General features: G+C 62.3%; 106 protein-coding genes, 1 tRNA gene, 1 pseudogene and 1 riboswitch (2 of these 109 cut by a window edge). Of the genes and pseudogenes, 62 read left to right on the top strand and 46 right to left on the bottom strand.

The features are described from left to right. A protein-coding gene (locus ABID59_RS31465) for a uroporphyrinogen-III synthase (protein ID WP_148752811.1) crosses the window boundary here: on the bottom strand, positions 1–380 show its 5' portion. 367 nt of this gene lie to the left of the window's left edge; only the first 380 of its 747 coding nucleotides appear in the window; it begins with the start codon at positions 378–380; the stop codon falls past the left edge of the window. 152 nt (positions 381–532) lie between these two features. Between ABID59_RS31465 and tsaD the strand changes: the two genes are divergently transcribed. The 3 genes from tsaD (at position 533) to ABID59_RS31450 (ending at position 3,194) form a co-directional block, all read left to right on the top strand. Beyond that, on the top strand, positions 533–1,606 hold the full coding sequence (gene tsaD / locus ABID59_RS31460) for a tRNA (adenosine(37)-N6)-threonylcarbamoyltransferase complex transferase subunit TsaD (RefSeq protein WP_354031180.1): 1,074 nt from the start codon (positions 533–535) through the stop codon (positions 1,604–1,606). A gap of 191 nt (positions 1,607–1,797) precedes the next feature. After that, entirely contained in the window at positions 1,798–2,778 is a 981-nt protein-coding gene (locus ABID59_RS31455) for an NAD(P)H-dependent glycerol-3-phosphate dehydrogenase (RefSeq protein WP_148752809.1), read from the top strand. Positions 2,779–2,780: 2 nt separating this feature from the next. Further along, positions 2,781–3,194 (top strand): EVE domain-containing protein, encoded by a 414-nt coding sequence (locus ABID59_RS31450; protein WP_354031182.1) that lies wholly within the window; start codon positions 2,781–2,783, stop codon positions 3,192–3,194. 13 nt (positions 3,195–3,207) lie between these two features. On the opposite strand, the gene ABID59_RS31445 is transcribed toward ABID59_RS31450, so the two are convergent. Continuing rightward, positions 3,208–4,287, bottom strand: coding sequence for an adenylate/guanylate cyclase domain-containing protein (locus tag ABID59_RS31445; RefSeq protein ID WP_354085984.1), 1,080 nt, complete (start codon positions 4,285–4,287; stop codon positions 3,208–3,210). Positions 4,288–4,389: 102 nt separating this feature from the next. Here ABID59_RS31445 and ABID59_RS31440 point away from each other — a divergent pair, with 102 nt between their 5' ends. Then, the gene (locus tag ABID59_RS31440; protein WP_354085949.1) at positions 4,390–4,845 is read left to right on the top strand and encodes an SRPBCC family protein; all 456 of its coding nucleotides are present in this window, start codon (positions 4,390–4,392) and stop codon (positions 4,843–4,845) included. Between the two features lie 12 nt (positions 4,846–4,857). Here ABID59_RS31440 and ABID59_RS31435 read toward each other — a convergent pair whose 3' ends face one another. Continuing rightward, positions 4,858–6,027, bottom strand: coding sequence for a DNA topoisomerase IB (locus ABID59_RS31435; RefSeq protein ID WP_354085948.1), 1,170 nt, complete (start codon positions 6,025–6,027; stop codon positions 4,858–4,860). A gap of 416 nt (positions 6,028–6,443) precedes the next feature. On the opposite strand from ABID59_RS31435, the gene acs reads away from it, so the two are divergent. Then, the gene (acs, locus tag ABID59_RS31430; protein WP_148752804.1) at positions 6,444–8,390 is read left to right on the top strand and encodes an acetate--CoA ligase; all 1,947 of its coding nucleotides are present in this window, start codon (positions 6,444–6,446) and stop codon (positions 8,388–8,390) included. 411 nt (positions 8,391–8,801) lie between these two features. Continuing rightward, entirely contained in the window at positions 8,802–9,317 is a 516-nt protein-coding gene (locus tag ABID59_RS31425; RefSeq protein ID WP_354085947.1) for a L,D-transpeptidase, read from the top strand. 51 nt (positions 9,318–9,368) lie between these two features. On the opposite strand, the gene ABID59_RS31420 is transcribed toward ABID59_RS31425, so the two are convergent. Then, entirely contained in the window at positions 9,369–9,962 is a 594-nt protein-coding gene (locus ABID59_RS31420; RefSeq protein ID WP_148752802.1) for a thermonuclease family protein, read from the bottom strand. A 75-nt stretch (positions 9,963–10,037) separates the two neighbouring features. Continuing rightward, positions 10,038–10,235 (bottom strand): DUF1674 domain-containing protein, encoded by a 198-nt coding sequence (locus ABID59_RS31415; RefSeq protein ID WP_354031186.1) that lies wholly within the window; start codon positions 10,233–10,235, stop codon positions 10,038–10,040. A 189-nt stretch (positions 10,236–10,424) separates the two neighbouring features. Here ABID59_RS31415 and ABID59_RS31410 point away from each other — a divergent pair, with 189 nt between their 5' ends. The 3 genes from ABID59_RS31410 (at position 10,425) to purH (ending at position 15,404) form a co-directional block, all read left to right on the top strand. Beyond that, positions 10,425–11,771, top strand: a complete 1,347-nt coding sequence (locus tag ABID59_RS31410; protein WP_354085946.1) for an RsmB/NOP family class I SAM-dependent RNA methyltransferase — start codon at positions 10,425–10,427, stop codon at positions 11,769–11,771. Positions 11,772–11,928: 157 nt separating this feature from the next. Continuing rightward, positions 11,929–13,647: a heparinase II/III family protein gene (locus tag ABID59_RS31405; RefSeq protein WP_187435021.1), complete on the top strand. Its 1,719-nt coding sequence runs from the start codon at positions 11,929–11,931 to the stop codon at positions 13,645–13,647. Between the two features lie 57 nt (positions 13,648–13,704). Continuing rightward, a riboswitch (ZMP/ZTP riboswitch) is annotated at positions 13,705–13,786 on the top strand. Positions 13,787–13,811: 25 nt separating this feature from the next. Next, positions 13,812–15,404, top strand: coding sequence for a bifunctional phosphoribosylaminoimidazolecarboxamide formyltransferase/IMP cyclohydrolase (gene purH / locus ABID59_RS31400; RefSeq protein WP_354085945.1), 1,593 nt, complete (start codon positions 13,812–13,814; stop codon positions 15,402–15,404). Positions 15,405–15,448: 44 nt separating this feature from the next. On the opposite strand, the gene ABID59_RS31395 is transcribed toward purH, so the two are convergent. Then, positions 15,449–16,834, bottom strand: coding sequence for an MFS transporter (locus ABID59_RS31395; protein WP_354085944.1), 1,386 nt, complete (start codon positions 16,832–16,834; stop codon positions 15,449–15,451). Positions 16,835–16,933: 99 nt separating this feature from the next. On the opposite strand from ABID59_RS31395, the gene ggt reads away from it, so the two are divergent. Both ggt and ABID59_RS31385 read left to right on the top strand, forming a co-directional pair. Continuing rightward, positions 16,934–18,685 (top strand): gamma-glutamyltransferase, encoded by a 1,752-nt coding sequence (gene ggt, locus ABID59_RS31390; RefSeq protein ID WP_354085943.1) that lies wholly within the window; start codon positions 16,934–16,936, stop codon positions 18,683–18,685. 94 nt (positions 18,686–18,779) lie between these two features. Continuing rightward, entirely contained in the window at positions 18,780–20,075 is a 1,296-nt protein-coding gene (locus ABID59_RS31385; RefSeq protein ID WP_354085942.1) for an MFS transporter, read from the top strand. 20 nt (positions 20,076–20,095) lie between these two features. Here ABID59_RS31385 and ABID59_RS31380 read toward each other — a convergent pair whose 3' ends face one another. Continuing rightward, a complete protein-coding gene (locus ABID59_RS31380; RefSeq protein WP_354085941.1) occupies positions 20,096–20,761 on the bottom strand; it encodes a glutathione S-transferase family protein in 666 nt (221 codons plus the stop codon). 150 nt (positions 20,762–20,911) lie between these two features. On the opposite strand from ABID59_RS31380, the gene ABID59_RS31375 reads away from it, so the two are divergent. The 4 genes from ABID59_RS31375 (at position 20,912) to panE (ending at position 24,679) form a co-directional block, all read left to right on the top strand. After that, complete coding sequence (locus tag ABID59_RS31375) at positions 20,912–21,508, top strand: DUF2239 family protein (RefSeq protein WP_354085940.1); 597 nt, start codon at positions 20,912–20,914, stop codon at positions 21,506–21,508. Between the two features lie 87 nt (positions 21,509–21,595). Further along, entirely contained in the window at positions 21,596–22,945 is a 1,350-nt protein-coding gene (locus tag ABID59_RS31370; RefSeq protein ID WP_354085939.1) for an MATE family efflux transporter, read from the top strand. 90 nt (positions 22,946–23,035) lie between these two features. Beyond that, entirely contained in the window at positions 23,036–23,650 is a 615-nt protein-coding gene (locus tag ABID59_RS31365; RefSeq protein WP_354085938.1) for a 2-hydroxychromene-2-carboxylate isomerase, read from the top strand. A 105-nt stretch (positions 23,651–23,755) separates the two neighbouring features. Next, on the top strand, positions 23,756–24,679 hold the full coding sequence (gene panE / locus ABID59_RS31360) for a 2-dehydropantoate 2-reductase (RefSeq protein ID WP_354085937.1): 924 nt from the start codon (positions 23,756–23,758) through the stop codon (positions 24,677–24,679). Between the two features lie 37 nt (positions 24,680–24,716). Here the strand turns inward: panE and ABID59_RS31355 are convergent, their stop codons facing one another. The 5 genes from ABID59_RS31355 to ABID59_RS31335 all read right to left on the bottom strand — a co-directional run bounded on the left by ABID59_RS31355 (position 24,717) and on the right by ABID59_RS31335 (position 28,868). Next, the gene (locus ABID59_RS31355) at positions 24,717–25,310 is read right to left on the bottom strand and encodes a c-type cytochrome (RefSeq protein WP_148752789.1); all 594 of its coding nucleotides are present in this window, start codon (positions 25,308–25,310) and stop codon (positions 24,717–24,719) included. Positions 25,311–25,405: 95 nt separating this feature from the next. Further along, positions 25,406–26,677 carry a PQQ-dependent sugar dehydrogenase gene (locus tag ABID59_RS31350; protein WP_354085936.1) on the bottom strand — a complete coding sequence of 424 codons (1,272 nt, stop codon included), beginning with the start codon at positions 26,675–26,677 and terminating at the stop codon, positions 25,406–25,408. Positions 26,678–27,020: 343 nt separating this feature from the next. After that, positions 27,021–28,007, bottom strand: coding sequence for an NAD-dependent epimerase/dehydratase family protein (locus tag ABID59_RS31345; protein WP_354085935.1), 987 nt, complete (start codon positions 28,005–28,007; stop codon positions 27,021–27,023). 165 nt (positions 28,008–28,172) lie between these two features. After that, positions 28,173–28,427: a hypothetical protein gene (locus ABID59_RS31340; protein WP_354085934.1), complete on the bottom strand. Its 255-nt coding sequence runs from the start codon at positions 28,425–28,427 to the stop codon at positions 28,173–28,175. A 366-nt stretch (positions 28,428–28,793) separates the two neighbouring features. Beyond that, positions 28,794–28,868 (bottom strand) — tRNA-Gly (locus ABID59_RS31335). Between the two features lie 274 nt (positions 28,869–29,142). Here ABID59_RS31335 and trxA point away from each other — a divergent pair. Further along, a complete protein-coding gene (gene trxA, locus ABID59_RS31330; protein WP_354031200.1) occupies positions 29,143–30,066 on the top strand; it encodes a thioredoxin in 924 nt (307 codons plus the stop codon). Between the two features lie 33 nt (positions 30,067–30,099). Beyond that, positions 30,100–30,777 (top strand): LON peptidase substrate-binding domain-containing protein, encoded by a 678-nt coding sequence (locus tag ABID59_RS31325; protein WP_148752783.1) that lies wholly within the window; start codon positions 30,100–30,102, stop codon positions 30,775–30,777. Positions 30,778–30,789: 12 nt separating this feature from the next. On the opposite strand, the gene ABID59_RS31320 is transcribed toward ABID59_RS31325, so the two are convergent. From ABID59_RS31320 to ABID59_RS31295, 6 genes are all read right to left on the bottom strand, one after another. Next, positions 30,790–33,291: an EAL domain-containing protein gene (locus ABID59_RS31320; RefSeq protein WP_354085933.1), complete on the bottom strand. Its 2,502-nt coding sequence runs from the start codon at positions 33,289–33,291 to the stop codon at positions 30,790–30,792. Positions 33,292–33,525: 234 nt separating this feature from the next. Beyond that, entirely contained in the window at positions 33,526–34,116 is a 591-nt protein-coding gene (locus tag ABID59_RS31315) for a cytochrome b/b6 domain-containing protein (RefSeq protein ID WP_354085932.1), read from the bottom strand. Positions 34,117–34,212: 96 nt separating this feature from the next. Next, positions 34,213–34,491 carry a PepSY domain-containing protein gene (locus ABID59_RS31310; protein ID WP_354085931.1) on the bottom strand — a complete coding sequence of 93 codons (279 nt, stop codon included), beginning with the start codon at positions 34,489–34,491 and terminating at the stop codon, positions 34,213–34,215. Positions 34,492–34,702: 211 nt separating this feature from the next. Beyond that, a complete protein-coding gene (locus ABID59_RS31305; RefSeq protein WP_354085930.1) occupies positions 34,703–35,515 on the bottom strand; it encodes an SDR family oxidoreductase in 813 nt (270 codons plus the stop codon). Between the two features lie 3 nt (positions 35,516–35,518). Next, positions 35,519–36,316 (bottom strand): crotonase/enoyl-CoA hydratase family protein, encoded by a 798-nt coding sequence (locus ABID59_RS31300; RefSeq protein ID WP_354085929.1) that lies wholly within the window; start codon positions 36,314–36,316, stop codon positions 35,519–35,521. 40 nt (positions 36,317–36,356) lie between these two features. Further along, the gene (locus ABID59_RS31295; RefSeq protein ID WP_354031203.1) at positions 36,357–36,707 is read right to left on the bottom strand and encodes a hypothetical protein; all 351 of its coding nucleotides are present in this window, start codon (positions 36,705–36,707) and stop codon (positions 36,357–36,359) included. 91 nt (positions 36,708–36,798) lie between these two features. Here ABID59_RS31295 and ABID59_RS31290 point away from each other — a divergent pair, with 91 nt between their 5' ends. Further along, positions 36,799–37,329 carry a TetR/AcrR family transcriptional regulator gene (locus ABID59_RS31290; RefSeq protein WP_354085928.1) on the top strand — a complete coding sequence of 177 codons (531 nt, stop codon included), beginning with the start codon at positions 36,799–36,801 and terminating at the stop codon, positions 37,327–37,329. Between the two features lie 69 nt (positions 37,330–37,398). Continuing rightward, positions 37,399–37,596: a Trm112 family protein gene (locus ABID59_RS31285; protein ID WP_148752775.1), complete on the top strand. Its 198-nt coding sequence runs from the start codon at positions 37,399–37,401 to the stop codon at positions 37,594–37,596. 28 nt (positions 37,597–37,624) lie between these two features. Here ABID59_RS31285 and ABID59_RS31280 read toward each other — a convergent pair whose 3' ends face one another. Then, entirely contained in the window at positions 37,625–38,842 is a 1,218-nt protein-coding gene (locus ABID59_RS31280; protein ID WP_354085927.1) for a ubiquinone biosynthesis hydroxylase, read from the bottom strand. Between the two features lie 139 nt (positions 38,843–38,981). On the opposite strand from ABID59_RS31280, the gene tesB reads away from it, so the two are divergent. After that, the gene (gene tesB / locus ABID59_RS31275; protein WP_354085983.1) at positions 38,982–39,845 is read left to right on the top strand and encodes an acyl-CoA thioesterase II; all 864 of its coding nucleotides are present in this window, start codon (positions 38,982–38,984) and stop codon (positions 39,843–39,845) included. 3 nt (positions 39,846–39,848) lie between these two features. Here the strand turns inward: tesB and ABID59_RS31270 are convergent, their stop codons facing one another. Continuing rightward, positions 39,849–40,736: a DUF4339 domain-containing protein gene (locus tag ABID59_RS31270; RefSeq protein ID WP_354085926.1), complete on the bottom strand. Its 888-nt coding sequence runs from the start codon at positions 40,734–40,736 to the stop codon at positions 39,849–39,851. A 235-nt stretch (positions 40,737–40,971) separates the two neighbouring features. Between ABID59_RS31270 and ABID59_RS31265 the strand changes: the two genes are divergently transcribed. From ABID59_RS31265 to ABID59_RS31205, 13 genes are all read left to right on the top strand, one after another. Then, positions 40,972–41,310, top strand: coding sequence for a P-II family nitrogen regulator (locus ABID59_RS31265; RefSeq protein WP_008142802.1), 339 nt, complete (start codon positions 40,972–40,974; stop codon positions 41,308–41,310). A gap of 137 nt (positions 41,311–41,447) precedes the next feature. Continuing rightward, the gene (locus tag ABID59_RS31260) at positions 41,448–42,749 is read left to right on the top strand and encodes an ammonium transporter (protein WP_354085925.1); all 1,302 of its coding nucleotides are present in this window, start codon (positions 41,448–41,450) and stop codon (positions 42,747–42,749) included. Positions 42,750–42,790: 41 nt separating this feature from the next. Further along, the gene (locus ABID59_RS31255; RefSeq protein ID WP_354085924.1) at positions 42,791–43,105 is read left to right on the top strand and encodes an ArsR/SmtB family transcription factor; all 315 of its coding nucleotides are present in this window, start codon (positions 42,791–42,793) and stop codon (positions 43,103–43,105) included. A gap of 41 nt (positions 43,106–43,146) precedes the next feature. After that, positions 43,147–43,497, top strand: coding sequence for an SRPBCC family protein (locus ABID59_RS31250; protein WP_354085923.1), 351 nt, complete (start codon positions 43,147–43,149; stop codon positions 43,495–43,497). Between the two features lie 40 nt (positions 43,498–43,537). Then, on the top strand, positions 43,538–44,140 hold the full coding sequence (locus ABID59_RS31245) for an ATP-dependent Clp protease proteolytic subunit (RefSeq protein ID WP_148752769.1): 603 nt from the start codon (positions 43,538–43,540) through the stop codon (positions 44,138–44,140). Positions 44,141–44,533: 393 nt separating this feature from the next. Beyond that, positions 44,534–44,872 (top strand): P-II family nitrogen regulator, encoded by a 339-nt coding sequence (locus ABID59_RS31240; RefSeq protein WP_027535364.1) that lies wholly within the window; start codon positions 44,534–44,536, stop codon positions 44,870–44,872. Positions 44,873–44,910: 38 nt separating this feature from the next. After that, entirely contained in the window at positions 44,911–46,359 is a 1,449-nt protein-coding gene (locus ABID59_RS31235) for an ammonium transporter (RefSeq protein WP_148752768.1), read from the top strand. 221 nt (positions 46,360–46,580) lie between these two features. Beyond that, complete coding sequence (locus ABID59_RS31230) at positions 46,581–46,985, top strand: GFA family protein (RefSeq protein ID WP_148752767.1); 405 nt, start codon at positions 46,581–46,583, stop codon at positions 46,983–46,985. Between the two features lie 305 nt (positions 46,986–47,290). After that, positions 47,291–48,505: an aminotransferase class I/II-fold pyridoxal phosphate-dependent enzyme gene (locus ABID59_RS31225; RefSeq protein WP_354085922.1), complete on the top strand. Its 1,215-nt coding sequence runs from the start codon at positions 47,291–47,293 to the stop codon at positions 48,503–48,505. 8 nt (positions 48,506–48,513) lie between these two features. After that, positions 48,514–50,985 (top strand): DNA translocase FtsK, encoded by a 2,472-nt coding sequence (locus ABID59_RS31220; protein ID WP_148752765.1) that lies wholly within the window; start codon positions 48,514–48,516, stop codon positions 50,983–50,985. A 152-nt stretch (positions 50,986–51,137) separates the two neighbouring features. Continuing rightward, positions 51,138–51,896 (top strand): outer membrane lipoprotein carrier protein LolA, encoded by a 759-nt coding sequence (locus ABID59_RS31215; protein WP_148752835.1) that lies wholly within the window; start codon positions 51,138–51,140, stop codon positions 51,894–51,896. A gap of 128 nt (positions 51,897–52,024) precedes the next feature. Further along, complete coding sequence (locus ABID59_RS31210) at positions 52,025–52,840, top strand: exodeoxyribonuclease III (RefSeq protein ID WP_354085921.1); 816 nt, start codon at positions 52,025–52,027, stop codon at positions 52,838–52,840. Positions 52,841–52,937: 97 nt separating this feature from the next. Next, positions 52,938–54,413 carry a hypothetical protein gene (locus ABID59_RS31205; RefSeq protein ID WP_354085920.1) on the top strand — a complete coding sequence of 492 codons (1,476 nt, stop codon included), beginning with the start codon at positions 52,938–52,940 and terminating at the stop codon, positions 54,411–54,413. Between the two features lie 42 nt (positions 54,414–54,455). Here ABID59_RS31205 and ABID59_RS31200 read toward each other — a convergent pair whose 3' ends face one another. Continuing rightward, positions 54,456–54,899: a cyclic nucleotide-binding domain-containing protein gene (locus ABID59_RS31200; protein ID WP_148752762.1), complete on the bottom strand. Its 444-nt coding sequence runs from the start codon at positions 54,897–54,899 to the stop codon at positions 54,456–54,458. 57 nt (positions 54,900–54,956) lie between these two features. After that, the gene (locus ABID59_RS31195; protein WP_007598630.1) at positions 54,957–55,643 is read right to left on the bottom strand and encodes a response regulator transcription factor; all 687 of its coding nucleotides are present in this window, start codon (positions 55,641–55,643) and stop codon (positions 54,957–54,959) included. Between the two features lie 202 nt (positions 55,644–55,845). Here ABID59_RS31195 and ABID59_RS31190 point away from each other — a divergent pair, with 202 nt between their 5' ends. After that, entirely contained in the window at positions 55,846–56,415 is a 570-nt protein-coding gene (locus ABID59_RS31190; protein WP_502916842.1) for a L,D-transpeptidase family protein, read from the top strand. Positions 56,416–56,421: 6 nt separating this feature from the next. Next, a complete protein-coding gene (locus ABID59_RS31185; protein WP_354085919.1) occupies positions 56,422–57,195 on the top strand; it encodes a 2-keto-4-pentenoate hydratase in 774 nt (257 codons plus the stop codon). Between the two features lie 16 nt (positions 57,196–57,211). Here ABID59_RS31185 and ABID59_RS31180 read toward each other — a convergent pair whose 3' ends face one another. Continuing rightward, the gene (locus ABID59_RS31180; RefSeq protein WP_354085918.1) at positions 57,212–57,901 is read right to left on the bottom strand and encodes a YggS family pyridoxal phosphate-dependent enzyme; all 690 of its coding nucleotides are present in this window, start codon (positions 57,899–57,901) and stop codon (positions 57,212–57,214) included. A 104-nt stretch (positions 57,902–58,005) separates the two neighbouring features. Between ABID59_RS31180 and ABID59_RS31175 the strand changes: the two genes are divergently transcribed. From ABID59_RS31175 to holA, 4 genes are all read left to right on the top strand, one after another. Continuing rightward, positions 58,006–59,703 (top strand): diguanylate cyclase domain-containing protein, encoded by a 1,698-nt coding sequence (locus tag ABID59_RS31175; RefSeq protein ID WP_354031214.1) that lies wholly within the window; start codon positions 58,006–58,008, stop codon positions 59,701–59,703. Between the two features lie 256 nt (positions 59,704–59,959). Further along, the gene (leuS, locus tag ABID59_RS31170) at positions 59,960–62,611 is read left to right on the top strand and encodes a leucine--tRNA ligase (RefSeq protein WP_354085917.1); all 2,652 of its coding nucleotides are present in this window, start codon (positions 59,960–59,962) and stop codon (positions 62,609–62,611) included. After that, positions 62,598–63,149 (top strand): hypothetical protein, encoded by a 552-nt coding sequence (locus ABID59_RS31165; RefSeq protein ID WP_354031216.1) that lies wholly within the window; start codon positions 62,598–62,600, stop codon positions 63,147–63,149. Before leuS ends, ABID59_RS31165 begins: the two co-directional genes overlap by 14 nt. Positions 63,150–63,178: 29 nt before the next feature. Continuing rightward, positions 63,179–64,207, top strand: coding sequence for a DNA polymerase III subunit delta (gene holA, locus ABID59_RS31160; RefSeq protein WP_354085916.1), 1,029 nt, complete (start codon positions 63,179–63,181; stop codon positions 64,205–64,207). Positions 64,208–64,353: 146 nt separating this feature from the next. On the opposite strand, the gene ABID59_RS31155 is transcribed toward holA, so the two are convergent. From ABID59_RS31155 to hemJ, 7 genes are all read right to left on the bottom strand, one after another. After that, a complete protein-coding gene (locus tag ABID59_RS31155; protein ID WP_354085915.1) occupies positions 64,354–65,241 on the bottom strand; it encodes a ParB/RepB/Spo0J family partition protein in 888 nt (295 codons plus the stop codon). Positions 65,242–65,387: 146 nt separating this feature from the next. After that, the gene (locus tag ABID59_RS31150; protein ID WP_354031219.1) at positions 65,388–66,242 is read right to left on the bottom strand and encodes a ParA family protein; all 855 of its coding nucleotides are present in this window, start codon (positions 66,240–66,242) and stop codon (positions 65,388–65,390) included. Between the two features lie 26 nt (positions 66,243–66,268). Further along, positions 66,269–66,940, bottom strand: a complete 672-nt coding sequence (gene rsmG, locus ABID59_RS31145; RefSeq protein WP_354085981.1) for a 16S rRNA (guanine(527)-N(7))-methyltransferase RsmG — start codon at positions 66,938–66,940, stop codon at positions 66,269–66,271. Positions 66,941–67,051: 111 nt separating this feature from the next. Continuing rightward, the gene (mnmG, locus tag ABID59_RS31140; RefSeq protein ID WP_354085914.1) at positions 67,052–68,956 is read right to left on the bottom strand and encodes a tRNA uridine-5-carboxymethylaminomethyl(34) synthesis enzyme MnmG; all 1,905 of its coding nucleotides are present in this window, start codon (positions 68,954–68,956) and stop codon (positions 67,052–67,054) included. A 277-nt stretch (positions 68,957–69,233) separates the two neighbouring features. Next, positions 69,234–70,538 carry a tRNA uridine-5-carboxymethylaminomethyl(34) synthesis GTPase MnmE gene (mnmE, locus tag ABID59_RS31135; protein WP_354085913.1) on the bottom strand — a complete coding sequence of 435 codons (1,305 nt, stop codon included), beginning with the start codon at positions 70,536–70,538 and terminating at the stop codon, positions 69,234–69,236. Between the two features lie 310 nt (positions 70,539–70,848). Then, complete coding sequence (rho, locus tag ABID59_RS31130; protein ID WP_027535007.1) at positions 70,849–72,114, bottom strand: transcription termination factor Rho; 1,266 nt, start codon at positions 72,112–72,114, stop codon at positions 70,849–70,851. 248 nt (positions 72,115–72,362) lie between these two features. Beyond that, positions 72,363–72,797, bottom strand: a complete 435-nt coding sequence (gene hemJ / locus ABID59_RS31125) for a protoporphyrinogen oxidase HemJ (RefSeq protein ID WP_148752749.1) — start codon at positions 72,795–72,797, stop codon at positions 72,363–72,365. 459 nt (positions 72,798–73,256) lie between these two features. Here hemJ and ABID59_RS31120 point away from each other — a divergent pair, with 459 nt between their 5' ends. The 4 genes from ABID59_RS31120 to dnaQ are packed head-to-tail and all read left to right on the top strand — an operon-like array spanning position 73,257 to position 76,126. Further along, positions 73,257–74,096 (top strand): pyruvate, water dikinase regulatory protein, encoded by an 840-nt coding sequence (locus ABID59_RS31120; protein ID WP_148752748.1) that lies wholly within the window; start codon positions 73,257–73,259, stop codon positions 74,094–74,096. 37 nt (positions 74,097–74,133) lie between these two features. Next, entirely contained in the window at positions 74,134–74,742 is a 609-nt protein-coding gene (locus ABID59_RS31115; protein ID WP_354085912.1) for a Maf family protein, read from the top strand. A 23-nt stretch (positions 74,743–74,765) separates the two neighbouring features. After that, positions 74,766–75,365, top strand: a complete 600-nt coding sequence (coaE, locus tag ABID59_RS31110) for a dephospho-CoA kinase (protein ID WP_148752746.1) — start codon at positions 74,766–74,768, stop codon at positions 75,363–75,365. Between the two features lie 41 nt (positions 75,366–75,406). Continuing rightward, on the top strand, positions 75,407–76,126 hold the full coding sequence (dnaQ, locus tag ABID59_RS31105; protein ID WP_354085911.1) for a DNA polymerase III subunit epsilon: 720 nt from the start codon (positions 75,407–75,409) through the stop codon (positions 76,124–76,126). Between the two features lie 9 nt (positions 76,127–76,135). Here dnaQ and secB read toward each other — a convergent pair whose 3' ends face one another. Continuing rightward, positions 76,136–76,621: a protein-export chaperone SecB gene (gene secB / locus ABID59_RS31100; protein ID WP_148752744.1), complete on the bottom strand. Its 486-nt coding sequence runs from the start codon at positions 76,619–76,621 to the stop codon at positions 76,136–76,138. A gap of 417 nt (positions 76,622–77,038) precedes the next feature. On the opposite strand from secB, the gene ABID59_RS31095 reads away from it, so the two are divergent. Genes ABID59_RS31095 through ABID59_RS31085 form a run of 3 tightly spaced genes read left to right on the top strand, consistent with a single transcriptional unit; the run spans position 77,039 to position 79,828 of the window. Next, the gene (locus tag ABID59_RS31095; RefSeq protein WP_148752743.1) at positions 77,039–77,743 is read left to right on the top strand and encodes a Tim44/TimA family putative adaptor protein; all 705 of its coding nucleotides are present in this window, start codon (positions 77,039–77,041) and stop codon (positions 77,741–77,743) included. Next, a complete protein-coding gene (gene mltA / locus ABID59_RS31090) occupies positions 77,721–79,244 on the top strand; it encodes a murein transglycosylase A (RefSeq protein WP_354085910.1) in 1,524 nt (507 codons plus the stop codon). The genes ABID59_RS31095 and mltA overlap by 23 nt, the downstream gene beginning before the upstream one ends. Next, positions 79,241–79,828: a Smr/MutS family protein gene (locus ABID59_RS31085; protein WP_354085909.1), complete on the top strand. Its 588-nt coding sequence runs from the start codon at positions 79,241–79,243 to the stop codon at positions 79,826–79,828. The genes mltA and ABID59_RS31085 overlap by 4 nt, the downstream gene beginning before the upstream one ends. Here the strand turns inward: ABID59_RS31085 and ABID59_RS31080 are convergent. Genes ABID59_RS31080 through hslV form a run of 5 tightly spaced genes read right to left on the bottom strand, consistent with a single transcriptional unit; the run spans position 79,825 to position 84,004 of the window. Next, positions 79,825–80,949 (bottom strand): hypothetical protein, encoded by a 1,125-nt coding sequence (locus ABID59_RS31080; RefSeq protein ID WP_354085908.1) that lies wholly within the window; start codon positions 80,947–80,949, stop codon positions 79,825–79,827. The two genes, ABID59_RS31085 and ABID59_RS31080, sit on opposite strands and share 4 nt — an antisense overlap. 28 nt (positions 80,950–80,977) lie before the next feature. Next, the gene (gene hslU / locus ABID59_RS31075; protein WP_354085907.1) at positions 80,978–82,291 is read right to left on the bottom strand and encodes an ATP-dependent protease ATPase subunit HslU; all 1,314 of its coding nucleotides are present in this window, start codon (positions 82,289–82,291) and stop codon (positions 80,978–80,980) included. Positions 82,292–82,340: 49 nt separating this feature from the next. Further along, positions 82,341–82,958: a DUF2585 domain-containing protein gene (locus ABID59_RS31070; RefSeq protein ID WP_354085906.1), complete on the bottom strand. Its 618-nt coding sequence runs from the start codon at positions 82,956–82,958 to the stop codon at positions 82,341–82,343. Beyond that, positions 82,955–83,440 carry a GNAT family N-acetyltransferase gene (locus ABID59_RS31065; RefSeq protein ID WP_354085905.1) on the bottom strand — a complete coding sequence of 162 codons (486 nt, stop codon included), beginning with the start codon at positions 83,438–83,440 and terminating at the stop codon, positions 82,955–82,957. Before ABID59_RS31065 ends, ABID59_RS31070 begins: the two co-directional genes overlap by 4 nt. A gap of 3 nt (positions 83,441–83,443) precedes the next feature. Continuing rightward, a complete protein-coding gene (hslV, locus tag ABID59_RS31060; protein WP_027534993.1) occupies positions 83,444–84,004 on the bottom strand; it encodes an ATP-dependent protease subunit HslV in 561 nt (186 codons plus the stop codon). 192 nt (positions 84,005–84,196) lie between these two features. On the opposite strand from hslV, the gene hisB reads away from it, so the two are divergent. The 7 genes from hisB (at position 84,197) to coaA (ending at position 88,939) form a co-directional block, all read left to right on the top strand. Next, the gene (gene hisB / locus ABID59_RS31055; protein WP_354085904.1) at positions 84,197–84,790 is read left to right on the top strand and encodes an imidazoleglycerol-phosphate dehydratase HisB; all 594 of its coding nucleotides are present in this window, start codon (positions 84,197–84,199) and stop codon (positions 84,788–84,790) included. A gap of 67 nt (positions 84,791–84,857) precedes the next feature. Continuing rightward, positions 84,858–85,388: a DUF2628 domain-containing protein gene (locus ABID59_RS31050; RefSeq protein WP_148752734.1), complete on the top strand. Its 531-nt coding sequence runs from the start codon at positions 84,858–84,860 to the stop codon at positions 85,386–85,388. Continuing rightward, entirely contained in the window at positions 85,385–86,035 is a 651-nt protein-coding gene (hisH, locus tag ABID59_RS31045) for an imidazole glycerol phosphate synthase subunit HisH (protein ID WP_354031232.1), read from the top strand. The genes ABID59_RS31050 and hisH overlap by 4 nt, the downstream gene beginning before the upstream one ends. After that, complete coding sequence (gene hisA, locus ABID59_RS31040) at positions 86,032–86,769, top strand: 1-(5-phosphoribosyl)-5-[(5-phosphoribosylamino)methylideneamino]imidazole-4-carboxamide isomerase (protein WP_354085903.1); 738 nt, start codon at positions 86,032–86,034, stop codon at positions 86,767–86,769. The genes hisH and hisA overlap by 4 nt, the downstream gene beginning before the upstream one ends. A 3-nt stretch (positions 86,770–86,772) precedes the next feature. Further along, complete coding sequence (gene hisF, locus ABID59_RS31035; RefSeq protein WP_148752731.1) at positions 86,773–87,549, top strand: imidazole glycerol phosphate synthase subunit HisF; 777 nt, start codon at positions 86,773–86,775, stop codon at positions 87,547–87,549. A gap of 78 nt (positions 87,550–87,627) precedes the next feature. Then, on the top strand, positions 87,628–87,954 hold the full coding sequence (locus ABID59_RS31030; protein ID WP_148752730.1) for a phosphoribosyl-ATP diphosphatase: 327 nt from the start codon (positions 87,628–87,630) through the stop codon (positions 87,952–87,954). Between the two features lie 28 nt (positions 87,955–87,982). After that, the gene (gene coaA, locus ABID59_RS31025; RefSeq protein ID WP_148752729.1) at positions 87,983–88,939 is read left to right on the top strand and encodes a type I pantothenate kinase; all 957 of its coding nucleotides are present in this window, start codon (positions 87,983–87,985) and stop codon (positions 88,937–88,939) included. Positions 88,940–89,043: 104 nt separating this feature from the next. On the opposite strand, the gene ABID59_RS31020 is transcribed toward coaA, so the two are convergent. The 3 genes and pseudogenes from ABID59_RS31020 to ABID59_RS31010 all read right to left on the bottom strand — a co-directional run. Next, on the bottom strand, positions 89,044–91,269 hold the full coding sequence (locus ABID59_RS31020; protein WP_354085902.1) for an ATP-binding protein: 2,226 nt from the start codon (positions 91,267–91,269) through the stop codon (positions 89,044–89,046). A 124-nt stretch (positions 91,270–91,393) separates the two neighbouring features. Next, positions 91,394–91,864 carry a hypothetical protein gene (locus ABID59_RS31015; RefSeq protein ID WP_354085901.1) on the bottom strand — a complete coding sequence of 157 codons (471 nt, stop codon included), beginning with the start codon at positions 91,862–91,864 and terminating at the stop codon, positions 91,394–91,396. A 95-nt stretch (positions 91,865–91,959) separates the two neighbouring features. Then, positions 91,960–92,868 (bottom strand): annotated as a pseudogene (locus tag ABID59_RS31010) (YifB family Mg chelatase-like AAA ATPase); the annotation flags it as partial. A gap of 78 nt (positions 92,869–92,946) precedes the next feature. Between ABID59_RS31010 and ABID59_RS31005 the strand changes: the two are divergent. After that, positions 92,947–94,671 (top strand): recombinase family protein, encoded by a 1,725-nt coding sequence (locus ABID59_RS31005; RefSeq protein WP_354085900.1) that lies wholly within the window; start codon positions 92,947–92,949, stop codon positions 94,669–94,671. A gap of 401 nt (positions 94,672–95,072) precedes the next feature. On the opposite strand, the gene ABID59_RS31000 is transcribed toward ABID59_RS31005, so the two are convergent. The 3 genes from ABID59_RS31000 to ABID59_RS30990 form a co-directional block, all read right to left on the bottom strand. Continuing rightward, positions 95,073–95,795 (bottom strand): hypothetical protein, encoded by a 723-nt coding sequence (locus ABID59_RS31000; protein ID WP_354085899.1) that lies wholly within the window; start codon positions 95,793–95,795, stop codon positions 95,073–95,075. Positions 95,796–95,977: 182 nt separating this feature from the next. Continuing rightward, a complete protein-coding gene (locus ABID59_RS30995) occupies positions 95,978–96,637 on the bottom strand; it encodes a hypothetical protein (protein ID WP_354085898.1) in 660 nt (219 codons plus the stop codon). Beyond that, the gene (locus tag ABID59_RS30990) at positions 96,634–97,335 is read right to left on the bottom strand and encodes an HNH endonuclease (protein ID WP_354085897.1); all 702 of its coding nucleotides are present in this window, start codon (positions 97,333–97,335) and stop codon (positions 96,634–96,636) included. Before ABID59_RS30990 ends, ABID59_RS30995 begins: the two co-directional genes overlap by 4 nt. Positions 97,336–97,763: 428 nt before the next feature. Between ABID59_RS30990 and ABID59_RS30985 the strand changes: the two genes are divergently transcribed. The 4 genes from ABID59_RS30985 to ribA are packed head-to-tail and all read left to right on the top strand — an operon-like array spanning position 97,764 to position 102,652. Continuing rightward, positions 97,764–100,199, top strand: coding sequence for a DUF8426 domain-containing protein (locus ABID59_RS30985; RefSeq protein WP_354085896.1), 2,436 nt, complete (start codon positions 97,764–97,766; stop codon positions 100,197–100,199). Then, positions 100,196–101,527, top strand: a complete 1,332-nt coding sequence (locus tag ABID59_RS30980) for an McrC family protein (protein ID WP_354085895.1) — start codon at positions 100,196–100,198, stop codon at positions 101,525–101,527. Before ABID59_RS30985 ends, ABID59_RS30980 begins: the two co-directional genes overlap by 4 nt. Before the next feature lie 5 nt (positions 101,528–101,532). Beyond that, entirely contained in the window at positions 101,533–102,054 is a 522-nt protein-coding gene (locus ABID59_RS30975; RefSeq protein ID WP_354085894.1) for a DUF4231 domain-containing protein, read from the top strand. Next, positions 102,044–102,652: a GTP cyclohydrolase II RibA gene (gene ribA / locus ABID59_RS30970; RefSeq protein WP_354085893.1), complete on the top strand. Its 609-nt coding sequence runs from the start codon at positions 102,044–102,046 to the stop codon at positions 102,650–102,652. The genes ABID59_RS30975 and ribA overlap by 11 nt, the downstream gene beginning before the upstream one ends. A gap of 2 nt (positions 102,653–102,654) precedes the next feature. Here ribA and ABID59_RS30965 read toward each other — a convergent pair whose 3' ends face one another. Next, the gene (locus ABID59_RS30965) at positions 102,655–103,284 is read right to left on the bottom strand and encodes a recombinase family protein (RefSeq protein ID WP_354085892.1); all 630 of its coding nucleotides are present in this window, start codon (positions 103,282–103,284) and stop codon (positions 102,655–102,657) included. Between the two features lie 329 nt (positions 103,285–103,613). Between ABID59_RS30965 and ABID59_RS30960 the strand changes: the two genes are divergently transcribed. The 3 genes from ABID59_RS30960 to ABID59_RS30950 are packed head-to-tail and all read left to right on the top strand — an operon-like array spanning position 103,614 to position 108,763. Continuing rightward, a complete protein-coding gene (locus tag ABID59_RS30960; RefSeq protein WP_354085891.1) occupies positions 103,614–107,063 on the top strand; it encodes a hypothetical protein in 3,450 nt (1,149 codons plus the stop codon). Between the two features lie 3 nt (positions 107,064–107,066). Further along, complete coding sequence (locus ABID59_RS30955) at positions 107,067–107,528, top strand: response regulator (protein WP_354085890.1); 462 nt, start codon at positions 107,067–107,069, stop codon at positions 107,526–107,528. Then, a complete protein-coding gene (locus ABID59_RS30950; RefSeq protein WP_354085889.1) occupies positions 107,525–108,763 on the top strand; it encodes a phosphorylase family protein in 1,239 nt (412 codons plus the stop codon). The genes ABID59_RS30955 and ABID59_RS30950 overlap by 4 nt, the downstream gene beginning before the upstream one ends. Positions 108,764–109,052: 289 nt before the next feature. Here ABID59_RS30950 and ABID59_RS30945 read toward each other — a convergent pair whose 3' ends face one another. Beyond that, positions 109,053–112,040 (bottom strand): RHS repeat domain-containing protein, encoded by a 2,988-nt coding sequence (locus ABID59_RS30945; RefSeq protein WP_354085888.1) that lies wholly within the window; start codon positions 112,038–112,040, stop codon positions 109,053–109,055. A 718-nt stretch (positions 112,041–112,758) separates the two neighbouring features. Beyond that, positions 112,759–113,646, bottom strand: a complete 888-nt coding sequence (locus ABID59_RS30940) for a hypothetical protein (RefSeq protein WP_354085887.1) — start codon at positions 113,644–113,646, stop codon at positions 112,759–112,761. Between the two features lie 74 nt (positions 113,647–113,720). Here ABID59_RS30940 and ABID59_RS30935 point away from each other — a divergent pair, with 74 nt between their 5' ends. After that, a complete protein-coding gene (locus ABID59_RS30935) occupies positions 113,721–113,954 on the top strand; it encodes a helix-turn-helix domain-containing protein (RefSeq protein WP_354085886.1) in 234 nt (77 codons plus the stop codon). 118 nt (positions 113,955–114,072) lie between these two features. Here ABID59_RS30935 and ABID59_RS30930 read toward each other — a convergent pair whose 3' ends face one another. Next, positions 114,073–114,453 carry the 3' portion of a hypothetical protein gene (locus tag ABID59_RS30930; RefSeq protein ID WP_354085885.1) on the bottom strand. 27 nt of this gene lie beyond the right edge of the window, so only the last 381 of its 408 coding nucleotides appear in the window; its start codon lies off the right edge, out of view; the stop codon is at positions 114,073–114,075.

The following is a 114,453-nucleotide window of genomic DNA, read 5'->3' as shown; positions in this document are numbered from 1 at the left end:
GCAAGATAAAGCAGCGTACTCTTTTTCTTCAGCACCTTGGCGCGCGCGCTCTGCATCACCTTGTCGCGCAAGGAAGCGGCATCGCCGCCGGCGACGATCACGTCCGCGAAGCCGACTTCGCGTGCCACGGCAGCCGTGTGCTCGCCGACCGCGAACAGCGGCAGCTCCAAGAGGCCGAGGTCCCGCAATTGCGGCACGACGGCGCGGATCGCATTGGCCGATGTCACGATGATGGCGCTATAGCCCGTCTCACTCTCGTCATGGAAAGCGACCGGCTCGAACTTGAGCACCGGCGCGAGCAACACCACATGTCCCCGCGCGCGCAAATTTTCCGCCGTCGCCTCATTGTCGGGATGCGGCCGTGTGACAAGAATGGACATCGCTTGTGTTCCCGGACCACGTGGCGGCGACGCATTCGCGAGGGAGGACGGCGCGTGACGATTGCGCAAGCCAACCCCGGAATGCTACCGGACGTACCAGAACTCTGCTTTACGGATGAGCGCAAGGGCGCAAATTGGATAACAATTCGCCAATGCTGGTACTGGGCATCGAGACCACCTGCGACGAGACCGCGGCGGCCGTGATCGAGCGCGCGCCTGACGGCAGCGGCAGGATCCTGTCCAATATCGTGCGGTCGCAGGTCGAGGAGCATGCCCGCTTCGGCGGCGTGGTGCCGGAGATCGCGGCGCGCGCCCATGTCGACGTGCTCGACGGCATCATCGACCGTGCCATGCACGAAGCCGGCATCGACTATGCCCAGCTCGACGGCGTCGCGGCCGCTGCGGGCCCGGGCTTGATCGGCGGCGTCATCGTCGGGCTGACCACCGCAAAGGCGATCGCGATGGTGCACGACACGCCGCTGGTCGCGGTCAATCATCTCGAGGCGCATGCGCTGACGCCACGTCTGACCGATGGCGTAGAATTTCCTTACTGCCTGTTCCTCGCCTCCGGCGGCCACACCCAGATTGTCGCGGTCACCGGCGTCGGCCAATATGTGCGGCTCGGCACCACCGTCGATGACGCGATCGGCGAGGCCTTCGACAAGGTCGCGAAGATGCTGGGCCTACCCTATCCAGGCGGCCCGCAGGTCGAACGCGCGGCCGCGCACGGCGATGCGGCGCGCTTCGCCTTCCCGCGGCCGATGCAGGGACGTCCCGATGCCAACTTCTCCCTGTCGGGATTGAAGACGGCAGTCCGCACCGAAGCGAACCGGCTGGTTGAGATCGCGCCGCAGGACGTCAACGATCTCTGCGCGAGCTTTCAGGCCGCGGTGCTGGATTCCACGGCCGACCGGCTGCGGGTCGGTCTCAGACTTTTCCGGGAGCAATTCGGCGCGCCGCACGCGCTGGTCGCAGCCGGCGGGGTCGCCGCCAATCAGGCGATCCGCGGTGCGCTGTTCGACGTTGCCCGCGAAGCGCAGACGCAGCTGATCATACCGCCGCCCGCACTCTGCACCGATAATGGCGCGATGATCGCCTGGGCCGGCGCCGAACGCCTCGCGCTCGGCATCACCGATACGATGGAGGCGCAGCCGCGCGCGCGCTGGCTGCTCGACGCCAATGCGACCGCGCCGGCAGGCTACGGCAAGACGCGGGCGGGATACTGAATGCTGTGGTGCGGCCACGAGCTCCGCTTCACCTCGCCCCGCTTGCGGGGAGAGGTCGGATTGCATCGTAGATGCAATCCGGGTGAGGGGGGCTCTCCGCGATTCCAGATCTCGCCGTCTTTGTGGATAGAGGCCCCTCACCCCAACCCTCTCCCCGCAAGAGCGGAGAGAGGGAGTAGAGGGAGCGCGCCATGACTGCGTTCCGGTCCGTCGCGGTGATCGGCGCGGGTGCCTGGGGTACGGCGCTGGCGACGGTGGCCGCACGCGCCGGACGGAACGTGACGCTGTGGGCGCGCAACGCCGAACATGCAGCGCGGATCGCATCTACCCGTGACAATCCGCGGCTGCCCGGCGTGCGGCTCGCGCCGGAGATCATGGTGACGAGCGAGCTGTCGCTCGCCGCGCGTGCCGACATGCTGCTGATCGCGACGCCGGCGCAACATCTGCGCGGCGCGGTCAACATGGTGGCCTCGCACGTCTCGACGCCTGTGCCGGTCATCGCCTGCGCCAAGGGCATCGAGCACGGCACCCACAAGTTCATGACCGATGTGATCGCGGAAGCCGCGCCCCATGCGCTGCCCGCAATCCTGTCGGGTCCGAGCTTTGCCGACGATGTCGCGCGCGGCCTGCCGACGGCGGTGACGCTGGCGGCAAAGGATGAGGCCTTGGCGGGCGCGCTGGTGCAGGCGCTGGGCTCGGCGACTTTCCGGCCCTATCACACCACGGATGTCCGCGGCGTCGAGATCGGCGGCGCTGCCAAGAACGTGCTCGCGATCGCCGCCGGCATCGTGGTCGGCCGCAACCTCGGCGCCTCCGCGCTCGCCGCCTTGACCACGCGCGGCTTCAGCGAACTGGCGCGGCTCGGCCGCGCACTCGGCGCCCGCAGCGAGACGCTCACCGGCCTGTCCGGCCTCGGCGATCTGATCCTGACTTGCTCGAGCCCACAATCGCGCAATTTCGCGCTCGGCCTCGCGCTCGGACGCGGTGAGCAGCCGCCCGCCGGCAAGCTTGCCGAGGGCGAGTTCACCGCGCCGGTGCTGATCGAACTCGGGGCTTCGCAAAACGTCGAGATGCCAGTATCAGAGGCGGTCGCAGCGATCCTGAGCGGCAGGAGCACGATCGACGCCGCGATCTCGGGGCTGCTGACACGGCCGTTCAAGGCAGAGGAATGAACATGGCGTACTGGCTGGTGAAATCCGAACCGTCGGCGTGGTCCTGGGAGCAGCAGGTCGCGAAGGGCGCCAAGGGCGAGGCCTGGACCGGCGTGCGCAATTACACCGCGCGCCAGAACCTCGTCGCGATGAAGAGGGGCGACAAGGCGTTCTTCTATCATTCCAACGAGGGCAAGGAGATCGTCGGCATCGCGGAAGTCATCAAGGAGGCCTATCCGGATCCGACCGACAAGACCGAAAAGTTCGTCTGCGTCGACATCAGGGCCGACAAGCCCTTGAAGACACCGGTGACGATGGCCGCGATCAAGGCCGAGAAAAAACTCGCCGACATGGCGCTGGTGAAATATTCGCGTCTGTCGGTGCAGCCGGTGACGGCCGAGGAATGGAAGCTGGTTTGCAAGATGGGCGGACTATAGTCTCCTCTGTCGTTCACGCCTCCGGCAGCGCGAACACCTCACACGGCGAAGCGATCCCACGCAGCGCACGCGTTCCGAGCGGTACCAGTTGCGCGTCCGTCTCGGCGGCAAGCGCACCCGACACCAGCACGGTCCGGCCGAGCGGCTTGCACAATCCTTCGAGCCGGCTCGCGAGGTTGACGGCGGGACCAATCGCGGTGAAGTCCAGCCGGTTGGCGGCGCCGATATTGCCCCAGAGCATTTCGCCGAGATGAAGTGCGGCACCGAACGACAGCGGCGGCAGGCCGCGTGCGCGGCGCTCCTCATTGAGATGAGCCATGCCGGCCCTCGCCGCACCTGCCGCACGGAGGGCTGAATCGCAGGCGTGACGCGGCGCGGCGTCGATCACCGGAAAAATCGCCAGCACGCCATCGCCGATGAACTTCAGCACCTCGCCGCCGAAGGCATGCACGGCACCGGCGATGCGATCGAACCAGGCGTCGAGCGCCGCGATGACATCGGCGGGCGGCGTGGTTTCAGAGAGGATCGTGAAATTGCGCAAGTCTGCGTAAAGCAGTGCGGCCTGAATGGTCTCGCCGAGATCGCGTCGCAACGGCGCCGCCAGCACCCGCTCTGCACTGCGCTTGCCGAGATAAGCGTCCAGCGTTGCCCGCAACGTGGCGCGCGCGGCAAGCACGGCAAGGGGCGTTGCGGCAAAGCGCGCGGCCCGGCGCAATTGCTCGATCTCGTCTGCCGTGAACTGTCGCGGCCCGATCCAGCCCAGCAACGGCCCATCTTGCCGTCCGACGATCTCTTCGTGGACCTCGCCGCCTGCGATGTCGCGCAACCAGCGGCGACCAGCATCGTTGGGCGGATCGGGCGCCAATCCGCCCGGTGCAAAGCCAAGCGCCTCGATCACCCGGCCGTTCTCCGCACGCCATAACCAGGTTCGCTTCGCGATCAGCGGATGTGGCACCTCCAGCGTCAGGGCGCCGGCCGCGAGCGGCAGGCCGTCGGCGATCAGATGGGCACCGAGTTCCGCGAGCAGGCGATCGGCCCCGGCACTGTCGGAGGCCGCGTCAACAAGCCAGGCGAGGGTCGGGGAGAGCTGCATCGGCTGATGATGGCGAAGACCGGCCGCCTTTGTCACGGGTAATCCTTGACGGGGCGCTGTGGCGGCGCCATGTCCCAAAATCAGCCTAGGGGATCATCGCCGATGACCGAGCCGTTCGTATTGCGACGCGAGACCCAGATCGCAGCCCCGCGCGCCACCGTCTTCGCCTATTTGACCGACCCCTCGAAAATCCTGAGCTGGATGGGCTCGGATGCGACCACCGAGCCGCATCCCGGCGGGCTCTATCTGCTTAGCGGTATCGGCCCGCGCAGCGTGGTCGCCCGCGGCGCCTTCCGCGAGGTCGTGCCGGTGCACCGTCTGGCCTACACGTTCGGCTGGGAGGGCGGTCAGGAAGTGCCGCCCGGCTCGAGCCTGGTCGAGATCGACCTGATCGAACGCGACGGCGGAACATTGCTGCGCATGACACATAGCGGGCTGCCGAACGAGGAGCAGGTGGCCGCGCATGCGAGAGGGTGGGCGCATTATCTGGACCGACTCACAAGCGCAGCCGCGGGCCGCGATCCCGGCCCCGACAACGGTGTTTCGGACAATGTGTAGCGCTGCGGCGGATTAAACCGCCGCGGTCGCGACGACCTGTTGCAAAAGCTGCTCACGCCGGGCCTGCGAGCGCTGCCCCTTCATGGTCGCGGCGAATCGCTCCAGGATGCCGTCCTCGAAGGCGGTGACGATGGTGTCGTGGACATAGCTCTTGCGGCAGATCGCCGGCGTGTTGGAGAGCTTGTCGGCGGCGGCGCGGATCGCGTCGAGCACCTGCTTCTTGCGGCCGCGGTGGCTGGTCGCCGGCGTGATTCGCGACAGCGACTCGACGACGACGGCAGAGGCCATCAGCGTGCGAAAGTCCTTCAGCGAAATCTTGATGCCGGCGATCTCGCGCAGGAATTCGTTCACCTGCGTGGTGCTGACCGCGCGCACGACGCCGTAAGCATCGCGATACTGGAACATGCGCTTGCCGGGAACGCCGTTGAGGATGCCGATGGCGCGCACCAGCTTGGCCGCGTCGCACTCCTTGCGCACGGCTTTGCCGCCCTTCGCCTTGAAGGTCAGCACGAAGCAATCGTCCTCGAGCGTGACGTTCGACTTCAGCATCGTGGTGGCGCCGCGGGTGCCGTTGAGGCGGGCGTAGGATTCATTGCCGGGACGGATCGCGGTGCGCGCAATCAGCTCGATCACCGCCGACAGCGCGAATTCCCGCGTCGGCTCGTCGCCAGACAGAAACGCCGAGACCTTGCGCCGGATTTTGGGCAGCGCGCCGACGAGCTTCTCCAGGCGATGCGCCTTGCGGTGCTCGCGCACCTTCTCCCAGTCGGCGTGATAGCGATACTGCAGCCGGCCCGCGGCATCGCGACCCACCGCCTGAAGATGTGTGCTCGGATCGGCCGAGTAGCGCACCTCGCGATAGGCCGGCGGCACCGCCATGGCGTGGAGCCGGCGGATAGTGCGGGCGTCTCGGATGTGGGCGCCGTTGGGGCGGACGAAGGAATAGCCCTTGCCGCGGCGGATGCGGCGAATGGTCAGCTCGTTCTGGGCGCCGAGCCGCAGGCCCAGCTCCTTGGCCAGCGCCTCGACCGTCGCCGCGGGCGCCGAGTCGAACATTTTTTTGGGGCTGGGACGTGTGGAACCGGCCACCTTCGGCCATTGTCCGAGGGCTTTGGCCAGCGCAATGGCAGCAGGATCGGCCGAAGCGGGCCGCATCGTCCCGAGATTCCGCTGATCCATCATAGTCTTAAACCTTAGCCCTGCCTGTTGCCGGTCAATGTCGCTGTTCTGATTTTTGTTCCAAGGGTCGCTTGGAAGGTCTCTTGGGACCCGGGTTAGCCACTTAGGGTGTTCCGAACCGCATTGCGAGTCCCGAATCAGTGAAAAGAGGTTTCTAAATACCGCCTGCGACGCATGGGCGCCCTGCGCAGGCCTATTCCGGAGATCTGGGTAAAGAGCCGAAAACCTCTGCCCAGCCTGTTTCACATGTGCGACAGCCGGTCTTTTGCGGCTTGATTCTCCTCATGGCCGGCCGCTGACCAAAGGTCCAGCTTGTGCTCCTTGTCGGGCCCGGTTAGCCCGACGCATAATCGGTTCAACGATCAAGTCGGCTTGCGCCTCGCCAGCGTTGGCTTGCCGTATGTGGAGGGAAAGGAAACATGTCCGAGAAGATTTACGACGTCCCCGCGGAATTGGCCAAGCACGCCTGGGTCGATCAGGCCAAGTACAAGGACATGTACGCCCGCTCGATCGCGGACCCGAACGCCTTCTGGGCCGAGCAGGCCAAGCGCATCGACTGGATGCACACACCCACTAGAATCGAGAACGTCTCGTTCGCGCCCGGCAACATCTCGATCAAATGGTTCGAGGACGGCATCCTCAACGTCGCCCATAATTGCATCGACCGGCATCTCGCCAAACGCGCCAACCAGACCGCGATCATCTGGGAAGGCGACGATCCCTCGCAGTCGAAGCACATCACCTACAAGGAGCTGCACGACGAGGTCTGCCGGATGGCCAACATCCTGCGCACCCGCAACGTCAAGAAAGGCGACCGCGTCACCATCTACCTGCCGATGATCCCGGAAGCGGCCTATGCCATGCTGGCCTGCGCGCGGATCGGCGCTGTTCACTCCGTGGTGTTCGCGGGCTTCTCGCCGGACTCGCTCGCGCAGCGCATCAACGACTGCCAATCCAAGGTTATCATCACCGCGGACGAGGGCCTGCGCGGCGGCAAGAAGGTGCCGCTGAAAGCCAATGTCGACGCGGCGCTCGCCAAGGCCGACGGTGTCGACTGGGTCGTCGTGGTCAAGCGCACCGGCGGCAAGATCGACATGAACCCGACGCGCGACCTCTGGTACCACGAGGCGGCTGCGATGGTGACGACCGAATGCCGGGCCGAGCACATGCACGCCGAGGACCCGCTGTTCATCCTCTACACCTCGGGCTCGACCGGTCAGCCCAAGGGCGTGCTGCACACGTCGGCCGGCTATCTCGTGTTTGCGTCGATGACGCATCAATACGTCTTCGACTATCACGACGGCGACATCTACTGGTGCACCGCCGACGTCGGCTGGGTCACCGGGCACAGCTACATTCTCTACGGGCCGCTCGCCAACGGCGCGACCACGCTGATGTTCGAAGGCGTGCCGAATTACCCCGATAATTCGCGATTCTGGAACGTCATCGACAAGCACAAGGTCAACATCTTCTACACCGCGCCGACCGCGATCCGTGCCCTGATGCAGTCGGGCGACGAGCCCGTGAAGAAGACTTCGCGCGCCTCGCTCCGCCTGCTCGGCTCGGTCGGCGAGCCGATCAATCCGGAGGCCTGGGAGTGGTACTACCGCGTCGTCGGCGACGACCGCTGCCCGATCGTCGACACCTGGTGGCAGACCGAGACCGGCGGCATTCTGATCACGCCGCTGCCGGGCGCGACCAAGCTGAAGCCGGGCTCGGCGACGCAGCCGTTCTTCGGCGTGGTGCCTGAAATCGTCGATGCCGACGGCAAGGTGCTGGAGGGTGAGACATCAGGCAATCTCTGCCTGACCCGTTCATGGCCGGGCCAGATGCGCACGGTCTATGGCGATCACGCCCGTTTCGAGCAGACCTATTTCTCGACCTACAAGGGCAAATACTTCACCGGCGACGGCTGCCGGCGCGACGCCGACGGCTACTACTGGATCACCGGCCGCGTCGACGACGTCATCAACGTCTCCGGCCATCGCATGGGCACCGCGGAAGTCGAGAGCGCGCTGGTCGCGCATGAGAAGGTGTCGGAGGCCGCCGTGGTCGGTTACCCGCACGACATCAAGGGCCAGGGCATCTACGCCTATGTCACCCTGATGGCGGGCGTCGAGCCGAGCGACGAACTGCGGAAAGAGCTCGTCACCTGGGTGCGCAAGGAGATCGGTCCGATCGCCGCGCCCGACCAGATCCAGTTCTCGCCGGGCCTGCCCAAGACCCGCTCCGGCAAGATCATGCGCCGCATCCTGCGCAAGATCGCCGAGGATGAGCCGGGCAGCCTCGGCGACACCTCGACCCTCGCCGATCCCGCCGTGGTCGACGATCTCGTGAAGAACCGGCAGAACAAGAAGTTGGCGTAAGGCACGCTCTCGTGCCCCGGACGCAGCGCAGCGCTCCGGGCGATGCGAAGCACCGTCCGGTGCGGTGCGCTGCTGAGCCGGGGCCCATACAGCGGCAGAACGTGTGGCCTTCTGGGTCCCGGATCGGCGCTCCGCTTGTCCGGGACACGAGACCGCTGAAACAACCGCGGGTCACACCCTCACGCACTTGTCAGGGCGCGCGGCGCCGCCCCGCATCTTTCCGGCCGAGTGTTGTTTTCAAGTCATTTACTTTATTTCGAACATTTCCTTTGTTCCCCCTGCTGGTCCGCCCTTGGCGGCCGCGCGTGGAAACCATCCGGTTAACAGGCGCGGTTAAGAATGTCTGGGCGAACGGGCAATTGCCGGTTTTGCGTGAATTTGGATGATCCGTTCGGGGCAAGGGGAAAATTGATGTCGATGAAGATTGCACTGACGCTGGCCGCCACCGTCGCGGCTGGGGTCTTGATGTCGACGGCAGCCGAGGCGCGGCCGGAGATGGTGGGGACGCACGTCGCCAACTATTCGCCCGGCACGATCGTGGTCAAAACCAGCGAGCGCCGGCTCTATCTCATTCTCGATGACGGCCACGCCGTGCGCTATCCGGTCGGCGTCGGCAAATCCGGCAAGCAGTGGGCCGGCACCACCCGCATCGACGGCAAGTACCGCAATCCGGCCTGGTCGCCGCCCGCCGAGGTGAAGCGCGACAAGCCGCAGCTTCCCGACGTCATCCCGGGCGGTTCGCCGCGCAACCCGATGGGCGTTGCGGCGATGACACTGGCTGGCGGTGAATATGCCATCCACGGCACCAACGTGCCGGGCTCGGTCGGCGGCTTCGTCTCCTATGGCTGCATCCGCATGCTCAACGACGACATCTCCGATCTGTACGGCCGCGTCTCCGTCGGCACGACGGTGGTCGTGGCGCGCTGACCGTCGCAACCAAAACAGAGATTGAAAGAGCCGCGTTTCGACGGGGCTCTTTTATTGCCAGAAGCGCCAGCCGCGCGCGCACCAGCCGTCGCGGTGGCCGCCATTGTAGCTGCGCGCGTAGCCGCCCGCGAGCATCGCCGCCGAAACGCTGGCGGTCCGTTTTGTTGCGACATCGGCCAGAACGCGCCCGTATTTCTCCGAGCCGAGATTGTAGATCGTGACGCCGCCCTGGCCGAGCAGATTGCGCAGCGCCGCGGTGGCAGCCTCCGCCTTGTCCAGCTCATCCTGACAGGATGCCTTCATCTCGGGTGCATCGATGCCGCGCAGGCGAACCCGCGCGACGAGCTCGCGGCCGTCGCGTTGATGCACGCGCGCAAGAAAGGTGTCGCCGTCGATGGTGCGGATGACGTCGATCGGCAGGCGGCTGTCGGGATTGCCGGCCTGCTGCAGGACGATCTCGGCGTCCTGCGTGCGCTCGTCGGCCGGATAGGGAACCGGCCAGTTCGTCCCGTGCCGGAAGGTGAGCACGACCGCCACGACGACTCCGACCACGAACATCCACGGCACCAGTCCGGAGAAGCGGCGGCCGAACGGTGAGCCGTTGTACGAAGGCCGATAGGGATGGCTGGGGTCGAAGCGCGACATCCGCGCACGCTATGGCTGAGTCGGGCGGGCCGGCAAGAGAGCCTCAAACAACCGGTGCCTGAGAAGGCCAACGCGTCAGAAGTCCGAGGCGATACCTTTGCGCTCCCAGTCGCCGTAGCGTGTCGGCTCGGGTCCCTTCGGCCCCTGCAATTCCTTCGGCGCCGCCTCGGCGTGCGCCGCGGCAGCCTGCCGGCGCGCCTCGGCTTCGGCCAGCGCGCGCTGGGCCGCCGGCGGCAGGGACTTGCGATCGGGAACGGGAGGCTGGTCACTCATTGCCGGGTGTCCTAGCGCAGGATCGAGGATGGCGCGACGTCCAATAACGCATTGCTGAAATGGCCGCGACGGGCTGAAATCGCCAGAGATCCATTCTTACATTTGGCATATTCGCATGCCACAGCTGGTGTTCTTAAGGCATGCGCCCATACTGGCGGAACTGCCGCTCGCTCAGAACCTTACGTCCGCATGCCATCTCAACGTTTCGCCCCTCCGTCCGAAGTGCCCGGTCTCGCGGCGCGGCGGATCGCTGCCGACATCGTCGACGGCGTCTTGCACAAACACCGCACGCTCGATGACCAGCTCGACGGCTCCGGCGCCCATCCCGGGCTGAAGACACTCGCCGACCGAGACCGCGCGCTGATGCGGCGGCTGGTCGCAACCATCCTCCGCCGCCTCGGCACGCTCGGCCATGTGCTGTCGCGCCTGCTCGACAAAGGCATTCCCTCCGACGCACCGCGCGCGCAGAGCGCGCTCCTGATCGGCGCCGCCCAGATCCTCTGGATGGATGTGCCCGATCACGCCGCGGTCGATCTCTCGGTTCGCCTGGTGCAATCCGACCGGCGCGCTGCGCGCTATGCCGGCCTCGTCAACGCCGTGCTGCGCCGCTGCGCGCGCGAAGGCCAGGCGCTGGTCGAGGAGGTCGCCACGCAATCGCTGGACCTGCCGCCCTGGCTGCTGGCGCGCTGGAGCGCGCATTACGGCGAGGCGACTGCACGGGACATGGCGCTCGCGCTCGGCCACGAACCTTCGCTCGATCTCACCGTGAAGTCCGACGCCGCACAATGGGCGAGCCGGCTGCATGGCGAGGTGCTGCCGACCGGATCGGTGCGCACCGTGCTGCACGGCGCCGTGACGATGCTGCCCGGCTTCACCGAAGGACAATGGTGGGTCCAGGACGCCGCCGCCGCGCTGCCGGTCCGGCTGTTCGGTGATATCAAAGGCAAATCCATTGCCGATTTCTGTGCTGCACCCGGCGGCAAGACCGCGCAGCTGGCGCAGGCCGGCGCGCATGTCACGGCGATCGACCGCTCGCCGGCCCGGGTGGCGCGCTTGCGTGAGAACCTCAACCGGCTGTCGCTCCAGGCCGAGACTGTCGTCGCTGACGCCGTGGAATGGGTGGGCCCGGCGGATGGCCTCGATGGAATCCTGATCGATGCGCCCTGCACCTCGACCGGGACGATCCGTCGGCACCCGGATGTTGCGTGGCTGCGCCAGGATTCCGACGTCGCCGCGATGACCGTTCTCCAGCAGCGGTTGCTGCGCAAATCCGTCTCGCTGCTCAAGCCCGGCGGGATGCTGGTCTACTGCACCTGCTCGCTGGAACCAGAGGAAGGCGAGCAGGCCGTCGCCACGCTGCTGGCCGCAGAGCCTGCGCTTCGCCGCGTGCCGATCGATGCCAGCGAGGTCTTCGGGCTCGACGAGATCATCACCGCCGAGGGCGATCTCCGGACCCTGCCGAGCCACCTGCCGCACGCCGACCCGAAGCTCGGCGGCCTCGACGGATTTTTTGCGGCCCGGCTCGTTAAATCCTGATTTTGCACCGGATTTTGCTACCGCTGGACTGATTCGGGGCCATTCAAGGTGGTGTCAGCCGGCCGATTTTGGGGTTAATAAGGATTCGTCGGAATCCTCTCCCCCTTCAAGGCAAGGCGTGTCGGTCGCTCAACGCAGACGTATCTCGACGCTGGTGATGAACCGCTTCGCGCGGAACATGCTCGCGCGCGCGAGCGGCGGCTCCGTTGCGCTGTCGCGGGTGTGGCCGGCCCGTACCGATCGGCTGATCATTGCGCCGCATGATCTGCGCACCGCGGATGCGACACGCGCCGCCGAGATCTATGCCGGGCGCTTCGTCTTCGCCGGCAAGATCGTCAACTGCCACGGCCGCTCGATCTTCGATCTCGATCCGCCCTCGGAGGATTGGGAGGTCGCGCTGCTCGGCTTCGGCTGGCTGCGGCACTTACGCGCCGCCGACACCGCGCTGACCCGGGCGAATGCACGCGCGCTGGTCGAGGACTGGATCAGCAACCCCGCCAACAGGCGCCGGCCCGTCGCCCGCCGCGCCGACGTGCTGGCGCGGCGCGTGATCTCGCTATTGTCGCAGGCACCGCTGGTGCTCAACGACACCGACAACAAATTCTACCGCCGCTATCTACGCGCGCTCGCACGCGAGATCCGCTTCCTGCGCTACACCATGGTCAACATTCCTGACGGCGTGCCGAAGCTCCAGGTGCAGATCGCGCTGTGCTACACGACGCTCTGCCTCGCCAACCAGGCCCGTAACATCCGCAGCGCGTCGAAAAAGCTCTCCGACGAATTGCAGCGGCAGATTCTCCCCGACGGCGGCCACATCTCGCGCAACCCGGGCGCGCTGATCGAGTTGCTGATTGACCTGTTGCCGTTGCGGCAGACTTTTGCCGCCCGCAACATCGCGCCGCCGCCGGCGCTGCTCAATGCGATCGACCGCATGATGCCGATGCTGCGCTTCTTCCGGCACGGCGACGGCAATTTCGCGTTGTTCAACGCCATGAGCGCGACGTCTTCGGACCTGCTTGCCACGCTGCTCGCCTATGATGACACCCATGGCACCCCGATGGCGAACATGCCGCACACCGGCTTCCAGCGCCTCGATGCCGGCCCGACCACGCTGATCATCGACACCGGCCCGCCGCCGCCGCCTGGCGTCAGCCACGACGCACATGCCGGCTGCCTGTCGTTCGAGCTGTCCTCCGGCATCAGCCGCATCGTCACCAATTGCGGCATGCCGACCACGGGCCGCGACAATTGGCGGCCGTTCGCGCGCGGCACCGCGGCGCATTCGACCCTCACCTATCGCGACACGTCGTCCTGCCAGTTCGTCGAGATGTCGGCGATGAAGCGACTGCTGCGCGGCTCGCCGATCGTCAGCGGCCCCCATGAGGTCGAGAGCTATCGCGAGATCTTGCAGGACGGCACGCTGCTCACGACCTCGCATGACGGCTATCTCGCCAAGTTCGGCGTGATCCATCGCCGCGTGCTGATGATCGCCAATGACGGCGGGCGCATCGACGGCGAGGATACACTCTCCCCGCCGCAAGGAGCGCGCATCAAGGGCGCCGACGCCGATTTCGCGCTGCGCTTTCATCTGCATCCCGCGGTGAAGGCGAGCCGGCTGTCGGATGCCCGCGGCGTCATGCTGGTGCTGCCGAACCGCGACGTCTGGACCTTCGAAGCGCTCGACGACAAGGTCGACCTCGAGGACAGCGTGTTCCTGGCCGGCAATGACGGCCCCCGCCGCACCGCGCAGATCGTGATCCGCCAGGATGCCCGCCAGGCGCCCTCTATCCGCTGGAGCTTTGTGCGTTCCACGGCCTCTCCCGCGATCACCAATGCCCGCCGCAACGCCCGGCGCGAGCCGGAACTTCCGCTGTAACAGGCACGATCCGCCCCATCTCGTCGTTGTGAAAACGGCCAAAAGCTGCTATCGAGCGCTCGTTCGCGCGACTGGCGACCTTGGATGGAGCACCATCGGGAAGCGCGACACATATCCGCCGCGCGCCTGGGCATAGACACTCCTTAAGACAGAGGATCTTGCTCATGACTGACCATCCCCGCCGCGTCACCCGCGCCCTGCTTTCCGTCTCCGACAAAACCGGCCTGATCGAATTCGCCAAGGCGCTTGCCGCGCATGATGTCGAGCTGGTCTCGACCGGCGGCACCGCGAAAGCGATCGCCGCAGCCGGCCTCAAGGTGAAGGACGTCTCCGACCTCACCGGCTTCCCCGAGATGATGGACGGGCGTGTCAAGACGCTGCATCCGAAAGTGCATGGCGGCTTGCTGGCGATCCGCGACAACAAGGAGCACGCCGAGGCGATGAAGGCGCACGGTATTGCACCGATCGACCTCCTCGTCGTCAACCTCTATCCGTTCGAGGCCACCGTCGACAAAGGCGCGGGCTTCGAGGACTGCATCGAGAACATCGACATCGGTGGCCCCGCGATGATCCGCGCCGCCGCCAAAAACCATGACGACGTCGCCGTCGTGGTCGAAGCCGACGACTACAAGGCCGTGCTCGACGAGCTCGCCGCCAACAAGGGCGCGACGACGCTCACACTGCGGCGGCGGCTTGCCGCGAAGGCCTATGCGCGCACCGCAGCCTATGACGCCGCGATCTCGAACTGGTTCAACCGTCAGCTCGAAATCGACGCGCCCGATTTCCGCGCCTTCGGCGGCAAGCTGATCCAGTCGCTGCGCTACGGCGAGAACCCGCACCAAACCGCGGCGTTCTACGCAACCCCCGACAAGCGCCCGGGCGTTTCGACCGCACGGCAGCTGCAGGGCAAGGAGCTGTCCTACAACAACATCAACGACACCGATGCGGCCTATGAGTGCATCGGCGAGTTCGACGCGAAGCGCACCGCTGCCTGCGTCATCGTCAAGCACGCCAACCCCTGCGGCGTCGCGGAGGGCGCGAACCTCGTTGATGCCTATCGCAAAGCGCTGGCTTGCGATTCGACCTCGGCCTATGGCGGTATCATCGCGATGAACCGGGTGCTCGACGCCGACACCGCGCGGGAGATCACGAAGATCTTCACCGAGGTGATTATCGCGCCCGATGCGAGCGAGGAAGCGATCGCCATCATCGGCGCGCGCAAGAACCTTCGGCTGTTGCTCGCCGGCAGCTTGCCCGATCCGCGTGCACCGGGCCTGACCGCAAAAACAGTGGCGGGCGGTCTGCTCGTGCAGAGCCGCGACAACGCGGTCGTCGACGACATGACGTTCAAGGTCGTGACCAAGCGTGCGCCTGACGATGCCGAGATGCGCGACCTCAAGTTCGCATTCCGGGTCGCAAAGCACGTCAAGTCGAACACCATCATCTACGCCAAGGATCTCGCCACCGTCGGCATCGGTGCAGGCCAGATGAGCCGCGTGGATTCAGCCCGGATCGCGGCGCGCAAGGCGCAGGATGCTGCCAATGAGCTGAAGCTTGCCGAGCCGCTCACCAAGGGCTCGGTCGTGGCCTCGGACGCATTCTTCCCGTTCGCCGACGGCATGCTCGCCTGCATCGAAGCCGGCGCCACCGCCGTGGTGCAGCCCGGCGGCTCCATGCGCGACGACGAGGTGATCAAGGCCGCCAACGAGCACGGCATCGCCATGGTGTTCACCGGCACGCGGCATTTCAGGCACTGATTGATCAGCGTAGCCCGGATGGAGCGAAGCGAAGTCCGGGCTACCTACTCTCGCACCCGCATCAAGAGCGCGAGCCCCGCGACGAAGAACACCACCAGCACTGCCATGCCGGCTTTCTGGCTCGCGGTTGCCGCGGTGATCACGCCGATCAGCAGCGGTCCGGTGAAGGACGTGACCTTCCCGGTCAGCGCGAACAGACCAAAATACTGCGCGATGCGGTCCTTCGGCGCGAGGCGGATCAGCAGCGTGCGTGATGCCGCCTGAAGCGGGCCGCCAGCCGCGCCAATCAGGCAGCCCAGCACGATATAGGCACGCTCAGCGGCGGCAGCGAACAGCGGGCCGCCCGACTGCGGCGGCGCAACCTTGACGAACAGCACACTGTCCTTATCGACAAGCAGGATCGCCGCCACCGAGAGCAGCAGGATCAGCATGCTGCCGGCGATAACGCGTTTCGGACCAAGGAAGTCGTCGAGCTTGCCGCCGAGCCACGCACCAAAGGTGCCGGCGATGGCGAGGATGATGCCGAACGTGCCGATCTGGATCGTGTGCCAGCCGAAGGTGCCAGCGGCATAGATGCCGCCGAACGCGAACAGCGATACCAGGCCGTCCGTGTAGATCATGTTGGCGAGCAGAAACGCCGCCAGCGACTTCTGCTCCGGCAAACTCGTCAGCGATTGCTTCAGATCGGAGAGGCCCTCGCGTAGCGCCTCGCGCACCGGCAGCTTTGCCGGATAGTCCGGCGTGAACAGGAACATCGGCGTCACGAAGATGATGAACCACAGCCCGGTCAACGGTCCAGCGGCACGATCACCCTCATGCGTGGCGGGGTCCAACCCGAACAGCGGCGTGAAGCCGAGCAGCGTGCGGCCGGTCTCTGGATTGGCCGCGAGAAAGCCGAGCACGATGATCAGGCTGACGATGCCGCCGATATAACCCGTGGCCCAGCCGGTGCCGGAGAGGCGGCCGATGCGCTCCGGCGGCACCAGGGTCGGCATCATCGCATTGTTGAAGACGGTGGCGAACTCCGCGCCGACGCTGGCAAGCGCGACCGCGAGGAGCAGCGGTGGAATGACGGCGTGATCACCGGGCTTGCCGGTCCACAACGCGCAGGAGGCCAGCACGAGCACCGCGCCGAACGCGGCGATCCAGGGCTTGCGGCGGCCCGAGGCATCCGCGATGGCACCAAGCACGGGTGACAATAGCGCAATCGCCATGCCAGCTGCTGCCATCGCAAAACCCCAGAGCGACTGGCCCGTGGCGGGATCTGGCGCGATGCCGGTAGCGAAATAAGGCGCGAACACGAAGGTCGTGATCAGCGTGAAATAGGGCTGCGCGGCCCAATCGAAGAAGATCCAGCTGACGACGGCGGCGCGCGGCGGATAGGTCCGTGGAGCGGCGGCCATGCACGCCGCCGGGGCGATCGTCGTCATGAAGCAGTCCTCATCACAAACAGTTTTGTCTCTCTTAGCCCAACCGTATAGCATTATAGCGACGCATTTGGATTGGCCTGAAGGCCCGGCGGAAATTTGATGATGGCATCATTTTCGACACGGCGGACTTTTTTCGCACTCATCGCCACTCTGGCGTTTGGTCTTGCATCGGCGGCTGCGCAGGATGCGCGGCGGGCTTATGTCTCCCCGGCGCTCGACACAGTGCACGCGATCCCCGCCGAGCACGGCATGGTGGTGGCGCAGGAGAAGATATCTGCGCAGGTCGGCGCCGACATCCTGCGGCGTGGTGGCAATGCCGTCGATGCAGCCGTCGCGACCGGCTTTGCGATGGCAGTGACTTATCCGCGTGCCGGCAATATCGGCGGCGGCGGCTTCATGGTGATCCATTCTGCCGAGCACAATGAAGACATCGCGATCGACTATCGCGAGACCGCGCCAGCAGCGACCACGGCGCAGATATTCCTTGGACCCGACGGCAAGCCTGATCCCGCCAAGTCGCGCGATTCCGGACTTGGCATCGGTGTGCCCGGCACGGTCGCGGGCCTGGCGCTCGCGCTCGAGAAATATGGCTCGGGCAAGTTCACGCTGGCGCAATTGCTCGAACCCGCGATCATGCTTGCGCGCGACGGATTTATCGTCACCGATGACATCGCCGATACCCTGCCGGGCTGGTACCCGCGGCTGGCACGCTGGCCGTCCTCGGCCAGGATTTTCGCAAAGCCGGACGGCGCGCCCTTTGGCGAAGGCGACAGGCTGGTGCAGAGCGATCTCGCCGACACGCTGGCGAGTGTCGCTACGCAAGGGCCGCGCGGCTTCTACGAGGGTCCGGTGGCGGAGAAGCTCGCCAAGGCGGTGTCCGACGCCGGCGGCGTCATGACCCCGGCTGATCTGAAGGCCTATCAGGCTGTGATCCGCGCGCCGGTGCGCGGCAACTATCGCGGCTATGACATCGTCTCGATGCCGCTGCCATCGTCCGGCGGCGTCGTGCTGGTGGAATCGCTCAACATCCTGGAAGGCTTTCAGCTCGCCGATTTGAAGCGGGGCTCACCGGCATCGCTGCATCTGCTGATCGAAGCCATGAAGCGCGCCTATGCTGACCGCGCGCGCTATCTCGGCGATCCCGCCTTCGTCAATGCACCGATCGAAACGCTCACGGCGAAGAGCTATGCGGCCAAGCTGCGTGCGAACATCTCGATCGATCGCGCGACGCCGTCGAAAGAGATCGTTTCCGCCCCGCCCGCGCCGCGCGAAGGCAGCAACACCACGCACTTCTCCGTCGTCGATGCCAGCGGCAACGCTGTCAGCAACACCTATACGCTGAACTTCAGCTACGGCGTCGGCCTCGTCGCCGACGGCACCGGCGTGCTGCTCAACAACGAGCTCGACGATTTCACTGCCGCCGTTGGCGCCTCCAACGCCTATGGCCTCGTCGGCTACGAGGCCAATCTGCCCGGGCCCGGCAAGCGGCCGCTGTCCTCGATGTCGCCGACCATCGTGCTCAGGGGCGGCAAACCGATGCTGGTGACGGGCTCGCCCGGCGGCAGCCGCATCATCTCGACTGTGCTCCAGGTGATCGTGAACGTGCTCGACTACAAGATGGACGTCGCGGCCGCAGTGGCCGCGCCGCGGCTGCATCATCAATGGCTGCCGGACGAGGTCCGCGTCGAGCGCGGCTTTCCCGACGATGTGCTGTTTGAGCTGAAGGCGATGGACCATCTCATCGTCGAGCCGATGGGACAGACCTCCGCCAACTCGATTCTCGTGACGCCGAACGGCCCCCTCGGCGCGCCGGATCCGCGCTCGCGCGGCGCGGAAGCAGCAGGACAGTAACGCTGCCCCTGCATGGTACGACCGTGCGCCGGCTTGCGCCCGGCGCCGCGCGTGCTACCACCGCCTGGCCAAAGACACTGCCGGGGAAACGCACATGACCATAGCCGATCCGACTGAGCGCATCGAACGCGCCGAGATCGAGGACACCAGCCTTCTCGCCTTCTACCGCGACATGAATGCGCCGGAGCGAAGGACGTTCTGGGCCTGCGCGGCAGGCTGGGCGCTCGACGGCATGGACTTCATGATCTATCCGCTGGTGATCGGCACCATCATCGCACTGTGGAAGGTCGATGCGGCTTCGGCAGGCCTTGCCGGCACGGTGACGCTGCTGGCCTCCGCCATCGGCGGTTGGCTTGGCGGTTATCTCTCCGACCATATCGGCCGGGTCAGGACGCTCCAGATCACCATCATCTGGTTCTCGTTCTTCTCGCTGGTCTGCGCGATCGTGCAGAATTTCGAGCAGCTTTTGATCGCGCGCGCCGTGCTTGGCCTCGGCTTCGGCGGCGAATGGGCCGCGGGCGCCGTGCTGATGGGTGAAGCGATCCGGCCGCAATATCGCGGACGCGCGGTCGGCTCGGTGCAATCGGGCTGGGCGGTCGGCTGGGGCCTTGCCGTGCTGTCGCAGGCGATCCTGTTCTCGGCTCTGCCGGCGGAAACGGCGTGGCGCTGGATGTTCGTGATCGGCGCGCTGCCCGCGCTGCTGGTATTCTATATCCGCCGCTCCGTCGCCGAGCCGGAGATCGCGGCGGAGGCCCGCGCAAAGCAGGCCGCGAGCGGCCATCGTCCGGCACTCTGGGAGATCTTCTCCGGGCCGATCCTGAAGACCACCATTCTGGCGTCACTGATGGCGACGGGCTGCCAGGGCGGTTACTACGCCGTCACGTTCTGGGTGCCGCAATTCCTGACGAAAGAGCGTCATCTGTCGATCGTCGGCTCGACCGGCTATCTGTCAACGCTGATCATCGGATCCTTCATCGGCTATCTCGTCGGCGCCTGGCTCGCCGACCGGATCGGACGGCGCAATCTGTTCCTGATCTTCTCGATCGGAGCGATGGCAATCGTGCTGCTCTACACGCAACTGCCGCTGACCAACGAGATCCTGTGGGTGCTCGGATTCCCGCTCGGCTTCTTCGCCTCGGGCTATTTCTCCGGCATTGGCGCGTTTCTGACCGAGCTCTATCCGACGCGGCTGCGCGGCTCCGGCCAGGGCTTTTGCTACAATTTCGGCCGCGGCATCGGCGCGCTGTTTCCATTCCTCGTCGGCGCTCTGTCAGCGTCGACATCGCTTGCCGATGCGATCGCGATCTTCGCGGTGGTGGCTTACGTGCTGTTCTTCGCCGCCGCCTTCGCGCTGCCGGAGACGCGTGGCCGCGTGCTGCACGCGGATTAGTGTTGGATCGGTGAGACCAACTACCGTCCCACCTGGTACGGCCCGCCCTTCTCGAGGGCACGCGCATAGGCCGGCCGCGCGTGGATGCGTTCAAGAAACGCCATGGCCTTGGGATGGCCTTGCTCGAGCCCGCCGCGCGCTTGCGCTGCTTCAAGCGGAAAGCTCATCTGGATGTCGGCTGCAGTGAATTCATTGCCGGCAAACCACTCGCTCTTGCCGAGCTCGCCTTCCCAATAATCCATGTGCTGCTTGAGCTGCGGATTGACCAGCGCGGTCAGCGCCTGGTTCGAGACCTTGCGCACCAGCGGGCGAAGCAGCGCCGGCGCGCGCTTCGGCATCAACGTGAACAGCAGCTTCAGCAGCAGCGGCGACATCGCCGATCCCTCCGCATAGTGCAGCCAATAGGTGAAAAGCAGCCGCTCCGGCGTGTTCGGCGGCGGGATCAGCCGGCCGTTGCCGTAGGTCGCGATGAGATATTCGATGATCGCGCCGGACTCGGCGATGGTGTTACCGTTGTCGGTGATGACGGGCGACTTGCCGAGCGGGTGGATCGCGCGCAGCTCTTTCGGCGCGCGCATATCGGGCTGGCGCTGGTAGCGCACGATCTCGTAGGGCACGCCCAACTCCTCGAGCAGCCACAGCACCCGCTGCGAGCGCGAATTGTTGAGGTGGTGGACGGTCAGCATCGCGAGATCCTTAGGTTACTAGGCGTGGTCGGTCGGTCGCGTACCTGCCAGCCCGAGACCGCAATGTCGAGCCATCCGGATGGATGTTTTCATCCGGGTATATTGACCTCCGTAATTTACCCGGATATTAAAGCGGCCAACGTCGTCAATATGGCAATGATTTCAATGCAGAGAACTTTCACCGCCTTTCAGGGTCAGCGTCGCCTGGTGTCCGGGCCGGCAGGAGAGGTCGCGCTGGTCGTCAAGCGCGTGGCGCCACGGCCGGACGAGCCCATCATCATCTTCGAGGACGCCACCGGCAGATCGATCGACTTCGATCTGCGCGGCGGGGACCGCGAGGTCCTGGCGCGTCTGGCGAAGCTGATCCCGCCGCCAGTTGAGGAGACCGCTCCACCAACCGAACCGCGCGGCCGCGGCCGGCCGAAACTCGGCGTGGTCGCGCGCGAGGTGACGCTGCTGCCGCGGCACTGGGAGTGGCTCGGCGCGCAGCCCGGCGGCGCTTCGGTCGCCTTGCGAAAGCTCGTCGACGAGGCGCGACGCGCGAGCGGCGACAGGGACCGCGAGCGGGGGGCGCGCGATGCCGCTTATCACTTCATGTCGACCATGGCCGGCAATCTGGCGCAGTTCGAGGAAGCCTCGCGTGCATTGTTTGCGGATGACAGGCGGCGCTTCACTGGACTGATCGCCGACTGGCCGGCCGACATCCGCGACCACGTCGTCAAGCTCGCCTATAGCAACCGCGCCTAGGCGCGATCTCCAACAACCCCATCGACGGCCAAGCCGCGCGTGCTGCGCGCGGCAACGGCTTTGCTCGCCCCGATGAAAGGCACATCCATGTCCGCTCCAAAACCGCTCTGGAAAAGCTTCCTGCGCTTCCTCGCGCCATTGATGCTGAGCAACGCGCTGCAATCGCTGTTCGGCACCGTCAGCAATGTCTATCTCGGCCAGATGATCGGCGTCGACGCACTCGCCGCAGTCTCGACGTTCTTCCCGGTGTTTTTCTTTCTGTTCGCCTTCGTCATGGGCCTGAGCACCGGCGCCACCGTGCTGATCGGCCAGGCCTTCGGCGCGGGCCAGCACGGGCGGATCAGAATCGTGGTCGGCACGACGCTCGCAGTCGGCCTGCTACTCTCGATGTCTGTCGGATCGGTCGGCGGCCTGTTCAGCCGGCAATTGATGATGGCGCTCGCGACGCCCGCAGATATTCTCGACCAGGCAAGCGCCTATGCCCGCATCATGCTGCTGACGATGCCGCTCGGATTCGTGTTCCTGCTCATGACGGCGATGATCCGCGGCGTTGGCGACGTAGTGACACCGCTGCTCGCGCTGGCATTGTCGACTGCGATCGGCCTGATCCTGACGCCGATGCTGATCCGCGGCGCATTCGGGCTGCCGGCGCTCGGCATCACCAGCCCGGCCTTGGCGGCTGCGATCTCCAATGCAGTGACGCTGCTCGCGCTGGCGGCCTACCTGCTACGAAAGAAGCATGCGCTCGCGCCGGACGTCGCACTGCTGCGCCATGTGCGGCTCAATCGTGCTGTGATCGGACAAATCCTTGGCATTGGATTACCCAGTGCGGTCGGCATGGTCGTAATGGCGATCGCCGAACTGGTTCTGCTCGGCCTCGTCAACGGCTTCGGCTCGGACGCAACGGCGGCTTATGGCGCGGTCAACCAGGTGATGGGCTACACCCAGTTCACGGCGATGTCGATTTCGATCGCGGTCTCGATCCTCGGCGCGCAAGCCATCGGCGGCGGCGACCGGGCGCGGCTCGACGGCATCGTCCGCACCGGCCTTGCGCTGAACCTCGTCCTAACTGGCGGGCTCGTAGCGCTGATTTATCTCGTGCCGCGCGCCGTGCTCGGCATCTTCATCACCGACGGCACCGTGCTCGACTTGGCGAAGGGACTACTGTTCATCGCCTTGTGGAGCTCGGTGCCGTTCGGCCTTGCGACCACGTTTTCCGGCGCGATGCGTGCCGCCGGCGTTGCGCTGACGCCGATGCTGCTGTCGATCTTCGCCATTGTCGCGATCGAGCTGCCGGCTGCGGTGATCCTGAGCCGCACCGTGGGACTAAAGGGCGTGTGGGCGGCCTATCCGATCGTGTTCTGCGCCATGTTCGGTTTGCAGATGGGCTATTACCTGCTGGTGTGGCGCAAGAAGGCGATCCGGCGCCTGGTCTGATCAGCGAGATATTATGACCATCATTAAACGGTAGACCTGTGGCGCGCGCTGCGCCACAATGGGTGAAAAGTGACTTTAGGGAGAACGAATTTGACCCGCACAGCCCCGCAATTCCTGTTCGATTTCGGCAGTCCGAACGCCTATCTCAGCCATCTGGCGATCCCGGCGATCGAGCAGCGCATCGGCGTCAAATTCGAATATGTGCCGATCCTGCTCGGCGGCATCTTCAAGTCGACCAACAACAAATCGCCGGCCGAGACGCTCGCCGGCGTCAAGAACAAGCGCGAATTCCAGGCTGTCGAGACCGAGCGCTTCGTCAAGCGCTTCAAGGTCCAGCCTTACGTCTTCAATCCCAACTTCCCCGTCAACACGCTGAACCTGATGCGCACCGCGATCGCGGCGCAGCTCGAGGGCGTGTTCGAGACATATGTCGACGCCGCCTTCCACTACATGTGGCGCGAGCCGAAGAAGATGGACGACCTCGAGGTCGCAGCCAAGGCGCTGGCGTCTTCGGGCCTCGATGCACAAAAGCTGTTCGCCCGCGCCCAGGAGCCCGAGGTGAAAGGCAAGCTGATCAAGAACACCGAGGAGGCGGTCGGGCGCGGCGCGTTCGGCTCGCCGACCTTCTTCGTCGGCAACGAGATGTTTTTCGGCAAGGAGCAGCTGCGGGAGGTCGAGGAGATGGTGCTGGAAGGTGGCGAATAGCGAGTGGCGAATAGCGAGTCGTGAAATTGTGACTCGTCATTTGCGGCCTCTCGCCCTATTCGCTATTCCCTACTCGCCATTCGCCTCGTTCAACGGAGCTTTACAATGCGTATCCTCGTGGTCGGCGCCGGCGCCATCGGCGGCTATTTTGGTGGCAGGCTGTTGCAGGCCGGCCGCGACGTCACATTCCTGGTCCGGCCGCGCCGCGCCAACGAGCTTGCGAGTGCCGGTCTCGTAATCAAGAGCCCGAATGGCGACGTGACACTGAAGAACCCGCCGACCGTGCAGGCCGAAGCGCTCAAGGAGAAATTCGACGTCGTGTTGCTCAGCTGCAAGGCGTTCGACCTCGACGATGCCATCAAGTCATTCGCCGCCGCAGTCGGCCCGAACACCGCGATCATCCCGATGCTCAACGGCATGAAGCATCTCGACACACTCGATGCCAAGTTCGGCGAGGAGCGCGTGCTCGGCGGTCTCTGCGCCATCGCCGCGACCTTGAACGAGAAGCGCGAGGTGGTGCAGCTGCAGCCGATGCAGTCGATCAACTACGGTGAGCGCGACGGCAAATCGTCGGATCGCGTCAAGGCGATCGACGAAGCCTTCAAGAGCGGCATCGTTGGGGCCACCGCCAGCCAGAACATCATGCAGGACATGTGGGAGAAGTGGGTATTCCTGTCCTCGCTCGCCGCAAGCACCAGCCTGATGCGCACCTCCGTCGGCAACATCCTCGCCGCGCCCGGCGGCCGCGACTTTTTGCTCGGCATGCTCGATGAAACCAGCTCGGTCGCCACCGCGTCGGGCTACACGCCGGGCGGTCCGTTCTTCGAGCGCGTCAAGGGCAATCTCACCACCGAGGGTTCGCCGATGACGGCCTCGATGTTCCGCGACATCAAGGCGGGTCTTCCGGTCGAGGCCGATCATGTGATCGGCGACCTCATCGCCCGCGCCGACGCCGCCAAGGTCCCGGTACCGAAGCTGCGCATCGCGTATACGCATCTCAAGGCGTATGAGAAGCAGCGGGCGGGGTAACTGCTGTCGTCCCGGACAAGCGCAGCGAAGCGGAGCGCTATTTGAAGTACGCGAGATAGTGCGAGACGGCGGTGATTTCCTCATCGCTCATGTGATAGGCGACATCGGCCATCGCGGCGACGCCGCCGCCGACGCGCTGGCTGGTCTTGTAGTCGTGCAGCGCCTTGACCAGATATTCCTCGCGCTGACCCGCGAGCCGTGCGACGGCCTTGGTGCCGGCAAAGCTATCCGTGTGGCATGAGGCGCAGCGGCGGCCGGCGGCCACTTGCGCGCCTTTTTTCGACAGGTCCGGATCCTTGTCGTCTGCTGCCTTCGGCGGCGTCATGGCCGCGAAATAGGCGCCGAGACTGCGAACGTCTTCGTTGGTGATCTCGGCGGCAATCGGCTGCATCTGCTCGTTCTTGCGCGAGCCGGCGCGGAAGAACACGAGCTGCCATTGCAGGAATTGGTCGGGCTGACCGGCCAGCGAGGGAATGTTCTCGGTCTGCGAGATACCGTTCTCGCCGTGACAGCCGGAGCAAACGGCAGCCTTCTCTTGGACGGCAGTATTGTCCGCGGCGCTTGCGGAAAGGGCGCCAAGCGTGAGGAGCGCAGCCGCGCTGATTGTGTGCGAGATGAACTGCCGGCGCATGGAAGGAATTCCGATCTAGGAACGACAGCGTGAGACTTTGAAATGAAAGAGGCTGCGGCGCCTCTCGGCCACCGCAGCCTCCTGGTCATGTCGCGCTACTTCTTGCTGTAGCTGATGCGATAGATCGCGCCGGCCCAGTCGTCGGCAACGAGGATCGAACCGTCCTTGGCGAGGATGATGTCATCGGGGCGGCCGAGATAGCCCTGGTCACCCTCGATCCAGCCGGAGGCAAACACCTCCTGCTTGGCGTTCTTGCCGTCGGGCCCGACGATCACGCGCACGATGCGGCCGCCCTGGTACTTGTGGCGATTCCAGGAGCCGTGCTCGGCGATCAGGATGTTGTTCTTGTACTCGGCGGGGAACTGGTCGCCGGTATAGAACTTCATGCCGAGCGGAGCGACGTGGGCGCCGAGATTCAGCACGGGCGGCGTGAACTCGGAGCATTTGTGGCCCATGGCGAACTTCGGATCGGGAAGGTCGCCCTGGTGGCAGTAGGGATAGCCGAAATGCTCGCCCATCTTCGAGATCATGTTCAGCTTGTCGGAGGGGAGGTCGTCACTGACCCAGTCGCGGGCGTTCTCGGTGAACCAGTATTTTCCGGTGCGCGGATCGACGTCGCCGCCGACCGAGTTGCGAACGCCGAGCGCATAGACTTCGGCATTGCCGGTCTTGGGATCGACGCGCCGGATCTGCGAGAGACTGGTCGGGGGAACGCCGACGTTGAAGGGCGGTCCGAACGGAATGTAGAACCAGCCGTCCTTGTCGGCCGCGAGGTACTTCCAGCCATGCGCGGCATAGGACGGCATGTCGTCATAGACGACCTTGCCTTCGCCGGGGTTGTCGAGCTTGTTTTCGACGTCGTCGTAGCGGATCAGCTTGTCGACCGCGATGACATAGAGCGCACCGTCCTTGACGGCCAGACCGGTGGGCATGTTCAGCCCCTTGAGGATGGTCTTGACCTCTTTCTTTCCGTTGTTGTCCTTGATGGCATAGACGTTGCCGAGGCCGAACGAGCCGACGAACAGCGTGCCCTTGTCACCCCAGGCCATCTGCCGCGCGGCCAGCACGCCGGAGGCGTAGACCTCCATCTTGAAGCCCGCCGGCAGCTTCACCTTCTTGATGATGTTGGCGAGCTCGGCATCGGAGGCGCCGGTCGGCGGACCCGAGGGCGGCGCGAGACCCTTCTGCGCCTCGTTCTCGTCGCCGAGGAACCAGTCATCCGGCGGATGGGTCCAGAATTCCTTGGTGCCGGATTCGTACTTCTTCAGCGCCCGGTCTTTGTCCTGCTGTGCGTTGACAACGCTGGTCCCGGCAAGAAGGGCCACGGCCGCAAGCGCCAACACGGATCGATGGATCATCGATTTCATCGCGTCACTCCCCAAAGGCAGCCGTCAGGGCTGCACGTTATTTTGTTCTGATAGTCGAGAGGCGAAGTTCGGAGTCTGTCAGAGAGGCAGACCCAAAAAGGTTAGCACATCTACGACCGGAGAGAAGCGCGTCGCATGCGTTGCAACTGCCCTCCGCGACGACGACAAGCTCGCTGCAACGCGAAATCGAGATGGCGCATGCCTCTTTTGAGAGCAGCAGAATGGTCGACCAATCCAAAAACGCGAAAACAACCCCATGCACAGTAGAACGGCGGAAGCCGGACAGTGCCCGGTGACACCGGCCACACGTCTGAAACATCGTGCGAATTGACGAAAGCGGCGACTATTTGGCGACGGGATACGGTCCATCGTCGAATGGCGTGTCGTGATAGCCCTTCGCTCCCACCTCGCGCGCCAGGGAGCTGCGGAAATCGGAGCCATCGCGCAGGCTGCGCAGCACATGGGCGAAATCGAATTCCGGATGCCAGCCCAGCTCGCGCCGCGCGCGATCGTTGACATAGACGCGATCGATTTCGGGAAATAGCCGCCAGCCGCGCATCGCATAGAACTCGGCGCAATCCGGATAGAGCTCGCGCACGACACCGGCCGTGTCGCGGGCGAGCGCCGCGAGATGGTGTTGTCCAAACGGGGTTGTAGCCGAGACGATATAGCGGGCGAACCCGATCTCCGGCGCGCGCACCGCGGCGAGCAGATGGGCGCTCACCGCGTCCGCTATATCCAGCCGTCTATAGAGCAGCTCGTTGGCTTGCGCATTGTCCAGCGGGTAGGCCGACCGCATTGCGGGATCGTCGTCGTCCTCCGGAAAGAACCGCGAGGTCCGCAACACCACGACCGGAAGCCGGCGCTCGCGAAAGAACAGCTCGCACAGATTTTCCGCCATCAGCTTTGTGGTGCCGTAGATGTTCTTCGGGATCGCCGGCAGGTCCTCGGTGACCCACACCGCGGCCTGGCCCGCCTCCGGCCGGAGTTGCGAACCGAATGCACTGGTGGTGCTGGTGAAGACAAAGCTCTTCACGCCGGCCGCCGTGGCCGACTCGAGCAAATTGAGCGTGCCGGTGACGTTGGTATCGACAAAGTCCTGCTTGCTGTGGGTCGCCACATGCGGCTTGTGCAGCGTCGCGCTGTGGATGACGGCGGTGACGCCGTCCATCTGCGCCCGGACGAAGCCCGGATCGACGATCGAGCCGACCGCGTCGGTGAAGGGCGATGCCTTCAGGTCGATCCCGCGCGCGGGCGACGCGCGACGCCGGAGCGTCCGGAGAATGGCCTCCCCCAGGTGGCCAGCGCTGCCCGTGACCAGGATTGTCATGTGAGACCGAAGCTAAACGCTCGCCTTCCCTGAAAGCGGGTTTGCGCAGCAAACCGATGGACAGCCCTCTTAGCGGGCGACGCCGTCAAGGCCGGAAAGCGCCTTTGGCCTTTGCGACGTTGCGCAAATAGCCGCGCGTCGCAAAATCCCCGAATGGATCAAACGTCAAGGGCGGCTTTCGCGAAGATAGCGCGCCTGAAGGCGCACGGCCTGAACACGATCCAAAATCCCGGCGCGCTGAAGCGCGACGATGGTATTCTCGATGGGATCGAATTTCACGTCATCGCCGGAGAGCCTTGTCACGTGATGGGCAAAGACATCGTTCGAGGTTACGACCACCGCTATGTTGTTGGCAGTCGCCAGCCTCTGGATCACGCCAGCAGTATAGTGGGGCTTGGTCGCGGAACGTTGGGCGGACATGGACTCTCCTCCTCCCCAACATAGTACGCCGAGGCCTGAAAATCCATTAAGCTGCACCCTTCAAGATGTCTTTAAGGGCCCGTAAACCCCTGAAAACCCTCGAAATTCCTGGTGCTTTTTCCCAAGGGGCCGGGGCCTTCTGGAAGGCCGACACGGGCAACAGAAACTTCCATCTGGATCAAGGGTTGGGAGTGGGCCGGTGTTGGACGTTTTGTTAGACGCTGCGAAAAGCGCAGACAGCGAGACGCCAAACGAGACGGCCCAAGCCTAACAGCTGCTTGTGCTTTCCCATCGGGAATATTTGGCAACCTCATGCGATGCTCTCCGGGATTGGAGAGCGCTTCACAGTATCAGCCTGGGAAAAACTGGAGCGGGCGAAGGGGCTCGAACCCTCGACCCCGACCTTGGCAAGGTCGTGCTCTACCACTGAGCTACACCCGCATCCTGTGTCGGTCGCGTGACGCGCCGGCAACGGCTGTCGTATGCCAAAAGCGGACGGCGAATGCAACAGCTACCGGCGGCATAGATTCGCTTTCGGAGCCCCAATATGAGCCCGAACCCGGCCGAATCGCCCCCAAACATCCCGGAACCGCCGAATCGACGCCGGTGGATTGAAATTCGGCCGACCCGGCCCAATTTTAGGGCCGACACCGAAGCATATGCGATGGCGACGTGCTAAAGACCCGCCATTCCAGACATCAGACGAGGGGATCCCGTGACGATCATCGACCAGGGTAACGGAGCCGCAGTCCCGGCTGCGGCCGATCTGATCAAGGACACCACCACCCAGACCTTCGTGAAGGACGTCATCGAGGAATCGAAGCGCCAGCCGGTGCTGATCGACTTCTGGGCGGAGTGGTGCGGTCCCTGCAAGCAGCTCACGCCCGTGCTGGAGAAGGCGGTCAAGGCCGCCAAGGGCAAGGTCAAGCTGGTCAAGATGAACATCGACCAGCATCCGGCGATTCCGGGCCAGATGGGCATCCAGTCGATCCCGGCCGTGATCGCCTTCGTCAACGGCCAGCCCGCCGACGGCTTCATGGGCGCGGTGCCGGAGAGCCAGGTCAATGCCTTCATCGAAAAGCTGACCAAGGGCGTCACTGCGCCCGGCGAGCCCAACGTCGCCGAGATTCTGCAGGAGGCCGAGGCCGTTCTCGCCGAGGGCGACGCCGCAGCCGCCGCGCAGATCTACGCCGAAGTGCTCCAGTATGATTCGACCAACATCGCAGCACTCGCCGGCCTGGCAAAATGCTACGTCACCTCCGGTGCGATGGAGCAGGCCAAGCAGACGCTGGCCATGGTACCGGAATCCAAGCGCAACGATCCGGCGGTGAAGGCCGTGCAGGCCGCGATCGATCTCGCCGAACAGGCGGAACAGCTCGGGCCCATCACCGAGCTGGAACAGAAAGTCGCCGCAAATCCGCTCGATCATCAGGCACGCTTCGACCTCGCCACCGCGCTGAACGCGCAGGGCAACCGGGTCGCCGCCACCGAGCAGCTGCTCGCGATCGTCAAGCGCGACCGCAAATGGAACGACGACGGCGCCCGCAAGCAGCTGGTGCAGTTCTTCGAGGCCTGGGGCGGCACGGATGAGGCAACCGTCGAGGGACGCAAGCGGTTGTCGACGATCCTGTTTTCATAAGGAAAACGTGCCGGCGACGTCAGCGGGGACCAGATGCCGATCAACATCGAATATCGCGGGCCCGCCGACCTTCCGGAAATCATTCCGGTGTTTCCGCTGCCGGGCGCGTTGCTGTTGCCGCGCGGCCAGATGCCGCTCAACATTTTCGAGCCGCGCTATCTCGAGATGGTCGACGACAGTTTTCGCGATGGCCATCGCCTGATCGGCATGATCCAGCCTGATGCGGCGCATTCGCCAAAGAATTCCGACAGACCGGCGCTGTTCCGGGTCGGCTGCGTCGGCCGCATCACCCAGCTCGCCGAGTCCGGCGACGGCCGCTACATCCTCGAGCTCACCGGCGTCGCGCGCTTCAGGGTGCTCGAGGAGCTCGAGGTGCTGACCGCCTACCGCCAGTGCAAGGTCGATTTCTTCGCCTTCACCGACGATTTCACCGCGCGGATGGGCGAGGACGAGGTCAACCGCGAGGCGCTGCTGGTGGCGCTGGCGGATTTCTTGAAGGCCAACAATCTCAAGGTCGACTGGGAAGGCGTCGAGAGCGCGCCCAACGAGGCCCTCGTCAACGCGCTGGCGATGATGTCGCCCTATGGCCCCGCCGAGAAGCAGGCGATGCTGGAAGCGCCTGACCTGAAGACCCGCGCCGAGATCCTGATCGCGGTGACCGAGATGGACCTCGCCAAGAAACGCACCTCGGGCGATCCGCCGCTGCAGTGACCGCCTGAATACTCACGCAGCGCGGATGGCTGCCCTGGCACCTCGCCGCAGCAATTTCGCGACGCTGGATGCAGGCATCGGCCGGCTGAAATAGTAGCCCTGGGTTTCGACGCTTCCCTCTTCGCGGAGAATGTCCAGCTGCTCCTTCGTTTCGACGCCTTCGGCGGTCGTCGTCTTGCCGAGGCTGACTGCGAAACGAACCACCGCTCGCGCGAGGTGCTGCGCCTCTTCGCTCGCGCTGGATAGCTCGTTGACGAAGCTGCGGTCGATCTTGATCTTGTCGAATGGGAATCTCTGCAGAAAGCTCAGCGATGAATAGCCGGTGCCGAAATCGTCGAGCGCTACTCGCACACCGAGCTCGCGCAGTTGACCGAGTGCTGCGAAGACGGCTTCGCTATCATGCATGATCACCGTCTCGGTGACCTCGAGCTCAAGCCTGTGCGGCGCAACGCCCGAACCGGCCAGCGCGCCGATAACGACCGCGACAAGCTCCTTGCTCCTGAATTGAGCGGGAGACAGGTTGATCGCAATTCTGAGATCGGCAGGCCATTTGGCGGCTTCCGCACAGGCGGTCCTCAAGACCCATTCTCCCAGCGGCACGATCAAGCCGGTCTCTTCCGCAAGCGGGATGAATTCGCTGGGCATGACCAGACCTCGCTTCGGGTGATGCCAGCGTAGCAGGGACTCGAAGCCGCGGATCTCGCCGGTCGTGGCAACGACAAATGGCTGGTAGTGGAGCTCGAATTCACCGCCGGCAATCGCATCCCGCATGTCGCGCTCCAGGTTGCGTCGCGCATGCATGAGCTCGTCGAGTTCCGGCTCGAAGAAACGGAACGCGCCACGTCCGCCACTCTTGGCCGAGTAGAGGGCGAGATCCGCGCTCTTCATGAGCACGTCGGAATCATCGCCATCGCGCGGCGCGATGGCGATGCCAATGCTGGTGCCCACCGTGACCCGATGATCGCCGAGATCGAAGGGTTCGCAGAGCGCCTTTATGATCCTTTCGGCAAGCGAGGCCGCCTCCACGGCCGGGTTGGTCACGTAGTCGATCACCGCGAACTCGTCGCCGCCGAGGCGGGCGATCAACGCGGTTTCCGTAGTGCAATCGCGCAAACGCGCCGCGACGGCGCGCAACAGGGAATCGCCCGCCGGATGTCCCAGCGTGTCGTTGACTTCCTTGAAGCGATCGAGATCGAGCATCAGCACCGCAAGATCGAGGCCGCCATTGCGCGTAACTGCAATGGCATGCTCCATCCGCTCTCTGAGCAGCACGCGATTCGGCAGATCGGTCAGCGCATCGTGTTGCGCCATATGAGTGATCTTGGCCTCGGACCGGCGCTGCTCGGTGACGTCGAGATGCGTCGCCACCCACCCGCCGCCGGCCATTGGCTGCCGCGTGACGCAGATCAACCGCCTGTCCGCGAACTCGTCGATCCTGCTCGAGACCGCATCGAACGGCAACGCGGCCAGTTTCGAGACGAATTGCTCGGCCGCGCCCTCGCTTGTGTCGCCCTTGAGGATACCGTTCACAATGCGATGCCGGATGATGTCGGTATGTGGTGTCCCCGTTCTCAGCAATTCCGGCGGCAGCCGGTAGAGCCGGGCATAACGCTCGTTGCAGATGACAAGTCGCTTCTCCGCATCGAACATGCAAACGCCCTCAACCATATTGTTGATGGCCGTATCGAGCCTGAGCTTCTGCTCCTGGAGCTCTCTTTGCGAACCTTCGAGTTGCTGCCGGGCGATCGAAAGCTGGCCGATGATTTCCTTGAATCTGCTGGTTCTGGTCGCAAGGCGCGAATCCGCCAGCACACCGACAAGGCTCATCCCGAGCACTGACAGGGCCACACCCGCGATTGCCACGGCGAGGAAGGCGGGAGAAAGCGACAAGGTATCGTTGTTCAGCGTCGGGTCCGGAACGATCTGCACAGCCCCCATGGCCGTGAAGTGGTGCGACACGATGGCGAGCGTCAGCAGCAACGCGGCGGCGAAGGTCCCCCACTTACCCTTGTGACCCAGGGCGATCGCGAGTGCAGCGTAGCCCAGCAACATGCCGAGGGCGATCGAGATGAACACCAGCCCGGGCGACCAGGTCACGCGACCCGGCACTTCGAGGGCCCACATGCCGAGATAGTGCATGCTCGCAATACCAGCGCCGATGATGCCGCCGCCGGCAGCTGCGCGCCATCGGCCGGAGTAGCTGACCGCAACGCCAAAACCGGCCGAGGTCAAGATCATCGCGGCCGCGAGCGACAGCCCTGTCAGCGCGATGCCGTAACCGGTCTGGACGCCAGGCTCGTAGGCGAGCATTGCAACAAAATGCGTAGCCCAGATTCCGTAGCCGATGGCGGCGCCTGCGATCGCAATCCAGATCAGCCGCCTCCTGGCTCGCGAGGCAATCGCGCGATGAAAGATACTGACGGCCACGATGCTTGCAGCGAAGCAAACCAGGCCGGCGAGCATGACAAGCCGCCAATCATGCTCGGCTGTGAGGCAGGTAAAAACGCGGAACATTGAAATCGCTCCCCCGTCAATGCTTCGACAATTGATCGGAGTGAGCTTTCGCCGCGTTAATTTTCCACAATGCCCGGTTGCATGCCTATCGTGAGGTAAACGTTGCTCGGCAAAGCCGCCAACGGGCGGTAGTTCGGTGCGGGTGAGGGGTTCAGCTCCCGTGAAACTACGTGGCTTATATGCGCTGCGGGATAACGGCGGTGCAATCATTCCGTCCAGGACAACACATCCCGCTCAGGGATGATGGCGGATGCGTTTTCGTCCCGTGATCATCGCGCGAATCAGATTCTCGCGTTGGAGCATTCCCATCAGCACTACGCCGGCGACGTGCAGCACGACGAGGATCATGACGGCGTCCGACGCATAAGCGTGGGTGTCCTCGATCCACCAGACGCCGAAGAAGGTGACGGTCACCGACATCGCGCCCGTGATTGCCGAGACTGCGAGCGACAGTAGCAGCGCGACCAACATCAAGGTGCCGGCAGGATTGAGCCCGATATAGCGGCCGGTGATGCCGCGTCGCAGATTCCAGAGATAGAAGGGCGCCGCGCGGAGCCTGACACCGATCACGCGAAAGCGCGAATAGCGGCTTCCCCAGAATCCCCAGACCAGACGGAAGGCCAACAGCCCGATCACGCCATAGCCGACGATGCGGTGAAGCCCGTCATAGACGGTTGGCGTGAACCACGCGACCAGAACGCTGACCGCGAGGGCCCAGTGCCAGAGGCGCAGCGGAAGGTCCCAGACCTCGACCGTCCGCGAAGTGGCCTTGTCCGCGGGGGTCCTGTTGGACGCCCCGCTCGCTTCGGGTACCGCTTCGTTCATAAGCCTCGGTTCACCTTGCGCCGTTCACTTAACGCGGATCACTTGGCATCAGTTCACTTGGCATCAGATCACTTGGCGCAGATCACTTGGCGCAGATCACTTGGCAATCGTGTGCTTCAGGCTGAGATCTTCCGGGCTGTAGAACAGCTCGTAGAGCTTGCCTTCCTTGACGCCATAGACCTCATAGCACGAGCCTTCGATCTTGGAACGCCGCACCTCGTAGCCGGCCGCCTTGGCCTTGGCTTCGGCATCGCCAGCCGGCCTCCACGATGCCTTGTCGAGCTTGGTGCAGTTCTTGAAACCGTCGGCCATCGCCGTCGACCCCATGCCGATCCCGACCGTCAGTGCAATGGCAACAATACGAATGACTCTCACGAACGTCTCCTCCTCTGCCGTGTGCGCGAAGCGCGCCCGAAGGAACCAAAGGAGGAGGTGAAGTCAACTCGGCGCGGGGACCGGATTCCTTTAGAGATATTCTAACGGTCGTCAAAAGATCAGCGCCCTCCGTGCACAGCGCATGTTTTGGCAGCCCGCTGCGGCCTTAAGCCTCACGGCTCGGATTCGTCCGCGAACGTGGCGAAGTTCGCTAGGCCGCATGGCGCGCGCCGGGATACTGGCGTCGCAGCCAGTCTGCCCAGGCGAGGCGCCCGCGCACGCCCTGACTGACGACAAAGCCCATGCCGCGCGCTTTTGTCTCGGACATGGCTATCGGCAGGATTTTTCGATGCAGGCCTCGCGCATCCCGATACTGGCCGGCCAGCGCGGCGACGCTGAGATCTTCGGGACCGCCAATCTCCGCGCGCTCGCCGCGCGCCCCGTCGAAGGCGCATGCCACCACGTGATCGGCAACATCGGAGGCATCGACGGGATTGAAGGCCGTCGTCGGCATCGGCCACAGGGGAAGCCAGGCGAGGCCCGCAAGCATCTTGTCGAGCAGATAGTAGAACGGCATCGCGCGAACGACGGACCAGGACAGCGCGGAAGCGCGAACCAGCTGCTCGCCGGCGAGCTTGACCCGTGCATAGGGCAAGGTGGCCTCGTCGAGCCCGACGATCGACACATGCAGGAAGTGGCGCACGGATTGCTCCTGGCAAAGCGACAGCAATCGCTCCGTTCCCTCGACATCCACGGCGGAAGGGGAACTGAAGAAATCGACCGGCCGAATACCGCCTCGCCGCGCGATCGGCGAATAGGTCGCCGCGCTGATGACGGTGTCGACGTCGCGCAACGCGTCCCGCAAGCCGGCGCCCGTGGCAAGATCGCCCCTGGTCCATTCGACGTCCGAGCGGGCCTTCGGTGATCTCGCAAACAATCGGACGCGATGTCCATTGCGAATGAGGCGATCGACGATCTCCCTGCCGAGATGGCCGGTGCCGCCGGTGACGAGTGTCAACGCCATGCTTCAGCTCCATCGTGGTGCGCGGTTCTCAAGATTGCTGCTGACGGCCTCGACATGATTGGGGGTGCCGAGCAGCGCGGCCTGCTCGGCGGTCTCGGCGGCGAGGCCTGTGGCGACGTCCGAGGTCGCGGCGAGATTGAGGAGCCGCTTGGCAGCACGCACGGCATCGGGGCTGCGGCTTGCGATCTCGTGCGCGACTGTCAATGCGGCGGCCAGCGGATCGTCGGCAAGCCCTGTCGCAAAACCATAGGCCAGCGCTTCGTCAGCCGAAAACACGCGGCCGGTATAGGTCAGCTCGCGCACGACATCTTCGCGGGCGAGGTGGCGCATCAACTGCGTGCCGGCCATGTCGGGCACCAGTCCCCATTTGGCCTCGATGACGGCGAGCCGTGTCGCCGGCGCCAGATAACGAAGGTCCGCGCCGAGCGCGAGCTGGAACCCACCGCCGAAGGCGACGCCATGGACCGCGGCAATCACCGGCACTGGCAACTCGCGCCAGAGCCAGACGAGATGCTGCGCATAGTTTGCGATGCCGTGGCTTCGCTGTGTCAGGTCGGCTGACGGGATCAGCGAATCGCCTTTCGTCGTCGCCAGAAGCCGGTCCAGATCGAGGCCCGCGCAGAACGCCCGCCCTTCGCCGGAGAGAATGACGGCGCGGACCTCCCTGCGCGCACCGAGCTGCGCTCCGGCCGCGATGAGCGCCTCGAACATCGCGGGATCGAGAGCATTCATCTTGTCCGGGCGATTGAGCCGGACATGGGCCACGCCGTCCACGATGGTCAGCCGAACACGATCTTCCATGACACCGCTCCGCTCGAATACGTGACCGGCCGTTCCGGCGTCAGTAGCCGGCCACCGCCATCACCACGACCACACTCAGCGCCATCCAGCCAAAGTGCCGGCCGCGTGTCGCCCATGCGTTGGCGCAGGCAGAGAAGCCGAACACGCAGACCATGGTGATGACGATCCAGCGGCGCGCCGGCGCGGACTCCATCCACGGCGTCGCGATCAGGAGCATGCCGCAGCCGATCCAGGCGACGGTCGAGGCCTGCCAGACCAGGCGGATCAGGGTGCGGAGCCGCGGTGGCTCGATCGTGGCGCGGGGAAAGACCTTGGTCTCGCCGAGGATGCCGTGGATGAGGGCCACCAATATGGCGAGGATTCCGGCGCACTGGAGCAAGAGATCACGCATCGGGGCCTCCATACATCTGTGTACGGTGAGATAGACGCTGGCGCGACACCTGTCAATACACTAGTGTATGGTCAGAATTTCGGAACCTGACATGACCGACCAGCTCTGCGCCGACGACTGGATCAAGGAGGGCCTCAAGGCGCTCACCAAAAGCGGCTTCACCGCGCTGAAGGCCGATCCGTTGGCAAAGGCCATCGGCGTCTCCCGCGGCAGTTTTTACTGGCATTTTGCCGATCTCGGCGCGTTCCATGCGGCCGTGCTGAAACGCTGGCGCGAGATCGCGGCCGAAGAGATCATCGCCGGTGTCGAGGCCGACACCGACGAAGCGCTGACGGCGCTGCTGCGCAGGACGTTTGGCGCCCGGCTCGATCTGGAGCGCGCGGTGCGCAACTGGGCGGCGTTCGATCCGGCGGCGCAAGCGGCCGTCCGCGCCATCGACCGCCGCAGGCTCGACTATATCGAGGCGCTGCTGCAACGACGCGGATTCTCCGCGGCAACCGCGCAAGGACGAGCGCAGATCCTGTACTGGACCTTCCTCGGCTTCGCGCTGTCGGGCCCGCCGGTGCCGCCCGCGCGGCTCCAGGGCCTGCTCGACGAGATCCAGAAGATGATTTCCGCCTGAACGCTCCGGCCGCCGCAATGGGCGGAGGCGATTTTCTATGCTACATGCAACCGATCGCCGGAGATCCTGATGAACGCGCCCACCGAACGCCCCGAACCTAGCGTCGATCCAAAACTGCTGGAGATCCTGGTCTGCCCGCTGACCAAGGGCCCGCTGGAATTCGATTCCGCCAAGCAGGAGCTGATCTCGCGCAGCGCCAGGCTCGCTTACCCGATCCGCGACGGCATCCCGATCATGCTGCCGGAAGAGGCGCGCAAGATCGATTGAGGATAGCGAACAGGGAATGGCGAGTAGCTCACAGCGCCTCGCCCTTCAGCAACTTCGGTATCTCACCCGTCAAGCCCGCCGCCTGGCGGATGAAGAGATTTTTCAGCGGCGGGGTGCGGTCGACGATGCCGAGGCCGATGTCGCGCAACGAGCGCAGCAATGTCGACTTGTTCGAGAACAGGAAGTTGAGCGAGTTGGTGGCGACGCCCATCGCCATGGTGTCGAAACGGCGCCAGCGCTGGTAGCGATCGAGCACGTCGGCGCCACCGAGATCCATGCCGAGCCGCGCGGCATCGACCACGACCTCGGCCAATGCGGCGACATCCTTCAGCCCCATGTTGAGGCCCTGTCCGGCGATGGGATGAATGACGTGCGCGGAATCGCCGACCAGCGCCAGGCGCTCGGCCACGAAGGAGCGCGCCACGAAATAGGACAGCGGGAACGCACGCGGCTTGTCGAGCGCCTTCACCTCACCGAGGTGCAAACCAAAGCGCTGCTCGAGCTCGCCGTGAAATTCTTCTTCGCTTAAGCCAATGATGCGCGCGGCCTCTGCGCGGCGCTCGGTCCACACCAGCGACGATCGCTTGCCGGTCAACGGCAGGATCGCAAACGGACCCGCGGGCAAAAAGTGCTCTTCGGCGCGGCCTTCGTGATCACGCTCGTGGCCGACGGTGACGACGATGCCGGATTGATCGTATTCCCAGCCATGGGTGGCGATGCCGGCGCGCTCGCGCAGCTTTGACTTGGCACCATCGGCCGCGACCAACAGGCTTGCGGCAATCCTGCTGCCATCGCCGAGCATGACGTCAATGCCGCCGGCGCTGGTATCGTACGACGCAACGGTCGTCGCGCGGAGATCGATGCCTTCAGCTTCGGCGCGGACAACCAGTGCATCGATCAGGCGGCGGTTCTCGACCATGTGCGCAAAGGGCTCGCCGGGCGCGACATCGCCGGCGAAATTCAGGAATGCCGGACGCGTGGCGTCCTCGAGCTTGGAATCGGTGATGACCATGTCGAGGATCGGCTGGGCCTCAGCCTTGACATCGTCCCAGGCGTCGAGCGCCTCGAACAGCCGGCGGCAGGCCGCGACGATGGCGGTCGCGCGGGGATCGCGGCTCGGCCGTGTGGCGAGCGCGGGGTCGGCGACGATGACGGGAATCTCGGATCCGAGCCCTTGGCGCAGCGCCAGCGCGAGCGCCAGGCCGGCAAACGCGCCGCCGCCAATGACTATGCTACTCTGTGACATACTAAAAATTCCCGGCCAATTCTTGGACTTGCTAGCAGACTTGAGGTGGGCGAAACAGTGCGGTGAAACAAGGGCGGAACGCCCCATTGTGTCATTCCGGAGCAGCGAGCCGGCACTGACGATGCGAAAGCTGAATCCGATGTCCAAAGGCCTGATCGACCTGATCTCGATCCTCGATCTCGAGCAGCTCGAGGTGAACTTGTTCCGCGGCAACAGCCCGAAGACGAGCTGGCAGCGGGTGTTCGGCGGGCAGGTGATCGGACAGGCGATGGTCGCGGCCTGCCGCACCGTCGAGGGCCGGCTGCCGCATTCGCTGCATTGCTATTTCATCCTGCCGGGCGATCCGCAGATCCCGATCATCTACCAGGTCGAACCGCTGCGCGACGGCAAGAGCTATTCGACGCGCCGCGTCACCGCGATCCAGCATGGCAATGCGATCTTCTCGATCATGGTGTCATTCCATGCCGAGGAGGAGACCGCGTTCGACCACCAGGAGAAGATGCCCGAGGTGCCGCCGCCGGAAAAGCTGACCGCGGAGGAGGTGGCGAAGCAGCCGATGTTCCGCGAGATGCCGGACTTCATCCGCCGCTACTACGAATCGGATCGCCCGATCGAGCTGCGCCCGGTCGAGCTCGGCCGTTATTTCGGCCAGAAGATCGAGGACGGCCGTATCCATGTCTGGATCAGGACGGCGGCGACGCTGCCGGACGATCCGGCGCTGCACATGTGCGCTCTCGCCTATGCCTCGGACTTCTCGCTGCTCGACGCCATCATGGCGCGCTACGGCCGCACGCTGTTCGACAAGCGCATGATGCCGGCGAGCCTTGACCACGCGATGTGGTTTCACCGCCCGTTCCGCGCCGACGAATGGCTGCTCTACGCGCAGGATTCGCCGAGCGCCCAAGGCGGCCGCGGCTTGACCCGCGGCTCGATCTTCAAGCCCGACGGCACGCTGGTCGCCTCCGTCGCGCAGGAAGGCTCCGTGCGCGAGCGGAGGAGCTGATCGCTAGAGCGACCCGCGCGGCGCGAGCTCGGTCTGGGATGCGAACCAGTTCATGATCCAGCGATAGATCCACGGGATCGGGATGATGAAGCCGCACAGGATCGCCGCCACGATCCCGCGCCAGAGGATCCCGAGCCCGCTGCCCCTGAAGATGATCTCCCGGCGTGTGCCCTGGATGTTGCGATACATCCAACGCAGCTGGGCTGCGGCGACCCAGGCCCATCCGATGATGGTGATGATGGAGATCGCGAACAGCAGGTTCCAGCCGATATAGCCCAGCACCGAACCGGTGAAGCTCAGGCCGACGGGCTGCCCGTTGGAGGCGATGTTCGCGACCATCCATTTCAGCAGCATCCAGTAGAGAACGATCTGGGCGATATAGAGTGCCGTGCTCAAAATCTGGATGCCGGTGTAGCCTACGACAATCGCCAGAACGATGAAGCCGAAGAACCACGGCACGATCGCCATGGCAGTGCCGGTGAAGGAGAGGTTCGGCCGGCCCGGGACCCTCACGCAGGACACGATCCATTGCGTGTACCAGACGAACAGCCACGGAATCGGGATGATGAAGCACGAGCCGATCAGCATCACCAGCGTTCGCCAGGTGAAGTCGAGGATACCGAAATCGACCGACAGCGATCCGCCGGCCGCGCTACCCGCACCGGTATAGCCACCGCCGCCCATCAACGGCGGCCCTCCGGCCGGAGTGATCGGCGGCGCGCCGCCACCAATCAATCCCGGAATTTCGGCCGCCTTCTGCCAGCCCGCCATGCCCTCGGACCACACCAGCGTATCGCCGCGCACGACGCCTTGGGCGATCAGGTCGCGGAACTGTCCCTCCGGGTAGGGCCCCTGCTGCTTGCCTTCGGATGCGTAGAACCAACTCGCCATGACGCGCCCCCCCAAAATACTTTTGTACCGCTGGGCAGGTGCGGGTTCACCACATCCATGCCAAAATGCATTGTGAAGGATGAACGGCTGCCCTGTACAGAGGCGGCCGTTCACACCTCCGAACGTTTTTCCGCTTCAACCTGCAAGTTTTTTGTGCCATTTGCCCGGAAAGATGCCAGATTGACGCAGCGCCGGGGACATACGGCGCGGCGCATCCCGGGAAACAGGCCTGATCATGAAACTCGTCGTCGCGATCATCAAACCTTTCAAGCTCGATGAGGTCCGTCAGGCCCTGACGGCGATCGGCGTCCACGGCATGACCGTGACCGAGGTGAAGGGCTATGGCCGTCAGAAGGGCCACACCGAGATCTATCGCGGCGCGGAATATGTCGTGAACTTCCTGCCGAAGCTGCGGATCGAGATCGCGGTCGCCTCCGACGTCGCGGACAAGGCGGTCGCCGTGATCACCGCGACCGCCCGCACCGGGCAGATCGGCGACGGCAAGATTTTCGTCACACCGATCGACCACGCGCTGCGCATCCGCACCGGCGAGACCGACAGCGACGCGCTCTAAACTTCTTGTCTTGACGCGTTTTCTTCACGCGAACCGGTATCCACTTCGCTCGAAAACGCTCTGATACAGCCTTGTTCGATCGCACCGGGCAACGATGCCACAGCGTGCGACGTCAATTGATGCCCGGGGGGAATGACATGGCGGGATTGTTGCGCCGCGCAGCTGCTATGGCTGCGCCGATCGGATTTGCTTTGGTCATGGCTTCGCCGGCACGCGCCGCGACGGGCGAGATCAACACCGCCGACACCGCCTGGATGATCGTCGCCACCGCGCTGGTGCTGATGATGACGATCCCGGGGCTTGCGCTGTTCTATTCCGGCATGGTGCGCAAGAAGAACGTGCTCGCGACCATGGCGCAAAGCCTTGCCGCGGTGACGATCATCTCCATTCTCTGGGTCGCGTTCGGCTATTCGCTGTGCTTCGTCGGCGGCGGGCCGTGGATCGGTTCACTCGACCGCTGGTTCCTCGCCGGCATGACCATGGACAGCGTCAACCCGGCAGCGAAGACGATCCCGGAAGCGCTGTTCATGCTGTACCAGATGACGTTCGCCATCATCACGGTGGCGCTGGTGGCGGGCTCGGTCGCCGACCGGATGCGTTTCTCCGCCTATCTGCTGTTCTCGGTCGCCTGGTTCATCTTCGTCTACATTCCGCTGGCACATTGGGTGTGGGGCGGCGGCTTCCTCAACAGCATGGGCGTGCTGGATTTCGCCGGCGGCCTCGTCGTGCATCTGTCGGCCGGCACCGGCGGCCTCGTGGCGGCCAAGGTGATGGGGCGGCGTTACGGCTATGGCACCGAAAATCTGTCACCGTTCGATCTCTCGCTCGCGGTGATGGGCACCGGCCTGCTGTGGGTCGGCTGGTTCGGCTTCAACGGCGGCTCGGCCGGTGCTGCCAATTCGCGCGCGGTGATGGCGATCATCGCGACGCATCTGGCGGCCTGCTCCGGCGCGCTGACCTGGGGCGCGATCGAATGGTCGACGCGGCGCAAGCCCTCAGTGCTCGGCATGATCTCGGGCGCAGTGGCAGGCCTCGGCACCATCACGCCGGCTTCCGGCTTCGTCGCACCGTGGCACGGCATCGTCATCGGCATCGCCGCAGGCGGAATCTGCTACTGGGCCTGCACCTGGCTGAAGCACCGCTTCGACTACGACGATTCGCTCGACGTGTTCGGCGTCCACGGCATCGGCGGACTGACCGGCACGCTGCTCGCCGGCGTGTTCGCGACCAGCGCGATCGGCGGCACGGCCGGCCTGCTCGAGGGCCATCCGCAGCAGCTGCTGATCCAGCTTTACGGCGTCGCCGTCACCTTCGTCTGGTCGGCGGGCGTGAGCTTTGTCCTGCTCAAGCTGGTCGGCCTGTTCGTGCCCCTGCGCGTGTCGCGCGAGCACGAGCTCGAGGGCCTCGATATCTCGCAGCACGGCGAGGCGCTTCAGTAATCGGGCTTGCGCAACACATAAGTACGTGCTTATGTGTTGGCATGATCGAAGCCGATATCTTCAAGGCGCTGGCCGACCCGACCCGCCGTAAAGTCTTTGAGAAGCTCGCTGGTGGCAGCCTGAATGCCAGCGCTTTGCGCGACGGCTTGGAGATCAGCCAGCCGGCGATGTCGCAGCACCTTTCGGTGCTGCGCGGGGCTGGCCTGGTGCGCGAACAGCGGCAGGGCCGTTTTGTGAATTACGCAGTCGACCCGGACGGGATCGTGGCCATCGGGGCATGGCTTGCGCGCTACCGCGCCTACTGGCCGAAGCGCATGGAAGCACTCGCCGATCTCCTCAAGGACATGGATCAATGAGGACTTGGATCAATGATTTGGATCAATAAGGACCTGGTTCAATGAGCGACGCCGTGAAGCCTGATCCGTCCGACGCAGACCTTGTGCTCGAATATGACTTCGATGCACCGCCGGCAAAGGTCTGGCGCGCCGTGACCATTCCGGCCTTGCGCGAGCGCTGGCTGCCGGATTGCGACCTTGCGGGCGCCGAGCCGGAATCTACGATCGCAGGCGAAGAGGTGCGCTATCGGCTTCGTGATTCAGAGCCGCCGTTTCGCGAGAGCCACGTCATCTTCCGGATCGAGCCGAACGAAGACGGCGGCACCCGCTTCCGCATTATTCAGCAGGCCTGCGATGTAACGCTGCCGCAGCCGGCCAACAGCAATTGCTGCCTGATGCGCGCGGCAGCCTAACAACAAAAGACTTCATCACCTGCAGACATGGAGGTCGCCGATGCGCGACATGCTTCAGCTCGTCCCTATGGTTGTCGAACAATCCGCCCGCGGCGAACGATCCTTCGACATCTATTCGCGGCTCCTGCGCGAGCGCATCATCTTCCTCAACGGCGAGGTCAATGATGCGATGTCGGGACTGGTCTGCGCGCAGCTGCTGTTCCTGGAGGCGGAGAATCCGAACAGGCCGATCAATCTCTACATCAACTCCTATGGCGGCGTGGTCACCAGTGGCCTCGCCATGTACGACACCATGCAGTTCGTCAAGGCGCCGGTTCATACGCTGTGCATGGGCACTGCGCGCTCGATGGGCTCGTTCCTGCTGATGGCCGGCGAGCCCGGTCACCGCGCCGCGCTGCCCAATGCGAGCCTTCACGTGCATCAGCCGCTCGGCGGCTTCCAGGGCCAGGCGTCCGACATCCTGATCCATGCCAACGAAATGCAGGAAACCAAGCGGCGCATCACCCGGCTCTACGCGCAGCATTGCGGGCGCTCCGAGGCGGAGGTGGAACGGACCCTGGACCGCGACCACTTCATGACCGCGCAGCAGGGGGTCGAATGGGGATTGATCGACCGGGTCTTTGCGGAGCGCGAGCCGGCCTGACGGTCCAGGTCGGTTGCGCGTATCCCGTGAGCATGCCGCGAGCCGCTTCGATATTTCACAGCACGGCGACACCCTTCCGCCAGCATCTTCTGTAGTCAGTTACCTCTCAGCTGCCCGACGCGTGAGCAGCAAATGTGTCGACAGCCTGTCATGCCTGCTTTTTGATCAGGCCTGACCAGGGATTGAGCGCGACGTAATGGCGCACTGCACCGCAATGCTCGCCAAACGCGAAAAGCCCCGCTTTCATAGTCCGTTAGGCAAGCCGCCCGATCTGGCACGGCATTTGATTCTAACGGTCCTGGCTGTGCCCGCGTAGTGAACTTCTCCCTCGTGGCGAACCAGTCGAGAAACGCCCGGCCACGTCCGGACCGGGCCCAAGCGGGGATAGGACCCATGAAAATTGTTATGGCGATTATCAAGCCATTCAAGCTGGAAGAAGTCCGTGACGCCCTGACCGCCATTGGCGTTCACGGTCTCACGGTGACGGAAGTCAAGGGATATGGCCGCCAGAAAGGCCATACGGAAATCTACCGCGGCGCCGAATATGCCGTGAGCTTCCTGCCCAAGATCAAGATCGAAGTCGCTGTCGCCTCCGAGCAGGTCGACAAGACCATCGACGCCATCACCTCGGCTGCGAAAACCGGACAGATCGGCGACGGCAAGATCTTCGTCATCAACCTCGACCATGCGGTCCGCATCCGCACCGGCGAGGCCGACGCCGCGGCCCTTTGATTTCGCGCTCAACCAAAATTCAATCAGGAGTAAATGAAATGACGTTTAAGCGTCCCTATGGCGCGGGATTGGCGGCTCTCGCAGTCGGCCTGTTCGCTGCGACCGCAGCCTATGCCGAGCCAACGGTCAACAAGGGGGATAACGCCTGGATGCTGACATCGACAGTGCTCGTGCTGTTGATGACGATCCCGGGTCTCGCGCTGTTCTACGGCGGCCTCGTTCGTTCCAAGAACATGCTCTCGGTCCTGATGCAGGTGTTCTACACCGTCTGCATCGTCACCGTGATCTGGGCCGTGTACGGCTACAGCCTCGCCTTCACCGGCGGCTCCGACTTCATCGGCGGCTTCTCCAAGGCCTTCATGATGGGCGTCACCACCGACTCGAAGGCCGCGACCTTCTCGGTCGACGCGAACATCTCGGAGCTCGTCTATGTGTGCTTCCAGATGACGTTCGCGGCGATCACGCCCGCCCTCATCGTCGGCGCCTTCGCCGAGCGCATGAAGTTCTCGGCGATCGCCCTGTTCATCCCGCTCTGGGTCACGCTGATCTACTTCCCGATCGCGCACATGGTCTGGTACTGGCCCGGCCCGGACGCGATCCAGGATGCAGCCAAGGCTCTCGCTGCCGCGGCTGATGGCGCAGCGAAGACTGCGGCTCAGGCCAAGCTCGACGAGATCAACGCCGACGCCGGCTGGATCTTCAAGAAGGGCGCGATCGACTTCGCTGGCGGCACCGTGGTGCACATCAACGCCGGCATCGCAGGTCTCGTCGGCGCGCTTCTGATCGGCAAGCGCACCGGCTACGGCAAGGAGCTGATGGCTCCGCACTCGCTGACCATGTCGATGATCGGTGCCTCGCTGCTCTGGGTTGGCTGGTTCGGCTTCAACGCCGGCTCCAACCTGGAGGCCAACGGCGGCGCAGCCCTCGCCATGACCAACTCCTTCGTCGCCACCGCAGCCGCCGCGCTGTCGTGGATGTTCGCGGAGTGGATCGTGAAGGGTCATCCGTCGGTGCTCGGCATCATCTCCGGCGCTGTCGCGGGTCTCGTGGCCGTCACGCCTGCCGCCGGCTTCTCCGGCGTGATGGGTGCGATCGTCCTCGGCCTCGTGGTCGGCGTGGTCTGCCTGTTCTTCTGCACCGTGGTGAAGAACGCGCTCGGCTATGATGACTCGCTCGACGTGTTCGGCGTGCACTGCATCGGCGGCATCATCGGCGCCCTCGGCACCGGCATCCTGGTCAATCCGGCTCTCGGTGGCGCAGGCATCATCGACTACACCGCGATCCCGCCCAAGGTTGCCGATTACGACTTCGCGGCGCAGATGATCTCCCAGATAGAAGCCGTCTGCACCACGCTGGTGTGGTCGGGCGTCGGTTCGGCGATCCTCTACAAGGTCGTCGATGTGATCGTTGGCCTCCGCGCCAATGTCGAGAGCGAGCGTGAAGGTCTCGACATCACCGACCACACCGAGCGCGCCTACAACATGTAACCAGTCCTCCCGGACGCGATCTCTCCTCGGGGATCGCGTCCACAACTACGGTTTGGGCACATACCCGGCAATGCCCCGACCGTTGAGGGGCTCCAGCGCAAGTTGGAGCCCCTTTTTTTTGGCGGGATTCTTTTTGACAGCGCAAGGAAGAAAAGGATTGCCATTCCAGATTGCCGGCGCAGAAATAACGGCCACAACGAACAACAAAACGGGAGGTCGTCATGCGTTTGGCAGGCGGATGCTATTGCGGCGAAGTGCGCTACGTGGCCGAGGGCGATCCGATGATGCAGGCCCAATGTCACTGCCGCGAGTGCCAGTACATTTCGGGCGGCGCGCCCAACACCTTCATCGCGATGCCGGCGGCCGGCTTTAGCTACATCACCGGCCACCCCAAGCAGTTCACCCGCAAGGATCTGGAGCGCGCCGTCACCCGTGAATTCTGCGCAGAATGCGGCACCCATCTGGTGACCAAGGTTCCGGGACTGCCGGCCGCGATCCTCAAGGTCGGCACGCTGGACGAACCGAAGCAGTTCCATCCGCAGATGGCGATCTACACCTGCGACAAGCAGGAGTTCCACGCGATCCCCGCGGGCATGGCAACGTTCGAGAAGCTGCCGGCGCACTGAACGGGCCTATGTCGGGAAACTCCTCATGCCCGGGCTTGTCCCGGGCATCCACGTTCTTGGTGCGGCAGGAAAGGCGTGGATGGCCGGGACTAAGCCCGGCCATGACGTCGCGTCCCGTGTGACGAGAAGCGGGGGCCCTGAGCACCATGCATCCCGTTGTTATCCGGCCTCATTATTCCCGCTCTGGACGGGTCGGCCTGCCGATGGTTAATCGCGTCTTAACCTCGCCCTATCTATGGTGAACTGAACCGCTTTCCCGCCGGCATATCCATGCGCCGGCCGTTCCAAGAGTGCTGGCGCCCAGAATGGCTATGACCGCTTCATCCCGTGCGCCGCTAGCCGGTGGAAGCTCCGACGACGAACGCTCGCCCTTCGTCCGGCTGAACGAGCTGTTGGCGCCGCACCAGCCTGGCAAGCCCTTGATTTCGCTCGCAGTCGGCGAACCCCAGCATCCGGTGCCTGACTTCGTCGGTCCGGTGCTGGCCAAGCACATCGCCGATTTCGGCCGTTACCCGATGAACCAGGGCACCGAGCCGTTCCGCCAGGCAGCGGGCGCCTGGTTGTCGTCGCGCTTCAAGCTGCCGCGACCGCTCGACCCCAAGAGCGAGATTCTCGTCCTCAATGGCAGCCGAGAGGGGCTGTTCCTCGCCGCGATCGCAGCAGCGCGCTATGTCGGCCCGCGTCCCGGCAAGCCCGCCATCCTGATGCCGAACCCGTTTTATCCGGTCTATGGCGCTGGCGCCGGCGCCGCGGCCTGCGAGCCGGTCTATCTGCCGACCACCGTCGAAAACGGCTTTCTGCCCGATCTCGACGCCATCGACGAAGCGACGCTCGCGCGCGCGGTGGCGTTCTATCTGGCGTCACCCGCCAATCCGCAGGGCTCGGTCGCGTCGCGCGATTATTTCACGCGCCTGAAGAGCCTCGCCGATCGCTACAACTTCGTGATCCTCAGCGACGAGTGTTACTCCGAGATCTACACCCGCGAAGCACCAGGCAGCGCACTCGAATGCGCGGGCCCCGATTTCACCCGCGTGGTCGCGTTCCAGTCGCTGTCGAAGCGCTCCAACCTGCCGGGCTTGCGGGTCGGCTTCGCTGCCGGCGACAGGAAGTTGATCGGCATGTTCCTGGAGCTGCGCAACATCGCGGCGCCGCAGGTGCCGGTGCCGCTTCAGCATGTCGCGACCGTTGCCTATGGCGACGAGGCGCATGTCGAGGAGAACCGCAGGCTCTACCGGATCAAGTTCGATCTCGCCGACCAGATCATCGGCAATCGTTACGGCTATCGCCGGCCCGACGCCGGTTTCTGCGTCTGGCTCAATACGTCCGAGATCGGCGACGATGTCGCCGTGACTCTCAGGCTTTTCAGGGAAGCCGGCGTGCGCGTGGTGCCCGGTTCCTACCTGGCGCGGCGTCAGCCCGACGGCTTCAATCCCGGTGCCGGCTACATTCGCCTGGCGCTGGTGCAGGATAGTGAGACCACGGCGCAGGCGCTGCACCGGCTGGTCGAAACTCTGGGTTAGGCGGGCCCATGAGCATGTCGGCAATCGAACGTGTCATTCCCCTGGTCGGCCATCTGCCGCCCTCGATCCGCGAGGCGCTGAGCCGGCGCGTGCGCGAGCTCACCGGCTTCGGCCTGATCACGCTCTCGGGCGTCGCGTCCGCCGCGCTGATGACCTGGTCGGTGCAGGACCCGAGCCTCAGCCACGCGACCTCGCGGCCGATCCACAACGTTCTCGGCTATGCCGGCGCCATCGGCGCCGACCTCGCGATGCAGATCCTCGGCCTCGGCGCGATCATGCTGATCCTGACGGTTGCGGTGTGGGGCTGGCGCATGATGACCCATCGCCCATTCGATCGCGAGGCGCTGCGGCTCGGCTGCTGGATTCTCTGCACCGTGATCGCGGCAGGCTTTGTCAGCTGCTGGCCGCATGGTGGCGCCTGGCCGCTGCCGACCGGGCTTGGCGGCGTGGTCGGCGATGCGCTGGTGCGCGCACCCGCGGTGATCTTCGGGCCGCCCGGCGCAATCTATCGCATGGTGCTCGGAATCATCCTGTTCGTCGCGCTGGCTGCGACCTTCCTGATCGCCTGCGGGCTCGGCGCACGCGAGCATGACGAAGAGCTCGCGGAGATCGAGGACGACGACAAGCCGCTCGACGGAGACGAGGAGAGCGATCGTGGCTCGGTGTCGCTGGGCTGGCTGTTCCACGCGCTGATGAGCACCAAGGCGCGGTTGATCTGGCTATTCGGCGCGGCCTATCGCTCGCTGGTCTCGAGCGGATCGAAGACCAAGGCAGTTTCGTTCAGCCGGCAGGAACCCAATCTCGGCGGCCGCGCCGCGCCCCCGATCTCACCGCAGTCCGCGGACGAGGATTACGACCACGAGCACGAAGAAGAGGAAGACGAGGAGGAGGAAGAGGAAGCGCCCGCGCGCGCGTCGCGCAAGAAGGCTGCACCGAAACCCGCGTCCAGGAAATCCTCCGACAAGTTCGAGCTACCGTCCGTGTCCGTTCTGGCTGCGCCCAAGGCCGGCGATCGCCAGCCGCTCAGCAAGGCCGAGCTGGAAGCCAATTCGCGTGCGCTCGAGGGCGTGCTGCAGGATTTCGGCGTGCGCGGCGAGATCGTGAAGGCCAATCCAGGTCCGGTCGTCACGCTGTACGAGCTCGAACCGGCTCCCGGCATCAAGTCGTCGCGCGTGATCGGGCTAGCCGACGACATCGCGCGTTCGATGAGCGCATTATCTGCGCGCGTCGCCGTCGTTCCCGGTCGCAATGCCATCGGCATCGAGCTGCCGAACGCGCATCGTGAAAAGGTCTATCTGCGCGAGCTGCTGGTTGCCAAGGAGACCATCGACACGGTTGCAAAACTGCCGCTCTGCCTCGGCAAGACCATCGGCGGCGATCCCGTCATCATCGACCTCGCGCGCACGCCGCACATGCTGATCGCCGGTACCACCGGCTCCGGCAAGTCGGTCGCGATCAACACCATGATCCTCAGCCTGGTCTATCGGCTGCGCCCGGATCAGTGCCGGCTGATCATGGTCGATCCGAAGATGCTCGAACTCTCTGTCTATGACGGCATTCCCCATCTGCTCACTCCCGTCGTGACCGATCCGAAGAAGGCGGTGGTCGCGTTGAAATGGGCCGTGCGCGAGATGGAAGAGCGCTACAAGAACATGGCCAAGCTCGGTGTGCGCAACATCGACGGCTACAACACGCGCCTGGGCGAGTTGAAAGCCAAGGGCGAAGAGCCGACGCGTACCGTGCATACCGGCTTCGACAAGGAAACCGGCAAGGCGATCTACGAGGAAGAGAAGCTCTCGCTCGACCCGCTGCCCTACATCGTCATCATCGTCGACGAAATGGCCGACCTGATGATGGTCGCCGGCAAGGACATCGAAGGCGCCGTTCAACGTCTCGCGCAGATGGCGCGCGCCGCCGGCCTGCATGTGATCCTCGCGACGCAGCGTCCGTCGGTCGACGTCATCACCGGCACCATCAAGGCGAACTTCCCGACCCGCATCGCCTTCCAGGTCACCTCGAAGATCGACAGCCGCACCATTTTGGGCGAGATGGGCGCTGAGCAGCTGCTCGGCCAGGGCGACATGCTCTACATGGCCGGCGGCGGCCGCATCAGCCGCGTGCACGGCCCCTTTGCCTCGGACGAGGAAGTCGAGAAGGTGGTGCGCCACCTCAAGACGCAGGGCCAGCCGGAATATCTGGAAGCGGTCACGGCCGAAGAGCCGACCGAGGACGAGGACGGCGCCGTGTTCGACGCCAGCGGCATGGGCGCGGATGGTGGCGGCGACCTGTTCCAGCAGGCCGTTGCCATCGTCAAGCGCGACCGCAAGGCCTCGACCAGCTACATCCAGCGCCGCCTGCAAATCGGCTATAACCGCGCCGCATCGCTGATGGAGCGCATGGAACTGGAAGGCATCGTCGGACCCGCCAATCACGCCGGCAAGCGCGAGATTCTGGTCGAGGAAGAAGACAGCCATATGTGAGGCAAGCCGCCTCAAAATCCTATTTCACGCAAAAACGTTATCTGCTTTTGCCCGAAATCACGCTAAAACGACGCCCAGCCACACAGGACGACGCGTTGACCCAACATCCGGACATTCGAATCGCCGCCTCTTTCGCTGCGCGCAGCGCGCGCGTGGCGGGCGTGCTTCTCGTCACCGCCGCGATGGTGACCGCGGCGTCGTTTGCACAGACCGTGCCCGTGCCGAAACCCGCGCCGAAGGGCCGCGACGCTGCTCCGCCCTCGGGCGGACCGTCGATCACGGGCGCGACGCAGGCGCCACCGAATCCGGTCATTCCCGATCCGCGCCGCAACGTGCCTAGCAGCATCTTCCAGACCTTCGATGCGAACCAGAAGGCACAGGCGGCCAAGGTCAGCGCCTATCTGTCCTCGCTGTCGACGCTGGTCGGGAATTTCGTCCAGGTCGGCCCCGACGGCAGCAAGACGCAGGGCGATTTCTACATCCAGAAGCCCGGCAAGATGCGCGTCGAATATGATCCGCCGAGCCCGATCGACATCGTTGCCGATGGATCCTCCCTCGTGGTGCGGGACCGCAAGCTCGCGACGCAGGACGTCTATCCGCTGTCACAGACACCGCTCCGCTTCCTGCTATCCGATCGCATCGACCTGATGAAGGACACCAACGTCGTCAGTGTCACAGCCGACGACCTCTTCATCAGCGTCACCATCGAGGAGAAGCAGGCGCTGGTCGGCACCAGTCGCCTCTTGCTGATGCTCGGCGCCAAGGACGGCCAGTTGAAGCAATGGACGGTGACCGATCCTCAGGGCTACGACACCACATTCGCGGTTTATAATCTGGACACGAGCAAGAAGCTCGATCCCAGTATGTTCAAGATCGACTTCACCAATTACAGCGTGCCGTCACCGGGGTAAATCCCGTGGTGCCGTAGGGTGGGCAAAGCGAAGCGTGCCCACCATTCGATCCAAACCCAGAAAAGACGGTGGGCACGGCGCTTTGCGCCTTTGCCCACCCTACGAGAGCTTGCTAAGACGCAATTCTCATGCGTCTTTCCCTGACAACCTGGAACATCAATTCGGTGCGGCTGCGCATCGATCTGGTCGCGAAGCTTCTCAAGAGCGAGCGGCCGGACGTGCTGTGCCTCCAGGAGACCAAGTGCATCGACGACGCCTTTCCACTGAAGCGCTTCAAGCGGCTCGGCTACGAGCACGTCGCGCTGAACGGGCAGAAGGGTTATCACGGCGTCGCCATCGTCTCGAAGATTCCGTTTGAGTCCACTGATATCCGCACCTTCTGCGACAAGCTGGATTCGCGTCATATCTCGGTGTCGTTCGGCGAGAAGGCCAACATTGCAAAGCCGCTGGTGCTGCACAATTTCTACGTGCCCGCCGGCGGTGACATTCCCGATCCCGCGCTGAACGAGAAATTCGACCACAAGCTCCGCTTTCTCGACGAGATGAAGGCCTGCGAACCGCTGCATCCGCGCGGAGAGGATCGCCACATCCTGGTCGGCGATCTCAACGTCGCGCCGCACGAGAACGACGTGTGGTCGCACAAGCAGCTCCTGAAGATCGTCTCGCACACGCCGATCGAAACCGAAAAGCTCCAGGCCGCACTGCGCGCCGGCGAATGGGTCGACGTCGCGCGCGACCGCATCCCGCTGTCGGAAAAGGTCTATACGTGGTGGAGCTACCGTTCCGCCGACTGGACCGTCGGCGACCGCGGCCGCAGGCTCGACCACATCTGGGTCTCGCGCGCGCTGAAGGACGCTGTCAGCGATTTCAAAATCCTGCGTGATGCGCGAAGCTGGGAGCGACCGTCTGATCACGTGCCGGTGACGGTGACGCTGGACGTTTAGGCCTTCGGAGACGAGGATGGGCACGCTCGCGCCATCAGAGCACTCAGAACCACCGGTTCGCGCATGGTGGAATTCGCGTTTCGTCGTGCCGGGATTGATGTTGCTGAGCACGATGCCCTTCTGGTTCGTGCACACGCCGCCGCTGATCGATTTCCTGGCCCATATCGGCCGCTACCATTTGCAGCTGCATCTGGCGGACTCGCCGGCGCTCCAGCAGAACTGGGATTTTCACTGGCAGCTGGTCGGCAATCTCGGCGTTGAATTGCTCATCGCTCCGCTGGCACCGATGCTCGGCGTCGAACGCGCCGCCTGGCTGATTGCGCTGGCGCTTCCGCTCCTCATGATCTCTGCGATCGGGCGTATCAGCCGGGCGCTGCATGGGGAGCTTACGCCTTTTGCCATCGCGGCCGCATGGTTCGCGATGTCCTATCCGTTCCAGCTCGGCTTCGTGAATTATTGGCTTGGCTGCTCGCTCGCGTTTCACGTTTTCGCATCCTGGGTCGAGACGACAGGGAAGAATGGCTCGGTGCTGCGCGCCGCGCTGTTCGCTGCGGCCGCCTCTCTGGTCTGGCTTGCCCACGCTTATGGCTGGGTCGTTCTGGTCGTCCTCGTCGGTGCCTTTGAGCTCTGCCGCGGCTGGACTCGCGCCCCGGCAGCGTGGCCTTCCATGGTGATGGTCATCCTGCGACGCGCCTGGCCCGTCATGATTCCCGCCGTGCTCATGATTGTCTGGCGGCAAGGCAATGGCGCCGCCTTGACGGGTCATTTCTTCGACATCGGCACAAAGATCCTTGGACTGGTATGGACGCTGCGCGACCAGAATGTCTGGCTGGATACGCTGAGCCTGCTGTTGGCGATTGGCCTGCTGTACTTTGGAATCCGCAGCCGCGCCGTCAGGGTGAACCCGCCACTGCTGGTCGGAGCAGCGAGCTTCCTCGTGCTGATCCTGCTGATGCCGGGCGAGATGTTCGGCGCGGTCTATGCCGATGTCCGGCTGTGGCCCATCTTTTTCATGATCGGCCTCACCGCCATCGCGCCCACCGACGGCATGCAGCGCGGCTCCGCCGTCATTGCCGGCACGGCGCTGACGGTTTTTGCGATACGGATCGTCGCCATGGCTGTCGGATTTGCGGCCTATGATTCCGGTTACGCGCAACATTTGCAGGCCCTGAAGGACGTCCCGCGCGGCGCGAGCATCGCGGTCCTGACAAGGCCGCCGACCTGCGAGCAATGGCGCGCACCGCGTGTCGCGCATCTGGGGTCGCTCGCCATCGTCCGGCGGGACGCCTTCGTCAATTCGCAATGGGATGCATCGGGTGGTCAACAGTTGCTGACACCCCTCCGTGCGCGCGGCACCGCGTTCAACGCAGATCCGTCTCAGTACATCGAGGTCGCCCCAGGCGACTGCGACGGCGATCTGAGCACTACGCTTGCGCAAACGATCGCGCAGATTCCGCGCGATCGCTTCGACTATGTCTGGTTGCTCGACGTCGATGCGTCGCACCTGACGGTCATGCCGGGACTGCGGCGGCTTTACCAGGACGACCGCAGCGCGCTGTATGAATTCGACTGAGGATGAAATCTGCGGGGCAGGGCCCGGCGAAATCCGCCGCGCTCAAGTGCTCAGCTTCGCACCGGCCATCAAGATATCGCTCGCGATCTGGCTGGAGCGAACCGCGAACTCGTCGCGAAGGCGGAGTGCGGCGGGAGGGTCGCTTTCGAGCACGCGCTGAAACAGGCTGCGCGCGACGCGGATGACGGAGGAATGCTCCAGCGCAACCGCGCCCGAGGGCCGCTTCATCGGCACGACCAGCGCGAGCTCGCCGATCAGCGTGCCGGGACCTGCGATCATCTCGGCGCCGGCGCCGTCATCGACGCGAAAGGCGCCGCGCTGGACCACGAAGCCGGCGTCGGCATCGTCGCCGAGATTGAACAGGATGTCGCCGCGGACGAAGTCACGCTGCTCGGAGCCGATCGCCAGCATGCGCAACGAGGCGTCTCCCAACAGGCGCAGTGTCGGGACCCGCTCGAGCAGCGCTACGTCGTCGTCGATTGACATTCAGATCCGAGGCTCAAGGGCACGCGATCTAAAACGATTCGCACGCCCCCAAGCGTATCACGGCACCAGCTTGTAGCCACCGGCTTCCGTCACCAGGATCTCCGGATTGGCGGCGTCCTTCTCGATCTTCTGGCGGAGACGGTAGATGTGGGTTTCCAGCGTGTGGGTGGTAACGCCGGAATTGTAGCCCCAGACCTCCTGGAGCAGGGTCTCGCGTGAGACCGGCATCTGGCCGGCCCGGTACAGGAAGCGCAGGATCGCCGTTTCCTTCTCGGTGAGGCGGACCTTGCGCGCATTGGCGGCGGTCAGCATCTTGGAGCCGGGGCGGAAAGAGTAGGGGCCGACCGAGAACACCGCGTCCTCGCTGGCCTCGTGCTGGCGCAGCTGGGCGCGAATGCGGGCCAGCAGCACGGCAAAGCGGAACGGCTTGGCCACATAATCGTTCGCGCCGGATTCCAGCCCTAAAATCGTGTCGGAATCGGTATCATGCCCCGTCAGCATGATGATCGGCGCCTTGAAGCCGCCCTTGCGCAGCGAGCGGACAACTTCGCGACCGTCGGTGTCGGGAAGGCCGACATCCATCAGCACGAGATCGGGGGCGTTGGCCTTTGCGGCGCTGGCGCCCTTGGCGCCAGTGTCGACGGCTGAGGCTTCAAATTCTTCGTGTAGCGATAGTTGCTCCACCAACGTGTCGCGCAGATCGGTATCGTCATCCACGATCAGGATCTTGCGGGCATTGGCCATAGGGGATCATCCTTTTGGGGTCGACCGGGCGCGCATGCATGCCGCACCCAGCCGTGATGGGAAGTTTAAAGGTTGCCGTTTTTATTGTTGTTCGTGTTGAAGTAGTGGGCTGTTACCGATTCACAAGCCGGAATTACTCTAACCCAGAATAGCAGGGCGGACTGATGAATGTCCTGTAATGAATTCGACACTGCCCGTTCACATGAAAAATGATGCCAGTTCAAGCGCTTATCTTATGAATCGACGCTCCCGGCAGCTCTCGGCGATCCGCGTTAAGCCTGCCGCCGGCAATTCGCGGCGGGGCTGGCTGACAGCCGGACAGCTGACGATTCCGGTGGCGCTGGGCCGCGGCGGCATTCTGGCCAACAAGCGCGAGGGCGACGGTGGCACCCCCAGGGGCCATTTTCGGCCCCGACGGTTGTGGTGGCGGGGCGACCGGCACAGCCGGCCGCAGACTTTTTTACCGGCGCGAACCATCGGCGACACCGACGCCTGGTGCGAAGATCCCGGCGATCGCCACTACAACCAGTGGATCCGGCGCGGGGAGGGCGAGGGCGGCGACCGGCTCAAGCGCGCCGACCAGCTCTATGACTTCATCATCGAAATCGACCACAACACCCGGCCGCGCATCGCCGGCCGCGGCAGCGCAGTGTTTCTGCATCTGGCGCGCGACAATTTCGGCCCGACCGCGGGCTGCGTCTCCATGACCAAGGCGGCGATGCTGCAACTGCTGCGGCTGATAGGACCAAGAACAAAAATCATCATCGGGTGAGGACACATGCTCGACCAGGATCAGATCGCCGCCGCCTCGCAGGTCCTCGTCCAGCATTGGCGTGACGGCAGCAAGCTTGACGCGCTCGAGACGCGGCTGCGGCCGCAGAGCCGCACTGACGGTTACGCCGTGCAGGCCGCGCTTGGCGGTCGAGTGTTCGGCTGGAAGATCGCCGCGACGAGCGAGGCCGGACAGAAGCACATCAATGTCGCAGGCCCGCTCGCTGGTCGCATCATGCGCGACACTGTCATCGCCGATGGCGGCACCGCATCGATGAAGGGCAACGCGATGCGCGTCGGCGAGCCGGAATTCTGCTTCCGCATGGGACGCGACCTGGCGCCGCGACCGGTGCCTTACAGTATCGACCAGGCGCTTGCCGCCGTCGACACGCTGCATCCCGCGATCGAGATCCCCGATTCGCGCTTCGCCGATTTTGCCAGCGTCGGCGAGGCGCAGCTGATCGCCGACAATGCCTGCGCGCATCTGTTCGTGCTGGGTGCCGCGACATCAGCCAATTGGCGCGCGACGGATCTCGTCGAAGAGCGGCCGCAGATCACGTTGCGCGGCGAGCGCTATGTCGGTCACGGCAAGAACGTGCTCGGCGATCCCCGTGTTGCACTGACCTGGCTCGCCAACGAGCTGCGCGGACTCGGCATCACCTTGCGGGCAGGGGAGGTGGTGACGACAGGCACCTGCCATCCGCCACTGCCGATCCAGGCCGGCGATCACTTTGCGGTGGATTTCGGCGTGCTGGGGAAGGTGTCGGTGAGGTTTGCGTAGGCCTCGCCAACGGCTATCACCGATGCCCGAAGATCGCGCTTCCCACCCGCACATGCGTGGCGCCGAGCATGATCGCGGTCGCATAATCCGCACTCATGCCCATCGACAAATTCTGCAAGCCATTGCGCGCGGCGATCTTGGCGATCAGCGCGAAATGCGCCGCCGGCGGCTCCTCCACTGGCGGGATGCACATCAGGCCGGAGATCGTCAGCCCGTAGGTGTCGCGGCAGCTCGCGAGGAAGGCGTCGGCCTCTCCGGGCGCGACGCCGGCCTTCTGCGGCTCCTCGCCGGTGTTGATCTGGACGAAGAGTTGCGGGTGCTTGTTCTGGGATTCGATTTCTTTGGCTAACGCCTGGCAAATGCTCGGACGGTCGACCGAATGGATGGCATCGAACAGCGCCACCGCCTCTTTCGCCTTGTTGGATTGCAGCGGCCCGATCAGATGCAGCGCGATGTCGGAGTAAACAGACGTTAACGCCGGCCACTTGCCTTTGGCCTCCTGCACGCGATTCTCGCCGAATACCCGCTGTCCGGCGCCGATAACGGGGATAATTGCATCTGCCGCGAAAGTCTTGGACACCGCGATCAGCGTCACGGAGGCACGATCGCGCCGCGCATCCTTGCAGGCGCGTGCAATCTCCGCTTCGACCGCGGCGAGCGCGCTTGGTGAATCGCCGGTTACCGGCGCGGCATTGGCTTCTGTCATGACGTCGATCAACTGCAGGAGTAACGGAGGTAGTTCCAATTTTACCAAGTTCAAGAAAGAGTTTTTGAACCCTTCGCTTTACCTTGCCCGCGGGGGCAGCGAAGATGGCAAACGTCAGTTTCAACCGCAAACGAGCAAAACTCAAGCAGGTCCTCGGCATCAGGGCCCGGCTTGCGTTGCTCGCGGTGATTCTGGTCGCGCCCTTGATGCTCGAGCGCATTCGTTCGCTCGAGGACACCCGCACCAAGCAGATTGCGCAGGCCACGGCCGAGTTCACCACAGTGGCACGGCATAGCGCCGACGCGCAACGCGAAGTGATCTCGTCGGTCGAGACCATCCTGAAATCGGAAGCCTTCATCCGCGCCTCCGCCGGCGGCGTCAGCAAGAGCTGCGACGTGCTACGCGCGAGCCTGCCGACGAGCCTTCCCTGGATTCGCACGCTCCTGATCGCCGGCCAGGACGGCCGCATCCAGTGCGCGACCAACAATATGTATGTCGGCCTCGATCTCTCCGACCGGCCGTATTTCCAGCTGGCGCAGGAGACCGGCCGCTTCGTCCTGTCCGACTTCATCCTGTCGCGGCCCGTGCAGTCGCCGACCGTCATGGCGGTCTATCCGGTCTCCGCGTTCAGCGGCGTTGCCGATGCCGTCGTGCTCGCAACCGTCAACCTCGACTGGATGTCGAAGGTCATGAACAATCTCGGCGGCCGCGCCGGCATCACGGCGGTGCTGGTCGACAGCGCCGGCACCGTGCTGGCTGCGCCCGCCGACCAGCACAGCGCGGTCGGACGTCCGCTCGACAACATGCCGCTGATGTCGGCGATCGCCGACATGGCCTTGCGCTCCGACCAGGACGAAGGCTCGTTGTCGTTCCTCGCCGCCGATGGCTCACGCCGCGCGGTCAGCTACACCCGCATCGCCGGCACCAATGCCCGCCTGATCGCCAGCATCGACGAGGACAAGGTATCCGCGGCGGTCAGCCGCGACATCCGCACCGCCTATCTCCAGCTCGCCTTCGTCGTCGTGTTCGTGTTGCTCGGCGCGCTGATCGCCGCCGAGAAGCTGGTGATCAAGCCAATCGAGATGCTCGCGGACATGGCCAAGCGTCTCGGCGAGGGCGACCTGTCGGCCCGCGCGGCGCGCAACCGGCTGCCCTCCGAATTCGTGCCGCTGGCGCGCGCCTTCAACGCGATGGCCGCCCAGCTCAGCCAGCGCGAGCGCGAGCTGATCGCGAGCAACGACCGGCTGACGGTGATGGCCTCGATCGACATGCTGTCGGGACTTGCCAACCGCCGCGGCTTCCAGAGCCGGCTCGACTTCGAATGGATGCGCGCGCAGCAATATGGCAGCGAGCTCGCGCTGTTGATGATCGACGTCGATCATTTCAAGCTGTTCAACGACACCTACGGCCATCTCGAAGGCGATTCGTGCCTGACCCGGCTCGGCGAGTCGCTGTCCGGCATCGCGGGCGACACGATGGGCTTTGCGGCGCGCTATGGCGGCGAAGAATTCTGCCTGCTGCTGCCGAACACCGATGTGATGCGCGCGGTCGAGATCGGAGAACAAGTCCGCGCGGCAGTGCTGAAGCTTTGCCTGCCGCACATCACCTCCGCCCACATGGTGGTCACGGTGTCGATCGGCGTTGCGGCGACACGGCCGAACGAGGCCTTGCGTCCGGGCGACCTGATCGAAGCTGCTGACGCTGCGCTCTACGCCGCCAAGCATCGCGGCCGCAACAAGGTCGTCGAGCACGGCATTCTGCGGATCGAGGGCAGCCCCGCTGGAATCGCGATGGCGGGCTAGCGGTTATTGTTTGAGCATGATCTTTTCGGAAAACCGCTGCACACTTTTCCGGATCATGCTCTAGCCCACACCTCGGCGCGATCGAGCTCGCTCTCCGCACCCACCCCTTAATCCGATCCCAATCCCCTCATCCGCACTTTTGCGGAACAGCATTGCGGGGCATAGCGTCCAGCGGCAACCCATTGACCGCCCGAGGACTTCTATGGCCTAGTCCGGCCAATTCAGCCGGCCGAAACCACGAAAACGCAACGATTCCATGACCTCCGAACGCTATAACGCCCGTGACGCCGAACCGCGCTGGCAACGCCAATGGGACGAACAGGCGATCTTCGTCTCGAAGAATGACGATTCGCGGCCGAAATATTATGTGCTGGAGATGTTCCCCTACCCGTCCGGGCGCATCCATATCGGCCATGTCCGCAACTACACGCTTGGCGACGTGCTGGCCCGCTTCATGCGCGCCAAGGGCTTCAACGTGCTGCACCCGATGGGCTGGGACGCCTTCGGCCTGCCGGCCGAGAACGCCGCCATCGAGCGCAAGGTTGCGCCGAAAGCCTGGACCTACGACAACATCGCCGCGATGAAGAAGCAGCTCCGCTCGATCGGGCTGTCGCTGGACTGGTCGCGCGAATTCGCGACCTGCGATCCCGGCTACTACAAGCATCAGCAGAAGATGTTTCTGGACATGCTGGCCGCAGGTCTCGCCGAGCGCGAGAAGCGCAAGCTGAACTGGGACCCGGTCGACATGACCGTGCTCGCCAACGAGCAGGTGATCGATGGCCGCGGCTGGCGTTCAGGTGCTGTTGTCGAACAGCGGGAAATGAGCCAGTGGGTCTTCAAGATCACGAAGTACGCGCAGGAATTGCTGTCCGCGCTGGACGGGCTCGACCGCTGGCCCGACAAGGTGCGGCTGATGCAGCGCAACTGGATCGGCCGCTCTGAAGGCCTGCTGATCCGCTTCGCGTTGGATCAGGTGACCACGCCTGCCGGCGAGAGCGAGCTGAAGATCTTCACGACGCGCCCCGACACGCTGTTCGGCGCGAAATTCATGGCGATCTCGTCGGATCATCCGCTGGCGCAGGCCGCAGCCGCGAAGGACCCCGAGCTTGCGCGGTTCATTGCCGACATCAAGAAGATCGGCACCGCGCAGGAGATCATCGACACCGCGGAGAAGCAGGGTTTCGATACCGGCATCCGCGCGGTGCATCCGTTCGATCCGAGCTGGAAGCTGCCGGTCTATGTCGCCAACTTCGTGCTGATGGAATACGGCACCGGCGCGATCTTCGGCTGCCCCGCGCATGACCAGCGCGACCTCGATTTCGTCAACAAGTACAATCTCGGCAACACGCCGGTGGTGTGCCCCGAGGGCCAGGATCCCAAGACATTCGTCATCACCGACACGGCCTATGACGGTGACGGCCGCATGATCAATTCGCGCTTCCTCGATGGCATGACCATCGAGCAGGCGAAGGAGGAAGTTGCAAAACGCCTGGAAAGCGAGCTGCGCGGCAACACGCCGGTCGGTGAGCGTCAGGTCAATTTCCGCCTGCGCGACTGGGGCATTTCGCGCCAGCGCTATTGGGGCTGCCCGATTCCCGTCATCCACTGTCCGACGTGCGACGTGGTGCCGGTCCCGGATGCCGACCTACCGGTGGTGCTGCCGGAGGATGTGAGCTTCGACAAGCCGGGCAACGCGCTCGATCATCACCCGACCTGGAAGCACGTCACCTGCCCGAAATGCGGGGCCAAGGCGTTGCGCGAAACCGACACCATGGACACCTTCGTGGATTCGTCCTGGTATTTTGCGCGCTTCACCGATCCCTGGAACGAGAACGCGCCGACGACGCCTGCGGTCGCCAACCGGATGCTGCCGGTCGACCAGTATATCGGCGGCGTCGAGCACGCGATCCTGCATCTGCTCTACAGCCGCTTCTTCACCCGCGCCATGAAGGCGACCGGGCACATCGCGCTGGACGAGCCGTTCGCCGGCATGTTCACGCAAGGCATGGTGGTGCACGAGACCTACCAGAAGGCCGACGGCACCTGGGTGCAGCCGGCCGAGGTGAAGGTCGAGGTTGGCGGCAACGGACGCCGCGCGACGCTGCTTGCGACCGGCGAGGACATCCAGATCGGCGCGATCGAGAAGATGTCGAAGTCGAAGAAGAATACGGTCGACCCCGACGACATCATCGCGACCTACGGCGCCGATGTCGCCCGCTGGTTCATGCTGTCGGACTCTCCGCCCGACCGCGACGTGATCTGGAGCGACGAGCGCGTCCAGGGCGCCTCGCGCTTCGTGCAGCGGCTGTGGCGGCTGGTGAACGACTCGGTGGAACTCGGCAAGATCGCGCCGGCGACCCGGCCGGCCGCCTTCGGTCCGGACGCGGCCGCCTTGCGCAAGGCCGCCCACGGCGCGCTCGACAAGGTCACGACCGGCGTCGAGCGGCTCCACTTCAACGTCTGCCTCGCCCATATCCGTGAATTCACGAATACGTTCTCGGAGGTGCTGCAGCGCCCCGGCCAGCCAGCCGCTGACCTCACTCCAGATTTGGTTTGGGCAATCCGGGAAGCCAGCCAGATCCTGGTTCAGCTGTTCTCCCCGATGATGCCGCACCTGGCCGAGGAGTGCTGGCAAGTCTTGTTTCAAAATGGTCTGGGCCAGCCCGGGCTGGTTTCCGAGGCCAATTGGCCGCAAATCGAACGCGATTTGCTGGTCGAAGACAGCGTGACCCTGGTGGTTCAGGTCAACGGCAAGAAGCGGGGTGAGGTCACGGTTGCAACAGCGGCCCAGAATCCGGAAATCGAGGCTGCCGCTTTGACCCTCGATGCTGTAAAGCTGGCGCTGGACGGCAAGCCCGTCCGCAAGGTGATCATCGTCCCCAAGAGGATCGTGAATGTTGTCGGCTAGGATCCGTATCGCAGCCCGCTTGCTGGCGGTCGCCGCATTGGCGGCGCTGACGGCTGGCTGTTTCCAGCCGATGTATGCCGAGCATACCGACGGCACCCCCGGCTTGCGCGAGAAGCTGATGGGCGTCGAGCTCCCGCCGATCGACAAGGCCAACGCCTCGCGTGAAGCCCGGGTCGGGGTCGAGGTCCGCAACGCGCTGGCGTTCAAGCTTTACGGCTCGGCCACGGGCATGCCGCCGACCCACCGCCTGGTGATCCGCTTCACCTCCAGCAAGTCGTCCCTGATCGTCGATCCCGCCACCGGCCTGCCGAACAGCGAGAATTACGGCATCGACTGCCAGTACAATCTGATCGAGGTCGTGACCGGCAAGTCGGTGATGACTGGCACGACGTTCTCGCGCGTGTCCTACGACATGCCCGGCTCCTACCAGCGCTTCGCCCGCAACCGCGCGGTGCGTGATGCCGAGGATCGTGCCGCCAACGAGATCGCCGAGAACATCAACACCCGGCTCGCCGCGTTCTTCACCGCAGGCACTTGAGCTTGCTTCCTGGCATGACGATCTAGGTCATGGTCGCACTGCGCGGAAAAGAAATCGATGCCTTCCTCGCCCGCCCCGATGCGGGCCGCCCGATCATCCTGCTCTATGGTCCCGATGCCGGCCTCGTGCGCGAGCGCGCCGATGCGCTGATCGCCTCTGGGGTCGATGATCCCAATGATCCATTCTCGCTGGTCAAGCTCGATGGCGACGAGCTCTCCGCCGAGCCTTCGCGCCTGGTCGACGAGGCCATGACCGTGCCGCTGTTCGGCGGTCGCCGCGCCATTCGCATCCGCGCCGGCTCGCGCAGCTTTGCCAGCGGCGTCGACACGCTGGCTGAGATGCCGGTGAAGGATTGCCGCATCGTGATCGAGGCCGGCGAGCTGCGCCCGGAGTCCCCGCTGCGCAAGGCCTGCGAGAAGGCGAAGACCGCCGTGGCGATCGGCTGCTATCCCGACACCGAGCGCGACCTGGCAAAACTGATGGAGGACGAGCTCCGCATCGCCAATTTGCGCATCGCCAAGGATGCCCGGGCTGCGCTGATGTCGTTCCTCGGCGGCGACCGCCAGGCCTCGCGCAACGAGCTGCGCAAGCTCACGCTCTATGCCCACGGCAAAGGCGAGATCACGCTTGATGACGTGATGGCCGTCGTCGCCGACGCGTCCGAGCTGAAGCTTGATCCGATCGTCGACGGCGCCTTCGCCGGCCGGCCCGATATCGTCGAGACCGAATTCGCAAAGGCCATGATCGCCGGCACCTATCCCGGCGTAATCATCTCGGCGGCACAGCGCCAGGCGGCATGGCTGCACAAATCCGCGCTCGCGATTGCCGACGGCACGCCGGCCTCCGCCGTGCTCGACGGCGGATATCCGCGGCTGCATTTTTCACGAAAGCCTGCGGTCGAAACCGCGCTGCGCAATTTCAGCGTGGCAAGGCTCGCCGGCATCATCGAGCAGCTCGCAACCGCCGCGCTCGACACCCGCAAGCAATCGACGCTGGGCGCCGCCATCGCCCAGCGCACGCTGATGGCTATCGCCGCGAACGCGAAGCGACGGGGCTAATTAGGACCGCGCTCTCTCCCGTCATTGCGAGGAGCTCTTGCGACGAAGCAATCCAGAATCCGTCCGCGGAGAGATTCTGGATTGCCTCGCTTCGCTCGCAATGACGAGTGGGGAGAGTTGCGCGTCCTACCAACATTGAAGGTGAATTACAGCGCGCCCTTCGCCAGCCGCTTCATCACCTCGTCGAGCTGATCGAGGTTGCGGTAGTTGATCTGGACCGAGCCGCCGGGATCGCGATGACTGACGGTAACCTTGAGGCCGAGCGCGTCGCTGACGCGCTTCTCCAGATCGATCGTATCAGGATCCTTTTCCTTGCCCGCGGTCGTGCGCGCCTTTTGCGGCTTGCGCTCCGGCACGCCCTCTTCATGCGCCAGCGCTTCGGCCTGGCGAACGTTGAGGCCCTCCGCGACGATGCGCTTGGCCGCGGCGAGTGGATCGGGCACGCTGATCAGCGCGCGGGCGTGACCGGCGGTCAGCTCGCCGGTCGCGATGAAGGCCTGCACCTCGGCCGGCAGTTTTGTCAGTCGCATCATGTTGGCGACGTGGCTGCGGCTCTTGCCGACGACTCTTGCGATGTCGTCCTGGCTGCGTTTGAACTCATTGGCGAGTGCGTGATAGCCCTGCGCCTCTTCCATCGGGTTGAGGTCTTCGCGCTGCACGTTCTCGACGATCGCGAACTCCAGCGCATCGCTGTCGCTGATGTCGACCGGCACGATCGGCACTTCATGCAGGCCGGCCATCTGCGAGGCGCGCCAGCGCCGCTCGCCGGCGATGATCTCAAAGCGATCCTGCGCGCCCTTCACGGGGCGCACCACGATCGGCTGGATCACGCCGTGCTGCTTGATCGATTCGGAGAGCTCCTTGAGCTCGGTGTCCGAAAAGGTGCGGCGCGGGTTGCGCGGATTGGCCTTGATGAATTCGATCGGCACCTTGCGCTGCGCACGCGGCCGGTCGACGTGCTGAGCTTCGCCGCCGACATCGCCGATCAGACTCGCAAGACCTCGGCCCAATCGCGAACGTGCTTCGTCGGCCATCGCCAGCTCCCTTGGATTCACGCTGCAGCACTCCAGAACTGAATTTCGAATCGTAGGGCGGGTTAGCGAAGCGTAACCCACCATTGTTTTGTTCGCGGCGGCAGAATGGTGGGTTACGCCTTCGGCTAACCCACCCTACGGCAACGTCAATGCGTCGTCCGCAGCTCGCGCTCGCGCTGGATCACTTCGGTGGCGAGCCGCAAGTACGCTTCGCTGCCGACGCATTTGAGATCGTAGACCAGCACCGGCTTGCCGTAGGACGGCGCTTCCGAGATGCGCACGTTGCGTGGGATCATGGTCTTGTAGACCTTCTCGCCCATGAACTGGCGGACGTCGGCGACGACCTGGTTCGAGAGGTTGTTGCGCGAGTCGAACATGGTCAGCACGATGCCGTGGATCGACAGGTTCGGGTTGAGCGTCGAGCGCACCTGCTCCACCGTCTGCAGCAATTGCGACAGACCTTCGAGCGCGAAGAATTCGCATTGCAGCGGCACCAGGATCGCATCCGACGCAGCCATCGCGTTGACCGTGAGCAGGTTGAGCGACGGAGGGCAGTCGATCAACACGTAGGTGTAGTCGGCCTCCGGCGAGACGTTGTTGTTGAGCGCGCCGATCGCGTCGCGCAGCTTGAAGGCGCGGCCGGGCGTGGTGCCAAGCTCGAGCTCGAGGCCCGAGAGATCCATGGTCGAGGGCGCGATGTGCAGCCGCGGCACCGCGGTCGAGACCACCGCTTCGCGCAAGCTGGATTCGCCGATCAGCACGTCATAGGTCGAGCACGAGCGGTTGCGGCGATCGATGCCGAGACCGGTCGAGGCGTTACCCTGCGGATCGAGATCGACGATCAAAACACGCTCGCCAATCGCTGCGAGCGCCGTGCCGAGATTGATCGCTGTGGTTGTTTTTCCCACTCCGCCCTTCTGATTCGCCAGCGCCAGGATGCGCGGGGGACCATGCGGGACCTCGGCGGTCTGGTCTTGCTGCGGCTCGTCAATCACGGTCATCGAAATTTCCCCAACCCCCTGAACGTTCACCCGCGCCGTTCGACTGACGTCAGCTCGACGATCCAACCGTCACCGGTCCGGCTTTGGTAGAGCTGCGGCTGAATATTCCAATATTTAGCGGCGTCGGTCAATTCAGCCTCTACATCTTGACCCTTGAGAAACAGCGCTTTTGCACCCTGGCGCATCAGCGGCTCCGCAAAGCCGATGAGCTGATGTAGCGGAGCCAGCGCACGGGCGGTGACGCAATCGACGGGGCCGGTGATTCTATCCACATTATCCCCGATCTCAGCGAGATGTACGACCCCCGGAGATGCGGTGACGCGAACGGCTTCGCGCAAAAAGGCGGCCTTCTTGGCGATCCGCTCGACGAGATGGACGCTGGCGCCCAATGTCCCCGCCATAGCGCAGGCCAGCACGACGCCGGGAAAGCCGCCACCGCTGCCGAGATCGGCCCAGCGTTTAGCTGACGGCGCGAGATCCAGGAGCTGAAGCGAGTCGGCGATATGCCGGGTCCAGAGCTGCGGCAGAGTCGAGGGCGCGACCAGATTGGTCTTGGCCTGCCATTCCCGCAGCAGTGCGATGTAGCGATCGAGCCGCACCTCCGTTTCATGTGAAACGGGCGCGAGCTTCAACGCCTCACGCTTGTCGGCGGCGATGATGGCGTCGAGCGCCTGATCGTTGGCGTTGGCCTTGTCGATCTTCGGCTTGGTCGATGCCGGCTCGGATCGACGAGCTGCGCCCTCACCTGCTCCGGATCGTCGGGTTAGCGGTTTGTCCCCGCCCGGTCCGCGCTGTTTCACGTGAAACGCCTATGCGATTGCCTTGGAAGTTACTTCGGAAGTCACATTGGTACTCTTGCGCGCCTCGCGGCGGAGATAGGCCGCGAGGATGCCCAGCGCCGCCGGCGTCATGCCGTCGATCCGGCCGGCCTGGCCGACCGTGAACGGCCGCGCCTTCTCCAGCTTGGCGCGGACCTCGTTGGAGAGACCCGGAACCTGCTGGTAGTCGACCTCCGACAGCACCATCCCCTCGTCGCGGCGGAAGGCTTCGACGTCAGCGCTCTGGCGCTCCAGATAGACATCGTACTTCGCATCGATCTCGAGATGGGTGGCGATGACGGGATCAATGGAGGACAGCTCCGGCCAAATCGTGCGGATCTGGCTCCAGCCGATATCCGGGTAGGCCATCAGCTCGAAGGCCGAGCGGCGCTGGCCATCCCGGTTTAGGGACAGTCCGTGCTTGATCGCCTCGTTCGGGGTGATGGTGAGCGACTTCGACAGCGTCCGCGCCGCGTTCAGGGCATCCATCTTGGCGCGATGATGCCGGGTCCGGGCACTGCCGACACAACCCAGCGCAATGCCCTTCTCGGTCAGGCGCTGATCGGCATTGTCCGCCCGCAGGGTCAGCCGGTATTCGGCCCGCGAGGTGAACATCCGATAGGGCTCGCTGATCCCGCGGGTCACGAGGTCGTCGATCATGACCCCGAGATAGCCATCTGCACGGTCAAACACCTTCAGTGCAGCCCCACTGGCGGACAGTGCCGCGTTGAGACCGGCTACGATGCCCTGCCCGGCGGCCTCTTCGTATCCCGTCGTGCCGTTGATCTGCCCGGCCAGAAAGAGACCACGCAGACGCTTGGTCTGGAGGGTCGGATCGAGTTCGCGGGGATCGACGTGGTCATACTCGATGGCATAGCCCGGTCGGACCATCTTCACCCGCTCCAAACCGGGAATGCTGGCGAGGATCGCGAGCTGGACCTCCTCCGGCAGCGAGGTCGAGATGCCGTTGGGATAGACGGTGGTGTCGTCGAGCCCTTCCGGCTCCAGGAAGATCTGATGGCCATCGCGATCGCCGAAGCGGACGATCTTGTCCTCGATCGAGGGGCAATAGCGCGGACCGGAGCTCTTGATCTGGCCGGAATACATCGGGGAGCGATGAACATTGGCCCGGATCACCTCGTGGGTGGCGGCCGTCGTCCGGGTGATCCCGCACTGGATCTGTGGGGTCGTGATCCGCTTTGTCATCACCGAGAACGGCTCCGGAGGCTCGTCTCCGGGCTGCATCTCGACCGCGGACCAGTCGATGGTGGAGCCATCCAGACGGGGCGGCGTCCCGGTCTTCAACCGTCCAAGGGTGAAGCCGGCGCGCTCAAAGGAGGCGGAAAGACCCATTGCCGGGGCCTCGCCGACGCGGCCGGCGGGCCAGTTCTTCTCGCCGAGATGGATCAGACCGCGGAGGAATGTGCCGGTGGTGATGACGACAGCCCCTGCCCGGAGCACCCGACCGTCGGCCAGGCGCAGTCCGGTGACGCGGCCATCGACCACGATCAGCTCGTCCGCCTCGCCTTCGATGACGACGAGGCCCTCGGTCTCCCGGATCGCGGCCTGCATCGCGGCCGCATAGAGCTTTCGGTCGGCCTGAGCCCGCGGACCGCGGACCGCCGGACCCTTCCGGCGATTGAGAACGCGGAACTGGATGCCGCCGGCATCGCCGACCCGCCCCATCAGGCCATCGAGTGCATCGACCTCGCGGACCAGATGGCCCTTGCCGAGACCGCCAATGGCGGGATTGCAGGACATCGCGCCCACGGTGGAGAAACGGTGCGTCACCAGAGCGGTCGTCGCACCCATCCGAGCGGAGGCAGCCGCAGCTTCACAGCCGGCGTGGCCGCCGCCAATCACGATGACGTCGAAACTATCTCGCTCTGGTCGCATGTGCGGACTTCTAGCCCAGCGGCAGGAAAGCCGGAAGTGGAAACTGGGCGAGGTGGCTGTTTCACGTGAAACGGAGTCGCGGAGAGAGCCGGCGCGGCTTCGCGAAAACAACCCCATGCACAGTAGGAAGTGCGCTGGGATGGGCTATTGTTTCACGTGAAACGCGAGCGCCCGGCGGAACCGCGGACTGCGCGCGAGCCAAGAGGAATGTGTTTCACGTGAAACCCTGAAACCCAAGTAACGGAACAAGGGCTAGTTCTACGCTAAAGAACTAGAGCTACTTTCCGATACAGAATTTCTGGAAAATGGCGCCAAGGACGTCCTCGACGTCCACCCGGCCGAGCAGCCGGCCCAGGGCATAGGCGGCAGCTCGCAGCTCTTCGGCGGCGAGCTCTTCGCCCTCTTCTACAAGCTCCAGACTCCGGCGCAAGCTGTCTGACGCCCGGGCCAACAGATCTCGTTGCCGGGCCCGGGTCACCAATGCTCCCTCGGTGGTACCGATGAAGTCAGCCGCGAATTTGACGAGGGCCTCGACCAGCTCTGGAATGCCGTCGCCCCGGCTCGCGGAGATTCCGAACTCGCCGGGTGAGCCTACTCCCCCGAGATCGATCTTGTTGCGCACGATCCAGATCTGGCCGCCGGACGGATCGACGGCGCGCTCGCCCTCCACCAGCCACAGCACGAGGTCGGCGTCCTCAGCCCGTGCCCTCGCCCGGCGCACGCCTTCCTGCTCGACGGGATCGTCGGTCTCGCGAATGCCGGCGGTGTCGATGACGGTAACGGGATAGCCATCGAGATCCAGCTGCACCTCGATCACATCACGCGTGGTTCCGGCGTGGGGCGACACGATCGCGACCTCGCGGCGCGCGAGCTGATTCATCAGCGTCGACTTGCCGACGTTCGGCTCGCCTGCGATCGCAACCACCAGGCCGTCGCGCAGGCGTTCAGAATGTCCCTGTGCCGCAAGGACTTTTGTAATTTCATCGTGCAGCGCCTGGATCGCTTTCACGGCCGGCGCCATCAATTGCGCGGGTACATCGCCCTCGTCGGAGAAATCGATGCCGGCCTCGATCAGCGCCGACGCCTCGATGATGCGCTCGCGCCAGTCGCGTGCGCGATTGCCGAGCAGGCCCTGCAGCTGCCGTAGCGCCTGGCGGCGCTGGCGATCCGTGTCGGCGTGAATGAGATCGTCGAGGCCCTCGGCCTCGGTGAGATCGAGCTTGCCGTTCTCGAACGCGCGCCGCGTGAATTCCCCGGGCTCGGCTGCGCGCGTATTTGGAATTAAAGAAATAGCAGCAAGGAGCGCGGCCAGCACCGCGCGTCCGCCATGGACGTGAAATTCGGCGACATCCTCGCCGGTCGCAGTCCCCGGCCCCGGAAACCAGAGCACGACCGCATCGTCGATCGGTTGGTCCGCGCCGTCCCGAAGCAGCCGGCGGCTGGCCTGCCGCGGCGCCGGCAGCTTGCCTGCGAGCGTCGTCAGCACCAGGCCGGCCTGCGGGCCTGAGACGCGCACCATGGCGATTGCGCTCGGCGGACGGCCGGACGACAGCGCAAAGATGGTCTGGTCTCGCGGGTGCATGGCCTATTTGTCCGGCTCGACGGAAAAAGGCAAACGGCCCGTTCTCGGGCGATCGCAACCCGTATTGCTGCATCCCAACCCGCAGCAACGACCATATTGCACCGCAACATAACCGCAGCGCTTTGCTGCTGCAAAAAAACCTTCGCGCACCAGGTGAGCCAAGGAGAAGTCAAGTATTATTCAGATATATCAATAGACTAAGATAGATTTTGCTCCGACGCCGATTCCGTAGTGCTGCGCAATCGCTGCAGCAAAGCCGCACAAAAAAGGGCGCCCGAAGGCGCCCTTAAAGCTCTTGATGCACCCTGGCTCAGGTGTTCATGGAATCGAAGAACTCCGAATTGCTCTTTGTCGAGCGCAGCTTGTCGAGCAGGAAGTCGATCGCGTCCATGGTGCCCATCGGGTTCAGGATGCGGCGGAGCACGTACATCTTCTTCAGCACCTGATTGTCGGTGATGAGCTCCTCCTTGCGGGTGCCGGAGCGCGAGATGTCGATGGCCGGGAAGGTCCGCTTGTCCGAGACCTTGCGGTCGAGGATCAGTTCCGAGTTACCGGTGCCCTTGAACTCTTCGAAGATGACCTCGTCCATGCGGCTGCCGGTATCGACCAGCGCGGTCGCGATGATGGTCAGCGAGCCGCCCTCCTCGATGTTGCGGGCGGCACCGAAGAAGCGCTTCGGGCGCTGCAGCGCGTTGGCGTCGACACCGCCGGTCAGCACCTTGCCGGATGACGGCACCACGGTGTTGTAGGCGCGGCCGAGGCGCGTGATCGAATCGAGCAGAATGACGACGTCGCGGCCGTGCTCGACCAGACGTTTTGCTTTTTCGATCACCATCTCGGCGACCTGGACGTGACGCACGGCCGGCTCGTCGAAGGTCGACGACACGACCTCGCCCTTCACCGAGCGCTGCATGTCCGTGACTTCTTCCGGACGCTCGTCGATCAGCAGCACGATCAGATAGCATTCGGGATGGTTGTGCGTGATCGAATGCGCGATGTTCTGCATCAGCACGGTTTTACCCGTGCGCGGCGGCGCGACGATCAAAGCGCGCTGGCCCTTGCCGATCGGGGCGACGATGTCGATCACCCTTGCAGACAAGTCTTTTCGCGTCGGATCGTCGATTTCCATGCGGAAACGCTGATTCGGAAACAGCGGCGTGAGGTTGTCGAAATTGACCTTGTGCTTGGCCTTTTCCGGGTCCTCGAAATTGAGTGTGTTGACCTTCAGCAGCGCAAAATAACGCTCGCCCTCTTTCGGGCTGCGAATGTGGCCTTCGATGGTGTCGCCGGTGCGCAGGCCGAAACGGCGGATCTGCGAGGGCGAGACGTAGATGTCGTCCGGGCCCGGCAGATAGTTGGCATCGGGCGAGCGGAGGAAGCCGAAGCCGTCGGAGAGCACCTCGACGACGCCCTCGCCGACGATGTCGGTCTCGGCCAGCGCAAGCTGCTTGAGGATGGCGAACAGCAGCTCCTGCTTGCGCATGGTGCTGGCATTCTCGACCCCGTTCTCTTCCGCGAACGAGACAAGCTCGGCCGGCGTCTTCGACTTGAGGTCCTGAAGTTTAATTTCCCGCATTGGGGTGGTCCTGTGGGGTAACCTTGGGAGGGGGGTGCGAGGAGGCTCTGAAATGCGGACGCGAGAAGGTAAGGTCCGCAGGTCTGGCAAGGAGAGCGCCGATGGGGGCTTCAAACCTGATGCGGTGTCCGGCCTCTGGAAAGCTCGGACCAACCACATCCGCCTGCGTTGGGTGGGATATCGCTAATATAGAAAATCGCTTGTCACTCCGCAAGCCGAAGCGCTGAGCGATCGTTCACGATTCCTGCCTAGAACGGCTTCACGATCACCATGATGACGATGATGATCATCAGGACGGTCGGCACCTCATTGATAATCCGGAAGAATTTCTGGCTGTGCGGGCGCTTGTCGGCGGCGAATTGCTTGAGCCAGCGGGAAAAAAAGCCGTGGGCGGCGGACATCGCCAGCACCAGTGCCAGTTTTACGTGCAGCCAGCCGAAAGTGAACCAATGGCCGGCCCAGGCGAGGTAGAGCCCGGCGAGCCAGGTGACGATCATGGCGGGGTTGATGATCGCCTTGAGCAGACGGCGTTCCATGACCTTGAACGTTTCCGACTGCTTCGAGCCGATCTCGGCCTCACAGTGATAGACGAACAGCCGCGGCAGATAGAGCATGCCGGCCATCCATGAGATGACCGCGATCACGTGCAGCGCCTTGATCCAGAGGTAGACGTCTTCAAACATGTCCGGCGTCCGCCTTTGCGCCCAGCCGTCCGGCGATCTGGGGATAGTAAGAACTCGTTAAGGTCTCACCTGCACACATATCTCTCTGGAGCGCCCTTCTCCAATAAAGAATCTTAGATTCTTAAGGTTTGAGTCTGAGTGACGGTGGATTGGACTCACACAATGCCGTCCGCCACTTCGCAGACGCTTGTTCACATCCATCAACATGTCCAATGCGGTTCCTGCCTGACCCGATAAGTCACCCGGGCTCAAAGGCTTGCGCGTTTTGATCCGCAGTTTATCAAGGGACTTGTCCGCGCAATCCCGTTTCCCTCTCGGAAGGCTCCCAAACTTGTTCCGATGGGCAGTGGTGTGAAGAAAATTGGCACTTGTCCCGCCCCTGGTGTCGCGCAACCCTTTCCGAGCGGTTAAGGTCCACAGAAATCCACAAACCACACCGCCTTCATACAAAGAGTTTTTGTGCCGACCTCGAACAATTATTTCCATCTGCACCTCGTCTCGGACTCCACCGGTGAGACCCTGATCACGGTCGCTCGCGCCGTCGCCGCGCAGTACGCAAACGTCACGCCGGTCGAGCATGTCTATCCGCTGGTGCGCAGCCAGAAGCAGCTCGATCGCGTGCTCGACGAGATCGAGGAAGCGCCTGGCATCGTGCTGTTCACGCTGCTGGAGAAAGACCTGGTCTCCCGGCTCGAGGACAAGTGCAAAAACATCAACGTTCCGAGCCTCTCGATCATCGGCCCGGTCATGCAGTTGTTCGAAGCCTATCTCGGAGCAGCGACCACGGGTCGCGTCGGCGCGCAGCACGTGCTCAATGCCGAATATTTCAAGCGCATCGACGCGCTGAACTACACGATGATCCACGATGACGGCCAGCACGTCGACGGGCTCGAGGAGGCCGACGTCGTCCTGGTCGGCGTGTCCCGCACCTCGAAAACGCCGACGTCGATCTACCTCGCCAACCGCGGCATCCGCACCGCCAACGTGCCGCTGGTTCCGGGCATTCCCGTGCCGGCGCAATTGGAGACGCTGACCCGGCCGCTGGTGGTAAGCCTGCATGCGACGCCGGAGCGTCTGATACAGATCCGTCAGAACCGCCTGCTCTCCATGGGCGCCGAATCCGGCAGCGACACCTATACCGACAGGCAGTCGGTCACCGAGGAGGTCGCGTTTGCGCGCAAGCTGAGCGCCAAGCATGACTGGCCGCTGCTGGACGTCACGCGGCGCTCGATCGAGGAAACCGCGGCGGCGATCATGAAGCTCTATAGCGATCGCCAACGCAACCGGCCATCTGAATAGTCTGCCATCTGAATAGCCTTGGGAATAGTTCTCGAAAATGGATCTGTGGCGCGGCAAAACTCCGTTGATCCTGGCCTCGCAGAGCGTCGCACGAAAGATGCTGCTGGCGAACGCCGGGCTCGAATTCGAGACTGTGACCGCTGACATCGACGAGCGTGGCATTCAGGCTGCGTCAAAACTTTCAAACCCGCGCGAAATCGGCCTGCTGCTCGCGTGCGAGAAGGCCAAGGCGGTTTCGGCCCATCGTCCCGGAAGTTATGTGATCGGCGCCGACCAGACGCTCGCCCTCGGCGACCGTCTCTTCAACAAGCCTGCCGGTCGCATTCAGGCGCTGGCACAATTGCGCGATCTCGCCGGCCATAGCCACGAGCTGAATTCGGCCGTCGCGGTGGCCCGTGACGGCAGGATTGTCTTCGAGGATGTGTCGGTCGCCCGCATGATCATGCGGCAGATGTCCGAGGGCGAACTTTCGGCCTATCTCGACGCCGCCGGCGATGCCGTCACCACGAGCGTCGGCGCCTATCAGCTCGAAGGCCTCGGCATCCATCTGTTCGAGCGCATCGAGGGCAACCATTTCACCATTCTCGGCCTGCCGTTGCTGCCGCTGCTTGCGTTCCTGCGGCGTGAGCGGCTCATTGCGGTGTAACTGACAGGGATGGCTTTGCGCTGATGCGGATTCTCGGACTGACCGGCTCGATCGGTATGGGCAAATCCACCACCGCAAAATTGTTCGCGGAGGCTGGCGTGCCCGTCTACGACGCCGATGCCGCCGTCCATCAGCTGTATGAGGGCGAGGCCGCGCCTGCGATCGAGGCCGCCTTCCCCGGCACCACCGCGAACGGCAAGGTCGATCGTCCCAAACTGTCGGCGCGCGTTGTGCACGATCCGGCCGCGATCAAGCAGCTCGAGCAGATCGTTCACCCCATGCTCGGCGCCTCCCGGCAAAAATTCTTTGCCGATGCGGAAGCCGCCAAGGCGCCGGTTGTGGTTCTCGATATACCGCTGCTGTACGAGACCGGCGGCGAGAAGCGCGTCGACGCCGTCGTCGTGGTCTCGACCTCGCCGGAACTGCAGCGCGAGCGGGTGCTGGCGCGGGGAACCATGGATGAGACCAAGCTCGACGCCATCATCGCCAAGCAGATGCCGGACGCTGAAAAGCGCAAGCGGGCCGATTTCGTCGTGGATACCTCACACGGACTGGAGCCGGTGCGCGCGCAAATCACGCACATCCTGGCCGAGGTCGTTAAGATGCCGCAGCGGCGAGCCTGATTCGCCGACTTACAAGGCTTCTTGCACGGCACCTCAAAATCATGCGTGAAATCGTTCTCGATACCGAAACCACCGGCCTCGATCCGCTCCGCGGCGATCGGCTGGTTGAAATAGGCTGCGTCGAGATCTTCAACCGCATGCCGACGGGACAGACGTTTCACGTCTATATTAATCCTGAAAGGGACATGCCGGCGGAAGCCTTTGCCGTACACGGATTGTCGGCCGAGTTCCTGTCGACCAAGCAGCTGTTCCACGAGGTCGTCGACGATTTCCTGGCGTTCATCGGCGATGCGCCGCTGGTGATCCACAACGCCTCGTTCGACATCAGCTTCATCAATGCCGAGCTCGACCGGATCAAGCGCGCCGCGATCCCGCGCGAGCGGCTGGTCGATACGCTGCTGCTGGCGCGGCGCAAGCATCCCGGTGTGTCGAACCGGCTCGACGATCTCTGCTCGCGCTACGCGATCGACAATTCACACCGCACCAAGCACGGCGCGCTGCTCGATTCCGAACTGCTCGCAGAAGTCTATGTCGATCTGGTCGGGGCGCGGCAGTCGCAGCTGCTGCTGGCGTCGGACTCCCAGGACATTCGCGTCAATGCCGGTGGCGATGCGCCGCGGCGGCAGCGGTTGGTACCGCTCGCGCCGCGGGTTTCAGACGCCGAGCGCGAAGCCCATCGGGCTTTCATCGCAACGCTCGGCGACAAGGCGATCTGGAACGAGTTCTTGCCCGCTCCAGCTGCCGTCAATCCGGCTGGTTAGGCCTATTAGTTAAGCTTGGCCGGCCTGACCACCGGCGGCCATTTGCCGCTCCATGTTCTGGCGATAGAGACCGACGAAATCGACCGGGTCCAGCATCAGCGGCGGGAACCCGCCGTCGCGCACGGCGGTCGCGATGATCTCGCGGGCGAACGGGAACAGCAGGCGCGGGCACTCGATCATGACCAGCGGGTGCAGGTTCTCCTTCGGCACATTGACGATCCGAAACACGCCGGCATAGGCGAGCTCGAACGAGAACATCACCTTGCCCGCGTTCTCGGCTTTGCCCTCGACCGACAGCGTCACCTCGAACTCGGATTCGCTGAGATTGTTGGCGCTGACATTGATCTGGATGTTGATCTGGGGCGCCTGGCTCTGCGGCTGGAGCGAGGTCGGTGCGTTCGGATTTTCGAACGAGAGGTCCTTGGTATATTGCGCCAGCACGTTGAGCTGGGGAGCCTGGGCCGCCTCGGGAGGGGTACCGTTACCGTTGGTCATCGAAGTGTCTCCTTACCCGATTTGGGCTGAACCCGATTTGGGCTGAATTTCGCGGCGGTTGGCTAACATAGGGCCGCCTCATTCCACAAGGACGAACGGCTCCGGAGGATCGATCCGGCCCGCGCCCGCAACTGTGACGCCTGATCCGCCCGGAACCCGAAATCGCAGGTTAAACGCTTGAAGATGCGCGATTTCCGGGCAGGATCGGGTTTCCCCTTAAGCATAAAACGCGCTACACTCCGCGCTGTGCCAAAAGGCGCCATTGGCCGGGCCAAATTTCGTGCCTACATCCGGCGGACGTAACGCGCGGACCCAAAAGGGCGATGTAGACTTGCCGTTCCCGTATGGAACGGTCTACTGGCCGGATCGATTTTCCCGGCGACCCCCTTCTCGAGAAGACCAGAAAGCGAATACCACGTGGACATCTACACCATCATTTTCCTCGCGTTGGCGGTCTTTATTTTCCTGCGACTGCGCAGCGTGCTGGGGCAGCGGACCGGCAACGAGCGGCCGCCGTTCGACCGCGCGGCTCGCAATGCGCTGGGTGGTGCGCCGGACAAGAACGTCGTGACCATGCCGGGCAAGGTGATCGACCAGGCGCCCTTGGCCCCGACGGCCGAGCCGACCCCGCCTTCCGACCGCTGGAAGGGCCTGACCGAGCCCGGCACTGCGCTCGCCCAGGGCCTCGACGCGATCGTCGAGCGGGATTCCACCTTCGATCCGCGCCACTTCATCTCGGGCGCCCGCGGCGCCTATGAGATGATCGTGCTGGCCTTTGCCAATGGCGATCGCCGCGCGCTGCGCGACCTCTTGTCATCCGAGGTCTATGAGAGCTTCGACGCCGCGATCAAGGACCGCGAGAAGAACGAGCAGAAGACCGAGACGCGCTTCGTCTCGATCGACAAGGCCGAGCTGGCCGGCGCCGAGCTGCGCGACCGCACGGCACAGCTGACCATCCGCTTCGTCTCGCAGATGATCTCGGCCACCCGTGACAAGGCCGGCAACATCGTCGACGGCAGCGCCGACACGGTCGCCGACATCACCGACATCTGGACTTTCGCCCGCGACACCACCTCTCGCGATCCGAACTGGAAGCTGGTTGGCACCGGAAGCGCGAACTAAGATCTTTCTGAAGAACAGCGCGACGGCGCTTTGCGCAGGTGTCGTCGTGCTGGCTTCGTTTTCGCTTGGCGCCGAGGCTGCGCGGCGCCATTCCCGCAGCCATTACCATCGCCTTCCCGAAGTCGCCGCGATCCCGCCGCGCGCGTTGCCCTATCCGCAGCTGCCTCTGCCGTTCGAAATTCCCGGCGCACAATACCTGCCGCTGGCCTGGGCGGATGTGAAGGGGTGGAGCGACGACGATCATCTCGCGGCTTACAAGACCTTTCGCGCCAGCTGCCGATCGATCAACGCGCAGACCGGCGCGGGTGAACAGAAGGCACTGGGCGGCTCGTTGAGCGAACCGTGCCGGGCCGCCAAATCGCTCGAGCCGGCCGACGACGCCCAGGCAAGGACTTTTTTCGAGGAGAATTTTTCGCCGCTGCGGATCTCGCGTCTCGGCGAGCCCGACGGCTTCGTCACCGGCTATTACGAGCCGGTGCTGGAGGGATCGCGCACGCAGACCGATGTCTACAACGTCCCAGTCTATCGCCGGCCCTCGAACCTGTTCGTGCGCGGCTACAATCAGGCCTCGGTCAGCCTGCCAAACAAGGGATCGGTCTATCGCAAGATCGGCCGCCGCAAGCTCGTGCCCTATTACGACCGCGGCGAGATCGAGGACGGCAAGATCGCCGGCCGCGGGCTCGAGATCGCCTGGCTGAAGGACCCGACCGATTTGCTGTTCGCCCAGATCCAGGGCTCGGCGCGGATCAAGTTCGACGACGGCGGCACCATCCGGCTCAACTACGATTCCTACAACGGCTATCCCTACACGGCCGTCGGGCGTGTCCTGATCGAGCGTGGCATCATTCCTAAGGAAGAGATGTCGATGCAGAAGATCAGGGAGTGGATGGCGCAGAACCCCGACGGCGCCAAGGAGCTACGGCGCCAGAACCGCGCCTACATCTTCTTCCGCGAGGTCAATCTGTCCGACAAGGACGAAGCCGTCGGTGGGCAAGGCATCCCGCTGACCGCCGGCCGTTCGATCGCGGTCGACAAATCCCTCCATGTCTACGGCACGCCGTTCTTCATCGAAGGCGAGCTGCCGATCGAGTCCGACCGTGCCAGGACCCCGTTCCATCGGCTGATGATTGCGCAGGATACCGGCTCGGCCATTATCGGCCCCGCGCGCGCCGATCTCTATTTTGGCGCGGGCCCTGACGCCGGCCGCGTCTCGGGCCGGCTGCGCCACCCCATGCATTTCGTGATGCTGGTGCCGAAGAGCCTCGACCCCGGCGTCCGCGCCGCAAAGCTGCCGGTGCCGGATCCACGGCCGTCGGAGAAGATCGCAAAGCTGTTTCCGCAGACTGGTCCCAAGAATCCGGCCAAGGATCCGGCCAAGGACCCGGCGAAGGGCGAGACTGTCGCAATTGCCGGCCCGGTGCCGCTGCCGGCGCCGCGTCCTGTGATAGAACCTGTCCGCGAACCGCGCAGGCACATGAAAAGTCGTTCCCACCAGCAATGAAACGATCGTCCCGTCCGCCCGTGCTGGATCCTCCGCGTCCTTTGTCGCGCCGGCGTGGACTCAGCGAGGAAGACCGCGAGCTGTGGGAGCTCGTTGCAAAGCAGGTCAAGCCGCTGCGGAAGCATCGCACAACGAAGGTGCAGAGTGCGCCGCGCACTGAGCCTGCAGCGCACGTTGCCAAGCCAGCGCTGTCGCCACGACCGTTGGCTGCTACGCCGGCCCCGCGTCCGTCAAAGCCGGCGATGCCGCCGCTTGCCCCGCTCGGCAAGCGCGAGCGGACAAAACTGTCGCGCGGCCGCAGCGAGATCGAGGCGCGGCTTGATCTGCATGGCATGACCCAGCTGCGCGCGCACCGCGCGCTGAGCGGCTTCCTGCACCGTGCCCATCACGACGGCTTGACCTTTGTGCTGGTCATCACCGGCAAGGGCCGCAGCGGCGGCGAAAGCGGCGTACTGCGCCGCCAGGTGCCGGAATGGCTGAGCCTGCCGGAATTCCGCGCCTTCGTGGTCGGGTTCGAGGAAGCCGGCATCGGCCATGGCGGCGAGGGCGCGCTCTATGTGCGGATACGCCGGGCGAGATCCTAAAACGGCCGGACGATCCCGACGCGCGGGATCAGGGTGAGGACCAAGCCAAAGATGTTGGTGTTGCGATCCTCGGCCGGAATCAGCGGCGCCTCCTTGCTGGTCGGCAGCATCTTCACCGCATGCAGGATCAGCAACATGCAGACCGCCCAATTCGAGATCCAGCGCGAATAGTCGAACACCATCGCGAACATCATGAGATAGGCGAAGCTGACGCCGATTAGCGCCGCGATGACGAGGCGTCGGTGGGCCTCGTGCGCGAGCGAGCCGATCAGGTCAGCAAAATAACGCCATAGCGGCGTGTGCAGCCAGATCAATAGGGCGAACACGGGAATGCCAGGGACGTTGTGCGGCAGCCAAGCCCAGGTGTCCGAAACCTCCTTCGCCAGCGGCTGATACCAGATGTAGCTGAACTGTAAGAGATCGGTGCGCGCCGGATCGGCCATCCGGGTCTTCAGATGGGCGACGAAATCCGCTTCGGGGATCGGCATCGTCCCCAGGAACTGCGCGGCGAAGAACAGCGCAGAGATCGCGGCGAGGGCGACGATGCCGAACGCGAGATTGCCGCGATTGAGGCCGCAAGCGAGATAGTGCCTGACTACGACGATGGTGATGATCGTCGGCACATACATCAGCAGATGAATGTGGTGGATCAGGACGAGGATGATCGAGAACAGCGCCGCCGTCGCCACGAACAGCAATGAGCCCGCGGGCATCAGCAGCAGGATGATCGCCAGCACGCAGCCATAGATGTCGAAATGGCCGAGCGTGTGCATGAAGTTCTTCAGGAAGAACGGCGATCCCGCGATGAAGACGAACAGCGGCAGCGTCTTCGCCGTGACGCCGAACGTCTTCTGAAACAGTCTTGCGTACAGCCCCAGCGTCGCCAGCCACGTCGCGCCACCGAGCGCGAACACCAGCCAGACCGGCACCTTGGCCGTGAACAGCGCGACGATCGCCCCGATCAGCGCGCGCTTGATGAAGCCGAAATGGTAGTCGACGAGGAGGTGGATGTAGGGGACGTAAGGCGGCAGCTGGATCTTGTGAACGAGCACGCCGACGATCACGGCAGCGTTAATCGCGAGCAGAAGGCGCCAGGGGTTTTGCAGGATGCGTGCGGTCACGCCGCATCAATAGCGCGGTCGCCCGGAATTACAAAATAAACCGGCTCAGATCAGCGTTCTTGGCGAGGTCGCCGACGTGCGTCTGCACGAAATCGGCATCGATCCGGACGGTCTCGCCGTTGCGGTCGGGGGCGGTGAAGGAGATTTCGTCCAGCACCCGCTCCATCACGGTCTGGAGCCGCCGCGCGCCGATGTTCTCGACGGTCGAATTGACGGCGACCGCGACGTCGGCGAGCGCGTCGATGGCGCTGTCGGTGATGTCGAGCGTGACGCCTTCGGTCTGCAACAGCGCGACATATTGCTTGATCAGCGAGGCCTCGGGCTCGGTGAGGATGCGGCGCATGTCGTCGCGGGTCAGCGCCTGCAGCTCGACGCGGATCGGTAGCCGGCCCTGCAATTCCGGCAGCAGGTCGGACGGCTTTGCGACGTGGAAGGCGCCGGAGGCAATGAACAGGATGTGGTCGGTCTTGACCGCGCCATGCTTGGTCGAGACCGTTGTGCCCTCGATCAGGGGCAGCAGGTCGCGCTGCACGCCCTCGCGCGAGACGTCGCCGCCGACGCGGCCGTCGCGGCCGTCGCGGGCGCAGATCTTGTCGATTTCATCCAGGAACACGATGCCGTTGTTCTCGACCGCGCTGATCGCCTCCAGCGTCAGCTGATCGGTATCCAGCAGCTTGTCGGATTCCTCATTGATGAGGATCTCGTGCGAGCCCTCGACCGTCAGCCGCCGCGTCTTGCTGCGGCCACCCAACTTGCCAAAGATGTCGCCGATCGAGATCGCACCCATCTGCGCGCCCGGCATGCCCGGGATCTCGAACATCGGCATGCCGCTGCCGGACGACTGCGTCTCGACCTCGATCTCCTTGTCGTTGAGCTCGCCGGCGCGCAGCTTCTTGCGGAAGGATTCCCGCGTCGCTGCGCTGGAATTGGCGCCGACCAGCGCGTCGAGCACGCGCTCTTCGGCTGCGAGCTGGGCGCGCGCCTGAACGTCCTTGCGCTTGCGCTCGCGCACCTGGGCGATCGCGACCTCGACGAGGTCGCGCACGATCTGCTCGACGTCGCGGCCGACATAGCCGACCTCGGTGAATTTTGTCGCCTCAACCTTCAGGAACGGTGCGTTGGCGAGCTTGGCGAGCCGCCGCGCGATTTCCGTCTTGCCGACGCCGGTGGGCCCGATCATCAGGATGTTCTTCGGCAGCACTTCCTCGCGCAAGGAACCTTCGAGCTGCTGCCGGCGCCAGCGGTTGCGCAGCGCGATCGAGACGGCGCGCTTGGCGTCGGCCTGGCCAACGATGAAACGGTCGAGTTCGGAAACGATTTCGCGGGGAGAGAAGTCTGTCATGGGATCTTAGCTAGGGCGGGAGGGGGCCAAGGACAAGCCGCATTTTGCGTCAGATGATGGGCGGTCCGGATTGCCATTGTTTCACGGCATCGATTGGATGAAGTAGCATCAGGATATTGAGCGTCAGATTGTCGCGAATGTGGAGCGCCAGCATGATTTCGAAGGCGAGCCCCAGAAGGACCGTCACCGGGACCGGCAGCGTGCGTGCGGCGAGGAACCCCAGCACCATGAACAGCGTGTCCGAGAGCGAATTGACGATGCTGTCGCCGAAATAGTCCAGCGAGATCGTGCCGGCGCGGTAGCGCTCGATGATGAACGGCGAGTTCTCCACGATCTCCCAGGCGCCTTCGATCAGCATGGCCATGATCAGGCGGGCGGGCCAGGAGAGGCGCAGCAACGGCAGCTGCGCGAACAGCAGCCAGGTCAGCCCGTAGAACAGGAAGCCGTGCAGGACGTGCGAAAAACTGTACCAGTCGGCAATGTGCTGCGAATTTTCCGAGCTGTTGACGACGCCATGCCACAGCTTGACGTAACCACAGGTGCAGATCGGCACCCGGCCCATCGCAAGCAGGATCGAGGCCTGAAGCGCCAGCAGGAGCAGTGCGATGCCGGCCCAGGCGAGCGGCGGGACGGCGAGCTTGCTTTCGTGCGTGCTTGTTAGCGTCAATTCTCGCGCACCATCAGCAGCGCTGCTCCGTCCGGCGTATCGACCATGCGATCGCGGACGAAGCCTGCCTTCTCGTAGGCACGCACGGCGCGTCGGTTGCGCGGGTCCGGATCAGTGACGATGCGCGGCAGGCCGTGCCGCAACTGCTCCTCGGCGAATTGGCGAATGAACGACGAACCGTGGCCCTGCCCGATCATGTCGCGTTCGCCGATGAACTGATCGATCCCACGCGTGCCCTCCGATTGCGGCCCGAAGCCCGTATTCCAGGCGGTCAGGTCGTAGCATTGAAGATAGCCGAACGGCCGCATCCCGGCCAACACGATGAACTGGTCCATTGCGGGTTCGTCGAGGTCGCCGCTGACGAGCGCGAACTGCTCGTCCGGATCGCCCCACCACTCCCGTACATGCGCCTCGCCCAGCCATCGGCGGACCAGCGGCAGATCGGCCGCGGTCATCGGGCGGAACGTGTAGGCGGGGGCCATGCCCTACCCGGCCGTCAGCGCTTCGATGGTGACGTTGCGGTTGGTGTAGACGCAGATGTCGGCGGCGATATCGAGCGAGCGGCGGACGATGGTCTCGGCGTCCTTGTCGGTGTCGATCAGGGCGCGGGCGGCGGCCAGCGCATAATTGCCGCCGGAGCCGATCGCCATGACGCCGGCCTCGGGCTCGAGCACGTCGCCGGTCCCTGTCAGCACCAGGGAGACGTCCTTGTCGGCCACGATCATCATGGCCTCCAGCCGCCGCAGGTAGCGGTCGGTGCGCCAGTCCTTGGCGAGCTCGACCGCGGCCCGGGTCAATTGCCCCGGATATTGCTCGAGCTTGCTCTCCAACCGCTCAAACAGGGTGAAAGCGTCGGCGGTGGCGCCGGCAAAGCCGCCGATAACGTCGCCCTTGCCGAGTTTCCGGACCTTTTTGGCGTTGGACTTGATCACAGTCTGGCCGATCGAGACCTGGCCGTCGCCGCCGACCACCACCTTGCCGCCCTTGCGGACGGTCAAAATCGTGGTGCCGTGCCAGACCGGCGAGCTGTTCTGGGAATCCTGCATAAATGACCCTCGTTGTCCGGCCTGATTTAGGGGGTCGAGAGCGGGCGCACAACGGGCCGCTCCGGGCCCAATTTCGCTCACCATAGGCAGAAGTAGAGCCCGGCCAGCCGTTCCCGCAGTAGCGAAGGCGTCATTTGGCTGGTAATAGACTGGCGTTTTCGGCCCTCAAGCCAGGATGGAAACCAGCTTTCAATGCGCACCGCGACGATCAAGCGCAAGACCAAGGAAACCGACATCGAGGTCACCGTGAACCTCGATGGCACCGGCGTGGCCAATATCGCGACCGGCATCGGCTTTTTCGACCATATGCTCGATCTCCTCGCCCGCCATTCCCGCATCGACCTCACGGTCAAGGCGGTTGGCGACCTGCACATTGATCATCACCATACCACCGAAGACACCGGTATCGCGCTTGGCCAGGCGGTCAGGCAGGCGCTCGGCACCATGGCGGGCATCACCCGCTATGCCGGCGTGCACATGCCGATGGACGAGACGCTGTCGCGCGTGGTCATCGACATCTCGGGCCGCCCGTTCCTGGTGTTCAAGGCCGACTTCCCCCGCGACAAGATCGGTGAATTCGACACCGAGCTGGTGCGCGAGTGGTTTCAGGCCTTCGCCATCAACGCCGGCGTGACTCTCCATGTCGAGACCCTATATGGCGATAACAGCCACCATATCGCCGAGTCCTGCTTCAAGGGCCTGGCGCGGGCGCTGCGCACGGCGGTTGCGATCGATCCCAAGGCGGTGGGAGAGATCCCGTCCACCAAGGGCTCGCTCGGCGGCTGACATCTCCGTCGGTTAATCAAACGCCGCCGGCGGCATCTGCTCAATTCTCGAGAACGGGGCATCGAAAATGCCTGTCTACACAGTTCATGCTCCCACCCCAGCCGGGGCCGACCTGCGCGCGACCGACAGATTCGTGTTCGTGCGCGACGGCTTCCATTTCTGGGCGATGATCTTTGGGCCGTTCTGGCTGGCCTGGAACAGGCTTTGGCTGGCCCTGATCGGCTGGATCGTCTTTCTCGCCGCGTTCGATGCCGGGCTGCACAGCCTCGGCGTCGGCCGCAGCTCGATCTTCTTTGCCAACACCATCGTCGCGCTGCTGATGGGTTTCGAGGCCTCGAGCCTGCGCCGCTGGACGCTATCGCGCGGCAAGTGGCGGCAGCTCGACGTTGTGGTCGCTGACGACGAGGACACCGCCGAGCGGCGCTTCTTCGACCGTTGGAGCAAGACACAGCGCGGCATTGTCAACGATCAATGGGCCGTCGATCGCGGCGGGCCGCCGCCGACCCGCAATTTGCCGGGTCAGCAATTTTCCAACCCGCCGCCGATTCCGGCCGGCGGCATCATTGGATTGTTTCCAGAACCGGGAGGGTCAAGATGAGCATCGCCATCATCGATTACGGTTCCGGGAATCTGCATTCCGCCGCCAAGGCGTTTGAGCGTGCTGCGCGCGGCATGGAGAATCCGCAGAAGGTCTTCGTGACCAGCGATCCGGATCAGGCCTACAGCGCCGATCGTCTGGTGCTGCCGGGCGTTGGCGCCTTTGCCGATTGCCGGCGCGGGCTCGATGCCGTCAACGGCATGGTCGAGGCGATCACCGAAGCCGTGCGCGTCAAGGCGAGGCCGATGTTCGGCATTTGCGTCGGCATGCAGCTGTTCGCCACCCGCGGCAAGGAGCATGTCATCACGCAAGGCCTGAACTGGATCGGCGGCGACGTCGAGAAGATCACGCCGCGCGATGAAAGCCTGAAGATCCCGCACATGGGCTGGAATACGCTCGATGTGCTCAGGGAGCACCCGGTGCTGAACAAGCTGCCGCTCGGGCCCAAGGGCCAGCACGCTTATTTCGTGCACTCCTATCACCTCAACGCTGCCAACGAGGCGGACGTGCTCGCGCGCGCCGACTACGGCGGGCCTGTCACCGCGATCGTCGCGAAGGACACCGCCATCGGCACGCAGTTTCACCCCGAGAAGAGCCAGCGTTTTGGCCTGGCCCTGATCTCGAACTTTTTGCGATGGAAGCCGTGATTCTCTTTCCTGCCATCGACCTCAAGAACGGCCAGTGCGTGCGCCTCGAGCAAGGCGACATGGCGCGCGCGACCGTGTTCAATCTCAATCCCGCAGCCCAGGCCGAGAGCTTTGTCTCGCAGGGCTTTGAGTATCTCCACGTCGTCGATCTCGACGGCGCGTTCGCCGGCAAGCCGGTGAATGCGCAGGCCGTCGAGGCGATGCTGAAGACGATCAAGATTCCAGTGCAGCTCGGTGGCGGTATTCGCGATATTGCGACCGTCGAGGCCTGGCTCGAGAAGGGCATCACCCGCGTCATCATCGGCACGGCCGCGGTGCGGGATCCGGAGCTGGTGAAGGTGGCCTCGAAAAAGTTCCCCGGCCGCGTCGCGGTCGGGCTGGACGCGCGTGACGGCAGGGTCGCGGTCGAAGGCTGGGCCGAGACCTCGCAAGTGACGGTGCTGGAGATCGCGCAGCGTTTCGAGGACGCCGGCGTTGCCGCCATCGTCTTCACCGACATCGCCCGCGACGGCCTGCTCAAGGGCCTCAACCTCGATGCGACCATTGCGCTGGCAGACAGCATCTCGATTCCCGTGATTGCTTCCGGCGGTCTTGCCTCGATCGAGGACGTCAAGGCGATGCTGACGCCGCGCGCCAAAAAGCTCGCCGGCGCGATCGCCGGCCGTGCGCTCTATGACGGCCGCCTCGATCCCGCCGCCGCCCTCACCTTGATCCGCAACGCGCCCGGGAGCTGACACATGTTCAAGGTGCGCGTGATCCCCTGCCTCGACGTCAAGGACGGCCGCGTCGTCAAGGGCGTCAACTTCGTCGATCTGCGTGATGCCGGCGACCCCGTCGAAGCGGCGATCGCCTATGACGCCGCCGGCGCCGACGAGCTCACGTTCCTCGACATCACCGCGACCCATGAAAACCGCGGCATCATGCTGGACGTGGTCCGCCGCACGGCGGAAGCCTGCTTCATGCCGGTCACCGTCGGCGGCGGCGTCCGTGAGGTCAACGACATCAAGACGCTGCTGCGCGCCGGCGCCGACAAGGTCTCGATCAACAGCGCCGCAGTGTCGCGGCGCGAGTTCGTCAAGGAAGCCGCCGAAAAGTTCGGCGAGCAGTGCGTCGTGGTCGCGATCGACGCCAAGCGGGTCAAGCGCGCCGGCGGCGGCGAGCGCTGGGAGATATTCACCCATGGCGGCCGCAACTCGACCGGTATCGACGCCATCGAATATGCCCAGGAAGTGGTCTCGCTCGGCGCTGGTGAAATTCTGCTCACCTCGATGGACCGTGACGGCACCAGGCAGGGTTTTGATATTCCGCTGACCCGGGCCATTGCCGACAGCGTTCCCGTTCCCGTGATCGCCTCCGGCGGCGTCGGCAATCTCGACCACCTCGTCGATGGCATCCGCGACGGGCGTGCCACCGCCGTACTGGCCGCCTCGATCTTCCACTTCGGGGAATTCACCATCCGCGAAGCCAAGGAGCACATGGCCCGGCGCGGACTACCCATGCGGCTGGATGCCTGACGACTTCCGTTCATAAAAGTGCTACATCAACCGGCGGGACTGGCCCAACCGGCCAGACGCGCGTTTCGAGTATTCAGTATGCCGCGTTTCACGATCCACGATCTCGCCGTAACCATCGATGCCCGCGCGGCCTCCGGTGGGGAGGGCTCCTATACCCGCAAGCTCCTCGACAAGGGCGCCGAACATTGCGCCAAGAAGTTCGGTGAGGAAGCAGTCGAAACCGTAATCGCAGCAGTCGAAAACGATCGCGATCATCTGATCGCCGAGGGTGCCGACCTGCTCTATCACTTCCTTGTGCTGCTCAAGGCGCGCGGCGTAAAACTGGAAGAGGTGGAGGCGGCGCTGGACAAGCGTACGAACATGTCCGGGCTGGAAGAGAAAGCGTCTCGCAAGAGCGGCAGCTAGCCAAGTTCTTTACGGAGAAGGTCGCGTCATGGATATCCGCGCACCCGAGCAGCAATATAATCCATACCGCGTCTATTCGCGCGAAGAATGGGCGCGGCTGCGCGACGACACGCCGATGACGCTGGAGCCGGGCGAGTTCGACCGGCTGCGCTCGCTGCACGATCGCCTCGATCTCAAGGAAGTCGAGGACATTTATCTGCCGCTGTCGCGGCTGCTCTCGATCTATGTCGATGCGATGCAGCGCCTGTACTACGCGGAGCGCCAGTTCCTCAACATCCGCGACCGCAAGGTCCCATACATCATCGGCGTCGCCGGCTCGGTTGCGGTCGGTAAATCCACCACGGCCCGCGTGCTCCAGGCCTTGTTGGCGCGCTGGTCGCCGCGTCCGAAGGTCGACCTGATCACCACCGACGGATTCCTTTACCCGAAGGCCCTGCTCGAGCAGCAAGGCATTCTGCAGAAGAAGGGCTTTCCGGAGAGCTACGACCTGCCGCTGCTGCTCAACTTCCTGTCCGACATCAAGTCGGGCCGCCGCCACGTGCGCTCGCCGGTCTATTCGCATCTGACCTACGACATCGTGCCGAACGAATGGGCCGAGATCGACCAGCCCGACATCCTGATCGTCGAGGGCGTCAACGTGCTGCAGACCGGCAAGCTGCCGCGCGACGGCAAGGCGGTGCCCGTGGTCTCCGACTTCTTCGACTTCTCGGTCTATATCGACGCCGACGAGGCGGCGCTGCGGCGCTGGTACATCAAGCGCTTCCTGGCGCTGCGCGACACCGCGTTCACCAATCCAAAATCCTACTTCAACCGCTATGCGCTCCTGTCGGACGAGGAGGCCACCGCCACCGCCACCGCGATCTGGGAACGCACCAACCTCGCCAATCTCGAGGACAACATTTTGCCGACCCGCCCCCGCGCGACGCTGATCCTGAAGAAGGCCGCGGATCACGCGGTGGAGAGCGTGGCGCTGAGAAGGCTGTAGGCAACACACTCGTCATTGCGAGCGCAGCGAAGCAATCCAGAATCTTTCCGCGGTGAGAGTCTGGATTGCTTCGCTCCGCTCGCAATGACGGCGGAGAGACCTCCCTACACCACCAGACGCCGTGATGCCGCCAGCCCGGCCAGCGCCTCGTCCAGCTTCTCCCGATCGAGCGGCTTGATGAGAAACCCGTTCATGCCCGCCTCGAAGCAGGCGTAGCGATCTTCCACCAGCGTGTTCGCGGTCAGCGCGAGGATCGGCGTGTGGTGGCCGCCGGTGGCGGCCTCATGGGCGCGGATGCGTTTGGTTGCTTCGATGCCGTCGAGCTGCGGCATCTGGATGTCCATCACAACCAGATCATAGGGCGTACCGGCGGAGCTGGCCGCGAGCCAGGATTCCAGCGCGGCCTCGCCATGGACCGCGATGACGACGCGGTGACCGAGTTTTGTGAGAAGCGATCGCATCAAGAGCGCGTTGATCTCGTTGTCCTCGGCGACAAGGATCGAGAGGCCGTTGGCAGGCGTTGTGACCGCGGCCGGCTCGACAGGCTCGGGCGCGAGATCGGGCGAGGCGACTTCCGGCGTCAGCGCGAGACGCGCGGCGAGGGAGGCTGCGCGCAGTGGCTTGACGAGGAAGCCGGTGAAGGCCGGCGAAAGTTTGTCATGACGCGAGCTCGGCGTCAGCAGCACGAGCCGCTGCGTCGCATGAGCGCGGGCGACTTCGCCCAGGCGATCGGCAACAGCCGGACCGAGCGCACGATCGACCACCACGGCATGCCATGGGCGTTCCGGCAGCAGCGCTTCGGCCACAGCCGCATCCGCGACCAGGCAGGTCTGGCCGCCCCAGCGCTCCAGCCGCCGTGCGATCAGAGACGCCTCGATGCCGTCGGCCACCAGCAGGATCGACTTGCCGGCGAGGTCCGGGCTCGGAAACGCGGTCTGTCCGGTGTTTCCATGCGACGGCGCGAGCGGGATTGCGACCTCGAAGGTCGAGCCCTGAGCCGGTGCGCTCTCCAGCGTGATGCGACCGCCCATGCGCTTGATGATGCGCTCGCTGATGGCAAGGCCAAGCCCGGTGCCGCCATAGGTGCGGGCGACACGGTCGTCGGCCTGCTCGAATTCGCGGAAGATGCGCGACTGTGCTTCTGGCACGATGCCAATGCCGGTATCGCGGACCAGAAAGCTGATCTCGTTCGGCCAGATGCCGGGCTCGACGATCAGCGCAACGCCGCCGCTTGCGGTGAATTTGATGGCGTTGCCGGCGAGATTGAGCAGCACCTGGCGCAGCCGCGCGGCATCGCCAATGACTTCCAGCGGAAGGCGCTCGTCGACATAGGCCGCGATCTCGAGGTTTTTCGCCTGCGCGCGCGGTGCCAGCAGCTCGGTGACCTCCTCGATCAAGGTCGAGAGCGCAAAGGGACGCTGGTCGAGATCGAGCTTGCCGGCCTCGATCTTGGAATAGTCGAGCAGCTCCTCGATCAGCGCCATCAGCGCTTCGCCCGAGGTTTTCACGGCCCTGGCGTAGGTCGTCTGCTCCGGCGTCAGCGTGGTGTCGAGCAACAGCCCGCCCATGCCGATGATGCCGTTCAGGGGGGTACGGATCTCGTGCGAGGCCATCGCGAGGAAGCGCGACTTGGCGCGGTTGGCGGCGTTGGCCTGGTCGCGGGCATCCGACAGCGCGCGTTCGGTCTCGGTGCGGTCGGTGACGTCGCGGCCGACACTCTGCAGTTCGGCGGGCTGGCCGGCATCGAGCCGCACGAATCCTTCGCGCCAGGCGATCCAGCGCGCGCCGAGCGGGGTGGAGATTCTCTGGTCGTGGATGCGCGTGCCGTTGCTCTCGCGCGCGCTGTCGCCCTGCTCCAGCATGTCGAAATCGAACCGCGTGCCGACCAGCGCACTGCGCGCCTGCCCGGCCAGCGCGCAATAGGCGTCGTTGGCAAAGGTGATGCGGCCCTGATGGTCGCGCAGCACGATCAGATCGCCCTGCGATTCGAACAGGCTGCGGGCGCGCTCTTCGGCTTCCTTCAGCTCCCAATTGCGGTCGATCAGCGCCTCGTTGTGGGCGGCGAGCTTGCGCATCCGCTTGTTGACGAAGCGCAGCCGCATGCTGAGCGTCGCGAGACCGAGACAGGCCAGCGCAAACAGGAAGCTCGCGCCGATCGCAAAGGTGTTGGGATCGTAGCCGGAATTCGGCGCGCGGCTGCCGGTGACGAAGCCATAGGCGCCGCCGAACGTCGCCGAGAAGATCGTGAAGGAGCGGATCGCGAAGGCAATTCGGGGGTGCTGTCGCCTGAAGCGGCGCATGCGCACCTTGATCCGGAACGTCCGACCCATTGCCACCGACCCCGACTCTTGTCCGAAACCCGCCACCGCCGCTTGCGACGATGTCTCGCCGACCTTGCGAACAGCTTGAGGCTTTGCGGCGAGCTCCAAACAGGGTTGACGAGGTATTAACGCTTCAGAGCGAAGCGGCCTGGAGGGGGAGCGGGTGGGGGCCATGAGCGCCGACGATCAGGGCTGCGGCCTCCTTCTGCGTAAATGTCTTCGAACGGACGTAAACACGGAAGTCAGCGGGACCATCTGCGGAGAGATAAATGACCGGGCCGTCATCGACCGGCTGCGCGGCAATCGTGATGAGGCGCGTCGCCGGATTGGCCTGGCAAGCGCTCGGCTCGTCGCTCGCGCCGTCGTCCACGACTGCGAAGTCGGCGGCATCCGCATCGTCGGTGATCTGGACCCGCACCGTGGCCCGCGACACATCGTCGGTGAAGGCGACATGGACGCCGGCCGTCCAGAACAGGGATGTCAGCTCGACCGAGGTGTCGCCGAGGGCGATGCAGGGATGCGAGACCGATCCGATCTCGTTGCGGGCGAACACCGCAGCCGCCAACAGGGGAACCACCGAGGCCAGGATCTTGAAACGCAACATGACGCTCTACTCGCCGGGCCCGGACTGGACTTGTGGGCCTATGGTTTGCAGAGCGTAAAGGAAACTCGTTACCGCCGGGTTGATGTGCTGCGCGATCACGGCATCTGGCGCACATCCTCCGCGAGTGCGCGGTAGGACAGCGCTTCGGCGAGATGCAGCCGGCCGATCTTGTCGGCGCCGTCGAGGTCGGCGAGCGTGCGGGCCACCCGCAGCACGCGGTGATAGCCGCGCGCCGACAGCCGCATGGTCTCGGCCGCATCGCGCAGCAGCTTCTGGCCCTGTGCGTCCGGCTTGGCGATGTCCTCCAGAACGGACGCCGGCGCCTCGGCATTGGTGCGGACCTGCGGCAGGCCGGCATCGGCGTAGCGTTTGAGCTGGATGTCGCGCGCCGCCGCCACGCGCGCGGCGACTTCGGCGGAGCCTTCCGCCGCCGGCGGCAGGATCAGATCGGCCGCGGTCACGGCGGGGACCTCGATGCGCAGATCGATGCGGTCCATCAGCGGACCGGAGATGCGCGCCTGGTAATCGCCGGCGCAGCGATCGATGCGACCGCGCTTGCAGGAATAGCCCGGCTCGAACGCATGGCCGCAGCGGCAGGGGTTCATCGCTGCGATCAGCATGAAGCGCGCGGGGTAAGTCACGCGGTGGTTGGCGCGGGAGACCGAGACCTCGCCGTTCTCCAGCGGCTGGCGCAGCGAATCCAGCACGCGCGGATCGAACTCGGGCAGCTCGTCGAGGAATAGCACGCCCTGATGCGCCAGCGAGATCTCGCCAGGCTTTGCGCGCGCGCCGCCGCCGGTCAGCGCGGCCATGCTGGCGGAATGATGTGGCGAGCGAAACGGCCGCTGCGATGTCAGCGCGCCGCCCTCGATCTCGCCGGCGACGGAGGCGATCATCGAGACCTCGAGCAATTCGCCCGGCGACAGCGGCGGCAGGATCGAGGGCAGGCGCGCCGCCAGCATCGATTTGCCGGCACCGGGCGCGCCGATCATCAAGATGAGGTGGCTAATTGATCTAGGATTAAAAGGACATCACTTAAGGATATGGTGGATAATTAAATAACCAAATGTTAATGAGACCAGATGGTTATAGCTCACCCGCCGGTCCGCCCGAAAGCCTTCTCCTACGTCCGCATGTCCACCGACCTTCAGCTGAAGGGCGATAGCCTTCGCCGTCAGCGTGAAGCCTCCCGGAAATACGCCGAACGGCACGACTTGGAGCTGGTCGAGGACGATCGTTGGCATGACATCGGTGTCTCGGCCTACTCCGGCAAAAATATCGCATCAGGAAGGTTCGGAGAGTTCTTGGAAGCTGTTCGGGCGGGCGAGATCGAGAAGGGCTCATACCTGCTTCTCGAATCGTTTGACCGGATGAGTCGCCAAGAGCCGATAGTAGCCCTGAAGCCATTCATGGAGATCGTCGAAGCCGGCTTGATTCTGGTCACGCTGGACGATGAGCGCGTCTTCACGGGCAAGATCACCTTTGAAGACCTGATCATTTCGATCGCCAAGATGAGCCGGGCGAACGAGGAGTCAGCCCGGAAGAGTGATCGCCTGTCCCAAGCCTGGAAGGCAAAACGGGCCGTCATCGGTCAGAAGAAGCTGACCGCAAGGTGTCCAAGCTGGCTGCGCCTGACCCCGGATCGGATGGGCTTTGAGGTGGTGGAGGACCATGCTGCCGTGGTCCGTCGGATTTTCGATGAGGCTGCATCTGGAATCGGTACGTTCACGATCGTTCGCCGGTTGAACGAAGAAGCCATCCCGACATTCACCAGCAAAGGAGGGTGGCAGAACTCGACCGTCAACAAGATCTTGAGTAGTGCAGCGGCGATCGGAACGTTCCAGCCCAACCGCATGGAAGGTGGAAAACGGACTCCTGACGGCGATCCGATTCGCAACTATTTCCCCCGAATCGTGCCTCAGCCTGTTTTCGAAGCGGCGCAGCGCGGTCGGCTCGAGCGCAAGACCAAGCCTGATAAGGAAACAGGGAAGAAGGGCAGCGGCGGCTCAAAAGGGAAGCACTTCACCAACCTGTTTTCGAAGTTGGCGGTCTGTGACTACTGCGGCAGGCCGATGCATTTTCAAAACAAAGGCACGCCGCCCAAGGGGCAGTCGTACCTCGTGTGCTCGAATGCACTCCGGAATATCGGATGCGAAATGACCGGACGCTGGCGGTATGACCAGTTCGAGTCGACGTTCTTGTCGTTCGTCGAGCAGCTTGATCTGGCATCGCTCGTCTCGTCGAGTGAGCATTCGTTAAAGCGCAATGAGGTGGCGTTTCACCTTGATGCTGCCGTGGGCAAAGTGAGACTGCTGGAGGACGAGCAGCGCAAGGCTTACGAGATCGGCCTGAAAATGGCGGATTTTGACAGCGCGTTCATTGCCGAGCGGATCAAGAAGGCTGAACTGGAGCTGGTCGCAGCGAAGAAGCAGGAGAAGCAACTTCGCCACGAGATTTCGGTGCTCGACCAGACGGCACTGACGTATTACCGGCACCCCGACCAGGTTGCGGGGCTGATCGAGCGCGTGAGGGCCGCCAGAGGTGGAGATGTCTACAAGCTCCGCGCCCAGATCGCGTCGAGGCTGCAATCGTTGATCAGCGAGCTACGCCTGACTGTTGACCCTGACACCCAGCGTTTTGAGGTAGTCTTCCGAGATGGTCAGGGCATGACACTGTTCGTCGATCCTGAAGATCCAGCGAAGTTCATCCAGAAGGTCAGTGGGAGGGCGCCGGATTTCGACGTACTTTCCACCGATGGCACCGTTCGTCAACTGCCGGCCGAAGAAGAAGCCGAGGATGGCCTCTAGCCACTGAGCAAGTTACCCTGCAAATTTCGTCTCGAACGTAATGGGGTTTCTCAGCCTCCGTCGTAGCGCATTGTTGCACTATCGATCACAGGGACATGCAATTCACGGATTGCATCTGCAAGCATTGCCGCGACACGGGGCGTGAGACGCGACTGACGTGCCGCACGTTCATCCCACCAAATGATGACCAGTTAGCCACCCGGAAGCTTAGACCTCGTTCGTAGGCTAGAGGATATTGTCTCCCTACCGCCCACTCCTCATGCATCTTGGGCTGCGGTAGCGACAGTACCTGGGTGCACTGCCTTCCTTCGGCACGTCGGCGGATGGAAGCCGCCGCGCGACCGCGGTTTCCAATGCACCGGCTGTTTCAAATGTCGACCGATCAACCTGGGTGACCTCGATCAATTCGCATGCTTGTCAATGTAGTCCAGCACGCTTTCCCTTGAGGAGTGAAAGTCCGAGCGCGTGCCACTAAGGCTCTCATCCGCGAGCGAGTGCTCTCGCTTTAGGTGCCGGCTGTTCGGATCAATCTTCTCGAAGATTGCGTTAGCCATTACCTGGCGCTCCCATTCAACATAGGTAGCTAGAGTGTGATCGAAAACGTGGCTGATCTTGTCACCCGCGATGACGGGCAGACCTCTGCTGCCTGTTTTGGTCCTGCCGTAAACATCGAAAACAAAATGACGGAAGCTCGCTCCTGACAGGCCCACGTGGGAGGTGATCGTCGGTGTGTTCGCGGGGTCCATGTAGAGCTTGTTCTTGCGACGGACGTCAGCCTTGCTGCTACCATCTTGGTTGGCCCACACTCTTTTGGCTTCGACCGCGAGGACAACACCTATCTGCGGATTCCACGCTAGATTGTCGATCTCATGAATCGAACTGGCAATCGTGATGCGCTCTCGCGCGCGGGCAGTCCAGCCGGGCACTCTGTTTATCCAGTCGGCAAGATGATCTTCGATGCGCTGACCGTGCCAAATCGCGATGCCCTGTTTTTGACTGGCAAGAGCCACTGCTGGGTGATTCCCGAGAAGCACGTCCGGGTTCGTCGGCTGCGACAGGAAGCGGTTGATTTCACCCCGGAGTTCGTTCGCTGTTTTGGCTAACTCTTGCGCCGTGAAACTCATTTGCGTGCTCGTGTAGCTTTCGTCTCTCGGAAATTAGTCAGCGCTCCTCCTGAGCCAGCGCAGCGAAGATATGCAGCTGAGAATCGGAGGCGCCGGTCGACCGAACGTACGTCTAGCGAGGTGGCGTTGCTAAAAGCTTGGTGCGCAGATGGCGTTGATGCTTCGGAGCTTAAGTGCACACCTCACCTGTGAGGGTACGGGTTCTGCTTCGAGAGGGATTCCGGCGCCAATGACCAGCGGAACGTAGTCAGCTTCCCTAGCCCCAATTTCGGGTTGCTATATTGGCCTGGCCGCAGAAGCCACGTAACCCCGAGTGCCAAAGGAGCACTGGAGTCGACCTTAGACACCCACATGTCGGTTTTGCAAGATCCGGAAACGTATCTAGCGTTCTTGGTCAGAAACTCGTTCTCAAGCTGATCAAAAAATTCCTTCGGCAGATAGCAGGCGACGAACCACTCGTTAGGAAGCCCCACCTCTTGATTAACTTCGTTGTAGCCTACGTTGAGGGTCCACGGGCCTCGGTCTGGCTTGTCCGAAGCGGCTTCTATTGAGCAGGTTAGTTCATGAGCCGTGTTCGTGGTGTCGGTCGCGATCGATATGCGATCACGGTCGATATTAGCCGTCCCAAACAGGATTGTTCGTGGTTCGATAGGCTCTCCATCCAACCGAAACTTCCGTTCTGACCGCGTTAGCTCTGCACTCAGATACAGCCAGCGCGACGTGGTTACGAAAGCTTCTGTGATGTGTCGATGCTCCGGATTACGCCGGGATTCACGCGTGTCGTCCATGTAAATGCCGCCTGCTTCAGTATGCCAAGACAACGCCAGCTCGGCAACTTTCAATCGGATCCCTTAAACCGAAGCGCCTTTGCAAAGTTTTTTACAGACGAAAGCGGCTTGGTCCGGTGGAGGATACGATGGCAGTTAGCGCATAAAATTGCCAAGTCCTTCAGGTAAGTTTCGCGTGAACCGTTGGCGATCGGTTTTCGATGATGAATCTCATAGCCAGCCAAGCCGTGTTTTCCATACTGCTTTACAAGGTCACCTGAACACACCTCGCACCGGATGGACCCCGTCAACCCTAATTCACTGAGCAGTTTTTCCTGCCTAAGAGCGGCGCTTCGTTCCCTCGCGAGGTGAGTTTTCAACTGAGCATCACCTTCATCGGAGCTTATAGATTGAGCGCTTGAGTCACTGCGAAACTCAGCAACTGCGTATCCTTGCTGAAATTCGTCGTCGTCGCCCTCATCCTTCCAAAGAACCTTGGGAACTCCCGACCTAGTGCTACTGACGAACTCGAATCTCATTTGCCCAAGGTAAAACTCTTGTTCGGCATTCCAGGCGGAGTGTCCCCCCGCGTAGTCGAACGTAACGGACTTGCCTTTTACCGTGACCGAGCATCGTCCAATCCGTATCCATCCATTTGGCCCGACAATCGCATGTTCCAACTGAGAGTTGACTCCAGGGGTGCGTATGCATTCGTCCGGCAAATGATCATCGTAGCCTCTGCTGTCACCCTCGAGCCATTTGACGATGATCATCCGAATATTCCCCCTGCCGACTTGTCAGGCATTCGCCCAGTTGCACAAGCCGGTTAATCTAACCATGAACGCGCATCGACTGCTGAGACCCGCAGATGCAATCATCCCGCTTTTTCCACAGGCATCAGACGGTTTGGGAGCATAGGGAGGTACCAAAAGGTCGAAGTTCGCAGGCAAAGCCGCGGGAAATAAAGATTCCCAAACAGGTCACTCAGAGACCTTAAATTCCCCCGGCGGGAAAATCGCGCTCTCGCGGAGTCTACAGGTGCCGCCGATCAGACGCCAAAGTGGGCAGCGGCTACGATGTCATTCGCCCAAGACTTTGCCGGCCATCTACGAGGAAAGTATGGATTGCTCCTAACTGATTGATCTAGCATAGGTAGAGCCGCCGCTAATGAACCACGTCGGCTTCGCAAATGGGGGGATTGATGGCTGCAAGTGAGGAGGCGCTTCGCATCAAGCTAACGCGAGGCGCTATCGATAATGGGTACATACGTGTGCCCTCCGACCAACAGCTTTTTCCCAATCGATTCATTGCCGCTCCAGATGGCGAGCCGGAGGAGAGATTTAGTCTGGTACTCCCGGACGGAAAAGCGTTTCGGACTTGTGTCCTAGGGAAATATAGCCGGCTCCAACTCCGATTTGCGCCTACATTCAAAGAGATCGGCGTACACCCCGGCGACTTCGCGGTTCTCGATCGCGATCCGACCAGCCCTGATCGGTATCTTCTCACGATCGAACGTGACCCGACGCGCGACAACTCGTCTTCTCTCCCGGTAATAGTCGAGGACAACGTAGTGATGCCTGATCTTAACCGGATTTTTTATGGTCCTCCTGGCACAGGTAAGACCTACGCAACTATTGCTGCAGCTGTCGAGGTGCTTGACCCCGAATTCTTGTCAGAGAACCGCGATGATCGCGAAGTGCTCAAGGGTCGATTCGACCAGCTTGTTGCAGCTGGCGACGTCCGTTTCGTGACTTTTCATCAGAGTTTCAGCTACGAGGATTTCGTAGAGGGACTACGAGCTGAGAACGACGAGAATGGGCAGCTTCGATACGAAATCGTGGATGGAGTCTTCAAGAACCTGTGCACTGCCGCGACTGCAAGGGTGACCGAGCGGCGCGAGGCACCGGTTGATCTGGAGCACCGTCGTATTTGGAAGATGTCTCTCGGCAATTGGCTAGGAGATGACGCATATATTTTTGATGAATGCATCGCGAATGGCTACGCGCTGCTCGGTTACGGTGGAACGACCGACTTCAGCGATTGCAAAGATCGGGAGGAGGTTTTCAACCGCTTCATTGAAAGTGGTGAGTCCGTCACGCGAGATTCTTACCCGGTTTCAGCAGTAAATACCTTTCTGTTTAAGATCAGTGATGGGGATCTTCTAGTCGTAACAGAAGGAAACTCAAAATTCCGGGCAATCGGGCAGGTGATAGGCGATTATCGACGAGTCGATCGGAAGGAACAGAACGATTCTTACGGCCAGTGTCGACCGGTGAAATGGTTGCGAGTGTACAAGCCCTCCCTTCCGCTCGAGCAGTTGATGAACAACCAGTTCAGCCAGATGACGCTCTACGAGCTACGCCCAGGGGCCATCGATATGAGCAAGCTGGCGGCTTTGCTGAATTCGCGTTCAGAGAGTCCCACGCAGAAGTTCAAGGTCGGCGAGCAATTTGGCACGGGGTACGAGGTCGTGTTCGCTTCTGCGGATCTTGTCGAGCTTGCAAAACCGAACGGCAACCGACTCCCAATCGGTATTGGGTTGCTCAAGACACTCGCCGATCATGTGAAGAAGGGCGAACTGACGCTCGATGACATCCGCGAAAAGCGCGTCTTTGATAAGCTATCAGACTCCAAATTGGAGCCGTATCTGGTTAACGGTTATAACAACATCCTTCCGCGATTAGTAGAACGATGTCTCTCCGGCGCAGCAGCGGCACCCGCTCCGAAGTCGAATGCCAAGGTCTTGATCATCGATGAGATCAATCGGGGAAACGTTTCGCGCATTTTCGGCGAGTTGATTACTCTTGTAGAACCCTCCAAGCGACAAGGCGCGCCTGAAGCACTCGAGGTGGTGCTACCGTATTCAAAAACGCGCTTTAGCGTTCCCTCCAACGTCTACCTGATCGCGACCATGAACACGGCCGACCGATCGCTTACAGGGCTTGATATAGCATTGAGGCGGCGTTTCTCGTTTGAAGAGATGGTCCCGCAGATCGAGCAACTTGCGGACATCGAGGTCGCAGGCCTCAACGTGAGTGAACTCTTGCAGGTGATGAATGATCGAATCGAAGTGCTCATGGACAGAGAGCACCGGTTGGGACACGCATACTTCCTAGATCTTTGCAGCCAACCGACAATCGAAGCGCTGGGCTCGATCTTCCGCCAAAAGATCATTCCGCTATTACAAGAATATTTCTTTGAAGATTGGACGAGGATTCAACTGGTCCTAAACGACCATCGCAAGAGCCGTGAGCATTGCTTCGTGGTGGAAGTTAAGGACGACCTTGAAGCCTTGTTCGGCGAAACAAGCGTACCCGGTCAGAGAGCGCGTTGGGAAATAAACGAGGAAGCGTTCGACCTGCCGGACGCGTACTTCGGGATTATCGATCATGCGCGCCAACCACTGTCTATACAGATAGAGCTGGAAGCACGGAGGGGCAACTTGACAGTCAAACAGCTATCGACGGGGTCCATTCAAGTTTGGGAAAGTGGCGCACTGCTGCCCGAGGCGAGACCATTTCTTTGGAAGCTGGCAACAGAGCTGGGACTTAAGAAACATTACTCCAGCGGAAAAGAATACAATACTAGATCGTTGGGTACAGCTGTCATTTCGGCGTTGAATGCGAGCGCAAGTTGAACGAATCGATTGTCGTTAGAGAGCATGCAAGGCTCACAACTGACGAACTCCCAGATCGGTCACTCGATTACGCGCGCGTCTCCACTTCAGCGTTTGAGTGGCTGTGCAGCCTCATGTCATTATTCAGGAAAGGCGGCGCTTCACTCGCGCATCTAGAAAATCGACGTTGTCTTAGACTGGATAACTACGTTGGCGTTCTCGAAACGCCCTGCGGTACGCGCCTCGAGGTTCTTCCAAAGCACTTTGAACTCGGTGACGACATCAATAAGAGCCGCCAGCTACTTCGACGGATGATATTGAGTGCGCTTGATCTACCCGTTAGGGAGGTTGGTCCAGCAGACCTCCAGCTGTTTGATGCCCCACTAAACGAATGGATTATTCAGCAGTTCCTTATTGCGCTAGATCACCTGGTGAAGCGAGGGGTGCGCTTCGACTATTGCCGAGTCGAGGAAGAGAAGATCTATTTGCGGGGGCAGCTTGATCTTGCGAAGCAGCTGCGGCAGCCGCTGAGTCGCCGGCATCATTTCCAGATTCGTCACGACGTCTTCTTGGCGGATATGCCCGAAAATCGATTGCTAAAGCTCGCGCTAGAGATTGCTTGTAAGACGACCCAAGAGCCACGCAATTGGCATCTCGGGCATGAGTTGCGCAACCTCCTGCATGAGATTCCTGCAAGCTCGAATGTGTGGAACGATTTCGAGCAATGGCGAGACGATCGATTGCTGGCCCGTTATCAACAGATCAAGCCATGGTGTGAACTGATACTGCGTCAGCAGACGCCGATGGCGTTAACTCACGAATGGCGCGGCATAAGCCTGTTGTTCCCGATGGAGAAGCTCTTTGAACGGTATGTCGGCTCAATTCTCAGAAAGGTTCTACTGAAAGAGGCATCACTGAAAGTACATGCAGCGTCACAGTACCTTTGTGAGCATGACGGCGGGAAAGTATTTCGTCTCGAGCCTGACTTCCTGGTCACGCACAGCAAGAAGCGCTGGGTGCTCGACGCAAAATGGAAACGGATTGATGCAGGCAATAAGAGAGATAGTTACGATTTACGGCAATCAGATTTTTATCAACTATTTGCGTATGGTCACAAGTATCTAGGAAATCAATCGGAGGGTGAGCTAGTTCTGATCTATCCGAAGCGACCCCAATTTATGCGGCCCCTACCACCGTTCGATTTTTCGAGCCAACTGAGACTTTGGGTGCTGCCAGTCGATTTGGAGCATGGCTGTATAGAGGGGATCCAAACAACCAATGTTCCCGTGACTCGTGGTCTCACAGCGTACGGAACGCGAGTGCCTGATGAACGAGTTCGGACGAGGTAGTGACGATGAGTCTATTTCGAAATGATAAGTCGATCCAAACGGACACCTACGCGAAAGCTCCTGACTATTACTCCGCAGTTCATGCAGGAATGAGGGAGAAGGCCGACCATAACAAGCACGAGTCGCAGATATCATTCTACGTGGTAATTTGCTTTACCCTGGCTGCTCCTCTCTTTGTTACACTTGGGGATGGTTGGCTTTGGGGCAAGCTGATTCCAGCGTGCCTTTCGGTCTTTTCGGCTGCAGCGACAGCGTGGCTTCAGCTTAGGAAGCCGCAGCGACTTTGGTCGATATATAGACGAGCGCAAAGAGAGTTGGAGCGTGAGAAGGCAGCGTACGACTTTGGCCTTCATAGCTATTCGGATGGCGATCCCGATCAAAGAAACAAACGTCTGGCAATGAAGACCTCGGAAATTGCGTTTCACGTGCACGAGCAATGGGAAGGTCTTGTACCCGAACCGGATGCGTTGCTCGCCAAAACGCCGTCCCTGCCGCTGGGCGAAGCAGGAATCCCCAATGCAAAGTGAGCCACGGATTGCCCACTCGCCACTTCGCACGCGATACGGCGACTTCACGCTTTATGTCTTCTCATGGTCTGATAACGAACAAGACAATGTCCTCGCGCTTTTGAGCGATAGAAAGGTCGATCGCCCATTAGTGCGGATACAGAGCGCTTGCTACACGGGCGAGATATTCGAAAGTGTCGACTGCGATTGCCACTGGCAACTTGAGACCAGCTTGAGAAGGATCAAAAGCGAAGGTGGAGTATTCGTCTACATGCTTCAGGATGGGCGTGGTGCGGGCTTGCTCGCGAAGGTTCGGGGCATGGCACTTTCAGCAACCGAAGGCATCGACACCGCCGACGCTTACAAGAGGCTTGGAGTGGCTCCCGATCCACGGGATTATAAACAGGCGGCATACGTACTAAAGCACCTAGGGATTACGGCAGTTCGCCTGCTAACCAACAATCCGCGTAAGGTAGCCGGACTGACCAACCAAGGTGTTACGGTCGAGAGAGTTCGGCTCGAAAGCGAGCCAACGGAACAAAATCGAGGGTATCTAAAGTCGAAAGCTCTTAAGCTCGGGCACATGATGCGAGCTTTCGGAACCGATTCTAAAGCCTAGATCTATGCTCCTCGTTTCAGATAATTCTTGACCGTCTGGGGGTAAAACTTCCGTCCATTGACCGTCGTAATTCGCGCTTCATTTAGATGCCGCGCAATCTCGCTGTAAGACCGTCGCAATAGATCCTCATCCAGTTTGGCCCTAAGTTGAGCTGCGAATTCGTCAGCGGCCTTGCGATTCTTCGCGGCCAAATTCCGTCCGTTTGAGCCAAGAATTTTGCCCCGACGTTTTGCTTCTGCCAATGCTGCTTTCGTTCGCTCGGAAATCAGCCGGCGTTCTTCCTGGGCGAGGGCGGCGAATATGTGCAGCTGAAAGTCCGTGGCGTTGGGCATTTCGGCACAGACCAAGCCGATACCTTGCTCCAGAATGCTGGCGATAAAACTGACGCGGCGTGAAAAGCGATCAAGACGGGCGATGACGATCTTCGCGTTCTCGCGCTTCGCAAGCTGTATGGCTCGCTGCAATTCTACGCGGGTATCGTCCCTTCCCGATTGAACGTCACAGAACTCGGCGATCAGCATTCCGGCTCCTGCGACGAAATCGGAAATCTTGCGCTGTTGTGCAGCAAGTCCAAGGCCTGACTTGCCCTGGCGCTGAGTAGAAACTCGAAAATAGGAGATGAACTTCGTCATGAGACCCGTGCCGACGAAGGGTCTCTTCAGGGAAGAAGAGCTGTCAGGCAACGGTTTATAACAATATTCGAGCAGGTCTCCGAAATCTGGTAGCGGGCGACCAGACCGGGTGACATTGGGCAGCCTAGCCTTTCTCTGTGATCCGTAAGGATCGTCCCGACTTCCTTCAGCGAATGCGATTGGGCCGTTGGTCCTAGGCGCGTTGAATCATATAACCACCAGTGGTACCACACGAATCATTGCAACCTGCCACGTGGCCGGACCTTGAGTGACGCCGTGCAACACGGCCGATACGCGGCCGGTTGATGAGGGCTGACCAGACAAAACCAATGACAACGAAATCTGCCAAAAGGAAGCCCCCGAAGGATGAGGAGACGATCGGAACTTACGCATCATTCCGGAGAGCAATTCACGCGCGAGGCAAGCTCGTTGCAGGCCTGGAAGAAGCTCGGCCGAAGCTCATCCCGGCTGCTATTCCGACGATCGTGGCCGAGGCGGCCGATACTCCAATCTATCGAAATGCGATTGTAAGGGAGCCCTTTCCTAAATCCATTCATAAGTTGAAGCAGAAAAGGCCATTGCCGGTCGCCGGCGATTTGGTCGAAGCGGCGTGGACGGCAAGCATCCTGTCCTTGTTCAACAGCGAGCTCTGCTTGTTTATTCGGATGCGTGATCGGTACCACGCTGCAATTGCAACAAGCGACTACAAGGCAGCCTTAGATGCTTTAGACCAACTTCAACAAGAATTGGGCTTCTCCCTTTGGTTGATCTCAGCACGTATTGCGTTGCTTCAGACCCACGAGGGGACACCGGCGCAGAAGCGTTTCCTTCAGGGACTCCTGAGCGTGAAGGGAGTAAGCGGCGCTACGGGCTATCTATCCTATCTGTTTGGTTTCACGGCCGAAGAAAATGTCTCGCTGGCCGAGTTGACGCGCGAGTGGGGCCGCCAGGAGGCTTTCAAGCTAAGTGAAGATACCATCCACTACTTTCGCTATCACATCAGCGCGTTCAGTCTTTCACAGGTGGAGCGGCCTTGGCAGTGCGTAGCTCACGAAGAAAACTCGGCGATCGTTGATCGCTTCGAAACGTTCGCGGAGATGAGCGCTCTTGCGTATGTTCGCGCGGACTCGCCAGAAGATGCCAATTACATCCGTGATGCTGCCTGCTTGTTACGAGAGATACCAGACCGGCGTATCCAAAACTTGGTCGCGATTTTTCAGGGAACGATGACTAGCACTGGCTGCGACGCAGCTCAGGCTGGAATTGCCGCAATGCTTATGCCCGACGGCGGTGCCATTCGGGAGGATCTAGTTCAAGCAATAGAGCGAACCCCTCTAGAGTTCTCTTTGCATGAATCGGCAGCGCGGTTGGGAATAAAGTCGGGTACCCCCGTTCGATTAGAAGAGAAGTACACTCTCGCGAACTCGCTAATTAAGCAGTTCGAGGATGTAGTAGGTCTTTCGGAGAACTATCACGAAAGCCGCTTCGCTTTGCAGAAGACAGCTCTGATTCACCGCAACTCGCCGGTGGCAAGGTCGATAATTTCATTCCTAAACAAGGAAGACGATAGGATCATATCGAACTCTTCGACGGAGGACGAAGGTCTCTGGGCAATATCAAGTTCAATTGCTGATCCAGAGCAACTTCCGATATGGAAGCAGCTCAACGACGTTACGGCAGCTCCCATGTCAGCGGCCGTTGCGCAAGCTTCGACACTCTTTAGTGTCACGGATGCTGTAGTATTTCCTAGTTCAAATTCCGCGTCTGTCATCAGGCGTGCCCCGATTTCGAGTGTCGATCGAATGCTCTATGAAGGGCATCTAGCCTTCAATCAAGGAAACTCTGATGAAGCGCTGGAGCGGTACCTGCAGTACCGAGCATCGGTCAAAGGGGCCGAGCAGACCCGAGCAACTAGACTCGTCTATGAAGCAGCCCATGCCCGGGAGGACCTCAAACTCGCACTGCAAGTAGTAACTCAATCTTATCTAGAGAGCACTGCATCTCGGCTCGTGTTTCCACTCGAGCAGGTCGCTCAGTGGGCCAAGGAAAATACAGGGCTAGATTCAACGTGCTTGGATAGAGCGATAACTCTAAACATATATCTGCAGCATGTATCGCCAAAGCATGATGGAGATCTCTCAGATGCGTTCGAAGACGTCCTGGAGTTTTTCGATGTAGACAAGCCATCTAGCCTTCTCTTCAAGTTGAGCGAGGATGGAGCAGACCGTGCACGTTGGATCTACTTCCTCAGAGAGGTAGCGACCATTCGACGTCTTGAGGATGGGACGCAGCTGAGAAACTACGAAGCGATAGAAGCCGAACGCCTTGATGTGCTCAACGGCTTGATGAAGTTCTGTCCAGAACTTACGTCAGAGTTGGCCGATGAAGTCATTGCTTTGACGCAGGAGCGGGAGGTTGCTCAGCTGGCGGAGCAGTTCGATCGAAGCCGAATTTACGTTAGCGAAACGGGCGTCAAGCAATTTATCGAAGTAGAGCTTCGAGATGTTGTCGCTCGATATAGACGAGTTGTCGATGCTCCTGGATTGCAGGAGGAGATAGCGCGCATCGAAGGCATCCTCTTGAAGATCTTGAAGAGCGCCGGTGATGAGTACAAGGCAGTGACGTTGCCGGCTACTGAGGAAGAGGATTTACTTCACGCGATCTATGGGTTGGTGGCGGACGCCTTCGTCTTGAATCCAGATCATGGCCTTAAGACGTATCTCACGACTCGGATATTGCATGGCTCGATCGAAGGCGAGCTTAGATCTAGCTTTGCGCGCCACCAGTTACTGTTCCCTTCCGCCCTGGAGACCGAATTCGACGATGCTTGGAAGTCTCGACTTCGACTGGGTCACTCAGATTACATGGCGGCACGATCAGCTGCGCTACGTTTCTCAAGACGCGTCACCGACGCAATCAAAGAGCTGAAAGACAAGCGCATACGAATTGTGAGTAAAGAGACGCCAAATGGTCTATTTGATTTCTCACCTACAGTGCGAGACATCATCAGCCTTCGTGAGGAAGTTAAGTCGCTTAGGGACGTTGAGGAAGTCGCAAACGTAGTGATTTCCCGCTTGTGGCGTAAGGTCGAGGCCTCTCTCAAACTCGTAAAGAAAGAGATCGAAGGGGACTTTCGGCGAAGAATTTCGCAAGCAGCGGAGAATCTAAGGTCGACCCTTGCCAGCATCGCCGCAGCTTCCGAGACGGACAGAATCCAAGATGCACTAACCACTTCTATCACGGAGTTCCAGACGTCGCTTGATCGCGTGTTGGCCTGGTTTACGAGGTCGGGCACCGCTTCCGTAAAGCCATTTACAGTCGAGACCGCTGTTCGAGTGGCGACTCGTCTCACAAACAGTCGCTTCCCGAATGATCCAATAGCTCCGGAGATTGTCATTGATCAGCCAATGAGTATTCGGGGAACGGCATTCAGCCCGCTGTTGGATATCTTGCGGAATTGCTTCCAGAACATAATCGAGCACGGCGCGATTGCCGGCCGCGCTCCTCCCACGGTGGTAAAGTGCGAGACGACCGAAGGCGGATTTCGTTTTCAAGTGGCTAACGTCCTCCCGACTCAGCATGACAGGAAGCAAATTCTACGTGCAGTCGAAATGGCTCGGTCCGGAGTAAGACCGGTAACCAGCACGAGAGCGGGAAGAGGAACGGGACTAAGAGAGATTGAAAGAGTCCTCGCTCAAGAAGGATGTGTAGGGACCACGCTTGATGTCGACGTCAATGACGACGGCCGGTTTACGATTTCCTTCTCGATTCGAGGATGAGAAATGGAAATTCTGGTTATTGAAGACGATAAGCTGAAAAGCGAGCGCCTGTTGTTGTTCCTGAAAGCAGCTTATCCAAAGGTCATACCGAAGCTAGAGCGGTCCTATCACAACGGTCTGCGCAGGATCGAGACGGAGAGCTTTGACGTCATACTATTGGACATGACATTACCAACTTATAATGCATCGACAACTGCGCGGATCGGTCGTCCGCGCCCCCTGGGAGGGTACGATATTCTAAGGAAGATGCGCCGTAAGAAGATCGCTTCAAAGGTGATCGTTGTCAGCGCTCTCGGCGGGTTCGGTACAGGCGACGCGAAGTTCACTTTTGACGAGCTAAAGGATAAATGCGCAGAGGAGTTTCCTGACATCTTCCTCGGTGCTGTGTTCTTCAGCCAAACCGGCAGCAAGTGGGAGCGGCAACTACTGAGCTTGCTGCGCAAGGCTCAGGAGCAACATCAATGATCAAGATCCTACTTGTTGAAGACGATGCGCACAAGCGCACCACTGTCGCGGAGGCAATCCTGAGCGTCCCGACGATTGCGGAGGACATGCTTGATATCTCCACCGACGTCGCCGACGCGAAACGCAAGCTGAGAGATAAGGGATACGATCTCCTAATTCTCGATATTCACCTGCCCAGGCGAGCAGACAAGCAACCAGAGCCTGGCGGGGGTTTGGAAGTGTTGCGATGGCTAAAAGGACGCGGAAAAGAGCATCGGCCAACCTACATCATAGGTACAACTGCCTATGACGCGTCGTACGAACTAGCGCAGACGGAGTTCAATAACTTAATCTGGACCATAATCCCTTTCAGCTTTTCAGATAACGCATGGAAAGAGAGACTTGTTGCGACCGTTAGGCTGATTCTGGACCAGATTGTACCTCCGTACGCAAATGATGGAGTGACCTATAGGTCAGACGTCCTTGTGGTAGCTGCCTTGGAAGATCCCGAGTTAAGAGCGGTCCTCTCGCTTCCTCTCAGTTGGGAGGAAGCGAGTGTAAGGTTCGATGCGTCAAGATACTTCCGAGCTAAGTATGAAAGGGACGAATGCGTTTTTGATATCGTATGCGTCGCAGCTTCGGATAAGGGGTTGTCGAGCGCTGCTATCGCAACAACGAAAGCCATTCACGCCTTTCGGCCGCGTTATGTAGTAATGATCGGAATCTGCGCCGGAGTGAAAGGCCGTGTCGAGCTGGGCGACATTGTGGTCGCAGACCCCTCGTGGGACTGGGGTAGCGGCAAAACAAAACTTGGTACAGACGGGGAAGAGTTTTTCCATCCGGCGCAATACCAGATGCGTCTTGACGAAAGTCTTCGAGCGCTAGCAATCGAACTTAAAGCGAAACCTGATCTCCTCAAACCATTTGCAGACGCATTTTCCGACAATAAGCCAAGCAACACCCCACAAATTCACGTGGGGGCCTTTGCGTCGGGAGCGGCGGTCCTTCAAAGCCGAGCGGCAGTCGAAAAGATACTGCAGCATCACAAGGACCTGAAAGCGGTAGATATGGAAGTCTACTCTGTAATGTATGCATGCCATATAGCGAGCATGCCGAGGCCACAATGCATTGCGGCCAAGGCCGTTTCAGATTTTGGGGACGACAAGAAGGCCGACGACTATCAGCTCTACGCAGCCAACATGTCGGCCCGTTTCCTATTAGAAGTTTTGAGAACCTTACTGAGGCCGAAGGATTGAGCAGATCAGAAGTGCTTCAGGATGAATCGTTGAGGAGCTAAAACATAAACCAGCGATTATGTTTGACGATGCGTCATAGCATTGCATGGACCCTGCTCACGCATCGATTGCCCGCTTCGGGACGTGTTCGATAACCCGAAGAGCTTGCAAAGAATTATCCCGACGGTGCTGAGCTAAATCGAAGCATTTCTCCAATGCTCTAGCGAAAGATCATGCTTCCGCTCGAAAATGACGCAGAATGCGCGGACACGTTTCATCGCTTGAGACGAATCCTTTCGAACTGAGCGGTTCACTTGTTACTGTCTGAATTGGTTAGCTCTATCCCATTGCTATCTTTTAAAACTGTTTTAAGCAGGCGGCCGTTGTCGTCATAAATCCATTCCTTGGAATGCCACTTCTCATCCAGGCGATTTACCGGATTGCCCGCAGCGTCAAAGCTGCTCTCGCGCAGCTTCAAGTTTTGACTGTTGTAGTATGTTCGGATGATCGCACGGCCCGTGTCTTCAGCAGCAACAGGATCTCCGGACACATCAAATAGTCGTCGTATGACTTCACGTCCGCGATCGTCATACTCGTAGCGGACCATAGCTTCACCAGTATTTGTCGCCACCTTTGCACCCTTGGCATCAAGATAACTCACCTCCACTTGATTGCCCTTGGGGTCATAAGTCTTTCGCCAGCCAGCAGTGTGATCTTCGCCCAATAGTGGCTCACCATCAATTCCCAAATTGAAATGACTGATTTTCTTGTTTCTCTTTTCGTATTCTGATCGAGTGCCGGCAATCTTGTCGTTTCCGATTACGCGCTTGCCGTCTCTTCCATAGTACTGATTCGAGATTTGATTTCCACGTACGTCGTAGGACCACCTGTATACAGCCACCCCATTGCTGTCGGGCACGAGACTTCCATTCTGGTCGACATAAAACCGTTCGATTTCTTGATCGAGATCATCGAACTTCGCTCGCCATCCGGCCGCGCCGACCTTGTCTGTGGTGGCATTTCCTAGCGTATCGATGTAGTCATTCTGAACTTCATTTCCGCGTTCGTCATATTTCGATCGCCAACCCCCAATCCCCTGAGAATTGACCGTGCGTTTTCCGTCCCGGCCGAAGAAAGCGCGACTTATGATCCTGCTCGCATCGTCGTATTCGAGGCGGCGTACGAATACGGCTCCGGTACCAACGGGCTCACCACCAAGCCCAAGGTTCACCAGCTCTATTATGTTTCCTCGCTTGTCGTATTTCATAGTGGACGCTGCGGCGTCCTTCTCTGGGACAATTGTTGCCGCGCCATCTTCACCAAAATAATCCCGGCGAATCTCGTTTCCGTGCTCGTCTATAGTCATCGCAACAGATGCATAACCGTTACTGCTGGAAACCGGCTGTCCTTTCAGTCCGAGATACACTCGTCGAACAAGATTGCCATTCCCATCGTATTTGTTGCGCCAGCCAGCCACCCCTTCCCGATCTACCCCCGGAATCCCTTCGAGGTTCGATTTTCTCAGCTCGAGCTCATTGCCTCGCTCGTCGTATTCGGCTTTCCACGATGCAGTCCCATCCGTTCCCGCAGTTGGCTTTCCATCACTGTCGAAAGATCCAGATGCGATCTTCTTATTTCTTTCGTCGTAGGTGAACCTTACTAACGTGGCGCCTTCATAAAGGTTGATGATTGGTGCGCGATCTGGCCCTAAGAACGAGTGTTCGGTGACGTTCAGTTTCGCGTCGTGTTTTGTGAGACGTACTGCGTAACCCAGGGGCGAAACTACCGGCAATCCATCGGCCGTGACAAATGCTTGTTCAATTTCGAGGTTGCGCTCGTCGAACTTGTTGTTCCGACAAGCATACCCTTTTGCAGTTAGCATCACTGCACCATCTTGATTCAGAAAGCAGCCAGAGACTTGATTAGCTCGAGCATCGAATAATCGCCGATACCCGGCGTAACGGTTGGTAACGTCATCTTCTACGTCGTTAAACATGGTGGGCTGACCGTCCGTCCCAAAGTATCGCTCCTCAATTCTGTTTCCTCGCTCGTCGTATTTGTATCTGACGCCAGCTGTCTTCTGGTCGCTGTGACGGACCGGTTCTCCGTTTACATTTAGGTTACGAGACTCGATAGCATTGCCCCATTCATCGTATTTGATTTCCTCGCGATGCACGCCGCCGTCAGTTGATGGTGTTCCATCAACATCAAAGTACGATTTAGAGATCTTTAGGCCGGCCTCTGAGTACTGCACCCTCTCTATGCTAGGCTTGGAGCCAGGAGCGAAGTTCTCGCCATGAGGCCCCAGTTTTGTGCGTTCGATTTCTCGCCCGGATTGGTATTTTATCCTAAGGCCGTAAAACCCCGCGTCGTTGGGCCGCGGATGGCTATCTTTGTCAAGGAAACGCACGGTTTCAGTCAGACCAATATTGTCCCCGGCACTCACCAATTCATAACGAAGCAACCGGATTCCGGAACGGCCATGATCGCAGGGGAAGACGGCATCTATGAATTGGCCAACGCTGGGTGTCGCATATTGAAGTTTCTCTAAAGAGTTTCCGGCCTGATCAAGGAGGTCCTGGGTATCGACCGAGCCGTCCTCTTTGTATGAAAATTTGACCCTGCAAGCCCCAGCAGCAGAACATGCGCCGCCGTATTCGTCACCCGTGACGCCGTTAAACTCATCCACCGAGCAGGTACCTGAGCCATTTGTCGAGCGTACTTCAAGTAGCCGATCACCGAGTGAGGTGAACTCGTAGAATTGCCTAAGGTGTTTGGTGTGTGCATCGGGCAATTCGTCCACGCCGACCCAAACGCCTCGTTTTTGTACAAAGTTACGAAAGGCTGACCGCTTCGTCGTCTCGCCCGCTGCCCCGGGAGCTCCAATTCTGCTTTGGCAAAAGTCCGCAACCCCGTACAAGTACGCTAACAACGGCGGCTTACAATACATTGCCAGCCACATTGATGACCCGATAACGAATCCGAAGACCGTCAATGTAATGATAAGAAGAAGACGTCCCACCCAACGGACGACGATATCACTCGACCTCTGAAACTGAGCGAATACGTAAAAGAGCAGCATCGCTACGAACGCTGCCACCATGGCGACAAAGCTAATCCATGTTATTTTGTTCAAGAAGCTTACGATCGCGACGACCGCGGCCAACGCCACGACGCCCCACAAATAGCGGAGTACGGGCACTTCGCTTATCGCTTTGGTCAGCAGATCGACTGTCCAGCTGATTGGACCGCCGATGGTGCCACTAGATTGCTCCCGAGGCTTTCTTGGCGAATTCACGGGTCGCCTCCGACGCGATAGGGGCCCAAACGCCGCGCTGCCCGATTCCGAATCAGGCGCATGGTTGCTGTCAACTAGCGGTAGTGTAAGCGATTAGGCGGGTCTCCCGGTAGGCTGGAGATACGTATCAATGACTTGCCTCAAGCGCTGCTCGACCGCACTCGAAGAGTTTTCCGCCGAAGCGCGCCAGCCTCGGTTTCTTGTAAAGAATGTTCTGCGCCACTCCAACCACGTACGTTTGAATTTGGTCTGAATTTGCACTTCAAGTTCCGCGAAGCGGCATCCACCCGCTTGGTTGGCGAACCGAGCAGCGCCGCGTGCCAACTATGAACCCCGCCGGCTCAAATAATCCTCATTGCAGCTTGAGGACGAAGACCACAGGATATCACGTCTCGATGGTCGTTGCACTCACCGCGTGCAAATGCTGCGTCGCAATGCGACGCATGCTTCATGCTCTACGGCAGCCGGCATTCGCTCTCGACCATAAATTGGCGCAAGTGCCGCGCCTGTCGGATGAGGCGCTCTCATTCTGCCTAGTGTAGTACGTCGTGGTACTCGACCGACACTTTGTCGCGGATGGCCGCTTTGGGCGACAATCGCGTCGGGTTACGCTGGCAAGCGGCTTCGCTTTATTCTGGCTCCGGACTTGTCGCTGCATTGCGCCCACCGACGCGATGAATGGGAGGTGGGCTGCTCCATTCGATCGACGACGAAGCAATTACTTCCCCTTGAGCAGGGCTGCCACTTCAGCAATCTTCTTCTCAAGATAGGAGCCATGGCAAGGCGAATAGCCGCCTGGTTCAACGCCTACCCAATCGGCTGGCAGCAAGCATGTCAGCGGCCCCGATCCCGACCCATACTGGCCGACAGAGTCGATATCGGCCTGTAGCTCTTGTACCTGGAAATTCTCTAGGCCAATTTTTGCCGCTAACTGAGCCAGGCCTTGGTCAGTCATATCATCGACCTTTGCCGCAGCGGCCTGTTTCAGATTGATGCCATTGTTGAGTAGCTTCCCATTCAGTGCGCCTAGCTGATCAGCATAGAATCCGCTCGACGCATTGGCGATAGCCAGCGAGGCAACGAATTGCTTAATGCAAGCGACTGTAGCAGCGGTGCCCCTTTTGGACCCAAGGTCATCTTTGACCGCGCGGATTCGGATCTGATCGCTTTTCGATGTTGCTCCGGCCTCGGCGGCTTGCAATCGGCTTAATACCTTATCTTGGTAGAGTCCGACGACCTCGCGGCACTGAGCGAATGCTTTGGCGTAGGCCGGTTTCGCCAGGATGGCGGTGTTCATCCACTCGGCGAACTCAACTACCGACCTGTCGAGGCCTCCGGAAGAAGGATGTGCGACAGACTCGGCTCCGGCGGCGCTGTTACAAAACTCCTGTATTCCTGTGAGCCTCGGATCCGACGGACGAATACCTGACGCTATCAGCGATTCCAGGTTCGAGCCCTGCTGCTGACGAAGCTGGTTATCAACACACGTCCGGAATACAGGTGGGAGGGCATTCCACACCCGAGCAGCAATGTTTTGCTGTTGCGCCGATGCGGCCGTGCCGCAGAGCAAAGAGCCAATCAGAAAAATCGAAATTTTGGACTTCATACTTTCCTCCGATCCTAGCATTTTGTCGATTTAAAGCGGTGGGTCAATAAGCGACAGGCTGCTCATTTTGGCCCATGGATTGGCGCCAGGTGGTTGCGGCTAACTTGCGGAGGATCAGGCGGGAGCGGGGATTCTCTCAGGAGACGCTTGCCTATGAGGCCGACGTCAACCGCACCTACATCAGCAAACTGGAGAAAGGGTCTACCTGGGTGGGCCTGGAGGTTCTCGTGAAGATTTCGAAGGTGCTCCAAGCCGAGCCAGCCGACTTTCTTGAACGTCCGACCCGCAGGGCCACTAAGAAAGCTTAGGAAAGTCGGTCGAGGGTCAGTCGGGATCTTTTCCGGCCTGGACCGCATCATGAGAAACCCTCCTCGGTATTAAACCGAAGGAGGGTCTGACCAAAAGCCGATGATGGACAACAGCGAGTTAGCCCTTGCCAGCCTTTTTGTCCTTCGCAGTCTTGAAGTTCGAGCGCACTGCATTGGCGCACGCCGAGAGTGCATCGTCCAAACCGCCAGCAACCGCGAGCGTTTTGATCTGCTCCAACTGCTCGACCAAATCGTCCCAAGCACCATTGCCGGTGCCCACAGCCTTGAGCGTGCTCTTTCCCTTCTCCAGCTCCAGCGGCTGCTTCCCGTAACGTAGCTGGAAGAACACGGCTCCATTGGAATCAACCCAGAAGGCCTCCCTCGCGATTCGCTTTCCCTCACGGAAGAGAGAAATCTTCGTGATCTGCTGATCAATGCTGGACGTAAATTTGTTGCGCCGCTGAAGGACCGGAGTGTTGGCGGTCGGCTTCTGTACGGA

The sequence above is a fragment of the Bradyrhizobium sp. S3.3.6 genome, assembly GCF_040546905.1.
GTDB classification, from domain to species: Bacteria; Pseudomonadota; Alphaproteobacteria; order Rhizobiales; family Xanthobacteraceae; genus Bradyrhizobium; species Bradyrhizobium cytisi.
Note: the sequence above shows the minus strand (reverse complement) of the source record. Positions and strands in the feature narration are given on the sequence as shown.

Bases quoted from the DNA above. Each gene is read 5' to 3' on its own strand.
- tsaD (WP_354031180.1), top strand. From the start codon at position 533: ATGCTGGTACTGGGCATCGAGACCACCTGCGACGAGACCGCGGCGGCC.
- ABID59_RS31455 (WP_148752809.1), top strand. From the start codon at position 1,798: ATGACTGCGTTCCGGTCCGTCGCGGTGATCGGCGCGGGTGCCTGGGGT.
- ABID59_RS31450 (WP_354031182.1), top strand. From the start codon at position 2,781: ATGGCGTACTGGCTGGTGAAATCCGAACCGTCGGCGTGGTCCTGGGAG.
- ABID59_RS31445 (WP_354085984.1), bottom strand. From the start codon at position 4,287: ATGCAGCTCTCCCCGACCCTCGCCTGGCTTGTTGACGCGGCCTCCGAC.
- ABID59_RS31440 (WP_354085949.1), top strand. From the start codon at position 4,390: ATGACCGAGCCGTTCGTATTGCGACGCGAGACCCAGATCGCAGCCCCG.
- ABID59_RS31435 (WP_354085948.1), bottom strand. From the start codon at position 6,027: ATGATGGATCAGCGGAATCTCGGGACGATGCGGCCCGCTTCGGCCGAT.
- acs (WP_148752804.1), top strand. From the start codon at position 6,444: ATGTCCGAGAAGATTTACGACGTCCCCGCGGAATTGGCCAAGCACGCC.
- ABID59_RS31425 (WP_354085947.1), top strand. From the start codon at position 8,802: ATGTCGATGAAGATTGCACTGACGCTGGCCGCCACCGTCGCGGCTGGG.
- ABID59_RS31420 (WP_148752802.1), bottom strand. From the start codon at position 9,962: ATGTCGCGCTTCGACCCCAGCCATCCCTATCGGCCTTCGTACAACGGC.
- ABID59_RS31415 (WP_354031186.1), bottom strand. From the start codon at position 10,235: ATGAGTGACCAGCCTCCCGTTCCCGATCGCAAGTCCCTGCCGCCGGCG.
- ABID59_RS31410 (WP_354085946.1), top strand. From the start codon at position 10,425: ATGCCATCTCAACGTTTCGCCCCTCCGTCCGAAGTGCCCGGTCTCGCG.
- ABID59_RS31405 (WP_187435021.1), top strand. From the start codon at position 11,929: ATGAACCGCTTCGCGCGGAACATGCTCGCGCGCGCGAGCGGCGGCTCC.
- purH (WP_354085945.1), top strand. From the start codon at position 13,812: ATGACTGACCATCCCCGCCGCGTCACCCGCGCCCTGCTTTCCGTCTCC.
- ABID59_RS31395 (WP_354085944.1), bottom strand. From the start codon at position 16,834: ATGACGACGATCGCCCCGGCGGCGTGCATGGCCGCCGCTCCACGGACC.
- ggt (WP_354085943.1), top strand. From the start codon at position 16,934: ATGATGGCATCATTTTCGACACGGCGGACTTTTTTCGCACTCATCGCC.
- ABID59_RS31385 (WP_354085942.1), top strand. From the start codon at position 18,780: ATGACCATAGCCGATCCGACTGAGCGCATCGAACGCGCCGAGATCGAG.
- ABID59_RS31380 (WP_354085941.1), bottom strand. From the start codon at position 20,761: ATGCTGACCGTCCACCACCTCAACAATTCGCGCTCGCAGCGGGTGCTG.
- ABID59_RS31375 (WP_354085940.1), top strand. From the start codon at position 20,912: ATGGCAATGATTTCAATGCAGAGAACTTTCACCGCCTTTCAGGGTCAG.
- ABID59_RS31370 (WP_354085939.1), top strand. From the start codon at position 21,596: ATGTCCGCTCCAAAACCGCTCTGGAAAAGCTTCCTGCGCTTCCTCGCG.
- panE (WP_354085937.1), top strand. From the start codon at position 23,756: ATGCGTATCCTCGTGGTCGGCGCCGGCGCCATCGGCGGCTATTTTGGT.
- ABID59_RS31355 (WP_148752789.1), bottom strand. From the start codon at position 25,310: ATGCGCCGGCAGTTCATCTCGCACACAATCAGCGCGGCTGCGCTCCTC.
- ABID59_RS31350 (WP_354085936.1), bottom strand. From the start codon at position 26,677: ATGAAATCGATGATCCATCGATCCGTGTTGGCGCTTGCGGCCGTGGCC.
- ABID59_RS31345 (WP_354085935.1), bottom strand. From the start codon at position 28,007: ATGACAATCCTGGTCACGGGCAGCGCTGGCCACCTGGGGGAGGCCATT.
- ABID59_RS31340 (WP_354085934.1), bottom strand. From the start codon at position 28,427: ATGTCCGCCCAACGTTCCGCGACCAAGCCCCACTATACTGCTGGCGTG.
- ABID59_RS31325 (WP_148752783.1), top strand. From the start codon at position 30,100: ATGCCGATCAACATCGAATATCGCGGGCCCGCCGACCTTCCGGAAATC.
- ABID59_RS31320 (WP_354085933.1), bottom strand. From the start codon at position 33,291: ATGTTCCGCGTTTTTACCTGCCTCACAGCCGAGCATGATTGGCGGCTT.
- ABID59_RS31315 (WP_354085932.1), bottom strand. From the start codon at position 34,116: ATGAACGAAGCGGTACCCGAAGCGAGCGGGGCGTCCAACAGGACCCCC.
- ABID59_RS31305 (WP_354085930.1), bottom strand. From the start codon at position 35,515: ATGGCGTTGACACTCGTCACCGGCGGCACCGGCCATCTCGGCAGGGAG.
- ABID59_RS31300 (WP_354085929.1), bottom strand. From the start codon at position 36,316: ATGGAAGATCGTGTTCGGCTGACCATCGTGGACGGCGTGGCCCATGTC.
- ABID59_RS31295 (WP_354031203.1), bottom strand. From the start codon at position 36,707: ATGCGTGATCTCTTGCTCCAGTGCGCCGGAATCCTCGCCATATTGGTG.
- ABID59_RS31290 (WP_354085928.1), top strand. From the start codon at position 36,799: ATGACCGACCAGCTCTGCGCCGACGACTGGATCAAGGAGGGCCTCAAG.
- ABID59_RS31285 (WP_148752775.1), top strand. From the start codon at position 37,399: ATGAACGCGCCCACCGAACGCCCCGAACCTAGCGTCGATCCAAAACTG.
- ABID59_RS31280 (WP_354085927.1), bottom strand. From the start codon at position 38,842: ATGTCACAGAGTAGCATAGTCATTGGCGGCGGCGCGTTTGCCGGCCTG.
- tesB (WP_354085983.1), top strand. From the start codon at position 38,982: ATGTCCAAAGGCCTGATCGACCTGATCTCGATCCTCGATCTCGAGCAG.
- ABID59_RS31270 (WP_354085926.1), bottom strand. From the start codon at position 40,736: ATGGCGAGTTGGTTCTACGCATCCGAAGGCAAGCAGCAGGGGCCCTAC.
- ABID59_RS31265 (WP_008142802.1), top strand. From the start codon at position 40,972: ATGAAACTCGTCGTCGCGATCATCAAACCTTTCAAGCTCGATGAGGTC.
- ABID59_RS31260 (WP_354085925.1), top strand. From the start codon at position 41,448: ATGGCGGGATTGTTGCGCCGCGCAGCTGCTATGGCTGCGCCGATCGGA.
- ABID59_RS31255 (WP_354085924.1), top strand. From the start codon at position 42,791: ATGATCGAAGCCGATATCTTCAAGGCGCTGGCCGACCCGACCCGCCGT.
- ABID59_RS31250 (WP_354085923.1), top strand. From the start codon at position 43,147: ATGAGCGACGCCGTGAAGCCTGATCCGTCCGACGCAGACCTTGTGCTC.
- ABID59_RS31245 (WP_148752769.1), top strand. From the start codon at position 43,538: ATGCGCGACATGCTTCAGCTCGTCCCTATGGTTGTCGAACAATCCGCC.
- ABID59_RS31240 (WP_027535364.1), top strand. From the start codon at position 44,534: ATGAAAATTGTTATGGCGATTATCAAGCCATTCAAGCTGGAAGAAGTC.
- ABID59_RS31235 (WP_148752768.1), top strand. From the start codon at position 44,911: ATGACGTTTAAGCGTCCCTATGGCGCGGGATTGGCGGCTCTCGCAGTC.
- ABID59_RS31230 (WP_148752767.1), top strand. From the start codon at position 46,581: ATGCGTTTGGCAGGCGGATGCTATTGCGGCGAAGTGCGCTACGTGGCC.
- ABID59_RS31225 (WP_354085922.1), top strand. From the start codon at position 47,291: ATGGCTATGACCGCTTCATCCCGTGCGCCGCTAGCCGGTGGAAGCTCC.
- ABID59_RS31220 (WP_148752765.1), top strand. From the start codon at position 48,514: ATGAGCATGTCGGCAATCGAACGTGTCATTCCCCTGGTCGGCCATCTG.
- ABID59_RS31210 (WP_354085921.1), top strand. From the start codon at position 52,025: ATGCGTCTTTCCCTGACAACCTGGAACATCAATTCGGTGCGGCTGCGC.
- ABID59_RS31205 (WP_354085920.1), top strand. From the start codon at position 52,938: ATGTTGCTGAGCACGATGCCCTTCTGGTTCGTGCACACGCCGCCGCTG.
- ABID59_RS31200 (WP_148752762.1), bottom strand. From the start codon at position 54,899: ATGTCAATCGACGACGACGTAGCGCTGCTCGAGCGGGTCCCGACACTG.
- ABID59_RS31195 (WP_007598630.1), bottom strand. From the start codon at position 55,643: ATGGCCAATGCCCGCAAGATCCTGATCGTGGATGACGATACCGATCTG.
- ABID59_RS31190 (WP_502916842.1), top strand. From the start codon at position 55,846: ATGAAAAATGATGCCAGTTCAAGCGCTTATCTTATGAATCGACGCTCC.
- ABID59_RS31185 (WP_354085919.1), top strand. From the start codon at position 56,422: ATGCTCGACCAGGATCAGATCGCCGCCGCCTCGCAGGTCCTCGTCCAG.
- ABID59_RS31180 (WP_354085918.1), bottom strand. From the start codon at position 57,901: ATGACAGAAGCCAATGCCGCGCCGGTAACCGGCGATTCACCAAGCGCG.
- ABID59_RS31175 (WP_354031214.1), top strand. From the start codon at position 58,006: ATGGCAAACGTCAGTTTCAACCGCAAACGAGCAAAACTCAAGCAGGTC.
- leuS (WP_354085917.1), top strand. From the start codon at position 59,960: ATGACCTCCGAACGCTATAACGCCCGTGACGCCGAACCGCGCTGGCAA.
- ABID59_RS31165 (WP_354031216.1), top strand. From the start codon at position 62,598: ATGTTGTCGGCTAGGATCCGTATCGCAGCCCGCTTGCTGGCGGTCGCC.
- holA (WP_354085916.1), top strand. From the start codon at position 63,179: ATGGTCGCACTGCGCGGAAAAGAAATCGATGCCTTCCTCGCCCGCCCC.
- ABID59_RS31155 (WP_354085915.1), bottom strand. From the start codon at position 65,241: ATGGCCGACGAAGCACGTTCGCGATTGGGCCGAGGTCTTGCGAGTCTG.
- ABID59_RS31150 (WP_354031219.1), bottom strand. From the start codon at position 66,242: ATGACCGTGATTGACGAGCCGCAGCAAGACCAGACCGCCGAGGTCCCG.
- mnmG (WP_354085914.1), bottom strand. From the start codon at position 68,956: ATGCGACCAGAGCGAGATAGTTTCGACGTCATCGTGATTGGCGGCGGC.
- mnmE (WP_354085913.1), bottom strand. From the start codon at position 70,538: ATGCACCCGCGAGACCAGACCATCTTTGCGCTGTCGTCCGGCCGTCCG.
- rho (WP_027535007.1), bottom strand. From the start codon at position 72,114: ATGCGGGAAATTAAACTTCAGGACCTCAAGTCGAAGACGCCGGCCGAG.
- hemJ (WP_148752749.1), bottom strand. From the start codon at position 72,797: ATGTTTGAAGACGTCTACCTCTGGATCAAGGCGCTGCACGTGATCGCG.
- ABID59_RS31115 (WP_354085912.1), top strand. From the start codon at position 74,134: ATGGATCTGTGGCGCGGCAAAACTCCGTTGATCCTGGCCTCGCAGAGC.
- coaE (WP_148752746.1), top strand. From the start codon at position 74,766: ATGCGGATTCTCGGACTGACCGGCTCGATCGGTATGGGCAAATCCACC.
- dnaQ (WP_354085911.1), top strand. From the start codon at position 75,407: ATGCGTGAAATCGTTCTCGATACCGAAACCACCGGCCTCGATCCGCTC.
- secB (WP_148752744.1), bottom strand. From the start codon at position 76,621: ATGACCAACGGTAACGGTACCCCTCCCGAGGCGGCCCAGGCTCCCCAG.
- ABID59_RS31085 (WP_354085909.1), top strand. From the start codon at position 79,241: ATGAAACGATCGTCCCGTCCGCCCGTGCTGGATCCTCCGCGTCCTTTG.
- hslU (WP_354085907.1), bottom strand. From the start codon at position 82,291: ATGACAGACTTCTCTCCCCGCGAAATCGTTTCCGAACTCGACCGTTTC.
- ABID59_RS31065 (WP_354085905.1), bottom strand. From the start codon at position 83,440: ATGGCCCCCGCCTACACGTTCCGCCCGATGACCGCGGCCGATCTGCCG.
- hslV (WP_027534993.1), bottom strand. From the start codon at position 84,004: ATGCAGGATTCCCAGAACAGCTCGCCGGTCTGGCACGGCACCACGATT.
- hisB (WP_354085904.1), top strand. From the start codon at position 84,197: ATGCGCACCGCGACGATCAAGCGCAAGACCAAGGAAACCGACATCGAG.
- ABID59_RS31050 (WP_148752734.1), top strand. From the start codon at position 84,858: ATGCCTGTCTACACAGTTCATGCTCCCACCCCAGCCGGGGCCGACCTG.
- hisH (WP_354031232.1), top strand. From the start codon at position 85,385: ATGAGCATCGCCATCATCGATTACGGTTCCGGGAATCTGCATTCCGCC.
- hisF (WP_148752731.1), top strand. From the start codon at position 86,773: ATGTTCAAGGTGCGCGTGATCCCCTGCCTCGACGTCAAGGACGGCCGC.
- ABID59_RS31030 (WP_148752730.1), top strand. From the start codon at position 87,628: ATGCCGCGTTTCACGATCCACGATCTCGCCGTAACCATCGATGCCCGC.
- coaA (WP_148752729.1), top strand. From the start codon at position 87,983: ATGGATATCCGCGCACCCGAGCAGCAATATAATCCATACCGCGTCTAT.
- ABID59_RS31020 (WP_354085902.1), bottom strand. From the start codon at position 91,269: ATGGGTCGGACGTTCCGGATCAAGGTGCGCATGCGCCGCTTCAGGCGA.
- ABID59_RS31015 (WP_354085901.1), bottom strand. From the start codon at position 91,864: ATGTTGCGTTTCAAGATCCTGGCCTCGGTGGTTCCCCTGTTGGCGGCT.
- ABID59_RS31005 (WP_354085900.1), top strand. From the start codon at position 92,947: ATGGTTATAGCTCACCCGCCGGTCCGCCCGAAAGCCTTCTCCTACGTC.
- ABID59_RS31000 (WP_354085899.1), bottom strand. From the start codon at position 95,795: ATGAGTTTCACGGCGCAAGAGTTAGCCAAAACAGCGAACGAACTCCGG.
- ABID59_RS30990 (WP_354085897.1), bottom strand. From the start codon at position 97,335: ATGATCATCGTCAAATGGCTCGAGGGTGACAGCAGAGGCTACGATGAT.
- ABID59_RS30985 (WP_354085896.1), top strand. From the start codon at position 97,764: ATGGCTGCAAGTGAGGAGGCGCTTCGCATCAAGCTAACGCGAGGCGCT.
- ABID59_RS30975 (WP_354085894.1), top strand. From the start codon at position 101,533: ATGAGTCTATTTCGAAATGATAAGTCGATCCAAACGGACACCTACGCG.
- ribA (WP_354085893.1), top strand. From the start codon at position 102,044: ATGCAAAGTGAGCCACGGATTGCCCACTCGCCACTTCGCACGCGATAC.
- ABID59_RS30965 (WP_354085892.1), bottom strand. From the start codon at position 103,284: ATGACGAAGTTCATCTCCTATTTTCGAGTTTCTACTCAGCGCCAGGGC.
- ABID59_RS30960 (WP_354085891.1), top strand. From the start codon at position 103,614: ATGACAACGAAATCTGCCAAAAGGAAGCCCCCGAAGGATGAGGAGACG.
- ABID59_RS30955 (WP_354085890.1), top strand. From the start codon at position 107,067: ATGGAAATTCTGGTTATTGAAGACGATAAGCTGAAAAGCGAGCGCCTG.
- ABID59_RS30950 (WP_354085889.1), top strand. From the start codon at position 107,525: ATGATCAAGATCCTACTTGTTGAAGACGATGCGCACAAGCGCACCACT.
- ABID59_RS30940 (WP_354085887.1), bottom strand. From the start codon at position 113,646: ATGAAGTCCAAAATTTCGATTTTTCTGATTGGCTCTTTGCTCTGCGGC.
- ABID59_RS30935 (WP_354085886.1), top strand. From the start codon at position 113,721: ATGGATTGGCGCCAGGTGGTTGCGGCTAACTTGCGGAGGATCAGGCGG.